Here is a 115,343-nt window from a genome sequence, read left to right as displayed (position 1 = left end):
CTATTGAAGACGCGACAGACGGCGGCGAGGATTTGCGTATGAAATACCGCTACCTCGACATTCGTCGTAATCCGGTAAAGGAGAAGCTCATCTTTAGACACAAAGTGAGCATTGCCGTGCGCAACTACCTTTCTGAAAAAGGCTTTATTGAAGTGGAAACCCCATACCTCATCAAATCTACGCCTGAAGGTGCCCGTGATTTTGTGGTGCCCAGCCGTATGAATGAAGGTCAGTTTTATGCGCTTCCCCAGTCGCCACAAACCTTTAAGCAATTGCTTATGGTGGGTGGAATGGATAAGTATTTTCAAATAGTGAAATGCTTTAGAGACGAAGATTTACGTGCAGACCGTCAGCCGGAGTTTACGCAGATTGACTGCGAAATGGCTTTTGTGGAGCAGGAAGATATTTTGAATGTTTTTGAGGGCTTAACCAAACACCTCCTGAAAGAAGTGGTTGGTTTTGAGATCGAAAACTTTCCGAGAATGACCTATGACGAGGCGATGGCTAAATACGGTAATGACAAGCCGGACATCCGTTTTGGGATGGAATTCTGCCCCCTAACCCCCAAAGGGGGAACCACATTCGGATTTGGCGTTTTTGACGATGCCGAATTGGTAAACGCAATTAACGTTGAAGGTTGTGCGGAGTATTCGCGCAAGCAAATTGACGAGCTCATCAACTGGGTGAAGCGTCCTCAAATTGGCGCCACTGGTTTAATCTGGATAAAATATAATGCAGACGGAAGCTTAAGTTCTTCGGTCAATAAGTTTTTTGACGAAGACTACTTAAAACATTTCGCAGAAGAGGCACAATCAAAACCCGGTGACCTTATTTTGATTATGGCGGGAGAAACCCACAAAACCCGCACGCAGCTTAGTGCCTTGCGTATGGAACTCGCCAACCGCCTGGGTCTGCGTAAGTCAGACGAGTTTGCTCCGCTTTGGGTGGTAGATTTCCCACTTTTAGAATGGGACGAAGAAACCGAACGTTATCACGCAATGCACCACCCATTTACCTCGCCTAAACCCGGCCAGATGGAATTGCTGGACACCAATCCCGGCGATGTAAAGGCAAATGCTTATGACCTTGTTTTAAACGGAAATGAAATAGGCGGTGGCTCTATACGTATTCACGATAAAGAGACACAGTCTAAAATGTTTGACTACCTCGGCTTTACCAAAGAAGAGGCTCAGGCACAGTTTGGCTTCCTGATGGACGCCTTTCAGTACGGCGCCCCGCCACACGGTGGTCTGGCTTTTGGTCTTGACCGTCTTGTGGCTATCTTAGGTGGTCAGGAGACCATACGTGACTTTATCGCCTTCCCTAAAAACAATGCCGGTCGCGATGTGATGATTGATGCTCCGGCTAAGATTGATGACGAGCAGCTTAAGGAGTTGAATTTGAAAGTTACTGTATAACTCACACAACTTTAAATACCCATAAAAAAGGAGGCTCTTTTCAGAGCCTCCTTTTTTATGTCTTATTGGTATGAAAAACAAAAACCCCGAACCTAAGATTCGGGGTTTTATAATAGCTAATTCAAATAAAGCTTATCTGGTCCAACCGGTTCTCCAGCTGGCATAATCAGTACCTGTACCGTCACCATCTCCGGTGATAAAATCACCGATAGTAAACTCAAAGGTGGTATCATTTTTCATTTTTGTAGTTACGTTAGTAAATAATACATCGGTAACCTGTAGTTCATCATCAAGAACTCCCTGACCTGTAGGGCTGTTTCCTTTATCTCCATCAAGGTCAAAACCTTCTTCAAAACCATCGATTAAAACATTGGTAAAGATTCCCTGAGTTCCTGCACGCAAACGTACAGCTTCGGTATCTGGAGTATTACCCTGGCCTATGATAGTTAGGTTTCTTACGTTAGGAGCAGAAAAATAAACAGGATTTGAGTTATTACCTATATCAGTATTATAACCGTCAGCCTCAATACCTTTATCGTGTGCAGCTCCGTGCTGAATATAAATGTTGTTCAATGTACCTGAATAACCTTCTGTCCAGTCAACTGAATCATCTTCAGCATCAATAACAGAAATAAAGCTTACGTTAACGGTACCTCCAAAGAATTCTACACCATCATCTTTACCTTTAAAAGCCTGAATGTGATCTACAACAGTACCATTACCTACACCGTAGAACGAAAATCCGTTGTTTTCAGACTGACCGTCAGCAGCACCTCCAGAATATTCTACACGTACGTATTTAATAACACCTGAGTAGTCTGAAGCGTCTCCACCGCCGTAAGGAAGAGCTCCGATTTCTGAAGTTGAAGTAGCTGAACCACTTGTAGAATTTATAGGTGCTCTACCTAAAAGTATTAATCCTCCCCAGTCACCTGCTGCAGGAGTAGCTGCTGCAGAAGTAAGAATGATAGGACTGTTTGCAGTACCCTGTGCATCAATCTCTGCACCCTGAGAAATAGCGATATACACATTAGCTCCGTTGGTAGCTCTAATTGTTGTACCGGCAGGAATGGTAAGCTTCGTATTACGCGCCATAATCAACGCATCGGTAAGGGTATAATCCTGACCTGCCGTAAGGGTAAGGTCTGAAGTATAGGTTCCCTTTAATTCTGTTCCTACAACCGGGGTTTGTGTACCTCCATTACCGTCAACATTAATAACGATATCAGCTGTATCATCAGCTTCACAAGATGCGAAAAGTATCGCAGCCGCGAGTAAGCTTGAAAATAAATAATTAGTCTTCATTGTATTTAAGTGTTAAGTGTAAATTTTTTGGTTACTTTTTTAGAATGAATATTTTACGGAAAGACCCAGATCAATACCTCTCTTATAATTAGAGATTACGATATCTCCTGTAGGCTCTGCTCTGAAATACTGAATATCCGGGTCTAACAGGTTTTTAGCACTAAGGTTTAATTCCCAGTTATTACCCAACTCATTGCGCAAAACAAAGTCAAGATTATGTACGCCTTTCTCAATAATATTACCCAGCTGACCAGATCCTAAAGCTTCAATACGATCATCAAAGTAAGAGTAGATAAGGTTTGCTACGGGTTTGTAACTACCTAAAGTAGGACTGTAGCTTAAGTCTGCATTTATAAGATAAGGGGAAGCTCCCTGAAGTTCGTCGGTACGATCAAGAGTTGAAACAAACGAACCGTTAGAACTCTTCAGCTTTTGCTCTGTTTTCATTACAGTCGCATTGAGACCAGCGGCTAAAACCGGTTGCTCATCCTCATTGGTAAGTAAATTTTTACGCAGTTCAAATTCAACACCGTAAACTGTTGCCTTATCCCCGGTTCTGAAATAACGCTGTGTTCCTGTCGCGTCGTTTGCAATCACCTTATTCACAGGATCATTTATTTCTTTACCAAAACCTGAAAGCGAAAGCAATTCACCTTTGCCAAAAAACCATTCGTATTTAAGATCCAGGTTGTAGATATTAGAAACCGCAGGATCATTAAGCAAATCTGGGTTACCTCCTACGCGCTGAGTTACATCTTCATATACAAAGGGTGCAACCTCTTTAAATTCTGGGAAAGAGACTGTTTTTGAGGCTGAAAAACGCAGGTTTGAGTCATCATTTACCGCATACTTAACATTCAAACTGGGCAGGTAAAAGTTTTTATATGCTGCAGACTCACCAATACCGTTGCTTCCGAGGTTGATCACATCATAAGCGATAGACTGTCTGAACGATTCTACGCGGAAACCGGGCACAAACAACCACTTTCCGGTAGTAATTTCAGCATTTACATATCCCGCATGGATATCTAGCTTTCCATTATAGGTGTTTTCATAATTACCAGGGAAATTGCGGTTATCGATACCATACTCAGGAGCCAGTGGTCTAAAAACAAAGGTATCGTAGATAGTTCCCAAATTTTCAAGATTGAAAACACCATCCAGATTATTGATATCTGATACTTCGGTACGAGGTTCAAGTAGATCGTAACCATAACGAATATTTTTAAAATCACGAGTCTTGGTTCTTCCATTGTAACCGAAATTCAATTTTATAGCTTCTGAAGCTTTGTATTCCAGATTCAAACGGCTGTTAATTTCCTCGTCTTGGATATCCTGAAAATAACGCTGATTATCGAAGTTGGTATTGTTGAAAAATGAAGGATTGGTATTAGGATCGTTATCCAGTGCCAATTGATAGTTTTCTAAGGTAAAACGCTTACGGTCAGGCTGTCTTGCAAAAACACGATTATAACCTACACCCCAGCTCAATTCGAGCTTGTCATTAAATTGATGATCCCCTGAGAGCTGGTTTACGAAAATCATATCCTGAGTGAATAAAATATTTCGAACAAAGAAGCCCTCATCTGTACTAATAATACCATCACGGTTTGTTCCGTTTCCGTCAACACCATAATCTCCTACTTCATCTGAAGAACTGTTCAGGAATAAGGAGTTATATGAAATACGGTGCTTGCTGTTGATGCGATAAATGAGATTTGCCATCGCGGTGGTGGTGGTTGAATATTCAAATTCCTCAACATCATCAAAGCGTTGCTTGTACTCACTGGTAAAGTCTGCCTTAGAACCTCTTCGGTATTCAAAATCATTTGCAAATGAAGCAGTCGCAAAAACACTTAAACGGGTCTCATTACCAAAGTCAAAAGAGGTACCACCGCTTATGCTTCCGTTTAGATTAATAGGCTGGCCGCCATCTACGGGATCGACCGGTTGAGAAAGAACAACTGCGAAGGGGTTATTATCATAACGATTATAAAAACCGAAGTAACCTGTACCTTCACTACGCACAAAGTCTTTTCCTGCTGCACGCGTGTTGATTCCACTACCCAATGAAATGTCTAAAAAGCCTTTTCCTTTATAATCCTTAGCGATTACATCTACGTTTGAAGCAGCAAAGTCTCCGTAGAACTTTGTTGAATAGGCCTTACTTACGGCTACATTCTGAATAATATCAGATGGAAAAAGATCAAGATCAATGTTTTTACGCTCAATATCATTTGAAGGAAGCGAAAGCCCATTGTAAGTGGTGTTCAAATAACGATCTCCCAGACCACGCACATATACATTACCCGATCCGCCCGATTGTTTTGAAACCCCGGAAATTTTTGCAATCGCAGCCGCAGCATCACTAACCCCTTTACGGGCAAGTTCATCTGCACCAATAGTTTGCTGAATCGCCGTGGCATTCTTTTGTTCTAAAAGTAAGGCTACCTCAGATTCACGTGATACAGTGGTTGTAATTACAACCTCATCAAGTGCCGCAGCTGTTGCGCCTAAACCAGTATTGATTGTGGTCACCTTTCCGGCTTCAACAACCACATTAGGAATTTCTACAGTCTCATAACCTACGAAACTAAATACTACAGTATAAGTACCTGCATCAACATTAGCTATCTCATATAAACCATCAAAATCTGTGGTGGTTCCTTTGGTTGTACCTTTTAATTGAACAGTTGCAAAAGGCAAAGGTTCGTTATTCATTTCTTTATCGCTCAATACGCCTACTACACTCCCTGTACCCTGAGCGAATGCTGCAGAAGTAAATATAAGTACTAGTAAAACCAGATAAATTTGTTTCATTTTATGCTTTTATTTGTCGCTGCAAAGATGTCCCTAATGTTTCGCCGGGGGGTTAATGCAGTGTTATCAATTCGTAAGCTGGGGGTTACTTCATGGTTACCTAAATGTTAAGAGATTTTCAGCCAGCTGAAAATCAGCCACTTTAAAAGGACTTAAAAATACTCTTGCCTTCCTAACAGGGTCAACTGCACTATTTCATTTTAAAGTTTTAAGCCAATAGCAGTTTTATGGCGTTTTCAGTCAGTATCGGTCAAAAAATGTAACTTGCCGTAAAACTTGAGATTATGATGAACTGGGAGCAGCTCCTCTCTTTAAAGAAGTTTGGCGACACTTCAAAACGACTGCGCAGCGAGCAGGATGATATACGCCTGGGCTTTGAAGTTGACTACGATCGTATCATTTTTTCTTCGGCCTTCAGGAGTCTGCAGGACAAAACTCAGGTGATTCCGCTTTCAAAAACAGATTTTGTACATACCCGCTTGACGCATAGTCTGGAGGTTTCAGTTGTAGGAAGGTCTTTAGGAAGAATGGTAGGAAGGCGCATTTTAGAGAAACACCCACATCTGGAACAAATACACGGGTATAAGTTTAATGACTTTGGGGCAATTGTAGCCGCGGCCGCTCTGGCCCATGATATAGGCAACCCTCCTTTTGGACATAGCGGCGAAAAAGCCATTGGCGATTTCTTTAAAAACGGCTACGGCAAGCGCTATAAAGACAGCCTTACGGCGAAAGAATATCAGGACCTCATCAAGTTTGAGGGCAATGCCAACGGCTTTAAGATTTTAAGCCAAAGCAAACCCGGCGCAGGAGGCGGACTAAGACTATCCTACGCGACACTTGGAGCGTTTATGAAATACCCGAAAGAATCCCTGCCTCACAAACCCACCAGCGACATCAGCGATAAGAAATATGGCTTCTTTCAATCTGAAAAAATCTTTTTTGAAGAAGTCGCCGCCGATTTAGGCCTGCTGCAACGAAGCTCAGGACAGGATTTAAGCTGGTACCGTCATCCCCTTGCTTTTCTCGTGGAAGCGGCAGATGATATTTGCTATACAATAATAGACTTTGAAGACGGCATCAATCTGGGTCTGATTCCCGAAGAATATGCACTCGAATATATGGTAAAGCTTGTGGGTAAAACCATTGACCGAAGCAAGTATAATGCCCTTTCTCAAACATCAGACCGCGTAAGTTATCTGCGGGCATTAGCTATTAATACCTTAATTAACGAAGCGGTGGAAACCTTTATGGAGCACGAGGATGAGATCCTAAACGGTACTTTTCATCATTCACTTTTAGACAAAAGTGCTTATCAGGCACAAATCACCGATATTATCAACCTCAGTATAGAGCGTATTTACAACAGTCGGGAAGTTATTGAAAAGGAGATTGCAGGATACGAAATCCTATCAACCCTTCTCGAGGCAGGCTGTAAGGCCCTTGATGACAATGAAAATCATTTTAATCGCCTCATTCAAAAACTACTGATTAACGAATTTAATCCAGAAAACACGCTGTATCAAAATCTCATCCAGATTTGCCTGCACGTCTCTACAATGACCGACGGTAAAGCCCTGCGCAACTACAAAAAAATCAAAGGTTTAGATGTTAAATAATCTAAATTCTTTCTTAAAATGACTTTTGAAATAAGATATTTACAATCTTGATTTGCTTAGCTATGAAAAAAAATTACCTGTATCTAATTCTTGGCTTCTGTTTTCTATGCGCCCCTTTTGTTCTGAGTGCGCAAACCGATTATAAATCAATAATTGATAGTTATTTAAATTCTCAAAAGACCAAGCTATCTTCTGAAAATATTAATTGGGAAGTTATTTCTATTTCCAAAGATTCTAACAGGGTTCACGTTTATGGTTCTCAGGTGTATAACGGAATCCCCATTTTTGGACATACAGGTGTTTACCTCCTTAAAAACAATCAGGTTGCAACCTATAATCAAAAATACCTGGATCTCGGAAAATTTTCAAAGAAAGTAGATTCTCAAATTACACCTTCCGAAGCTGTTTCGATTTTGATAAAAAAATTAAAGGTTCCTTTACAATTTTCAGCAGAACTTAAGGAAAGAAAAAGCACTCAGGAATACATTTTCACTAATAAGCAGTTACAGGAAGATATTTTTGTTAAACGCTATTATTTTACTGAATCGCAAAGTTTGGAGCCTGCCTGGAAGGTTGAAATTCTGGCACCAGATGGACATCATTGGTGGAGTGCTTTGATTAGCTCTATTGATGGAAGAATTCTATTTCTTAATGACTGGGTTGTCAGCTGTAAATTGGATCATTTTATTTCCGAAAATAGAATCAAAAACACTCGTAAAATTCCAAGCGAAACAAAATCAGTTTTAGCAGGAGAACAGTATCGGGTTTTCCCGTTACCCCTTACAGATCCTAACGATGGACCAAGTCAATTATTGACAAATCCACAAAATTTGATTGCGTCGCCATTTGGATGGCACGATACAAATGGAGCAGAAGGTGCAGAATATACTATAACACGAGGGAATAATGTTTGGGCTTATGAAGACACTGATGGGTCTGGTGGAACTGAGGGATCCTCTCCAAATGGTGGCTCCTCTTTGGTTTTTGATTTTCCTTTTGACTTAAATCAAAATCCAAATGGATATTTAAGAGGTGCAACGACAAATTTATTTTATGTAAATAATGTTTTTCACGATATCCTTTATTTAAATGGATTTGACGAAGCTGCCGGAAATTTTCAGGCAACTAATTACTCAGGAACAGGTAGGGGGTTTGATTTCGTAGATGCCATTTCTCAAGATGGTAGTGCTTTAAATAATGCGACTTTTGCTACACCTCCCGATGGCTCAAGACCTAGAATGAGAATGTTCATCTGGAGTGCTCCCGGAGATCCAGGAGAGGTCTTGGAAATAGAGTCTCCCAATTCTTTACAAGGTAATTATGTAGGTGTGCCAGCGGCAATTGGTAATACACTTTCAACGACAGAGTTAAGAGGAAATTTAGTCTTAGTTACTGACAACAATTCCTCTTTTAATTCTAATGATGCTAATGATGGATGCGATACTTTTTTAAACACAGGAGCTATTTCTGGAAACATCGCTGTAATGCGTCGTGGAAACTGTGATTTTGACGTTAAAATCAAAAAAGCGCAAAACGCTGGAGCCAAAGCTGTAATAATAGTTAACGATTCAGGGGACCTAGTAACCATGAATGGTGATGACACTACTATATTCATACCATCCGTAATGATCCCCGAAGAAGATGGTGAGCGGATCATTTCTGCATTACAAAGCGGCACAACAGTTTCCGGATATTTACAGAACAGAGGGCCTTTTCAAAAGGATGGATCCTTAGATAACACCATCATTCTTCATGAATATGCACACGGATTATCTAACAGACTTACAGGAGGTCCTGATAATGCAGATTGTTTAACAGCTTGTTTAGAAAGAGACAGCAATGGAAACTGTATTTCTTCAACTTACACCGAGCAGATGGGAGAAGGTTGGTCAGATTATTTTGCACTGCTTCTGACAATGAAAACAGATGATACTGCTGACGACAGTAGACTTATTGCCTCTTATGTACTCAACGATGATAATTCTGATGCAGGAATTGGTTTGAGGCCTTATCCATACTCTAGAGATATGACCGTAAATCCGCTTACATATGATGACACCAATAATGCATCGCTTTTGCCCGGACCACATGGCGTGGGAACTGTATGGACAGCTATGCTTTGGGATCTGACTTGGGATCTAATTGATTTTTATGGTTTTGATACTGATTTTTATACCGGTGACGGCGGAAATAATATTGCTATGAAGTTAATCATAGAGGCTATGAAAATTCAGCCCTGTCAACCCGGCTTTGTCGATGGCCGTGATGCTATTCTAGCGGCAGACGAAGTGCTTTATGGCGGAAAACATGCCTGTTTAATCTGGAAAGCCTTTGCTCGCAGAGGTCTCGGAGTCAATGCACGGCAAGGGAGTTCGGAGTCCAGATTAGATCAGATAGAAAATTTTGACGTCCCCGCAGAATTTCAGGGAAATTGTGTTTTAGGTGTTGAAGATGTAGATGATGCAAACAAAGCCTTCTTCCTGTTTCCAAATCCGTCCAGAAATCAGGTTAATGTGTTTATCAATGGCAACTTCGGGGAAGGAAACATCACTATTTTTGATCTTAACGGCCGTAAAGTGCTAACACAAAAACAAATACTTTCTGACCAGATAGAAATCAATACCTCGTCGTTGTCGCAGGGCGTTTATATCCTGCAGGTTAAGAATGATACGGTTTCTGCCAGCAGGAAACTCATCATCAACTAGCTTATTCCGCTAATAACTCGTGGATTTTGGATTTCAGCTGAGCCTCTGTTAACCCAATAGATTGATACAGTTCTTCTGTACTTCCCTGTTCGATAAATTCGTCAGGGATACCAAGGCTGGTTATGCTACCTTTATAATTTGAAGACACCGCTGCTTCGGCTACAGCACCGGCTAGGCCGCCTAGAAGAACTCCGTCTTCTAGGGTAAGGATTTTGTCATAAGTGCTGAAAACATACTCAAGCGTTTCGGTATCCAAAGGCTTTATAAAACCGAAATAATACACTGCAATGTTTCCGCTGAAGGATTCTGCCAGTTTTAAAGCCTTCTCCGTGAAATGGCCGGTCACAATCAAGGCTAGCTGATCGCCTTCGGTGAGCTTTTCGGCTTTGCCTAATTCTACCTTCTGAAAAGGTTTTTTCCAGTCTATAACCGTACCTCTTCCACGAGGATAACGTATGGCAATTGGCAAATCGAGACCTGCCTGAGCCGTAAACATAATGTTGCGCAGGCTTTCTTCATTTCGCGGAGCGTAAATTATAAGGTTTGGAATACATCTTAAATAGGCCAAATCGAAAACCCCATGATGGGTTGCCCCGTCTTCTCCTACCAGTCCGGCGCGGTCAATACAAAACACCACCGGTAGTTTTTGCAAGGCTACATCGTGAATCAACTGGTCATACGCCCGCTGCAGGAAAGTCGAATACACAGCACAAAAGGCTACACCTCCCGAAGCGGCGATTCCCGCTGCCAAAGTCACGGCGTGCTGCTCAGCGATTCCCACATCAAAAGCTCTTTCGGGGAAAGCCTGCATCATATATTTCATCGAACTCCCGGTAGGCATCGCCGGTGTAATCCCGACAATTTTTGGATTCTTTTTAGCCAGCTCAACCAGTGTTAAACCAAAAACATCCTGATATTTGGGAGGTTGGGGCGTTTCTTTAGCCGGACTCAACTCGCCGGTCAGGGCATCAAATTTTCCGGGAGCGTGGTACTTAACCTGATCCCTTTCTGCCTGCTTCAAACCTTTTCCCTTTGTGGTAATCACGTGAAGAAATTTTGGCCCTTCGATCTTTTTTAGGGTTTTAAAAATCTCCAGCAATTTATCGATATCGTGCCCGTCAACCGGCCCAAAATACTTAAAGTTTAACGCCTCAAAAATGTTTACACTGCGCTGACTTCCGGTTTTAACCTGAGTCAGGTAATTTTTTAAAGCGCCCACACTGGGGTCAATTCCTATCGCATTATCATTTAGAATCACAAGAATATTGGCCTTGCTGTCTCCCGCGTGGTTGAGGGCTTCAAAAGCCATTCCGCTGGCGATAGAAGCGTCTCCTATCACTGCAATATGCTCTCTTTTTGTATCGCCCTGCAATCTCGAGGCAATCGCCATCCCCAATGCCGCAGAAATTGAAGTGCTGCTGTGACCGGTACCAAAAGCGTCGTATTCACTTTCGGCCATTTTCGGAAATCCGCTAATGCCTTTAAACTGTCTGTTGGTATCAAAAACGCTGCGCCTTCCGGTTATAATTTTATGCCCGTATGCCTGGTGGCCCACATCCCAAATGAGTTTATCATAGGGTGTATTAAACGCATAATGCAAAGCCAGAGTGAGTTCTACCACACCCAGACTGGCGCCCAGATGACCTTCTTTGGCCGCTACCGCTTCAATGATAAACCGGCGCATTTCGGCAGCAAGAGCTTCGAGCTTATCAACAGGAAGTTCACGTAAATCGGAAGGGAAATCTATGGTTTCTAGCAAGGGATACTTCATAAGACAAAGTTAGCCGAAATATTTAGTCGGTACGTCTTAAAATGAATCCTCAAAACTTTATATCTTGTCCGTATTAACCGCCGCATTTCAATAATCCGACAAAAAATTTAAATGGCTTTATTAGACCCTTTTGACGATACCTATTTTATGAAACGCGCTTTGCAGGAAGCCGAGGCTGCTTTTGATCAGGGCGAAATACCTGTAGGAGCGGTGATTGTCACCAACAACACCATCATTGCCCGTGCGCACAACCTTACCGAGCGCCTCAATGATGTCACCGCACATGCCGAAATGCAGGCCATTACCGCCGCAGCTAATTATCTTGGCGGAAAATACCTGCGCGACTGCACGCTGTATGTAACCCTTGAGCCCTGCCAGATGTGTGCCGGCGCCCTTTACTGGAGCCAGCTGGCCCGCGTGGTCTATGCCGCACCAGATCCCAATCGCGGATTTTTAAAAATGGGCACTCAGTTGCATCCTAAAACCGTCTATACCGGCGGTGTGCTCGAAGCTGAGGCCGAAACGCTTTTAAAACGCTTTTTTATTGAACGCCGTAATCTGAATTAAGACCAGAATTGATGAAAAACACCATTGCAGAACGCGTAGCCGATTTTTTAAAAGACTACCCGCCATTCCAGTTTCTGAGTTCCTCGAGTTTGCTTAAAATTTCGGGTGAAGTACAGGTCTTGTATTATGAAAAGGACAAAGCCATATTTAAAGAGGGTGAAAAAAACACAGGCATTTTTTATGTAGTTAAAGACGGTGCTGTAAGACTATCGCGTACCGAAGAAAATGAACCCAAAATCGTAGATATTTGTGATGAGGGAGACCTTTTTGGCCTTCGGCCTTTGATAACCAAAGAAGATTACGAACTATCTGCTTCTGCCAATGAAGAGACTATCTTATACGGCATTCCCATAGACCTCTTTTTGCCCATTGCCCTGGAGCACAAAGAAGTGAGTAACTTCCTCATTGCCTCTTTTGCTTCCAATGTTCAGGATCCCTACTCGCTTGAAGAAAGCGGAAAATTATTTACCGAATATTCTGTAGAGCGCAACAGCGAAATTTTCGATCTGCAAAAAGCTAAATATTCTAAAAACATACTCACCTGCACGCCCGAAACGCTGATCAAAGTGGCTGCAAGCAAAATGAGCCACCGCAACGTGGGCTCTATCATCGTCACGGAAGACAATAAGCCAAGAGGCATCATAACCAACAAGGATTTGCGGGATAAGATTGCGACGGGCGCATTTGATATTACCGATCCGGTAACCCAAATTATGACCCGGCCGGTGCGCTGTTTTCATAAAGACCCCACCGTGGCACAGGCGCAGCTAATCATGCTCAAAAACGACATCAGTCACCTGTGTATCACCGAAGACGGCACGCCAGACTCTAATTTGCTGGGGCTTATCACCGAGCACGATATCGTGGTTTCCTTTGCTAACAATCCGGTGGTGCTTATGAAAGAGGTAAAACTGGCTAAGCGCACCAAAAGATTGCGTAATGTAAGACTTAAAGTCTCTCAACTGCTCAAAAAGTATCTGGCTCAAAACCTGCCTCTGTCTCAGATTCTAAATATTCTGAATGAAGTAAATTACGCAATCACCGTTAGGGTCATTGAGCTTTCACTTCAAAAAATGGAGGTATCCCCACCCTGCAAATTCGCATGGCTGGCATTGGGTAGTCAGGGCCGTAAAGAGCAACTCTTACTTACCGATCAGGACCACGCCATTGTATTTGAAAATGTAGCTCCTGAAGATTATGAGGCAACCCAGACTTACTTCATTAAACTGGCTCGTCACATCACCCGTTCCCTGCATAAAATAGGTTATGATTACTGCCCCGCAGATATGATGGCCAGTAACCCGCGCTGGTGCCAGTCACTGCAGGAGTGGAAAAATCAATACGACATCTGGATCAAAGACCCTACGCCTGAAAGTCAGTTGCTCTCTGCAATTTTCTTTGATTACAGCTACGTCTATGGTGATACCGAACTCGTGACCCGCCTTTCTGATAATATTTTAGACACCCTTGACCAGAACAACATGTTTTACCGCGTGATGGCCAAAGACGCCATACGCAGCCCTTCGCCTCTTGGGTTTTTCAGGCAGTTTCTGGTTGAAGAAGACGGCGAGCATAAAGATTTTTTTGACATAAAGTCCCGTGCCTTAATGCCGCTTATTGATGCTGCCCGCGTATTGAGCCTGCATCATAAATTACGCAACATTAACAACACTGCTGCCCGTTTTGAACGCCTTGCTGAAATTGAAACCAATAATAAGGAGATTTACGAAAGCTGCTCGTATGCGTTTAAAGCCCTGCTGAAATTTAGAACCCGACAGGGTATTCTGCACGGTGACTCCGGGCGTTTTATAGAACTGGCGACCTTAAGCAAAGCCGAAAAACTAAAACTGAAACGCTGCTTTAAACCCATTCAGGATATACAGGAAATATTGACGGTTCGCTACCAACTCAAATAAATCGGGTTGGCGTGAATTAAGAAGGCCTTATCCTACTGATTTTAATCGCTATGAGAATTCCATTTTTTCAGAAAACACCAGATCCGCCCGCCTTTTACAAGGAGTATGCTGTGCTCTTTACGGGCCTCGAAGATCCTGCCCCCGAAGATGCACGCTTTGTGGTTTTTGATACCGAAACAACAGGACTCAATAAACAAACAGACCGTATCCTCAGTGTAGGAGCCGTTGAATTGAGGGGTAACCGCATAAACCTGTCAAACAGTCTTGAGCTCTATGTCGAACAGGAAGTTTTCAGTAAAGACGCCGTGGCCATACACGGGATTTTAAAAGAGAACAGTAAATACCAAAAAATCAGCGAAGAAGAAGCCGTAAAGCAATTTCTTAATTACATCGGGAATTCCGTGTTGGTAGGGCATCACATAGGTTTTGATGTAGGTATTATAAATTACGCACTTAAAAGACTGGGAGCTCCTAAACTTAAAAACAAAACCATAGATACCGGAGTTTTGTATAAACGCACGGTACATCTTGTAAATATCACAAACCCTGATAAGGTTTACAGCCTTGACGAATTGTGTGAAGAACTCAATATTGCCCGTACAGACCGGCATAAGGCCATTGGAGATGCGTACATTACAGCTTTGGCTTTCCTGAAGATTTTGTCCAGACTTAAAAAACCCAAACGACTAAAAGACCTTACCCGTTAATTTAGGTTTTGAGACTTCCGCAATTTATTTACGAGATTATCGTGGTCCCCAAGGGTTTCAAAATTAAGAGCTTTAGATTGGCTTAAAAGTTTTTTTATTTTTTCCAGATAAGGGATTTTCGCATCGGTAATTAGCGCCTGCATGTGAAACTGAAAAGCAGAGTATAACAACAGATGCAATCTGGATTTATGCGGTGTGGCCTGATACTGCCTCATAAATTTTTTACAACAGGACAACAGCAATAAGGGATAATCTACAAGCGTATTTACCACGGTACCAAAATAATCCAAAACATCCCGCCCGTGATTTTCTTCAGACACGATAACGATATCGCCTTTTATCTCAGTTTCCTGAAAAAGCCATAGATTTTTAGTAATAAAAGCTGAGCAATCCTGCTGATGACTGTAATATACATCAAGGCCCAGACCCGTACTTATTACAAAAACATCAGAACCCAGTGCATTGATAAGAAATCTCGAAAAGTCCTTTTCCTGATCGGGGTTTAATACCGATTTTGATCCTAAGCCGGGTTTTCTAAATCGAATGCTATGCAATTGATCTAAAGGATCAGCCTGCATCTTCCAGTATTTTTTCGATCTGATTGAGGCCTTGCATACGGGCATGGTCAACCGCCTTAAGCCCTCTCCCGTCCTGAAGGTTTACATCTGCATTGTAAGAAAGCAACAGTTCAACCAACTCTTTTTGATTAAAAGTAGCAGCATAAATCAAAGCCGTCGCCCCGTTAAAATTCTGAACGTTTACATCAGCACCCTTCTCTACCAGAAGTTGGGCTACTTCGGTATAGCCTTTAAAGCAAACGCCCATTAAAGCAGTGTTACCGCTTGCATCTTTAGCGTTAATTTTAGCCCCGCGTGCAATAAGTTGCTCACAAACATCGCGATGGCCGTAGTAACTGGCCAGCAATAAAGGGCTTGACCCACGTTGATCTACTGCATCTACAAGCTGTGGCTGCGCTTCTAAAATTTGGTTGATTTGTGTGCCATCGCCGGTGCGTATGGCATTAAAAAGCGTTTCAGAATTCATATTATTAGGGTTAGATGTATTTCAAGTTTTGATTTAACAATGAGATTGACAACATCGCTTAAACTCAATACTTATAGGGCAAGATACCCTTAAGTTTGTGATATAAACGCGTATCAACATTGCATATTTGAATTTAACAATAAGTCAAACCTATATCCCAGTACCTAACACATAAATAAAGCTAATTTCAAAAAAACTATAATAGCAAAATGTTAAAATAATTTGCTGTGAAAGAGCTGTTAAACCAGCGTTCTACTACCTCGTGTCTTTATAAATTTAAACCAAAATCCAATACTATGAGTAATGCTGTAGAAGCCTGGTTAGAAAAAGATTCATTTTCTTCTAATGTGACCAGAGGTTTAATATCCGGTGTTTTAGGCGGGCTTGCCGGCACACTGGTTAAAACCGCAATTGAGAAAGTACTTCCTGTACGTAAACCCAACACGCGGTCTGCCCAGGTTAAGCTGGTAGATGATCTTTCGGTCAAACTTACCGGTGAGCGCATCAGTGAAACCAATCACGAGCTGGCAGAACAATTAATAAACATACCTTTTGGAGCCAGTCTGGGTGCTACTTACGGCTATGCCAAAAGGGATAAAGGTGAAATAAGTATTCTTGAAGGCGCTGCATACGGTGCTACAACCTGGATAGGTACCCACGAGACCTCGCTGCCTTTATTAGGACTAAAAGATAAACCCACAGATATACCCCTGAACGTTCAGATTAATGAACTGATAGCGCATGTTGCCTTTGGTATAACAACCGAAGTTATTCGCGGGTATGTAGCCCGAAGATTAAAAGAGTAGATTTATAAAATAAGAAAACCCGCTAATTCCCTAATCTTAGCGGGTTTCTATTATACGCAAAGCACTAACCACTTTACGTCACCAATTTTCGTTAGGATTTTAAAAGCCTGACCTCACCTGCAGCAAGAGCATCTTCCAAATCGATACTTACCTCACGCACCACATTAAAAAACTTCTTGCCGTCTTTCAGTTTTACTTCGATCTGAGCAACGCATCCGTTTTCCATTTTTACTTCGGTTACCTCAACCTCTTTGTTGATTAGCGATTTATGATTGGCAATCCCCCCTCGCTTGATGATAAAATTACTTTTGGGGAAGTTGATGTGCGAGTAGGTAGCGTGTGAAGGGCTTGCGATCTTAATCACATCGCCTGCTTTCAACTGCGGAGTTTCACACGTGTTTTGTGCCTGTACAGTTGTTAATCCCAGTGCCATTGCGGCAATTGCTATAAATGTTTTCATACGACTATTTTTTTAAGATTACTTACTAGATGTAATACCATCTAAAGAGCAAGCCGTATGCCACTACCTGGGCCATTTAGCTGAATAAAATTATAACTTATTGAATTTCAATTACTTATTTTCAAATAAGCTGAAAACGGAATGAACAGCCGGTGAGTAAAAAAGATCCGGCCGGGTAAGAATTACCCGCTATTCCTTGAGCTTTTCGCGTAGTGTTTTTCGGGTAATCTGAAGAATTTCTGCAGCTTTGGTTTTGTTGTTTCCGGTAGCCCGAAGCACTTTTTTGATGTACTTACGCTCCATTTCTGCGAGAGAGGTAAGTGCATCTTCCGGCATATCAATAGCATACTTTAAATGATCGGGAAGGTCTTTAACCTGTATGCTTTTATTACACATAATCACTGCGCGCTGTACCACATTTTCAAGCTCCCTGATGTTGCCCGGCCAGGAATAGCGTTTCAGCACTTCTAAGGCTTCGGGTTCAATTTTCAGGTAACGGTCTTTGTATTCTAAACCGTATTTGAGCAAAAACATATCTACCAGTAGCGGCAGGTCTGTCATGCGTTTGCGCAGGGGCGGAATATGGATCTCCACCACACTCAGGCGGTAATACAAATCTTCCCGGAAGGTTTCTTTTCGGATCATCTCAGCCAGGTCATTATTTGTAGCAGCTATGACCCGTACATCAATTTTTTCAGGTTTGTGCGAACCCAGCGGAGTCACCTCCTTTTCCTGTAAAACCCTAAGCAAACGGGCCTGCACAGCCAATGACGCATTCCCGATTTCATCTAAAAAAATAGTCCCACCCTGTGCGGACTGAAATGCGCCTTTACGGTCTTTTTCTGCCCCCGTAAAGGCTCCTTTTTTGTAACCAAATAATTCTGCTTCCAGTAAAGTCTCAGGGATTCCGCCGCAATTCACAGGTACAAAGGGAGCCGCCGCAAACTTACCCTGATAATGTACCGCACGGGCAACCAGTTCTTTTCCGGTTCCGCTTTCGCCACTAATGTAGAGCGTAGCCTTATTGTCTTTAACCCGGTCAATCACCTCAAGAACTTCGCTCATTTCTTCTGAAGAACCAATGATTTCACCATACGCATCGCGCTGCACCGGTTGACTTGGTATTTTAGGTTTTGCCCGGGAAGCTGAAAGTGCTTTGGTAACGGCCTCTTCGAGTTCGTCGCGTGTAAAAGGCTTCGTCAGATATTCGGCCACGCCAGACTTAATAGCTTTGAGGGAATCCTGTACCGAAGGAAAGCCGGTCACGATAAGCTTCGGCAAATCGGGATAATGCTCAGAGACAAATTTGATGAGTTCAAAGCCGTCTATCTGCGGCATTTTTAAATCGGTGATCAACAAATCGACCTGAGAATCCCGTAGAATATTCACCGCTTCCTTAACCGAAACTGCTCGATAGGTATGGTAATTCCAGCGGTGTAGATGCCGCTGAAGCAGTTCTAAAATATGCAGATCATCGTCTACAATTAATATGTTTTCTTTATTTAATCGCATATTCGTCTTTGGGCAGGCGCACGGTAAAAAGCGCACCTTGATCTGGCCTGTTTTGAGCCGTTATACTTCCATTATGGCTGGTTACAATACCGTGTACCACACTTAAACCAAGACCTGAACCTTCACCCGTGGGCTTGGTGGTAAAAAAGGGCTGAAAAACTTTCTCCAGCGCTTCCGGGCTGAGCCCCGGTCCTTCATCGCTGATTTCAAAAACCACGTTTTCATCCTGCTGTGTAATCTTAATGCCTACGAGGCCCTTTTTAGGCGAAAAGTAAATCGCGTTAATCACCAAATTTATGATTATTTGAGTCAGCTGCACCGCATCTACTTTAAGCTTAATGGGGTCCTGTTCTGTATAAAAATCATAACGCACCTGTTCTTTTTTAAACGCGGCATCGAGCAAATCGAGTGCATCCCGCACTACCGGGATAATGTTCACTTCCTTTTTTTCCTGCGGAATGGCGTGCGCAAAAAACATCAGTTTTTTAACCACCTCACGCGAAAACATAGCATTTTTGATGATTTTATCCACGTCGGAAACAGCAGGATCGTGATCACTCAGATTATCGCGTAACAATTCGGCGAAACCCAGAATATTTGCCAGCGGCGTATTTAACTCGTGCGCAATACCTGCGGTGAGTTCACCAATAATCGTAAGCCGGTCTGCGTGCTCCATCTGCTGCCGCAGCAACAGCTCATTTTGTTTGATCGCCAAACGCTCGAGATAGTCACCAATTTTTAAAGCAATGTTGTCTATAAGCGGCTGCTCTTCCGGTAAAAAATCAAGTTCGGTTTTGTTAAGGTATACACAGATGGTACCGGCCTCTTTTTTAAAAAGCTGAATGGCACTGGTGAGTTTTTTATCGGTTTTTACGCTTCCGGTCTTTACGGAAAACGTTCCCTGCTCAATGACCACTTCGGTATCTTTCGGATATTGAAATCCAATTTTGATACTTTGCGCGATACTGCTGTAGGTTTCCTCGTGATTGGTCTCGTCGGCATTTACCAATATGGATGAAACCTCATACAGGCAGGTCAATTCTTTTATACGTTCTTTCAAAGCTGCTTCTATGCTGTTCATAAGCCGATCTTAGAGATCGTCTAAGTTAAACATCCTGTTTGTGTAAGACCAAAACTTTAGCCTTAAAATACCCGCATGCTCCTATCCTAAGCAGCGCTTTGTTTCGCGAGCTTTTTCGATTTATAAAAAATAAGTACCTGCAGGGCGATCCCGATGACGATCAAAAAGAAAATCTCCAGATTCGCCAGCAGATTACTTACATCAAGGGATTTTTGAGACTCGCGGGTGAGACGCCTGCTTTCGCGTACCTGAATTTCACTCAGCTCCAGCAAATTTTGCTGAAGGGCAGCGAGTTGGTCACTTTTTCGTTTCCGGAGTTGAACATCAGTCTGTGTTGAAGGATTTCGATCAAGCCCTTCCAGAGTATTGAAATCGTTTTTAAACTGTTTAAGCAGATTGTATTCGGCCGGTGTAAGCTTGGTCGCTTCAAATTTGGAAAGAATCTGAGAAACGCTCTCTGTTTGTTCAGAACCTGAATTGGTGGTTTGAGGCACAGTATCGTAGAGCTTGAGTTGCCTGGTATGCAATTCCCGCGAAATTGAAAAAATGTAATCCTGCACCAGCACCCGATCTTCAAACACCTCATTCATATTGGTCTGAGCGGTTTTAAAATGATACTGATCAATGCGATTTGTAGCCAAAACGAGCAGGAAAACCACAGCCAGTGCCAGAATGGTATTGATACGACGGGCGGTATTTAAAGACTTAGCCATTACTTAGAGATTTGAGTTACTCATTAGTAAGCAACTATTCCTCCAAAAGAACGCCAGAATTTGAAATTCATAATAAAATACTGATTATCAAAATTTTAAAAAAATGCTTATTCCTATACCGAATAATCAGCCGGGTAATTGCTATACGTATCGGGTAAATTTTACCCGGAAAATACAGCTGCTATTTTTAACCCTTAGAAGCTTTGTGCTTATAACTGAAGGTTTTCAAATTAAGTAGATAGGGCCCTCAAGCGGCATACTTCCATCAAAAACTCAATTACAGCCCGATTTCTTATCAATTCTGTAAAACCTGCCCGTAATTTTTTAGAAATCAATACGTACTAAAATAAGTATTTATACTTATATTTGAACTTTAAATACGTAGCTCATGAAAAAAGTCATCGTTATTGGTAATGGAATGGTAGGGTATAAGTTTTGCGAAAAACTAGCTGCACATCCTGATTTTGAGGCCTTTCAGGTCGTTGTTTTTGGAGAAGAGCCGCGTCCTGCTTACGACCGGGTTCACCTTAGTGAATATTTTAGTGATAAAACCGCAGACCAGCTCCTGCTCGCCGGCAGGGATTGGTATGCCTCTAAAGGGATTGCACTTCACACCTCAGAACTGGTTACCGCAATTGATCTGGAGGCTAAAACGGTAACGACTCATAAGCAGACCGTATATGAATACGACAACCTCATCCTGGCCACAGGCTCGGCGCCATTTGTTCCACCCATAAAAGGAGCAGATAAAAAGGGCGTGTTTGTCTACCGTACCATTGAAGATCTCGATGCGATGAAGGCCTACGCTGCCAAACTTAAGTCGGGTGCTAAGGCTGCTGTTCTTGGGGGTGGACTTTTAGGTCTTGAGGCCGCAAATGCCGCTAAAGAACTGGGGCTTGAGGCCCATGTGATTGAGTTTGCACCGCGCCTGATGCCACGCCAGCTTGACGATGCCGCAAGCGCGATGCTTCAGGCTAAAATAGAAAGTCTGGGTATAGGCATTCACCTCAGCAAAGCCACCCAGCAAATTGCCGGGGACGAAGCCATAGCACGTATGGAATTTGCAGATGACACCCATCTGGATGTTGATATGCTGATTATTTCTGCGGGGATTCGGCCACGGGATGAACTGGCACGCGCCTGCGGGATTCAGGTAGGTGCACGGGGTGGCATTGTGGTTAATGAAAAAATGAAAACCTCAGACCCCCACGTATTTGCAATAGGCGAGGTAGCCCTGTACAATGACGGTATTTACGGGCTGGTTGCTCCCGGTTACGAAATGGCCGATGTTGCGGTACACCAGCTTACAGACGGTAGCAAAAGTATGGCGGCCTCCATTGATATGTCTACCCAACTCAAACTCATAGGCACCGAAGTGGCGAGCTTTGGTGATCCCTTTATTGAAAATGAAGAAGTAGCAGCTATCACCTACGTTAACAAACGCAGCGGCATTTACAAACGCATCAATGTTGCCCGCGATGGTTCGCGTTTGTACGGTGGTATCTTAGTTGGCGACTCTTCCGATTACAACAGCCTGTTTCAGATTTACTATAATGCGATGAAGCTGCCCCAGAATCCCGAAGATCTTATTTTGGGTTCCCGGGGTGGAGACAGCAATATTCTGGGAAGCGTGCTCGATTTGCCCGATACCGCTCAGATTTGTTCCTGCGAAAGCGTTTCAAAAGGAAGTATATGCAAGAGTATTGAAGAAGGTACCTGCTCTGATCTTAAAGACGTGATCAAATGCACCAAAGCCACCACCGGCTGCGGCGGCTGCAAGCCTATGGTTGTCGACCTCGTCAATGAGACCCTTAAGGCTTTGGGCAAAGAAGTAAAAGATACCGTTTGCGAGCATTTTAAATACAACCGCCAGGAGCTTTATGATCTGGTCAAAATCAAACAGATCAAGACCTTCGAAGAGGCCCTTGCCCGTCTGGGCAGCGGTTGCGGTTGCGAAATCTGCAAACCCGTAATGGCATCGATTTTCTCGAGTGTTTATATGGATACCGCAAACAAACAACCGGTGATTCAGGATTCTAACGACCGTTTTTTGGCCAATATACAGCGTAACGGGACCTACTCGGTAGTTCCGCGTGTTGCGGGTGGCGAGATCAGCCCCGAGAAACTCATCGTTTTGGGCGAAGTAGCCAAAAAATACAACCTGTACACCAAAATCACGGGTGGTCAGCGCATTGACCTCTTTGGAGCACGTCTTCACGAGCTTCCGCTAATCTGGAAAGAACTTATTGACGCCGGCTTTGAGAGCGGTCACGCCTACGGAAAATCGCTGCGTACGGTTAAAAGTTGTGTAGGCTCAACCTGGTGCCGTTACGGTATGCACGAGTCGGTCTCCTTTGCTATCGAGATTGAAAACCGCTATCGCGGTTTACGCTCTCCGCATAAACTGAAAGGCGGCGTAAGCGGTTGTATTCGTGAGTGCGCCGAAGCCCGGGGCAAGGATTTTGGACTCATCGCGGTAGATGGTGGATGGAATCTTTACGTATGCGGTAATGGCGGGGCAACTCCCAAACACGCCATTTTACTGGCCGAGCAACTGGATGATGCAACCTGCATCAAATATCTCGATCGTTTCCTGATGTTTTACATACGCACGGCAGGTCCTTTAGTGCGTACAGCACCCTGGCTTGAAAAACTGGATGGAGGTATCGAGTACCTGAAACAGGTAGTTATTGAAGACAGTCTGGGTATCGCCGAAGAACTCGAAACCGAAATGCAGGGACTTGTAAACAAGTACGAATGCGAGTGGAAACAGGCTATTGAAGATCCTAAACTGGCCTCCCGATTTAAACATTTTGTAAACTCAGACGACGTAGACGACACGGTAGAATTTGTGTCGCTTCGGGATCAAAAAATGCCACGCCCCTGGTAATAACCTCAAGCTTTTAACATGGAAGAATTACTAAATAACTATACCAGCGTTTTTCCTGACACCGCCACGAGCTGGGTCAGGGTAGGTCATACTTCAGATTTCCCCGAAAATGGAGGAGCCTGCGTAAAACATGGAAAACTTCAAATCGCGGTTTTCAATTTCAGCCTGACTTCAAAATGGTATGCCTGTCAGAATTTGTGTCCGCACAAACTCGAGATGGTCTTATCCCGGGGGATGACCGGTGATGCAGACGGCATTCCCAAAGTGGCCTGCCCCCTTCACAAAAAAACCTTTTCACTCGAGGACGGTTCTAACCTTAATGGCGAAAGCTATCAAATTGCAACCTATCCCGTAAAAATTCAGGATAATATGGTGTATATTGGTTTTAGTGATAAATAAACCAGGCCCATGACAGTATTGGAGCAGGCATTTGCCGCCATAGACGCTAAAAACGCAGAAGACCCTAACTACGAACTCGTTGACGGAGAGCAGGTCCCCAAAGAACTGCTCTACTCGCGGCGTATGAGCGCACGTTTGCAGGATTTTGACCCCGAGGCTCCTGAAACCTTGCAAATCGCAGCCCGCGCCCAGCATATTTGCCGTTGGCAGATACCCCGGGACTCTTATCCTATGAATCGTACCGGATATCTCAAATGGCGCGAAGACCTCAAAAAGATGCACGCTTCTATCACCACGGGTATTCTTGAAAACCTTGGTTTTACTGAAGAATTCAGAGATCGCGTGGCCTTTTTGATTCGAAAAAAATTACTTAAAAAAGATGAGGATTCTCAAAAGCTTGAAGACGTAATCTGTCTGGTTTTTCTGGACTATTATTTTGAGGATTTTGCCAAAGGACATCCGGAAGAGAAAGTAATTGATATCCTTCAGAAAACCTGGGCCAAAATGTCTGAAGCTGGCCACAAAGCTGCGCTTTCCCTCGACCTGAGCCCAAAGACCCGCGAACTCGTAACCAAGGCCCTGACTTAAAAATTGCAGATGGCCACATTAGACCAAAAAACCTTTTCCAAACTCCGGAAGCTTTACATCATCGCACTAAGCCTTATTGCGCTATCGGTAGTGGCAAGCCAGGTTTTGGTTCGTAAATTTTTAAACGATCAAACGGCAGACTCTACCGTCATCAACATCGCAGGGCGCCAGCGTATGCTGAGTCAAAAGATTACTAAAGAAGCCCTGCTCCTCACCCGCCCTGGTGACAGCGCGAAGATTCAGGCCCTGCAAGACAGTCTGAGCGCCACCCGCACGCTTTGGCACAACAGCCATCTCGCACTGCAAAACGGCAGTGACAGCCTGCATATTCCGGCAGTCAATACAGCCCGTATCAACCAGCTTTTTGATCAGATCAATCCGTATTTTGAGTCGGTCTACGCAGCTTCGGCACAATTGCTTTCCGCAGAAAATACTACAGATGTAAACAGTCTCAGCGCTTTAAACACCATTTTGGCAAATGAAGCCCCGTTTTTAAGGCTGATGGACCGTATTGTAAATCAGTACCAGTATGAGGCCGATGCCAAGATTGAGCGGTTGCGCACCCTTGAGATCCTGCTAATGGGACTTACCCTGCTCCTGCTTTTAGCTGAATTCATTTTTATTTTTTGGCCTACGGCGAAAGCGGTACGCACCGGGATGTTTGATCTTATTACCGCAGAGCGAAAGGCTCAAAAAATGGCCCGTGACGCCGACGCTTTAGCCGAATCTAAAGAAAAATTACTTTGGGAATACCAGGCACTAAGCCAGGCGATGGACCGTACCCTGTTTTTTGTACGCACAGACCTCAACGGAAACATTCTGCACGCGGGCGACCCGTTTATCAAACTCTTTAAACCCAAAAATCTCGAAACTCAATCCAGACTTTCTGATGTTATCTCTACCCACGAGCCCGAAAAGCAGCGTCTGGAGCAACTTTTAAACGAACACAAACGCACCGGCTGGCAGGGAGAGATCAGCGCCACCCCAAAAGAAGGGAACCGTCGTTATTTTGAAATGTCATTGCTTCCGTTTTTAAAACATAAAGAAAATCATCAGTTACTCATCATTTTTATAGACATCACCAAGCGAAAAGAGGCACATGATGAGATTGAACGGCTTACCAAATCCCACTTTGAAGAGCGCATCAGCCAGCAGAAAAACGTTTCGCGCCAAATCATCGAAAATCAGGAGCGTGAGCAAAACCGCATTGCGCGTGATCTGCACGACGGCATTGGCCAGATGCTTACGGGGCTTAAATTTACCCTCGAAAGCATAGACCTTAAAGACCCTGAAAAGGCACAGGCCAAAATCACCCATCTTAAAAACCTTTCGCTGGATATTATTAAAGGCATACGCACCGCCACCTTTAACCTTACTCCGCCTGAGCTTACAGACCATGGGCTTATTCCCGCTTTGGCAAAACTCACAAAAGAACTCAGCAACCTCACCGGCAAGCACATCCAATTGCACAACAAGACCGATTTTAACCTGCGGCTAGACAGTCTGGTGGAGATTAACACCTACCGCATTACCCAGGAAGCAATCAACAACGCCTTAAAATACGCAGGCTCTAAAATTATTATGGTAAGCGTTAGGCACAGCAAAAGCATGCTCAGCATTACCATAGACGACGACGGCAAAGGTTTTGACCCTTCCGGAATTGACCTTGAGAACCGCGAAGGTGGCGGAATGGGTATGACCTTTATGCACGAGCGTATGAACTACATTAACGGAAGACTTTTCGTAAATTCGGAGCCGGGAAAGGGAACACGCATTGTGCTCAACATCCCCATAGATTAAACGCTCAATATGGAAACCGAGAAGCTCAAAGTCGTACTTGCAGACGACCACGTCCTGGTACGCGACGGCATTAAAGCACTGCTTGAAGACCAGCAGGATATTCTGGTAATTGATGAAGCTTCAGACGGCAGGGAAGCCCTTGAAGTCGTGCGCAAGCAAAAACCCGATTTACTCATTGTCGACATCCGAATGCCCGGGCTTAACGGTATTGAAGTCGTGCAGCAACTGCGCGATGAGGGACTTGATCTCAAAACCCTGGTGCTTTCTATGCATGACAGTGAGGAGTATGTGCTACAGTCTATACAGGCCGGTGCAGACGGGTATTTGCTCAAAGGTTCGAGCAAGGAAGAATTTCTAAAAGCCCTGCACACCTTACAACAGGGGGATAAGTATTTTGCCGGGGAGCTGTCATCTATCATCATCAACAATTTTGTGACCGGCAAGGCCCCAGCTCCGATTCAAAAACCCAAAGCCTCTATTGTTGATGCCTACAGCCTTACCAAACGCGAGCGCCAGATCCTGGGACTGGTACTTGAAGGCAAAAGCAACAAGGAAATTGGCGAAGACCTCAACATCAGTAAGCGTACGGCAGAAGTTCACCGCTTCAATTTGATGAAAAAGCTTGAGGTTAAGAATCTTATGGAGCTGGCAAACAAGGCTTCCGAATTCAATTTGATGTAAATCTCTAACTATTTTAATCTGCATTTTCAGAAATTGATAATAAAACGGATTGAAATTTTAATATTCGTATTTCTTCAAGACTACGTATTATAATTAAGTATTACTACTTATTTTTGTAAGTATAAACACTTAATTATGACACGTACATTCACTTCCGCAAAGGCAACCCGCCTTAATTTGAAAGATTTTACCAGCGTTCCTATGCGAACGTTTTGGATTACTTCGGTGGCATTCTTTTTATGCTTCTTCGCATGGTTTGGTATTGTTCCTTTTATGCCCGATGTCGTACGGGATCTGGGGCTTTCTCCCAATCAAAAATGGAATTCTGTGATTCTGGCCGTTGCAGGTACTGTATTTGCCCGTTTGCTAATAGGTAAACTTTGCGACAAATACGGCCCTAGATTGTGCTATACCTGGTTGCTCCTGCTGGGTGCAATACCCGTTATCCTGTGCGGGCTGGTACAAACTCCGCTTCAGTTTTTAATATGCCGGTTATTTATAGGCTTTATCGGCGCCAGCTTTGTAATCACACAGGTGCATACCTCGCTTATGTTTGCCTCTAATATCGTAGGAACCGCCAACGCCACTTCTGCAGGCTGGGGTAATCTGGGTGGTGGTGCAAACCGTCTGGGGATGCCGCTTATTGCAGCTGCCGTGATCGGTATGGGTGTTGCCGAAGCAGACGCCTGGAGGTACTCGCTTATCATCGCAGGAATTATCTGCTTCCTGATGGGCATTGTCTATTACTTCTTTACTCAGGATACGCCCGAAGGTAATTTTAGCGAACTCCGCGCAGCCGGTAAAAAAGTAAAAGCCGGTAAAAAGGACGAAGTAGGCTTTATGGAAGCTTTAAAAGATTACCGGGTATGGATTCTCTTTGTGGTTTATGCCGCCTGTTTTGGTATCGAATTAACCGTTTACGGCACTATGGATGACTACCTTCAAAACACCTTCAGCCTTGATCGCATCACGGCCGGTAATATCGTGCTTTCTTTTGCCCTGATGAATATTTTTGCCCGCACGCTGGGAGGCTATTTTGGAGATAAATTTGGTAAGCTGAAGGGATTGCGCGGCCGGGTGCTCTTTTTGGTTGCTATTCTTGCCCTGGAGGGAGTTATGCTGGTTACCTTTTCAGCCATCACAAGTTTAATTGTGGGAATTGTATTTCTGGTAGCCTTTAGCCTTTCGGTACAAATGGCTGAAGGAGCAACCTTCTCGGTAGTACCGTTTATTAACAAGAAAGCCATAGGTTCTATTTCAGGTATTGTTGGTGCCGGGGGTAACGTAGGTGCATTTCTCGCCGCCTTACTGTTGAAATCGAAAGCCGCCGTGGCTGAGCAGGCAGCCATAAATGCCAATGCCGGTGCAGCTGAAGAAGTGGTAAAACTGGCTCAGGCAGAAGCAGCAGCAACAGCCGTATCAAGCGGTTATTTTCTCATTGGTGTTTTAGTATTTCTAGCAGGAGTTTTGGCACTTGCCATCCGCTTTTCAACCGCTGACGAAAAATCTGCAGCCGAAGAACTCAGCTACGATTTACCCGAGCAGTTAGTGCCATCAAATGCATAAAATTCACCTGCTTAAAATCCGTTTTCTGCATTTTTTCTGAATCAGATTCCATTTTTCGTAAATCACAATCTGCTGCTTTGATTATCTGGAAAAAACAATAAACTTAGAGTTGGCCGGGGGCTTCAGCAGGCAAAGCGAAAAGCTGCTGCTGAAGCCTTCAGGCTCTATAAATATCCTGTAAGTACACAAACCATGCCCGAAAAAGTCTTAAAATCTACCTGTTCGTATTGCGGCGTGGGCTGCGGTCTGCTCATCACCAAAGACGCCAAAAACCGCATTCAGGTAGACGGTGATCCCGATCATCCTGTAAACCGCGGGATGCTTTGCTCTAAAGGCCGCAACCTGCATTATGTGGTAAATGATACTTCAGACCGGTTGCTGTACCCACAAATGCGCTGGAGCCGCTCACACCCGCTGGAGCGCGTAGACTGGGACACCGCTCTGGACCGTGCCGCCCAGGTTTTTAAAAGCATTATCGAAAAGCACGGACCCGATAGTGTGGGCTTCTACGTTTCGGGACAGTGTCTTACCGAAGAATATTACATCGCAAACAAATTAGTCAAGGGATTTCTGGGCACAAACAATATTGACACCAACTCCAGGCTGTGTATGAGCAGCGCGGTTGTGGGCTATAAAAAAACCTTCGGGGAAGATTCTGTACCTATTTCGTATGCAGATATTGAACTGGCCGATTGCTTTTTAATAACCGGTGCTAACCCGGCTTATTGCCATCCTATTCTCTACCGCAGGCTTGAGCAGCACAAAGAGAAAAACCCCGATGTGCGGGTTATCGCAGTAGACCCGCGACGTACCGATACCGCTGCAGCCTCAGATTTGCACCTGCAGCTCATACCGGGCACAGACATTATTTTATATAATGCCATAGGCAGGCGCCTGCTTCAGCAGGGGCTGATTGACAAAGACTTTATAAACAACCATACCGAAGGCTTTAATCAATACAAAGAGCAGGTAAACAAGTTGTCGCTTCGGGAAGCTTCAAAACTCTGTGGCGTTCCTATGGCAGACATAAAAAAAGCCGCAGACTGGATTGGAATCTCCAAAGGATTCATCAGTATGTGGGCTATGGGCCTTAACCAAAGCGTGGTAGGTACCAATAAAAATTTCGCTTTACTTAATCTCTCACTAATCACCGGACAGGTAGGAAAACCCGGTTGCGGACCTTTTTCACTAACCGGGCAACCCAATGCCATGGGTGGGCGTGAAGTGGGCGGAATGGCCAATCTGCTGGCGGTACACAAAGACCTTATGAACCCGGAGCACCGGAGTGAAGTCGCACAATTTTGGGGAGTAGAGTCTATCTCACCCAAACCGGGCTACACCGCTACTCAAATGTTTGAAGAGCTCGAAACAGGAAAACTCAAAGCTATTTGGATCATCTGTACCAATCCTGCAGTAAGCCTGCCCGATGTAAACCGGGTAGAGAAAGCCCTGAAAAATGCCCGCTTTGTAGTCGTTCAGGATATCTCTAACCGTTCTGATACGTTGGCCTATGCAGACCTGGTGCTTCCGGCGGCAGGCTGGCTCGAAAAAGAAGGCACCATGACCAATTCTGAACGGCGCATCACCTATTTACCCAAAGCAGTCAATGCGCCGGGAGAAGCCCGTCCTGATGTAGAAATTTTATGTGATTTCGCCCAAAAAATGGGCTTCAGAGGTTTTAATTTTTACAATACCGAAGAGATTTATCAGGAATACTGCACCATGACCCGTGGTACCAGTATCGACATTTCGTATCTCAATTACGACCGGCTTAAAACCGAAGGAAGCTTTCAATGGCCGGTAAATGAATACCGCCATCCCGGGACTCCGCGCCTTTTTGAAGACCGCAAGTTTTACACGCCCTCACAGAAAGCCGTTTTTAATATTCCGGCAACGGTAACGAACCGTTCGATAAAACCCAGCGCGGCTTTTCCGTTTATACTTACCACGGGCAGGGTACGCGATCAATGGCATACGATGACCAAAACGGGCAAGGTTTCCCGCTTACGTACCCATTATCCCAAACCCGTGCTTGAAATTCATCCCGCTGATGCTTTCGCCCTCAATATACGCGAGGGCAATCTTTGCGAGGTGAGCAGCGAGAACGGTAACGTACGGGTGACCGCCCGGCTTACCGACAGCATACGCAAGGGAGTTGTATTTTTACCAATGCATTGGGGTAAAAAACTCAACTCGAGTCTCAACCGCACCAACAACCTGACTCAGAATATGGTTGACCCGCAGAGCAAGGAACCCGATTTTAAGTTTACGGCCGTTAAGGTTGCCAGATACCAAAAGAAACCGGAGAAAATTGTGGTGGTGGGCTCGGGAGCCGCAGCGTTTCGGTTTGTACAGAATTACCGCGACCTGAATAAAGACGATCAAATCAGTGTTTTTTCGAAGGAAGAGCATCCCTTTTACAACCGTGTTTTACTGCCCGAATACATCACCGAAGCACTCAGTTGGGAACAACTCCTCAAGGCCAAAAGTCATCAGCTCAAAGCCCTGAACATTAAAATCCATTCCGGAAACCCGGTCGTACAGATTGACCGGGAATCCCGAACCCTAAAAGACAGCCGCGGTATTTACCACACCTATGACAAACTTATCCTGGCTACCGGAAGCCGTGCTTTTGTTCCGCCTGACGCACGCCTGGATCTGGAGGGTCGCTTTACGATGCGCGATAAGGAAGATGCCGATCGTTTTAAGGATTACCTGGCGAAAACAGGCATTCCGCCGGAGCAGCAGCGTGTGGTCCTTGTAGGCGGCGGCCTCCTTGGGCTAGAACTGGCAGCCTCATTAAGACATAAACAGGTAAATATTACCATCGTGCAACGCTCCTCCTACCTGATGGAACGCCAGCTTGACACCGTTGCCAGTCGCTTGTTGGCTCTTGATGTGCAGCGGCGCGGTATATCGGTCTATTTTGACAACGAGGTAAGCACCGTATTTCCGGGCGACGAACCCAAAACCCTCGAGGTGACCCTAAAGAGCGGTAAGCTGATCGAAGCGCACGCCATTGTCTATGCCATTGGCACCCAGCCCAACATTGAGATTGCCCGCAAAGCCGGTCTTGTTATGGGACGGGGCGTGAAGGTCAATGAATTTTTGCAAACCTCAGATCCTTCGGTTTTTGCACTGGGGGAAATAGCCGAGTTTCGCAATCAGACTTTTGGGATCACCGCTGCTGCCGAAGAGCAGGCAGCAATCCTGGCCAATTACTTATCCGGTGATATCAGCACTTCCTATGAAGGTTCGGTGCCTATGAACATACTGAAATTTGAGGATCTTGATCTCTGCAGCATTGGCACTATCAGCATCCCTAAAAACGACCCCGATTATGAGGAGGTGATTTTTATGGATGTGGCCCGGAATTATTACAAAAAGTGCATCATCAAAGACGATTTGCTGGTGGGTGCTGTGCTTATGGGCGATAAGAAAGAATTTGCCGAATTTAAAAACCTGATTGACAGCAAAATTGAACTTGCCGAAAAACGCGATCAATTGCTGCGCGGTAGTGCCAAACAAGCTCCCGTTCTGGGGCGCCTGGTGTGCTCGTGCAGTCAGGTGGGAGCAGGCAATATCGCCGATGCCATCGCAGGCGGCTGTACCGATTTTACGGCACTTTGCAACAAAACCGGCGCCGGCCTGGGCTGCGGAAGCTGCAAAACAGAAGTTCGCGAACTCTTAACCGAATCAACCCAATCTGTGTCATGAAAAACTATTCCAGAGTCATCGTAAAAGGCGGGGTGCTTGCCCCGGGTGAATTGAAAAGCATTCTTGAAGTGGCTGAGCGCAACGGCTTATCTACAATTGCCTTTGGCTCCCGGCAGGACATTCTGTTTCTGAGTGAAGATCAAAAAAAAGATTTCAAAACCGAAAATCTGGAAGTCGTACCCGCACACAGTGAAGGTGTTGAAAACATTGTGTCTTCGTATGTCTCAAGCGGAATTTTTGGCAGCACAGCATGGCTTACCGCAGACCGGTATTTGTATATTCTGGAGCAGTTTCAGGACAGCCCAAAACTTAAGATCAATATCACCGATCCACGGCAAAGGCTCGTTCCGCTGTTTACGGGGCATCTTAACTTTATCGCTTCAGAACACGAAGATTATTGGTACCTGTATCTAAGGTTACCGCATTGGGAAGAACAGCAACTCTACCCGGTTTTGATTTATAGCTGGGATCTGGCCCGCATAGCTCTGACTATAGAAAAACTGCTGCGCGAAGAACCCGGTAACGCCACCATGGTATTTGATCTGGTGATCGATTCGATAAGCCTAAACAGCAGAACCATCTCTCAGGCACTGCAGGTAGACTTTCAGCCTTTTCCCTATTACGAGGGAATGAACCGCCTGGCTTCCGGCAATTACTGGCTGGGTTTGTACTGGAGAAATAACCGCTACGATATCGCTTTTTTAAAAGCCCTTTGCGATTTATGTACCGAATCTCAAATAGGTAAAATCTCGCTTACCCCCTTTAAATCCTTTATTGTAAAAGGAATTCCTGCAGAGGATAAGCTGAAATGGGAAAAATTTCTGGGTCTTTTCGGTATAAATGTACGCCACAGTATGCTTGAGCTTAACTGGCATGTGCCTGTGGCCAATGATAAAGCCCTTCGGCTGAAGGAATTTTTGGTCAACGAATTCAACAAAAACGACATCAGCACCTACGGATTGACCTTTGGCATAACCGAATACCTAAGTAGTAAATACTACTTTACCTCGATTGTTATTGAAGTCAATAAAGCTGAAAACATCCCGGCAGACTTTGCCTACCGCGATACCTTTAACATCACCTATGCGCGGGATTTTGACCCCAATACCCGCGAATACGTCGTTTACGTTCAGGATGTGGATCAGGCAGAATTGCCCGGTTTGCTTATGGAACTGAGCCGGCTTTACTTTGAAAATCTGGGCAACACCACACGTACCGAAAAACCTGAAATTACAGATGAAAAGCCCAAAACTGAAGTCGAGGTTTACCAGTGCAATGCGTGTATGACACTTTACGATGTGCGCTATGGAGATGCGTTGCAAAATATAAAGCCCGGCGTAGCATTTGAGTCGTTGCCCGAAGATTACCGGTGTTCGCTATGTGAAGGGCCAAAGGATGATTTTGTAAAAATCACCCAGCTGACCGAAGCGCTCTAAACCTGCACGCTCAACTCCTGCTCCTGAAGCAGGTTTTGAAGTTTAGCCCGGTGGGCAACTACATGCCCCAAAACAATGATTGCAGGATTACCGAGCTTTAGATTTTGATAAACTTCGGCTATGGTTTGTACAGTTCCTATACCCACCCGTTCCTCTTTTCGGGTTCCGTTTTGAATGATGGCAACCGGCAGATCATGCTTGCCTTCCGCTTTAAAAACCGCAACAATCTCATCGAGTTTGGCTGTGCCCATAAGCACAATTACCGTGGCATTGCTTTTTGCGGCCAATTTGATATCGTCTGAAAGGCTGTGATCCCGGGTGGTTCCGGTAATTACCCAGAAGCTTTCGGCCTGCCCGCGTTGCGTAAGCGGAATATTCTGCAGCGCCGGTACCGCCATACTTGAAGATATGCCCGGTATAACTTCGACCTCTAACTTGTGTTGTAAAGCAAACTCCTGCTCCTCAGAACCTCTTCCAAATACAAAAGGATCACCTCCTTTTAAGCGCACCACCAGCCCTTTGGCATAAGCGCGTTGCACAATAAGTTCGTGTATCTGATCCTGAGCATAGGCATAACAGCCCTTGCGTTTACCTACAAAAATGAGTTCGGCTTCGGGTTTTGCATAGTCTAAAAGCTCCGGATTTACCAGGGCATCGTAGAGGATCACTGCTGCCTCTTTGAGCGCCTTAACGGCTTTTAAGGTAATGAGTTCGGGATCACCGGGACCGGCACCAATTAATACAAGTTTGGGAATCTTCATGACGATACTACTTAAAAGTTATATTGTAAATATATAAAAAACTACGTATTAATACGTTTATATACGTAATTAATTAGTCTTTATTTAGGTGTTTTCATAAAAATACGGTTTGGAAGCACATTTTATTAAGTATATATACTTAATATTTGATTTCTTGAATATCTTTGGCCGCACAAAAACACCTGAAAGCCATGAGAACATTAAAACTTGTATTCTTCTTTTTATGTCTAAGCCCCATAAGCCTGACTGCACAGGAATTTAAACTGGACGCCGATTTGAGGCAGCGCTTTGAATACCGACATGGTTTTGGAAGCCTTTTTCCCGACGATGCCGAGCCCGCAGCTTTTGTAAGACAACGTGCGCGGCTTAACTTCAGCTATGACGCAGAAGCCCTTAAACTCTTTGTGGCTTTTCAGGATGTGAGTACCTGGGGCGATACCCGCCAGATTTTGCCATCAGACGGCAACGACTCCTTTATGCTTTTTCAGGCCTGGGCAGAACTTAAACTGGGGACCAACTGGTCAACCAAGTTGGGAAGACAGGTTATTGCCTATGATGACCAGCGCATATTTGGCGGTCTCGACTGGGCGATGCAGGGACGTTTTCACGATGCCGCACTATTAAAGTATAAAAAAGAGGGGCTTATGCTTGATTTGGGTTTTGCATTTAGCCAGCAGGGCGAACCTTCTCTGGGCAACGTCTATGATGTTCCCGGTTACTTTACCTACAAAAGTCTTCAATACGCCTATTTTAAGAAAAGCTGGGAAAAATCGAGCTTAAGTATTCTGGCTCTCAACACCGGTTTTCAGGGGTTTAGTGATATCGAACGCACCCAGCCCGATGGCGTTTACTATACCCATACGCTGGGTACCTATTTCAGTTTTCCCATACAAGCGCTGGCTATAACCGGAAGCGCTTACTATCAATTTGGTGATGCCTATCCCGTGGATCAAAGCCTGTCTGCCTATCAGCTTGCACTTGATGCAGCTTATAAGACCGGAAAAACGACTCTTGGGATAGGTGCCGAATTGCTGAGTGGCTCAGATCAGGGCAGTACAGACCGTCGTTCTTTCTTCCCGCTGTATGGTACCAACCACAAATTTAATGGTCTGATGGACTATTTTTATGTGGGCAACCATGCCAATTCGGTAGGTTTAAACGATTTGCACGCGAGTGCTACCTTTCAAACCGGAGAGCAGTCTAATCTAATGCTTGCCGCCCATTATTTTGCCGCTAATGCAACGCTTGCTAATGATGCCGATTCGTATCTGGGGACCGAAATTGATTTGGTTTACACCCAACCGCTTCTTAAAAACGTCAAGCTGCAATTGGGGTATTCACACATGTTTGCTTCAGAAAGCATGAGCCTCATTAAAGGTGGAACGACTGCCGACAATACCAACAACTGGGGCTGGGCGATGCTGGTAATTAATCCCGAATTATTTAAACACAGTTTTAAAAACTAAAACCTTCATCTCTTTTTAAGACAGGAGTTGTTTTTTTCTCGTCCTGATTGAAGCTTCATATATATGGCATCAATCAGGATGAGTCATTTTAAGAGAAGTTATTGTAGCCTCACCAACCCCGAAGTCCCGATGCGTCGGAAGCGGAACCTGGATCTTTGTAGCCTCACCAGCCCCGAAGTGTCGGGGGAACCTGAATCTTTGTAGCCTCACCAGGAATCGAACCTAAGCCCCAGACCTGCCTATTCACAGTGGATTGTCGCTTTCGTCAATTTTCTGTTGACGATCTGTGAATTTGTAACCGTCTGATTACCAACTTTCAAGGTAAATTTAGTCATTTTTGTAAAATAAAGCATAAATTAAATCCTTTAATCAGAACTGTAGTATACTAAAAATACGAGTAAAAGAGATTCAGTCTTGAAAGTTGATTTCATACCGTGTACTACGTCCTTCACCTATGCATAGGAATAGTTTTTTTGCTGCCAAATCCTGAAGGTCGCGCGTTGCTGTAGCTTTGGATGCTTTGGTAAGGGCAATGTACTTTTTTGCCGTCATCCCCCCTTTAAACCCTTCCGGTTCTTCGTCAAGCATCCTATTAACTACCTTTAACTGACGCTCATTCAGGGAGTTTCTATGGCGATCAAAAAAACGAGCTTTTCTTAAAGTAAAAGAAACAAGCTTTTCTGCCTGAGATTGCGCTTCTAAAACAGTATTGACGAAGTAGATGATCCAATCGGTTATTTCATTGGACTGCTGCGCGTTTTTTAGAGCCTTATAATAGGCTTGTTTATCGTGCTCTATTGCTTTTGAAAGACTCAGCTGAATAGGGCGGTTTAAGTATTGAGATAGCGCCTTTTCAGATAATGCCTTCCTATTCTTCCATTACCATCTTCAAAGGGGTGAATACTTTCAAAATACAGGTGTGCAATTGCTGAACGGATAAGTGGCTTTTTAATAGGATTGGTTCCTTCAGGATGAGATTCATTAAACCACGTTACAAAAGCTTTCATTTCATTCGGAAGCAAATGGGAAGGCGGAGCTTCAAAATGGATCTTCTCCCTGCCCCAGCTACCGGATACTATCTGCATAGATTCAGAGTGCTTACGCCATTACCCGGTATTAATGCGTTTAGCACTCGCTAGCAGCATTCTGTGCCATTCGAATAATGCCAGGTCCGTCAAAGGTTCTGCAAAACTTTGCTTAACCCGCACCATTAAGTCCCCCACACCCCGCGCCATTGGGTCTTTGACCGTTCTGGGTGTACCATAACCCATATTGTTTCGTATAGAAGACATCACATCTTCCCGGCTCAGATATTCTCCCTCGATTTCTGACGTTTTAACAGCCTCAGCAACCATAAGAGATAAGATAGCTTCCATTTGCATCGTATCTGAAAGTCCTTCCAATATACCATTAACGCGACCAGCCCTTTGACTGAATTCAAAAAGCTTCTCTTCAATTTCACTTGTAGTATACTTAAAATTTGGCCAGTCTTTGTGTTGCCAGTTATACATGATGAGCCGATTATAGGTGTTAATCGGCTCAATTTTTTATCTCAGTCCATCTCAAAAGAAAATGTACTTTAACATTCTTCTTTAATTTCTAGAAAAAAGGCTGATAATATTATTGCAAGGAGAATAATTATAAGCTTATGAAAAGAAAAAACTAACGAACTCTACTTACCTAAATTGTATAATTTTAATATTTACTTAATTCATCTTAAGCAGATCCTTTTTGGCTCAATTGAAATAGTATTGTAAATACAAATGCATACAGGTAACTAACAATTGTTATTAGCACTTTTAGATCTATTTTTCAATCCCAAATTTTAGGCCTTTCAACTTTCATTGCTCTTAGATACGAGAGAAATTGTCCTGCGTGAACAGACTCGTGATATCCAATCCGAAACACATATTTTGCAAGATTTTTTTTAGCTCCATTTCCCGGGTGAATAATTTCCGTTTCTTTTAATTCCTCATCCGAAAATTGCCGGATACTTTCTAAAAATGTTTTCCTAAAAGGTTCTGCAAACTCAAGTTCATCCTTTAGGCTTATAAATGGTCGGTTTTCCCAAGGCGTTTTATAATTTGCCATATCCTCTTGATTGACAATCATATTCCAGCCATAATCAGCCTCTAAAACATGTCTTATCATTTCTGCCGCACTAATTGCCGCTCTGTCAGGTTTCCAGTTATTATAGTTCTCAGGTAGAGCTTTCCAAATTTTTATACTTCTTATCCGTATTTCTTTTAAATTTAAAATTATGAGCTCAGATAGGTTCATTGTTTTCGGGGAAATAGATTCACATCACTATTGACCATTACACCATTTATATTGCAGAAAATCTGGATAAATGAACTATAGCCATTTTGTAAAGGATAAGTTATTTAAAACCCGAATCCATATTTGAGTTTAAACCCAAAAGAAAGGGTTTTGATCTTATCTACATTGCCGGCTTGAGTAGTGAGTACACTATTACCTGTGAAATTCACCTCAGGTGCTGCATTGTATTCCAGCAAACGATTTGAGTTGGTATCATCAAACACATTGGTAAGCCCGTAATCCAGGTACACACTTAAATACACAAGACTGCTTTGTGTAACCGGTAACTTAAGTCCGGTTTCCACACTAAGCATCACGTTGGTTTTAAGCGCCAGGTCTTCAGCTTCCCAGCTATAACTGCCAAAATTTCCAAAACCGGCAAACCTGGGTGCCTCCAGCAAGGCATCGTACTGCTCATAATAACCCGCTGTGGTCAGTCGTGTGGCTTCGGCTTCGTACTGGCTTTCTGCAAGAATATCCAACTTAACCCCTGCCGAAGCAAATAAACGATTGGTTCCAGAAGTCTCATACTGAGCCAACAGCGGGATTTGAATGTATCGTGCGGTTTGGGTTTCGCGGTAATCGGTAAAACGATACCGGAACTCAAAAGCTTCAGCTTCGAAATCCTGTGTAAGATAAGCCCCGTTGATCAAGTCAAGCTTTGCATTACCGCGATAGGTTTGTAAAGCAACCCCGGTTCTCAGGCTCCATTTCGTTGAAAGGTAGCGGCCAAATTCGATACCAAAACCAACCCCATCATCTAGCGCTACTTTGTTGTCCACCCCGTCGTATTCCAAGATGGAAACGGGTCCGTTTACGTGCAGCAGCAACTCATTGGTTTGTTGCGCATGTAGCGGAATGGCTCCCAGTCCGAAAACAAGCAGCAATCCTTTTAAGTGGCTATTCATCTGCATATTTCTATTTCTAGCTATAAAAAACTTCATCTGTTACAGGTTAATTAGTAAACGATAAACTGAATGGTTTGGGTTTGCTTCTTGGTCTGACAGACCAATACGTACAACCCGGCCTGAATACCCGCAGGCATCTGAACGGTAGTGCTGGAAGCACTGGTGTAAAACGTATCGACAAGTGTGCCCTGCAGGCTGAGAATCGAGATTTTCATGTCCTTAAGCTCTTCTTTCTCAAAATCTGCAAATAAGGTAGCCGAGGCTGTGGCCAGTACCGGATTGGGTGCCATTCGTATTTTACCGCTGGCCTTCAACTCAATAGTAAATTCACAAGTGCTCAGCACATCTCCTCCTGCCGTGATAAGCTCTACGCGGTAGCTCGCAAGCGGGTCTAGCATATCTGTTGAGGCATCCCCTTCTGAGAAATACTGTTCGTTTCCAACAAGGCGACCGTTTTTATACCATCTGTAACCGGTAAAGCGGTAGTTGCCGTTAGTCTGAGGATTCTTGTTTACAACCAGGGTATTGTTGAACTTCTGTACCACGATCTCCTCAAACAGGAAGCGTTTGTGAATCTCAATCCTATACATTCTGCTCACTGTACCATCCTGAGAGGTAACTACCAGCGTGGTGCGGTAGATACCCGGTTTGGGTACCGGTATACTGAAGGTTTTCGGCATATTGCCTGTTGCATTGGCCTCTGTATCGTAAGTAACCTCCAGCGTCTGCATATCTTCCCCACAATCGATCACATAAGTGATCAATTCATCGGGATTGAGATACTCCCTGTCACCAATAGTCAGGCGGGTGATGGATGCATCTGCACTGGTCACCACAAGCTGCTGAGATACCGGTGTCGCAGGTTGGTAGTTATCGTTTCCTACCTGAGAAGCGGTGATGGTAATGGTGCCCGATTGTACCAGGCTTACAAAACCAGTTTCACTTACCATTGCCGCAGGTACATTCGAACTATAGGTGTAGCTATAGCTTACCGGTAATCCGGATGATGCCGTAGGCTCCAACTGGAAGTCGGGATCCGTTTCCAAACTTACCACAGGTAAGGCATCAAAGCTGATGGCTTGTGGGGCTTTGGTGATTTCTAGAGTTGCTGTATAGGTTACTGTATTGTAATTAGGCCTTGTAACAGTTGCAGTAAGGGCGTATATTCCTGCATCTATGCGATCATTACCTGTGTAACTTACATTAGCTCCCTGAGGCAAGTTTTCAACCAAAATTTGCTTGGGAGTGCCACTGTATACAAAGCTCTTATCCTCAAAGGTGATTCCCGTGATCGTGGCGGGAGTAATCCTCAAATCAGCGGTCAATACCAAAGGGGTAAAGTTACTTCCTGTGATCGTGGCTGTTACCTCTTGGGTGCCGACATCCGTTCTGCTATTGTTGGTGTAGCTTACTGAAGTTCCATCCGGAAGACTTCCGGTAATCGCAAGGGATTTAGCCGTGCCATCGTATACAAAGCTCTTATCTTCGAACGTGATTCCGGGGATGGTCGCCGGAGTGATCGTCAAATCGGCGGTCAATACCAAAGGGATATAGTTCGAACCGGTGATCGTAGCCGTTACCTCCTGAGTTCCTACTTCCTTTCTACTGTTGTCCACATAACTCACACTAGTTCCAATAGGAAGGCTTCCGGTAATCGCAAGGGATTTAGGATTGCCATCGTACACAAAACTCTTATCCTCAAAGGTGATTCCCGTGATCGTGGCGGGAGTAATCCTCAAATCAGCGGTCAATACCAAAGGGGTATAGTTCGAGCCGGTGATCGTGGCGGTTACCTCCTGAGTTCCTACTTCCGTTCTGCTGTTGTCCACATAACTCACACTATTTCCAATAGGAAGGCTTCCGGTAATCGCAAGGGATTTAGGATTGCCATCGTACACAAAACTCTTATCCTCAAACGTGATTCCCGTGATCGTGGCAGGAGTAATCCTCAAATCAGCGGTCAATACCAAAGGGGTATAGTTCGAGCCGGTGATCGTTGCCGTAACTTCCAGAGTGCCCACATCAGTTCTGCTGTTATTAATATAGCTCACGCTAGTTCCGGCAGGAAGACTTCCGGTAATCGCAAGGGATTTGGAAATGCCATCATACATAAAACTATCGTCCACTAAAGTTATTCCCATGATCGTGGCAGGGGTAATGATCAGGTCAGCCGCCAATACTAAGGTGGTATAGTTCGAACCGTTGATCGTGGCCGTGACCTCCTGGGTTCCCACATCTGTTCTGCTGTTGTCCGCATAACTTACACTAGTTCCAGCAGGAAGGCTGCCGGTAATCGCAAGGGATTTGGCCGTGCCATCGTATATAAAGCTGGTATCCTCAAAGGTGACTCCTATTATCGTTGCTGGTGTCACAGTCAAGTCGGCTGTCAATACCAGTGTTGTGTAGTTGTCACCGGTGATCGTTGCAGTAACCTCCTGAGTTCCCACATCCGTTCTTGAATTATCGGCATAACTTACGCTAGTTCCAGCAGGAAGGCTGCCGGTAATCGCAAGGGATTTGAAAGTACCATCGTATACAAAACTATCATTCTCAAAGGTGATTCCTGTTATCGTTGCTGGTGTGATTGTCAAATCAGCGGTTAATACCAAAGTGGTGAAGTTGCTTCCTGTGATCGTGGCTGTTACCTCCTGAGTGCCCACATCTGTTCTTGAATTATTAGTATAGCTTAAACTAGCTCCAGCAGGAAGGCTGCCGGTAATCGCAAGGGATTTGAAAGTACCATCGTATACAAAACCATCATTCTCAAAGGTGATCCCGGTAATGCTAGCCGGAGTGATCGTCAAATCAGCGGTCAATACCAAAGAGGTATAGTTCGAACCGGTGATCGTGGCTGTTACCTCCTGAGTGCCCACATCCGTTCTGCTGTTATTGGCATAGTTCACATTAGCTCCAGCAGGAAGGCTTCCGGTAATCGCAAGGGATTTGGCCGTGCCATCGTAAACAAAGCTCTTATCCTCAAACCTGATTCCGGTGATCGTGGCAGGAGTGATTGTAAGCTGAGCACTGTTAAAGGCAATAGAATAATTAGATCCTGCAAGATCACCGGCTTCAATATCGTATACTCCTACATCTTCTCCAGTTTTCCTTTTTAAAATTCCTGATAATACGCTTATATTTTCTCCATTTACAAATCCCTCTGCCGAATAAGAGAGTACAGGATCAGGGGTGCCAAAAACTTTGAACTTCCTATCAGCAGTGACGGTTAAATTAGCTTTCGTAATCTCAAAACTACCCGGAGTATAGCTGATCGTATAATTAGGCGATGCATATCCCGCTGCGGTAATTGTGTAAACACCGACATCTTCACCCGGTTCGCGTGTTAGGTTTAGGCTTCCACCCAAATCATTAGAATCATCACCATTTTCAAATCCGCTGTAGTTTGCGGTAAAGGCGGGGTCAGATTCTCCGTATACCTTGGTTTTGTTGTCAGGGGTTACTCTAAGCAGTTTAGGGTCTACCTGAATAGTAAAGCTTTTGGAATCACTGAAAAAGTTGGTCGTGCCGGGCAGGTTTATTTCAACATTTATGGTACCCGTGCCTACAAAGGAGAGGGTTTGATCTGTAATGTTGACCAGCGCATTTCCTGAAGTAACACTCCAAATTATGTCATTTGCACTCCCATCCCAGTTGCTCGTATCAAAAGTCAGCCTCTCAGAAGCACCATATATTCGCTTAAGCGTTTCCCCTGTTCCTACTGTCTCGCCACCTAGGGCCACGCTCCAGTCCGGGAGACTTTTGTTGAATTTGATCACAAGCCTTACAGCATCGCTGAGTATACCACGTTCATCTTTGGCTACAATATCTATATTACGGTCTTGGCCTGGAGCAGTCGCTACAGGCCCTGTATAGGCATAGAAAACCCTACGTAATACGGCTTGATAAGTTGCAATTGAAGCCAAGCCACTAAGTCTGAGAGTACCGGTTGATCTATTAATATTTGTGCTAATTCCATTACCCAAAGCAAAATTTGAATCCATCGCCGAAAGCCATAATTCATCGGAGGTGCCCCCGGGGCGTGCTGCAAAGGTGAAGCTGACGCCAGATAGCGTAGCTGAATCTTCATCACTTAAGATAGCACCTGCTGCTACAAGAAGTTCGCTGCCAACAGGAGCATAGCGCACTATTTTAGTGCTTAGCGCTATTACAGGTTTTTTAGTGGAGGTGATCACCACATTTTGGGTTTGCGTACTGAAATTGCCTGCAGCATCCGTATACGTCCACGTAACCAACGTATTTTCAGTAATCGGAAAAACAGCATCGTGGGTCACCGTCACGTTCGCTGTACAATTGTCTGTAGCGCCGGGAGGCGTCAGTTCCGTTACTTGAGCCTCTGCCGTGACCTCGGGTAAGCTTACCATATCCGGAACGGGTGCGCTAAGGTCTTTGATCATCACATTTTGAGTTTGTGTACTGAAATTGCCTGAAGCATCGGTATAGGTCCAGGTCACCAGCGTATTTTCAGTGATCGGAAAAACAGCATCGTGGGTCACCGTAACGCTTTTTGTACAGTTGTCTGTTGCGGTAGGTGGTGTCAATTCGGTTACGGTGCATGCTGCGGTAACCTCGGGTAAGCTTGCCACATCCGGCACGGGTGCGCTAAGGTCTTTGATAGCCACATTTTGGGTTTGCGTACTGAAATTTCCTGAAGCATCCGTATACGTCCAGGTCACCAGCGTATTTTCAGTAATCGGAAAAACAGCATCGTGGGTCACCGTAACGCTTTTTGTACAGTTGTCTGTTGCGGTAGGCGACGTCAATTCGGTTATGGCACATGCTGCGGTGACCTCAGGTAAGCTTGCCACATCCGGCACGGGTGCGCTAAGGTCTTTGATAGCCACATTTTGGGTTTGCGTACTGAAATTGCCCGAAGCATCCGTATACGTCCACGTAACCAGCGTATTTTCAGTAATCGGAAAAACAGCATCGTGGGTCACCGTCACGCTTTCTGTACAGTTGTCTGTTGCGGTAGGTGGTGTCAATTCGGTTACGTTGCATGCTGCGGTGACCTCAGGTAAGGTAACCACATCCGGCACGGGTGCGCTAAGGTCTTTAATGACCACATTTTGCGTTTGCGTACTGAAATTGCCTGAAGCATCCGTATACGTCCACGTAACCAGCGTATTTTCAGTAATCGGAAAAACAGCATCGTGGATCACCGTAACGCTTTTTGTACAGTTGTCTGTTGCGGTAGGTGGTGTGAGTTTGGTTATGGCACATGCTGCGGTAACCTCAGGTAAGCTTGCCACATCCGGCACGGGTGGTGTTTTATCATCTGTACACCCTGCCGTTTCACAGCCTGGGCCACCATCTGTAATCGTCCAGCCGAAGGATTCTATTAATTTAGTCCTGCCGGGTTCTCCCAGACAAAACTTGCTGTTACCTGCACTAAAAACCACATCGCTTTTTAAATCCAAATTGCTCCAGGTGTTTAAAAGCTTATCGTAATTTTCTTCTGATAGCGTGACTCCATCAAACATCCCCTCCATATTGGTAACCTTACTCACATCCCATTGGCTAAAATCGTAATCCAGGCTTGTGGCTCCAGTAAACATATTTGTAAGGTCGCTGCAGAACCTTAAATTTGGGACATCTTTAGCATTGATCACCAGGTTGGAACAACCGTTAAATGCATTATTCATGGTAGACCAAGCGTGTTTTCCCCATTGTTCAATCGACACAATTTTATCTTTATCTGGAGAATTTTTAAAAGATAGTTCAAGCTCAAAAGCTTCTATGACAATAGTGTGGATTCCCGGTTTAGCAAACGTATGTATTCTTCCATTGGAATTCGTTTCAACATAAGAGTGTACTTTGTAATCAATAATACCATCATTGTCCCAGTCAATGAAATAAAAATAGCCATCACCTATTAAAGGAAGCGTTATCCTCTCATTGACTGTAGTGGTTCGCCATGTGGTTACAAAATAATCAGGGTTGTAACCGTATTCATACGGACCTAAGTCAATTTGACCAAGAGTACGTGTTTTACCATCCAAGTCTTTGTCTAAATCATTATAGCTTTTATCTCCTGCATCCTTAACGATTCCTAGTTGCGCGTGGAAATCCCCAGCTGTTGTAGGTAAAGCTGCTGTCGTAAAATCAATGCCTTTAACAAAAAGAGGGTCTTCATTTGCAACAATGCCCGAACTGCTTATGTTTGCCACCAAACTAGTTGCATAAGTCGCATTTCCTAAAATAGAAGCCTGGGGCGCAGTAGTGGTGCCTTGAGCCCGGTTGTTCCAAATAATGCTGTTTTTGACGGATAAAGTACCCCCTGCGATATTGGAAATTGCACCCCCCTCTGTTGCCGCACTATTACCTGATAAGGTACAGTTGATCAAAGTCATCTTTGACATATCGTTATAAAGAGCCCCACCGCTATCTGCCGTATTTCCCGAAAAAATGCAGTTGATAAACTCCACTTCCGCATTGATGCTAAAAAATGCCCCCCCTGCTAAACTTGCCGAATTTCCGGAAAAAATACAGTTTCTAAAGGAGGAAGATGAAAAGCAGCCTACCCCACCCCCAACACTGGTTTCGTAACTAGCACCATTGGAATTACCTCCCGAAATGGTAAACCCATCCATTAAAAAAGGCAGGGCACTTAATGAGGTTACCACCGTATATGCATTATCGGCACGGTTCAAACCGGCCTGATCATTCTTTTGCAAGTCCCCGCTCAGAATAGTGGGATTATTGGCATAATCCCTTTGATCCAAGTTGGTTTCATTCCCTGAAAAACCTCCATAGATGGCAACTTCATTGCCTAACAAAAATGTAGCCTGCCGGTCATTATCGGTTTGGTTTGTTCCTTCATCCGGGTAATAGGTACCGCCCGCAACCCATATTTGTTTTCCAGTATAACAGGCAGAGCCATCCAGCAGAGCCAGCGCAGAATTCAAATACTTTTTAGCGGTGGCCCAGCTTCGGCCATCCCCACTATCATCGGCCTGGTTTGCATTTACATAGATGGTTGATTTGTTTATGAAAATACTGGTAATGCTGTAATTTAAAGAAACGACATTTTGATTGCCCGATGCATCTGTAGCCACGACTTCCTTGACCACGGTTGTACCCACATCTGAGCAGGTCACCGTAAACGGTTCTGCCTGTACCACACTGATCACCCCACAATTATCCACAAAATTTAATTCGGGTGGTGTAATGGTTAACGAGGTACGGGTTCCTAAATCTATCATCCCAAAGTCAGGGGCATTGATTATAGATGAAGTTGCACGTGTAATAGTAGGTGCAAAAGTATCGACCACCGTCACCTGTGCAGAACAACTATCGGTATTTCCATTTCCGTCTTTAACCGTTAAAACGATGGTGTTTTCACCTAAATCAGCACAGGTAAATGTTTGCTTTGAGACGGTCATTTCCTTTATAAAAAGATCATCTGTTGAACCACCATCTATAGCTGTGGGATCTAGAGTTGCCTGCCCGTTAACACCTGAAGCAAATCCTATACTGCCATCATTGGTTATATAACTTCCCTGCCCTAACAACAGGCTTGTGTTTTTACAGATTGCAACCGGAGGCTGGGTATCGTAATTAACCTGATAGACTACGGTTCCGTTTTGGGAATTGGTAACAAGACCACCTTCCTTGAACGAGGAGTTTGTAAATTCTGGATCGACATAAGAAGAACCGCCGCCGCCGCCGCGTTCAGGACTACCGGCGCCGCCGCCATCATAGCCCCCACCGCCGCCACCGGCACCAAATAAGCTCCACATACGTTCTGAACAGCTTGAACGAAAAGAATCTCTAAGCCACGGACCTCCGGCTCCACCCCCGCTATATCCGGTTCCTCCACGACTACGATCCCTTGTTTCAGTTTTGGAACAGCCTGGTATCTGAAATGGAAAGTCTTGATTGCAGTTGGGACCGGAATAAAAAATTCCTTCCGGATGATAGCCTCCCCATCCACCATCGCTGGCTGCCTTTCCGGTAATATCCCCACTATGAATGCCTGTATTTAGTCCAGAAATTCCCGAAAGCCCACCTCCTCCTCCCGCATATACACTCAATATATCTGAGGAATGACCAGCTATATTGTCAATAACTATTCGTGTGTTGCTTCCGGTAGTACCATTTTCACCCGGCTTTCCTGAACTTTCACAAGAGGTGGCATGACCTGCAGTAGCTACACCTCCCGGTCTTCCTGAGGATTGATAGATCTCTACGGCACAGCCACCGCCACCGCCGCCTGCAAGCGCTAATAAAGTACCGTTATGGTCAACCAGAGCTGTAGATGCGCCGCCGCCGCCGCTTGCTATAATTGGATGGGAATCGGTTTCCCCATGTTTACCCTGGTAAAAGAAGATTTTTTTTCCCTCGTTTTCAGGTGTTATGAGCATCGTAAAGGTCACCGTTCCTCCCTCTCCCCCTTGTGCGACACGGTCTGTAAACGTACCATCCCAGGTTGCTGCACCCCCATCACCTCCTTTAAGGGTAAACGTGATACTTGCCGCCCCGGTGCTCAGCAGGGGTATGACGGCTGTTGCCGTAGAGCGTACCCGTATAGATGCATTTTCAAATTTAATAGCGGTTTGTGCGGTATTGGTCAAAGTGCCATTGTCTGAATAGGTAGTGACCTGGGCAAAACTTAGCTGAGCAATTAGACAGCAAATACAAAAAAACAGGGTAGACTTCCTCATAATCAATAGGTCTGTTTAAAAACCTCAAAATTATTGAGAGGACAGTCGCGATAAAATACGTAGCTGATGCAAATAATACGTAGGCTACGTAGGTTTTGTCAGGATAGTTACAGGCTGTTTATGATCTCGGTATGGGAGTTGATCCAGACCGATAGGGTGTTGGCCACAGGCTCCAGTTCTAATTTGGCAATGATGTTTGTCCGGTGCTTTTCAACCGTGCGTTTAGAAATACTCAAGGCCTCACAAATCTCCATAGAGGTCTTATTTTGGGCAATCAACCGGATGATGGTACGCTCTGAAGGGGTAAGTAAACTTATCTTTTTCAACTCCTCGTTGGCCATGGTTTCAAAATCATCATCAAAAGACTTGCTGTAGTAATTATTGCCTTTCATCACCTCGGCTATACATACAGCGATTTCTTCAAAGCTGTCCTCTTTTAACAGGTAGCCCTGTACACCCACTGTTTTGGCCTGTACGACAAAACCTTTTTGCTTATGATAGGACATCATAATAAAACGGGTTTTTAATTGCTCGTCTTTTAAACGGGTTATTACTTCAAAACCATTTAAAAAAGGCATTTCAATATCCAAAAAGGCGATATCGGGGTTATGCGTATGTATAGCTTCAAGCGCCGAGGTTCCGTTAGTTGCAGTAGCCACTACATTATATCCCGCCTGCTCCAGTTCTTGTTGCAGCCCGGTCAACATTAAGGGATGGTCATCTGCCAGTACTAAAGAAAGCTTGGGTATAGCCATAGCATTAAAACTTAACAATTATAAGGGTATTGAGACTTTCAGGCACGTTCCTTTTTTGGTTTCTGCCTGTACTTCTAAGTGCGCCTTAATGATCTTACAGCGCTCCTGAATTGATTTTATACCTAAACTTTTACCGGAAGCCGCGACTTCTTTATAATCGAAACCTATTCCGTTGTCCTCTACAGTGAGGCTTACCCCATTTTTCTCTTTTAAAACGCTTACACCAATTGCTTTGGCTTTTGCGTGCTTGATGCTATTTTGTAAAGTTTCCTGAAGGATTCTATAGAGGTGAAGGGCTTGTTCTTCGTTTAGAACATCATCCACAAAAGTGATCTCTGTGGTAAAAAACAGTTCTGTTGTTGCATCCAGGTCGTCAACAAGCTCCTGGGCGGCCTTTGTAAAACCCAACCTTTTGAGCACTACCGGGTACAGGTTGTGAGAAATGGCGCGTATATTGGCCAGGGTATCTGTGGCCAGGTCCTGCATAAAAACATCTCTGGTACTTTTTGCCTTACGTGTAAGCAGCATCAGTTGCTGGCCTACACCATCATGCAACTCCATGGCCACCCGGTTACGCTCCTGCTCTTGTGAGGATATTACATACTGCGAAAATTCCTCATTCTGCTTTTGGGCTTTTTTAGCAAAGCTTCTGGAACGCAATACACTGAAGAAAGCGAAGGCAAAAACCAATCCCAAGCCACCAAAAATAAGCCATTGCCTTTGCAACTTCTTTTGCGCCTGCAACAACTCAATGTTCGTTTGTTGCGCAGCTATTTTTGAATCCCTCTTTTCTGTTTCATAAAGGGTTTGATAATAACTTAAAATCCGGGCTTTTTGAATGTTGGTTATAGAATCTTTTAGGTGTGTGTAGTTTGCATAATGCTTAAATGCCTGCCCTTCATCACCAAGCAATTTATACACTTTAGAAAGAAAGTGATCGGCTTCCTGAATCTCCTCATATTCCTTGCTTTCCTGTTTCAGTTTGAGGTAAGCCGTTCCATAATTCAGTGCCTTTTGATAGTCTTTTTCGGCAAATGCCAAACGTTTTTTTGCATCTAAATAGAAGGCTTCATTAAAACCGGTTATCTGGTCAGGCTCGCGCTCTAATTCGGTCATTAGTTTATTAGCCTTGGCTAAACTATCATTCTCGGCATAGGCCCCTATTAAGCCAAACGTCAATATGGGTTTAAAAAAATCCTGGTACTCTGATGTTTCGTTTGAGGATAAAGCCTGTTTTAAATAAGCAATGCGTTTGTGTTGCTCCCCCATCTTATTGGCACTGGCCGCTGCGTTATAAAAAATAGAGGGTAAACTGGGATATTTCTTATAGGCTTCCGCCAGGCTGATCAGTTCGTTGCGCTCTTTGGTCTCTTCATCATAAAACCCGTTTTTCCCATACAAAATGGTCATCGAATTTTTGGCATTGATCCAATTCAGTGTATCCTTATCCTTTTGAAAATAACCTATGGCCTCCTGAAGGGTAAGGGAGGCTTTACCAAACTCCCCTTTATCAACATATACAATCCCTTTTCCCAGTTTCGAAAGTCCCTTCAGGGGAGTATTCCTGCTTTTGGCATAGTGAAATGCACTGTCAAAATTAGAAAGGGACTCTTCAAATTCCCCCGAATAATACTGCAGGTCAGCCAGCTCAAAATAAAATTGCCCCAACACTTCTTTATCCTTCACCGATTTTAAAAGTGGAATGGTATTGGGGATAAGGGCTTTTGCCCGGGCCGCGTCTTCATATTTAAAGAGATTGATCAGATTAGCGGTATGTTTTACCGCGACATCGTAGTCCTGTATCTTGTTTGCAAGTTCAATGGTCGCATATAAAAGCGAGTCATTGCTTCGGTTTAAAGAACTTAAACTGTCCAGCTCCTTAAGCCTATTTTTAGTTTTGGAAGAAGTATTCTGGGCATTTGTACTTGGGATACAAAGCATACTAAATAAAAGGAAAAAGAAAAAACAAGGTATGATCCTCATTACAACGCAACTAATTTAGTTGTAAAACTAACTTTTTCTTCAGCTTTATAAAATAATAAAGTCACTTTGTGCTCCAAAAGTAACCTTACTTTCTGATCGCAGTAGAAGGCCAATTTAATATGAAATGCGCGTAAACCTTTCACATTTACTTATTTCATCTTGAGCTAATCCTTTTTTGCTCAATTGATATTGTATTGTAGATCAAAACGCATACGGGATTTAGTGTTTCATTTACTTCCTCCAGAGCCGTCGCAATACCTTTTTTGATAGTTATTACCTTCGGGATTCTAAATTAAAAGAGGGCTATAAATAGGAAGGCAAAGCCGACCGGTTTATGCGCCCGACTAATTTAGAATCCTGTACTTTTCCTATCAAAAAAGGTATGCTTTCTGGAGGGCATCAAAAAGAAAATAAATCAAGAAAGTAAAAGATAGGGCTATTTCAAAATAGGATGACCCGGCGAACTCAGGCCAAAATGGCTAACCCAATCGGGCACTAAAAAATTAACATTTTTGGCCTGTGTTCAAGACCTTTTGGACGAACCTCTTTCCGCGAAACGTAGTGTAGGGGAATGTGGTGAGGACTACCTAAAATATCCTTCTTTACCCCTATCTAAATAGGATTTGTCGCAAAAATCTGCATGTTTACAGGGTTTAAAAGCACATTTGTCGCAAATCGTACAAAATCAAGCAGAAAAAATAATCTTAAGACCCTGAAATAAAATGAGTTATAAATCTGTAACATCGCGCAGCGTGTTACCCTCTTGCTACTCATTTTATATTCGCTACGCTACTAAAAATGGCAGCTTTTTCCTTCGATGCTATCAATTTTGTATGAATATTTAGTATACTCATTCCTATTTCATTTGTGAAAATATTTAATATGCATTTAAAAATAATCTTTCAAATTTTACTGTACAGTTCAGGATGTTGGCTTCCTAAACTCTTTGAAATGACACGAATGAAGCAGGCTCATTATCATCTTTTCTATGTCAGTTTCTTTATCTTCTTTAAGACTCAAAAGCGCTTCAGTTTTTAGCCTCCACCCGTTCTATCTTACGCTCTAAATAATCCATATCATCTCCTAATTTTCGCTCAACAACCTTAGCGTAGATCTGTGTGGTAGATAATTTTTTATGTCCTAAAATCTTAGAAACGGTTTCTATGGGCATGCCGTTGGATAATGCTACTGTTGTAGCGAAAGTATGTCTGGCTAAATGAAAAGTAACATCCTGATGAATTTCACACAATTCAGCGATTTCTTTCAGATATTGATTTACCTTCTGATTAGAAATTTTAGGCAATAAGGTTTGGGTAATTTCACAAGCTTTATCATTTTTATATTTATCCAGAATCGTGATAGCCTTCTTTAAAAGTGGAACTTTAACTGAGTTGCCATTTTTCATTCTTCGCGTTACAATCCAAAGTTTTCCGTTTAAGCCTATAGTCAGATTATCAGGCTTCAATAATACGAGATCCCCATAACTTATTCCTGTATAACAACTGAAAATAAATAAGTCCTTCACTCGTGCGAGTCGGTTGGATTTAAGCTCAATCTTTTCAATTTTTTTAAAGTTTTCTGCGGATAAAAAAGTTCGTTCCCGAGGCTCCAAAGTGGACTTAAAATTAAGAAAGGGGTTTTTGTTGATCCATTCTAAACGATAGGCTAAAGAGACCATTTTCTTTAGCCGTTGTATATGCTTCATCACCGCGTTATGCTGTAAATTTCCATTATGAGTGTTTGATTTAGTTATTCTTAGAAAATTGTCGAACCTCAGAACAAAGCTATAGTCCAATTCCTGCAGGTAATAATCTGTCCTATTGTATTCCTTTTTGAGGAACTTGCGCACATAATTCTGGCTGGTTATATAGAGCCGTGAAGTATTAGGGCTTAATTTGGAAAAGCAGGTAGTGTTGTGGTATTCAAATATATCTTCCAAGGAATAGAGTTTTCCTTCTTCTCCAAAGTATTTCTTTTTTATATTCTCAACTGTTCTAAGCTTGCCTTCAATGCGTAATTCCTGATAGCATTGAAAGAGCCTTGAATATTCCTGATCCAAAAATTCATTGAATTCCAACGAAAAAGCATCTGTTCCTGTTAATCGCTGGGCCCGAGAATTCCACAAAGAGAGGATTACCTTTCGCTTTAAACTGATGTTCAGTTTCTTGTTATCAACACATATACGGGCGTATACCGGTGCTTCCCCATTTTTGGCTCTTTGCTCATAGACCCAAAACAGGACTGAAAATGTTGAAGTAGTTCTCATGATTTGACGTGTTTAAATGAAACATGTTTGCGAAAGTCAAATCAGTGATATGTAGATAAAAGACTAAATCAATCGATAATTTTTGTTGACAAAATGTTGACGATCTGCGCGACAAAAAGCACAAATTCAATTAAAATCAAAAAATGTCAAAAAATATTAAAACGCTGTTTATCATTATATTAACGTTTATTTGATGTAGTCTAAAACCTACTTTGTAGCCTCACCAGGAATCGAACCTGGATCTAAAGTTTAGGAAACTTCTATTCTATCCGTTGAACTATGAGGCCAATTTGTATGTTACATTACTTCCCTAAAAATCTAAAGTTTAGGACCCCGACGCTTCGGGGCCTTTCTATCCATTGAACCACGAGGCCGTTTGCTAGATCGAATTTAGGATTTCTGCGGCTTTTAGCAAGTCTTTTTCTGCTTTTGCAAAACAAAACCGAAGCAAATGATCATCGCGGTGGTTTACATTAAATACCGAAACCGGTATACTCGCGAGTTTATGTTCGCGGGTTAGGCGTTTGGCAAAATCAACTGCGGGCTCGTCGGTAATGGCACTGTAATCCATGATCTGAAAGTACGCACCTTCTGCCGGAGTATAAGTAAAACGGCTTTGATTTAATGCATTTAGAAACGTATCCCGCTTAGCCTGATAAAACTCAGATAAGCCCAAATAATGCTTCGGTTCTTCCAGGTATTGCGCCAAGGCAATTTGGGTAGGATGGTGAATGCTGAAAACCAGATTTTGATGTACTTTTCTAAATTCCCGCATCAAGTCTTTTGGAGCCAGACAGTAACCCATTTTCCAACCCGTGGTGTGAAAGGTTTTTCCAAAAGAAGCCGTGATCAACGCCCGCTCGGCAATGCCGGGATAGGAAGCTGCACTCCGGTGAACTCTTCCGTCAAAAACCATATGCTCATATACCTCGTCGCTTAATATCAAAATGTTAGTATCCCTAACAATCGATTCTAACTGCTTTAAATCAGCATCTTTAAAGACCATTCCGCCTGGATTATGCGGGTTGTTGATGATGATCATTCGGGTTTTTGAGGTGATCGCATTGGCAACGGCATTCCAATCGATTTGTAGGTAAGGTGCTTCCAGCTGAACGGGAACCGGAGTAGCTCCCTGCAACTTGATGGTTGGTTCATAACTGTCAAAAGCAGGCTTGAGCACGATGACTTCATCTGCGGGATGTACAAATGCCGTAATCGCCACATAAAGTGCTTCCGAGGCACCTACAGTCAGATTGATTTCGTGTTCGGGATCGTAAATTTTTCCCCGTAAATCAGCAATAAGTTCGCTAATCTTTTCGCGTAAGCGTAAATGACCCGCAGGCGGCGCGTATTGATTGTAGCCGTCTCGCATAGCTTTACTCACCAAATCAATCAATACCGGGTCTGGTGAGAAACCCGGAAAACCCTGAGACAGGTTAAGCGCATTATGCTCAACAGCAAGGCCGGTCATTTCAGCAAATATCGAAGCCTGATCGCCCGGAAGTTTACTCTGCATCCTCTTTTCTGAAATGGTCGGCCACCGCCTCAAGTTCCTCGTACCATGCTTCACCAAACTTACGGATCAGAGCATCTTTGGTAAACTTGTAAACCGGCACCTGGAGTTCTTTACCCAGTGTGCAGGCATCGTCACAAATAGGCCATTTGTGGTAATTTACCGCGGTAAATTTGGAATACTCCTGCAAACGCACGGGGTATAAATGACAGGAAATGGGTTTTCTAAAATCTACCTCGCCGGCATTATACGCATCTTCGATACCGCAGGAAGCCACGCCATCTTTGGTAAAGGTAACGTAAGCGCACTCTGCACCGTTTACCAGCGGGGTCTCGAGTTCGTCAAGATCGGTTTTGATATGCGTACCCTGCTCTTCGATGGCTTTAATCCCTTCGGGTCTTAAAAACGGCTTCACCTTAGGGTAAATAGCTTTTAAAATAGCAATCTCATCGGGCTCGAGGGGCGCACCTGCTTCTCCGGCAATACAACATTCGCCTTTACAGGCTGAAAGATTACACACAAAATCCTTCTGTATGACTTCTTCTGAAACTATGGTTTTATCTATCTGAAACATGCCGCAAAGATACGTTTTAGGTGAGAATACTTATATTACTTAAAGCTTAAGTATAACCCGGCAAATACCACAACTTAACCAAAGTATAATTATCCGGAATTTGTTTCAGTTTAAGTTTGACTTTACGAGATTAAGTATTTGTTAAATCTAAACCCAAAACTGATTAATATTCAAAGAAATAGCCGTAATTTTGCGCCCTCAAAAAAAGAAGCACAGGTATGAACTTCGACATTAAAGAAATCGCAACGGCAACCATGATTTTGTTTGCCATTATTGACATCATAGGCAGTATCCCTATTATCATTGGCTTACGCGAAAAAGTAGGCCACATTCAGAGTGAGAAAGCTTCTATTGTAGCGGCAGCACTTATGGTTATGTTTCTGTTTATCGGGAAAGAAATTCTGAATCTTATAGGTATTGATGTAAACTCATTTGCCGTTGCCGGGGCATTTATCATCTTCTTTATCGCCCTCGAAATGATTTTAGGAATTCAATTGTATAAAGATGATGCGCCCGAAACCGCCAGTGTGGTACCTCTGGCTTTTCCGCTTGTGGCAGGCGCAGGTACGATGACGTCCCTGCTTTCGCTTCGCGCTGAATACGAGGTTGAAAACATCATCGTTGCCATAATTATCAATATTTTGTTTGTGTATCTGGTTCTGAAAGCTTCAGGAAAAATCGGAAAAATTCTGGGAAAACAGGGAATTAGCATCATACGCAAAATCTTTGGCGTAATTTTGCTGGCAATGGCGGTAAAGCTGTTTACCACAAATATTCAAGGACTATTCTAAAGATCTGAATACAAATAAGCCTTCAGCTCAACACCGCACGGAACCGCAATACGTTAACTATGAAAATTGCTCTTTATATCTTGCTGGGATTGGCCGGCGCGCTACTTATTTTTAACCTTACCAAAATTGACTATGCCGCACCCCTGGCGGAAGACAGTATGGTCGCTGTCATTTCGGTAGCAGCTTGCCTGTGTGCAGCTTTATTACTGGTCATTTTGATGCTTTCGCGAAAAATTGCCGAAAAAAACAGAAAAGCACGTTCTGCAAAACGCTAATTGCGCCTACAGTAAGGAGACTAGTGTGGGATTGAAGAATTCATAAACAATCCCTACAACAAAAGTGGCTATAGCCAGAATAAGGAACAGCTTGTGCAGCCTTTGAAAAAAGAGGGTTCGCTTCAGCTTTCTGCGCAGTGACTTATCGCTTATTTTTTTCATCTGTTCTTTTATCTCCCGTCTCGAGAGGTAAAACGGACTCACCGAAATCCCGTTTGAGATGAGGATGCCGGCACTGTTATCAAGCAAACGAAAAACAGCAGCGATGCAAAACACGAAAATAGATGCGATGATAATCATATCAACTACGACTTAACTCCTTAATTTTAGCAATGGCAGGATCTTCATCGTTAATCAGCTTTTCATAAATAGTATTACCAAAAAGCTGTTGAGCCATCACGGCTTTAATATAACGCTTTAAATCGTTTTTGTAATCTTTTATCCGGATTTTTAAATTACGGTCATTGAGATATCCTACGAAAGCGGTCACATCTGCATCGGTAATCTCGACGTCCTGCTCAAAAGTCGCATACGAAAGACTGTTGTAATACACGCGGCGTTTCTCAAGCAACTCAAAAACAAAACGCGACATAGCACCCGAGCGCAACGCGTAGATGATGGCTTCTTTCTCGTAATTGGTATCCTTCGGTATAAAAACATCAGGAATAATACCGCCGCCGCCGTACACCACTTTCCCTTTTGGGGTCACATACCTTAAACTGTCTGCCGTGCTGATGCTGTCTACACTTTGCATCTCCCCGTTTTTATAGCGTTTCAGGTAGTCTTCATAATACGCCTGATTACCCTCATCATAAGGGCGCTGTATGCTTCTTCCGGTAGGCGTGTAATAACGGGCAATGGTAAGACGCACAGCGCTGCCGTCTCCAAGATCCATTTCACGCTGCACAAGTCCTTTACCAAAAGACCTTCTTCCCACAATAACACCGCGGTCGTTATCCTGCAGGGCACCGGCTACGATTTCACTGGCAGAGGCCGAGTTCTCGTTGATGAGTACGTAAACCTGTCCCGTCTCAAAATCGCCCTCACCCGTTGCAAAGGTGTTTTCAATCTTTCCGGTTTTATTTTTGGTAAATAAAATAAGCTTGTCATCTTCCAGAAATTCGTCTGCTACTTTTTCTGCTGCCGAAATATAACCTCCCGGGTTTCCGCGCAAATCAAGAACCAGTTCTTTGGCGCCCTTTCGTTTTAAATTCTGCAAGGCGGTGTGAAATTCGTCAGGAGTACTTTCCGCGAAGCGATTAACCTTGATATAGCCCAACGTATCGGTGAGCATATAGAACGCGTCAACACTCTTAAGCGGCACCACATCGCGTTTTACTTTAAAATTGAGCAGATTATCTGTTCCGGGTCTGAGCACGGTAAGATTTACAAGCGTACCCGCCTTACCTTTGAGCTGGTTCACAACCGTATCGCTTATGACGGTGCGACCGGTAAGCGACTTCCCGTCGGCAGCTATGATGCGATCTCCACCCCGAATGCCCACTTTTTCACTGGGGCCACCGGGCAGCGCACGGGTAACGGTTATGGTATCGTTATAATCGTAAAAGCTTATACCAATACCTACAAAATCACCCTTCATACTTTCGGTGATTTCCTGAAGCTCGCTTGGAGGAATATAAACCGAGTGCGGATCGAGATTTTCTAATATTCCGTTTACCGTAACGTCAACAATACTGTCTGTATTTATAGGATCTACATACTCATAATCGATGTAGTCAATAAGCCGGTTAAGCTTTTCCTTTTTTGAATTTCCGCCTAAAATCGTTGAAGATGCAGCGCCATAATTGAGTTTACTACCAATAGCGATGCCTATCACAACTGCGATGCAGAAAAAAATGGGCAGGTACTTTTTTTGATAGCCTCCCATTACGCGTCAATGTTTTCTATACACACCACATCTACTCCGGCTTTTCGTAAAAAATCAATTCCGCTGGGATCTTTATAGCCTACGTGATAAACCACACGTTTGATCCCGGCCTGATGCACCAGTTTGCTGCATTCGGGACAGGGCGAAAGCGTGATGTATAAGGTAGCTCCGTTACAGGATTGGGTGGAAGAGGCAACTTTTAAAATGGCATTTGCCTCGGCGTGAAGCACATACCATTTGGTATAGCCTTCGTCATCCTCGCAAATATTTTCAAAACCGGTAGGTGTACCGTTGTACCCGTCTGAAATGATCATTTTATCCTTTACAATAAGTGCCCCAACCTGCTTGCGCTGACAATAGGAAAGTTTAGCCCATTCCCGGGCCATACGTAAGTATGCAATATCGTATTTGAGCTGTTTGTCTTTTGTAATTGAAGGCATAAATATTTAGATACCTGCACTTCAGGTGTGCGATTCTTTGAGCTTGCGAAGATAAAAAACTTAGTCTGCTTCTCATCCCAAAAAACATAGTTTACCACGGATAATTCGCTATTAACATAGGTATTACCATCCCGATTACCACCGCTGAAATAAAAAGCATCCAGTCGCGTCTTGAAAACCGAAAAATCGTTTGTCCCAAAAATCCCAGGATAAGCACAATGAGTACAATGATAAGTTGAGCCGCTTCGATACCCAGTGCAAACTCGGCAAGCGGAAGCAGACGGCTTGATAAATGCGCGGTAAGCTGTACAAAAAACGAAGAGAATCCAAGACCGTGAATAAGGCCGAAGAACAGCGCGGTAATGAGCAACACGCCCAGTTTGTCTTTGTTGGCGCCCTTTCCGGCGGTAAACACGTTATATAATGCTGCCACAAAAATGGTGACCGGTATGAGGAACTCGATAATATTTCGGTTTACGCTCACCACACCGTATGTTGCCAATAGCAAGGATACCGTATGACCCAGAGTAAACAGCGTTACCAGTAAAAACACACGCTTCCAGTCTTTAAAAACATAAGGAACGGTGAGTACAATGAGGAAAAGCACGTGATCGTAGGCCTTGTAATCGAGTACGTGCTCGAGACCAATCTTAAAATAGAACCAGAAGTCTGACATTTAGGGGGTATTTTCAAGTTTGTCAAAACTACAATTATTTCTGAAAGTTGAACCCAAAAACGTTAAACTAAGCCTAAACGCCAGAAGTTGCTGCGGGTGCTTTCGTAATTTCGATACCTAATCTCTATACCTGGTGAGCACTCCAATACGATATTATTTCAGCCTTTTTATTCTGGTAATTTTTACCGGCTGTGGTGCCACGCCCGGATTTACCACAAGCAAAAAAACCTTACCCAACGCCCCCACCTACACCTACATAGATACGAAAGGCAACACCTACGCCATAAGCCAAAACAAATTTATTTACGATCCGGTTTCTGAAGACGATACTATTGACGGTCTTGATGATGAAGGTTATCATCAGGAAATCAACATCAGTCTCAATGATTATGCTAAAATCGCGGCGGCCTGTGATCGGCAATTTGAGGAAACCCAAAAAGAGCTTCCCGCAAATTACAACGGCAACGTGATCCCAACTCTGCTGCGCAGCTATCCTGATCGCACAGACGAACTCACGCTAAGCATCAAAGGTGTTGACGAGCTGGATTACATCTTAATACCTTACCTCGACAATGAGTAGTTTAACAGGCCACATTACCAAAAACGCTAAAGATTTTTTTAAGTTTCTGAGGGAGACTTATGTGGCCTGGGACCGTAACGATCCTTTCGCCAAGAGCGCGATAATCGCCTATTATACGCTGTTTTCGCTGCCCTCGCTGCTGATGATTGTAACCACGATTGCCAGTACGTTTATTGGCGCCGAAGCCGTACAGGGACGTATTCACGATGAGATTGCGCGCTTTATTTCGCCCGAAGTCGCAAAATCTATTGAAGAAATCATCAGTAACGTGACCCTGCAAAACGACAACTGGATAACGCTCATCATCAGCATTGCTGCCTTAATTTATGGTGCTACCGGAGTGTTCTTCCAGATGAAAAAAACGATGAATACCATCTGGAATGTGACCGAGAAAAAGCAAAACTTCAAACGTATGCTCATCAACCGGGCTATTGCTTTTGGGATGGTACTCGTTCTTGGCTTTATGTTGCTGGTCGCTTTTGTGGTCACCGTGCTGCTCAACATCTTTACCGAATACCTCAGCAACTTTGCCCCTCAGGTGACCGTGATTTTTGCTGATATTCTGAGGTTTTTGGTTTCGTTTATTTTTATCGCAAGCCTGTTTGCCGCGATGTTTAAAATTTTGCCCGATGTAAAAATGGGATATAAAACCACGATTTTAGGCGCAAGTATTACCGCAATCCTGTTTTTAATTGGTGAAAGTTTGCTGGGTATTTACTTCTCGAGCAGCAATCCCGCATCGGTTTATGGGGGTGCCGCCTCTGTTGTACTGGTGTTGCTTTGGGTAAATTATACCTGTCTTATTTTGTTTTTTGGTGCCGAAATTACCGTGCAGTATGCCATCGTTAAAAAACACCGAATCGTTCCCAGTTCGCACGCTAAACTCGCACATACGGAAGAGATGCAAGCTTTACGCGAAAAAGAAAAGCAACTGGAAGCCGATAAAAAAAAAGCGATCGAATTAGCGACAAATCCTGAAGAAGAGAAAACCAATTCTACTCCCTAACCTCTCTCACAAAACATACATAAACCGGAAAGTGATCGCTGTATCCGCCGGTATAACTACCATTGGCGAAACTGCGAAAGGGATAACCTTTAAAAGGTCCCGAAGGGGTTTGCAAAAATTTCCTGTTGAAAATTCCCGCTTTGTAGAAACTAAACCCGGAATAATCCTGCTCCAGCCAGGCCGCACTTATAATGATTTGGTCAAACAAATTCCAGCTGTCGCGGTAGGCCAGACTGCCCAGACCTTGTTTGGCGAGTTCTTCCATCGGATTGTAGAAATCAAGCATTCCGGTTTGCTTGATTTTACCCTTGGTTTTCAACACCTTTTTGAGGCTGGTATCTTTAGGATCGTCATTTAAATCGCCCATACTCACAAGCTTCGCATAGGGCTCCACACTCAAAACCGAATCAATAATCTTTCGGTTTAAAGCTGCAGCAGCCTCCCTTCTGGGCCGGGTGCGTTCCTCGCCCCCACTTCGCGAAGGCCAGTGATTCACCAAAATATGCACGCGTTCGCCTGCCAAATCTCCGCTGACCAAAAGTTGGTCGCGGGTATATATACGTTTGTTGTTTTCTTCAGGATCGTAAAGCGGAAGCTCAAAAGCTTTGCTGCTTACAGGCTTAAAAAGACTTTTTCGATACAACAAAGCCACATCCACCCCACGCCGGTCGGGCGAATCGTAGTGCACAATCCCGTAATCAAAGGCTTTCAGGATGTTTTGAGTGACCAGCGCTTCCAGCACTTTTCGGTTTTCAATTTCGGCAACGCCAATAAGTGCGGGAGGATCTGTAGTCTCATCCGGACCTATTTGCCGCAGGACCTCAGCCATTTTAGCGAGTTTGTCGGCGTAGATTTCGGGTGTCCAATGATCTTTCCCGTCAGGAGTACGGTCGTCGTCAAACGTGATCAGGTCATTTTCGGTATCAAAAAGGTTTTCCAGATTGTAGAAAGCAATCGTGACCAGTTGAAAATCGCGCTGTTCCTGGGCGTAAAGCACCTCAAAAAGGCTACAGCAAAGCAGGCTCAAAACACTTAATCGAATTTTTCGCATCGGCTAACTAAATAAGCCTGATGAAGTTACATTAATTTCTACTTTAGATTGTGTACGCCCCCGCTGAAAAATCTAATTTTTTCACTGTGTACAAATTTTTGGTTTTTGGCCTCTGTCTGTTGGGCGTTTTATGCGCTCAGGGGCAGGAATTTCGCATTCGCGGAAGTGTAAAAGATGCGACCAACGCTGCGGGAATTCCTGAAGTACGTGTGCAGCTTACCGGCACATCGATTGAAACCACAACCGATGCTTCCGGCAGTTTTGAACTTACGGGCGAATTGCCAGCGGGAGATTACAACCTAAGCTTTAGCGCTTCGGGCTATTTCAGTCTGCAACTGCCGGTGACGCTCAATCCCGGGAGCAGTATCGAACTCGATTACATTCCGTTAGAGATCGACCTTGCTGAAGCCAATCAAAACCTCACCTTAATCAGTTTATCAGACCTGCAACTCAACAACGAAGAGCAACGCGATGATATTCTTTCGCCCCTGCTTAGCGCGACCAACGATGCCTTTGGTAATGCCGCTGCCTTCGATTTCAGCAGTACGTTTTTCAGACCGCGTGGGCTTGACAGCCAGTATAGCAGTGTGCTCATCAACGGGATCAAACTCAATAAACTGAGCACCGGCAGACCGCAATGGAGCAATTGGGGCGGTCTTAACGATGTGATGCGCAACCGCGAGTTCACTCCCGGCATCGCGCCCGGCGATTACAGTTTTGGCGGTCCGGCAGGTACTTTACATTTTGATATGAACGCCACTGCTTTAGGTCGCGGAGGCCGTATCTCCTATGCCCAGGCCAACCGTAGCTACACCGGGCGTATAATGGCCAGTTACAACAGCGGTTTGTCGCAAAACGGCTGGGCGTATTCCATTTTGGCGTCGCGCCGATTTGGTAACGAAGGGTATATCGAGGGAACGCTTTATGACGCCAATTCGTTTTTTGCAGCGGTTGAAAAGCAACTTTCCGAAACGCACAGCCTTAACCTGACTGCCATCTACACCCCAAATCACAGAGGTCGCAGCACAGCGCTCACTCAGGAAGTGCTTGACCTCAAAGGCAATCAATACAATCCCAACTGGGGTTATCAGGATGGAAAAATACGCAATGCCCGCCTGCGCGAAATTGACGAACCCCTCGTGATCCTTTCGCACCATTGGAAGTTCAGTCCGCGCAATACCCTTACCAGCAGTGTGGCGTATCAATGGGGAAAAACAAGCAATTCGCGCATTGACAACACCGGAAGCACCCTCTTCAAAACCGAAAATGGTACAGCGACCTTTCTGGGAGGTGCCCGCAACCCGGCGCCCAATTACTATCAGAATCTGCCGGGCTATTTCCTGCGCTTTCCCAATCCTACTGCAGCCAATTACCAGAATGCCTATCTCGCCCGCGAGGCATTCGTAGAGGATGGTCAGATCGACTGGGATGCGCTGTACCATGCAAATCGTGTAGCTTCAGAAACCGGTCTTAATGCTGTTTACGTCATTCAAAATGATGTAAATCAGGATCAAATGCTGCAAATCGCTTCGATTTTAAATATTGATTTGTCCCAAAAGCTGAAACTCACCGGGCGGCTTTCGGCTACGCGATTAAAGAGTGAAAACTACGCCGAGCTCGACGATCTTCTGGGCGGAAGCGTATGGCTGGATATCGACAGTTTTGCTGAAGATGATGCCACAACCGGTGGAGACCTGGCGCAAAGCGACCTGCAAAACCGAAACCGTCTCGTGGAGGAAGGCGACCGCTACAAGTATAATTACAGGATACTGGCCAGCGAACTCCAGGCTTTTGTGCAACTGCAGGCCACCCTAAAACGAATAGACGCCTATGCCGCTATCGAGCTGCAACAAAGCCGGTATCAACGCGAAGGCTTGTATGAAAACGGATACTATCCCGGCAACCGGTCTTTAGGCAAAAGCGATGCTGTTGATTTTTTCACGCCTAGTGTCAAGGCCGGACTCACCTATAAATTCAATGGTAAGCACTTTGCCTTGCTCAACGCCGGTTTGCTCACTCAACCACTTCCCTACAACACGGTGTTTACCAATGCCCGGCAAAACAACGACATTATTGATAAGGATTCCGCAGAGCAAATCACCAATCTCGACCTCAGCTACATCTACCGAAGTCCGTCGCTCAAGCTAAGGCTCACCGGTTACCTCATCGATTTTAAACAGGGAAGCGAATTGTCTTTTTTCTACACGGGTTCGTTGCAGTCCCCGCAAATCGAGCAGGGAAACGCCCTCGTTCAGGAAATTACGACCGGCATCAACCGCCGCAATCTGGGAGCAGAGTTTGGAGTGGAGTTCAAAGCTTTACCCACGCTTATTTTTAAAGCCGTAGCCGCTTATGGAAACTATCAATGCACCTCAGACCCTCAGGTCTATTATACCACAACGCTTGCGCAGCAACCCGTCGTTTTCGGCGATGGCAACGTCAAATTGAACAATTACCATGTCGCCGGCGGTCCGGAGCAGGCCTATCAACTGGGGTTTGACTACCGCGATCCGGACTTTTGGTGGCTGGGCGCCAGCTTCAACCGCTTTGCAGATGCCTATATTGACGTGAGTTACTTACGGCGTTCGGGTGCATTTAGTACCGATTTTGACGGATTGCCTTTTAACGATTACGATCCCGCACAAGCCCGTATTTTGCTTCAGCAGGAAAAAATACCACCGTACAATTTGGTGAATCTCGTGGGTGGTAAATCCTGGCGGGTGAAGGATTACACCATAGGGTTTTTCGGCCTGGTTAACAATCTTTTAAATACCAGTTATAAAACCGGCGGTTTTGAAGATTCGCGAGTGGGTGATTACCGCAGTCTGCTCGAGGAATCCAACCGGGAGTTGCCGCTTTTTGGTAACCGCTATTTTACGGGCTACGGGACCACTTTTTATGTAAATGTATATGTGCGCTTTTGAGATTTTGCTTTTGCGAAAGGCTAACAAAAAAACTAAAAACGAATACCAGCTATGAAAGCCATAATGGGCATTTGGCAAATAAGGGTCATTACCCGCCTAAATAATTAAATAATTGAACCCTAATTCCTGATAAAATTTAAACAGATGAAACCTATATTTTACCAGCTCATCACGCTACTTGCTTTTACGGCTTGTGTGGAAACCGAGTTTGAAGCGCCCGAACCTAACGAAAATGAAATCGTACCGGAAGGTACGGCGGTGAGTATTGCCTCTGTTTTAAGCAATCTGGCGCAAAGCAGCGAACCGGTCATCAGCTATCGGGATACAGACACGTACATCACAGGCTATGTCACGAGCAGCGATGTGGCGGGAAATTTTTTTCGGGAACTCATCATTCAGGATGCTCCTGAAAATCCTACTGCCGGCATTACACTGCAGTTGAATCAAAACGCTTTGTATACCGTTTATGAACCGGGGCGAAAAGTCTACGTAAAGCTGGATGGTCTGGCGGTAGCCGAAGAAAATGGGGTGGTACAACTGGGTATTCGAGACGGGAACGGGATTACTGAAATTCCGGCTTCGCTGATTCCCAAAACAGTTTTTAGAAGTACCGAAGTTGCCGAATTGATTCCGTTGCCGGTAACCATCACCGACTTTTCTGCCGAGCTGGAAAATTTGTACATCAGCCTTGATGATGCACAGTTTAACCGTCGGGAAGTTTTGGGCGAAAGCCCTAAAACCTTTGCCGGTGATGCCAACGATGAATTTGACGGCATACGCCTGCTTGAAACCTGCGAGCCTCGCGGCACGACTTTAGTCAGCACCAGTACCTTTGCCAAATTCAAATCGGTTGCCCTTCCCGAGGGTCGCGGCAGCATCAGCGGAATTCTCTCGCGCGATTTTTACGATGATTTTTACATCCTGCGCATCAATACCGTGGAGGCGCTTTCGTTTTCCGGCGCAAACCGCTGCGACCCGGCGGAGTTGCAGTGCGGTCTCGCTGAAACCGAAGGCGGTACGGTGATCTTTAAAGACAACTTTCAGACGCAAACCCGCAATACGTCTATCACGGGCAACGGGTGGACGAACTTTATCGAATACGGCACGCAGGCCTGGGAAGCGTATACCGCGACAGGAACGAATGCCTCGCAGGGGATTTCGGCACGAATTGATTCGTATCAATCGGGCAACCCCTTAAGTGTAGGCTGGTTGATTACTCCCCCTATTCATTTCTCGACCAATTCTGAAGTACGTATCCGGTTTGAAACGAGCAGTAGTTTTGCCGATAACAGTGAGCTCGACGTACTGTTTAGCACCGACTGGGACGGTACTCCTGAGGGGATTACGCAGGCAACCTGGCTTGTATTAGGAGATGCTTTTGTGATACGCGATCAGGATTTTTTTGGCGACTGGTATAGTTCAGGAATTGTAAAGCTTTCGTGTGCAAGTGGCGAAACCGCTTACGTGGCTTTTAGATATACCGGTAGTGGTGCTGAAGCTTCAGACGGCACCTATCAGCTTGACAATATTAGCATTACGGCAGATTAAAAATCTGATACCGAGTAAAAGTGCTATTTTTAGGAAACTAAAACTCCCTGATTTTGACTAAAACTATACTCCTTTCGTTACTTATGGTTTGCTTTTTGGCCTGTGATACTAAAAAGCAACAGCCTGAAATTCCGTCCCAATTTAGTGCCGAACAGGTTGACCTGATTATGGCTGCCGATTCGCTTACGCCTATGCGGGTCTTCAAAATCACTAACGAAAGTGATTCCCTTTTGCTGCGCACCCCCAGCGAATATGTAAAGGTAGATCCCAAAGACACGGTGCTTCAAAACCTCATCGCCCGAATGTACGCCACGGTACGCGACAGCCTGTCTCTGGGTGCCGGTATTGCCGCGCCACAAGTGGGTGTTCTTAAAAATATCGCATGGGTGCAGCGTTTTGACAAAGACGGTTTTCCTTTTGAGGTAATTATCAATCCTGTGATTAAACAATACTCCAGGAAAAAACAGGATTGCCCGGAAGGTTGTCTTTCTATCCCCGGCAGGCGCGATACACTTTCAAGCCGTGCCTATGCCATTCTGGTAGAATACGACAAGCCTGATGCCACGCACGAAATTGAAATGGTTGAAGATTTTACCGCGGTGGTTTTTCAGCACGAAATAGATCATCTAAACGGAATCCTCTACCTCGATCACTTAAAACAGGAGGTCAAAGAGGCGCAGGGATTGATGACTATAGATACGCTGCAACATTAAATATACCGGGTATTGGGTATGGATTCTAAACACCACAAGCTATAACTTTTGCTTTTCTAATGGTAAAAATATAGAGTAGGTTCAATATTTAAAATTCACAGATATTACAATCACTCTTTTATAGTAAAGTTTATAAGCATAGAACAGTATTAACTAAACAAACCAATTATGGCTCACGAAAATTTTAAGTTTAAACTCGATCTCACGGACACTTCAAACTGGCAGCCCTTGCTAGGTTCTCAGGATTTTGGAACCTTCTATATGATATACATCAAAATCAATAAGGTTGAAGATGTACAGGATTCTCAAAATATTGATTGCGACTTTTGCCTGCAGAATTTTAGAGGCCAAATTACTATCGGCTTTGCCCAAAAACCAGAATTAAATATACCAGATGAAGGTGATACCGAAGAACAGATTGATGCATACTTAAATCTTAGCGTGGAGCCTTTTAGTCTAAATCATGAAATTAAAAATCATACACTTAAGCCTAAAAATAGACTTGTATCCGACATGGTTTTAGCGACCAATATTGATGTTGACATTCCCAATAATACTTTGTACGATCCTAAAAGACCAGATAAATCTAAATACTTAGACCCTTCATCATTTTGGAGAGATGGGGAAAATTATACGCAATTAAGTACTCGTAAGTACAAAATAGGATCAGATGATCAGGACGATTTTCAAGAGCCTGACCGAACAAATAAGGGGATGTTAGGTCGTGTAGGACCTTGCATACCTAATCGAACACTGGTGCTCTAAATTATTTTGAAAAGTACTTTATTTATAATCGTTTTATTTTTCAGCCTTAATCCACTCCAATCTAGTGAGATTAAGGTTTTTTTTGCAGCCATTCGAGAAAGTAATTATGAGTCTGCGCGGCAAAATATTCAAGAGTATCAAAACAGAGAAGTTAGAAAAGAACTCCTGGATCTCATTAACATTTTAGAAAAAGGTATTTTTCTGGATACCACCACTGATATTGAGGAACAAACAGCTGAAGCAAAAAATTTAAGACTCTATAAAAACGGTTGGCTCTATTACCTGCGAGACGGAAACGAGGTAAAAGCATTTGAGTCTTTTAAAAATGCGCTCGAAGCCGCAAAAAAACGTAATGACGCAATTCTTATTTGTGAATCTCTTAAAGCTATACTTGAAATTTATGAACGATTCAATCAAGAAATTGAAGATGAGAGCTATAACTATTTTATAAACCTGCTCGAAAAGAAAGCATATGACACCACAGAGCTTCACTATGCTGCTTACTACCGTTACCGTATCATACAGCGTTACTACTACAAAGACACCTTAAAAATAAATCAAGCTCACCAAGATGCTAAAGCTGTGGACTTTAGTTCGGCTCCAAAATTTTTAAGATCTAAAGTATTACTTACACAAGCAGCTTATTTCCAGCAAATTAATGCTTTGAGTAAAGCAACCGAATATCTAAACACCTCTCAACAAGTATTGGCTTCATTAGATGGATATCTTGAAAAAGAGCGTTTTGTAGCAGCTAAAATCAATAAGACTGTACTTGATTTTAAAAAAGGCTTTACTCAAAGAGCCCTTGAAGGTCTAGAAAAAATAAACATCGAAAGTGAGGATTATCTCTATGCGCTGCTTTATAAATACACGCTTTTTTGGAAATCTGAATTACATCGTGAGTTAGGCAACACCGCTGAAAGTGTAAAGCTCGAAAATGATTACCTGTTAAGGGAACTTGAAGGACAGCAGGCAAAAAACCTTCAAATCGTATCAGAATACGAAACCATCTACCAAACCAAAGAAAAGGAGCGACAAAACCAGGAGCTACAACAAGAAAAACGAACCCTCTTAATAGTCCTCATACTTTCTGTTTCGTTAATCAGTACGATTGGTTTTCTCGTTTATAAAAACAGTCAAAAGAAGCGCAAACTGGCAGAACAGCAAAAAGACCTGGAGCGGCAAAAAGTATCTAATCTGTTGAAAGATCAGGAACTCGCCAGTATAGACGCCATGATTGAAGGTCAGGAAATAGAACGCGCCCGTATAGCCGGTGAACTTCATGATGATCTTGGGGCTTTAATGACAAATGTACGTATGCATTTTGAAGCCCTTAAAAACGCTCCTTCAGAAGATCTGTATCAAAAAACCAATACACTGCTTGATGAGGCTTATGCTAAAGTACGCACCATTGCACACGCCAAGAACAGTGGGGTGATTGCCAATCAGGGATTACTTAAAGCCCTTAAAGATTTGGCGCACAAAATCTCGCAGTTAAACGGGCTTCAAATAGATGTACAGGCCCACGGAATGGACACCCGCCTCGAAAACAGTCTTGAATTAAGCCTCTTTCGCATCATCCAGGAACTTATCACTAATGTGATCAAACACGCTCAGGCCAAAACACTCACCATACATCTGGTAAACCATGGCGACTCACTCAATATTATGGTTGAAGATGATGGCGTGGGCTTTGATCCCAGACACATCAGCAAACGCAGTGAAGGTATGGGTATAAACGCCATTGATAAACGCGTAGCCCATCTCAACGGAACTTTAGAAATAGAATCTGAACCCGGTCAAGGAACTTCTGTAATTATAGACTTACCCTTATGATTAAATTAGCAATAGGAGAAGATCATCAATCTCTCATAGACGGCATCAGCTTACTACTGGCCGAGCAGGATGAAATCAAGTTGGTTTGCACCGCAAATGACGGGGAGGATCTGGTTACTCAGGTACTTAAATACCAGCCAGATGTGGTCATAACCGATATCCGAATGCCAAAAATGGACGGCATTGAAGCCACAAAACATATTAAAAATCAACTTCCAGATACCGGTGTGATCGCCTTTAGCATGTTTGATCAGACCGAAGCCATTAAGCAAATGCTGGATGCCGGCGCTTCGGGCTATGTACTTAAAAATTCAAGCCTTGAAACCCTAAAACAGGCCATTCAAAGAGTAGCTTCAGGAGAAACCTTTTTTGATTCTCAAATTGACCTAAGTCTTATTGAGGCTGTAAACAAGTCTTCCGAAAAAGGCGGACTACTTACCAAACGCCAGGTTGAAATTCTGCGGTACATCGCCCTGGGTAAAACTTCCCGTGAAATTGCAGACGAACTTTTTATAGGTGTACACACTGTAGATACGCATCGTAAAAATATGATGCGCATTCTGGAGCTAAAGGGTAAGGGCGAACTTTTGCGTTATGCACTGGAGCGCAAGTATGACTTTTAAAATTCTTAAGATTATCTTAAAATACCAGATGTTGGGTATTTTTAGCTCAGATACAAACCTTTAATTTGGAATTACATACCCAAGCTTATGAAACAAAAATTATTTTTTTTGACGATTTTCGTTACTTCTTTATTTACAAACCTCATAGCGCAAAATTATATAGGCCACCGTATAGATAACTATTCGGGCATTCACGGGGTCATGTATAATCCTGCAAATGTATTTGATTCACGAATGCGTGCAGATATCAATTTAGTTTCGGCCGGGGTAAGCTTTGGCAACGATTATGCAGGCATCAGTTCAAGCAGCCTTAATGCAGACGACGATGGATTTGATTTTGAAGAAGATGCTGATTTAAATCCTACAAACTCAAACAATTTCTATTCAAATGTAGACGTAATGGGACCTTCGTTTATGTTTAACCTGAATCCAAAAAGTAGTATGGGTCTTATCACACGTGTACGTGGTATTTACAATTTACATAATGTAAACGGTGAACTTTTTCAACGTATCGCAGACGATTTTGATTCTGAAGAAGATTTTACTTTTGACCTTAACAACCTTAACGGAACATTGCACGCCTATGCTGAAGTAGGTTTGGTCTATGGAAGAGTATTAATGGACAAAGAATCCCACTTTCTTAAAGGAGGAGTAACTTTAAAGTATTTAGCCGGTGGTGGCGGTGCATTTTTTAATTCTTCAAATCTTACGGGCCAGTATTCCTCTACCAATGCAAATGTTACGGTAAACGGAAACGTAAACTACGGGCAAACAACAGATGAAGAGGATTTTGATTTTACAGATACCTCTTCAGGTTTTGGGGCAGACTTTGGAGTGGTTTATGAATGGCGACCCGATAACGCTAATCTGGGCAATCGTGGTCTCAATAAGTACAAACTTAAATTAGGGCTTTCGGTTACAGATTTAGGTTCTATAAATTATGATGAAAGCACTATAGGCAACTATTCTGCTACTAACGCAGTCATTACTGAAGCTGAGTTTAATGAGAAAGATATTGATGAAATATTACGCGACAATTTTGATGGTCAGGAGACCGTAGAAACTGCACAAATCAGTTTGCCCACAGCAATGCATATTGCAGCAGATTACCATCTCAAAAATAAATTTTATTTGAACCTGCAAACCTCACTATCACTGGTTTCGCCTGAATCCCAGCAAGCCAGTAGAATTGCTAATATAGCAACACTTTCGCCTCGTTTTGAAAGTAAATGGTTTAGTGCTTACATGCCATTAAGTATCAGACAGTATGATGGTTTTGCCTGGGGGTTTGGGCTTAGAGCAGGGCCTTTGACTTTAGGCTCAAGTACGATTCTTACAAATTTGATTTCTGAAAGCTCTAAAGGAGCAGATGTATATGTAGGCCTTAAAGTGCCTATATATCAACGAAGCAGATAATCTCTATAAGCGTCTCTTCAAACAACCCGTATTTATTAGCCGACCTAAAAACTCCTCTGAAAATGAGGAGTTTTTTATTTCTACCTTTACCCGGTAATCTGAAATCGATAATACAAGCTAAATACCTTAAGCCATGGCCTTATCTAACAATGATATTTTTAAAAAACTACGTGTCGCCCTTAAATTGCGGGATGATGATATTGTAAAAATTTGTGCCCTGGTTGATTTTGCAGTGACCAAAAGTGAACTTGGCGCTATTTTCAGAAATGAAAACCATCCCAAATACGTGGAATGTGGCGACCAGTTTTTACGGAATTTCCTTAATGGTCTCGTCATTCATATGCGTGGCCCGATGCCCGAAAAAAAACCAAAAGCCGATAAACCGGCCCTTAAAAAAGAGGGAGGCAAGAAAACACCATCAAAGAAAAAAAGCAACCCCAAGAAGGCAGACTAATTTTCTTTTTTGAACACCACATATACCGGAAAGTGGTCGCTTGCGCCGCCCAGATAATTATCACCGGCATAGGTGCGAAGTGGATTTCCTTTAAAACGGCCCTCCTGTTCCTTTAGATATTCGGGGTTGTAGATGACCGACTTTACATATTCCAAAGGGTTGTCGTATGCTTTCATCCAGTTGGGTGAAAGGATAATCTGGTCAAACAAATACCAGTCTCCGCGGTGGGTTAACGAACCTGCGTAGCGGGTAAGCAGGAAAATCATCGGATTGTAAAAATCAGTCGACACCAAATACTCGCGCACCGCTTCACTTTGTGGATCATCATTGAAATCACCCATAATCAGGATTCGGGCTTCAGGATGATTAACGTTAATTTCAGAGATAATTTCGCGGTTGCGTTTTGCGGCCGCAATGCGTTTGGGGTTGGAAAGTTCAACACCTTCCCCTCGGGAAGGCCAGTGATTAACCAGCAAAAAAACTTCGATGCCTTCGAGCTTTCCGTGGACGTATAAAATATCACGGGTGTAATCGCGAAGACCTTCAAAATTGGATATATGAAGGCTGTAGCTTCGGCTTTCTAAAACTTCAAAAACATCCTTCCGGTACAACAGCGCCGTATCTATACCCCGCTCGTCCGGCGAATTGTGATGTACAAAATCATAATGCAGATGCTGTAAGGCTTCGGTAGTAACGAGATCGCGCAGTACCTTTTTATTTTCAACCTCTGCTACCCCCAGAATTGCCGGTGCACTGCCGGTTTCAGCCTTTCCGATTTTAGCAATAACCCGAGACAACTTAGTAAGCTTTTCCGCGTAGCGCGAAGCATTCCAGCCTAATTCACCTTTTGGAGTAAACGCATCATCCAGAATATTGGGATCGTTTAGGGTATCAAACAGGTTTTCGAGGTTGTAAAAAGCGATACTGAGTTTATTTTCTAACATAGTCAATAAAGGTACTTTTTTTGAAACAGCCAAGGTTAGTATTCTTCTCCCAACCAATTCGGATTTCATCTAACATTTTCAACTTTAAGAGCTAATTGTATAATTTTTAGATACTTTTAAATAAATGTTAAACCTTGAATTCTCAAAATAAAAAGTAAATGGTTAAAAAAATCAACTCTCGACCACCTATTCCATCTCTTGCATGTTTGATTCTTTTATTTGGTTTGAGCAGTTGCCTGGATGAAAAATTGAAGAATAAGGAACCAAATGAACAGCTCGATCGCATAGTCAAATGGGCTAAAGACTTACCTGAAGACGCGTTCATCCTAGAGTCTTATTCAAAAGCCTTTACGCTCACTGATGAGAATAAATCTGAGGTATTTGACATCATTTCCCAGGAACTCTATGATATAAAATTGCAAAAACCTGATAGTATTTACAATGACTTCAAATCGATTGATATCAAGAAAATTAGGCGTCCCACCTATCGGGACACCTTTCTACTTGATTTAAACGGGACTTATGATAGATATAAATTAAAAGATGCCAATGTTTATAAATTACAATGGACTTATAAAAATCAAAACTATTCCAGCTACGCTATAGTTGACCAAAATCAGCAAATTTATGATCCAATATTAGGATTTCTTAATAGGCCTATCCGTGATAGTTTGGAACGAGATCCCATGTTGTTTTATGGTAAATGTGAAAGCTATAAATTAGACGACACTCCAATTTATCAAACTGGTGATGTTTTGGTAATGGACAGTTATGGTCCTGACAGGGGTTATATTCAATTGATTACCAATGTGTATTACGACACTTATATTACTAACAAAGACACTCCAGATGAAAAGCTTGATATAGAAGTAAAAATAATCGAAACGAAAATTTGTTCTGACTTTCAAGGCAATTGTTTCGGTGAAGCTGAATTTGAATCATTTAAAAAGGACGCCCTTGCAATTCTGAATAAGAAAAGATGGGATACTTTCCATCTAAATTATTCTGCGACTATAGCTATGGGAAGGAAACCTGAACTAGGTGATAGTTCAGCAGCAAATAAGGCCAATATACATAGAGTTAAGAGTAGAAATAGTCATCTTATTCTTTACAATGAAGCGATTAGAAGGCATGCTCTAAAGTTTGAAAACTGAAGCCCCAGCAATAAGCAAACCATACCTTTCTCACCTACCGCTTTTTAAGAAACCCTTAGCTTCTAAATCCGTACCTTTGCAACTTACTTGCATATATGATTGAAGAAACTAATATAGAATACGAAAAGACCGTTCTCATAGGTCTGATCACCCAATACCAGGATGAGGAAAAGTCTAAAGAATACCTCGACGAACTCGAATTTTTGGCTTACACTGCCGGCGGGGAAGTGCTTAGACGCTTTACTCAAAAATTAGACACGCCTAATCCCAAAACCTTTATTGGTACGGGTAAGATGGAAGAAGTGCGTGCGTATGTAGATCAATACGAAGTAGGCACGGCGATTTTTGATGACGAACTCAGCCCCGCGCAGCAAAAGAATATCGAAAAGATCCTCAAGTGTAAGGTTATTGACCGAACTAACCTGATCCTTGATATTTTCGCGCAGCGGGCGCAAACCAGCTACGCACGCACACAGGTAGAACTGGCGCAATATGAATACTTGCTGCCTCGACTGGCCGGGATGTGGACCCACCTGGAACGTCAGCGTGGGGGTATAGGGATGCGTGGTCCGGGTGAAACCGAGATCGAGACTGACCGCCGTATTGTACGCGACCGTATCTCGCTTTTAAAGAAGAAACTCGAAAAAATAGATAAACAGCAGGCCATACAACGCGGCAATCGCGGGGCTCTCGTGCGCGTTGCGCTGGTAGGTTATACCAACGTGGGTAAATCTACCCTGATGAATACCATAAGTAAGAGTGAAGTATTTGCTGAAAACAAACTCTTTGCAACGCTCGATACGACCGTGCGCAAGGTGGTAATTCGCAATCTGCCCTTCCTGTTAAGCGACACGGTAGGATTTATACGCAAGTTGCCCACACAGTTGGTAGAATCCTTTAAAAGTACGCTGGACGAAGTGCGTGAGGCTGATTTGTTGTTACACGTGGTAGACATCTCGCATCCGCAGTTTGAAGATCATATCGCTTCGGTTAACCAAATTATGGATGAGATTGAAGGAGGCGATAAACCTACCCTCATGGTCTTTAATAAAATAGACGCCTACACCCATAAAACTATAGATCAAGATGATCTGGTAACCGAGCGTACCGAAGAACATTTTACACTAGAAGACTGGAAACAAACCTGGATGTCCCGCGCAAACGGCGATGCCATTTTTATTTCGGCTCTAAACAAAGACAATATGGATGCCTTTCGCAAGAAGGTTTACGAGCGGGTACGGGAGATTCACATCACCCGGTTTCCGTATAACAATTTCCTGTATCCCGAGTATGATTTATATACCGGTGATGAGGAGGAATAGCGTTTTAGAACGCAGCTGAATAAAAAAATCCGATACCTGCCTGGTATCGGATTTTTTGTTGTGATAAGCTTTCAAATACGGCCTGTCACCTTATACATTAGTTAATTATCAAAAGGTCTTCAGCTTCTGAATATTTGGGAAATAACCCCAATTTAGAATGAATAGGTAAGTCCTAACAGGTAATACGATTGTAACTGGTTTTCCAGATTATCAAACGTAGGTTCGGTACCCACCATACCATCTGCCTCATACTCATCAATAGCATTTTCAAGATTTTCCTGTTTGTTGCCACGCAGACCTACTTCAAAACCTACCCCAATCTGATTGAATAGTTTGTAGTTAAAACTGTTAATCCAGGTAAAGTTTGAGTAATCGCTGCTTTTATAGCTTTGAAAGGCCGAAAGATTGGATTTAAACGCAATTTTACCGATCTGACGGGTATAGTCGGCTACGATTTTAGCACCCAATGAAGACTCGTAAACCGTCTCCCCGCTGCTAAATACAAAGTTGTAGTTGAGCGGATGCACCACCACTACCAAATTGGTAATCGGTGTCCAGGTCATACCCACCCCAAGATCCAGATAACCGGGATCATTAAAATTATCTAGAATGGTTGTTCGATACTCACCTAAGGTAGACACCGCGAGCTTTTCGCTTAATTTATAACCGTAAAGCGAGGTGACATTAAAAACATCGGTCGCATTGCGGAAGCTGTCGTCGTCAGTCGGATCATCGCGATCGTCATATTTTACCCAGCCGAGGTTAAGGTTTAGGGCATTTCGCCAAAAGTACTTAGCCTCTTTTTTGTTAGCAAACGCATTCATAGTTGCAGCGATATTGGCCGAAGAAACATTAGGCGTCCCTTGAGAATACCAGCTGTTGAAGCGGCTGAAGTTTGCCCCTACAGTACCGAAGGCACCAAATTTCCAGCCCGGAAGATTATCAATTTGTGACTGAAGCGCGCTGACTTCTTTCTGAAGTTTTGCGATCTCGGCCTTTTTAGGAGCCATCTCTTCACGCAATTCTTCTTCGGTTTTTTCCTGCGCCTGAGCATAGCCAAAGCTCAGTAGTGCCAGTGCAAATACAACTAGTCTTTTCATAAATTTTGAGTGTTGGTTTAAGAGGCAAATATAAATAAGCCCCATAAATTATGGGGCATTTACTTTAAAAGCTATTTAGACTTGTACAACGGCACTGAGGAGCAGGCCTCGCCAAACATGAGGCTCTTTACGATCCCCTGTAGTTTTTGGGTAAGTAATATGTATGCATTTTGGGGTACCGGCTTATTTGAACATCCTTTTACTATGACATACTCATCCCGGTAGGCGGTAACATCCAGCGTCTGAATTTGCTCGGTATATAAAATGGTTTCCAATTCTTCAAGACTGCCTACAACCACTTTTTTAGCAACGGGTTGTAAATAGGTTGTAACCAGCATATAGGCCCAAGCGGGTACAATGGCATCGGTACTGCAATGCAACGCAACGTATGCGTCGTTATAAGCAGACCAGTCGTAGTTTTTTAGGCTCTCGCGAAAGTCTTTCTCACGCAGAATAAATCCTTCGGTCAACCATTGGGAAATGTCGATTTGTTCGCGTTTGCCGGCAGGGTATAAATCCTCCAAATTGAAGGTTTTAAGTTTGCTGTTGGCTATGCGGTTTACAATTTCTTCCATATCCTTATTTTATCTTACACATTTTACCATTAATCGACTCCAATTCTCCATTGATTTTCATGGAAGATTTATAAAAAATACAGGAGCCATCGATTTCGGTAAATTCTACAAGAGCTCCTCCTGAGTCATTAATAAATTGCTCTATTTCAGATAAAGATCCCTTTTCTTTATCATACATAATACGATAACTACAGTCATCAATCCATTTCAAAGTGATATGCGAAACTTTTTGGTAGGGATAGCCCGACTCTATTAATTCTCTGGATGGCTCAATAATTCGTTCAGTTTGAGACGTGGCCGTTCTAACAATCTCGAATTTAAATTGAACAGGGCTCTCTTGCTCAGTTATGAAAACTCCTTCTTTAAAATCATCGCAGCTTAGCTGTGCTAAGCTTGAAAACCCAGAGAAACAAAACAATAAAAAAACAAATACTTTGTTCATTACAACAAGCCCAGTTCCAACTTGGCCTCGTCGCTCATCAAATCCTGGCTCCATGGTGGGTCAAAAGTGATTTCGACCTCACAGTCCTTAACCATATCAATGGTTTTAACCTTCTCCTCTACTTCCACCGGAAGCGTTTCAGCCACGGGACAGTTAGGTGTGGTAAGAGTCATCAGGATTTTGGTCTCGTAATCTTCGTTTACAAAAACATCGTAAATCAATCCCAACTCGTAAATGTCTACCGGGATTTCAGGATCGTAAATGGTTTTAAGTACGCGCACGACTTTTTCGCCGAGTTCCTGTGTGTTTATTTCTTTAGCTTCACTCATGGTTATTGTCTTTAAATTTTTTGTCGATAGCTTTTTGAGTCCTTACGAAAAGGTAAATTACAGCAAGCAGTATAAAACCCAAACCCGCAAAAACAGCTTCTTTTCCGTAAGTATTAAAAATCCCGGCAAAGGCTGATATTCCTGCCAAAATAATCAAAAAAATACCCGCTTCAATCATTCGCAAAGCCGAAAATTTCTGGGCAAAATCCCAGTGCTGCTGACTTTTCATCGATTTTGCGGTTCGGTAGCCGTATAAATAATTGATATGTTTCGGCGGAAACCGGTATAGAACAACAGCTGTACTAACAAATACGAGTCCGCAAAGACCTGTAGTAAGTGTAAAGCCATTAGCCCAATACATGTTTAACTGTTTTCGGCTTTAGCCTTATAGGCTACAGCATATAGTTTAATTTGTTTGATCATACTCACCAAACCGTTTGCACGGGTGGGTGATAAATGCTCTTTAAGCCCAATTTTATCAATAAACGAGGTGTCTGCATCTAAAATTTCCTGTGGCGGCTGACCGGAAAACGACCGGATTAAAATAGCGATAATACCTTTAGTTATAATGGCATCACTATCTGCGGTAAACTCAATTTTATCCTCATTAAGATCTGCATGAACCCACACTTTACTTTGGCAGCCTTTAATGATGTATTCGTCGGTCTTGTATTTTTCGTCTATAAGCGGGAGCGATTTGCCCAACTCGATCATGTACTCATAACGTTGCATCCAGTCGTCAAACATCTCAAACTCCTCAACTATTTCCTGTTGTATTTCGGGAATACTTTTCATTCTGTTTTTACTTAAAGATCTGTTTAATACAGATTATTAATCTTCGCTGGCCGAGAGTAAAACCTCTTCTTCAGCATTGTATAAGGTAAGCTTACCGCGTTTCAGCGTATAGCTGCTGGCATTTTGCAAAGCCTGAAAAAAGTTATACTCAAGCGTGGTACCTTCGGGACACATCATTTTAGTGGACACTGCAGGCGAAAATTTGATATTCTTACCACTCACCACGTAAGTAGAGCTGTACGAGTTACAAACCCCTTTCCCATTAAGCTGTCCGTTTTCGGCATTAAAGTTAAGGGTGATTTCCTTAACCGCTACCGAATCCCTTTTGATGGTCTGAACCTCGAAACTGCCCTGTGGGCCTAAACTATTTTTATCGGTTGATTTACATGCAGCTATTACTGTGCATATTAGAATCAGTGTTGGCCAAATTGCTTTCATACTAGATTGTTTTGTTACGAAATTACTCGTAATCATTTAAATAGTATACTTAGAAAACTTAAAATTATACCAACATATTTCGGGCACGCTCAACTCCGGCAATGAGAGTATCGATCTCATCTTTAGTATTATAAAAAGCAAATGACGCCCGTACCGTTCCGGGAATTTTATAAAAATCCATAATGGGCTGTGCACAATGATGCCCGGTACGTACCGCAATACCCAGTTTGTCGAGTATGGTTCCCATATCGTAAGGGTGTACGCCTTTAATATTAAAAGAAATGACCGCTGTTTTATTTGGAATATCCCCGTAAATACGCAAACCATCAATCGCCTTTAACCGGCTTGTAGCATACTCGAGCAACTCGTGCTCGTACTCTGCAATTTGATCGAAGCCTATCGCATTCATATAGTCTAAAGCCGCACCAAATGCAATTCCTCCGCAAATATTGGGCGTACCGGCTTCAAATTTATGAGGCAGACCGGCATAGGTAGTTTTTTCAAAAGTAACCTGATCTATCATCTCACCGCCTCCCTGATAGGGCGGCAGTTTGGTAAGCCATTCCTCTTTTCCGTAAAGCATTCCCACTCCGGTGGGTCCACACATTTTATGAGCCGAAACCACATAAAAATCTACGTCAAGCGCCTGTAAATCTGCTTTGATATGCGGCGCTGCCTGAGCCCCGTCAACCAAAACGGCTCCTCCCACATTGTGGGTCTTGCTAATTAGTTCTTCAATGGGGTTTACAGTACCTAAAGCATTACTTACGTGATTGACAAAAACCAGTTTGGTCTTTTCTGAAAGTAATCTGTCAAAGGCCTGCATATCCAGAGTTCCATTTTCGAGCATTGGGATGACCTTAAGCTGCGCTCCGGTTTTTTCGCAAAGCATTTGCCAGGGTACAATATTAGAATGATGCTCCAATGCCGAAACGATCACCTCGTCTCCGGCTTCTAATATCGAAGCAAAGCCCGAAGCTACCATATTAATCCCGTGCGTAGTTCCCGATGTAAACAGGGTTTGGTACGCATTAGGAATATTAAAATGCTTCTGAATTTTTATACGGGCCTGCTCATAAGCATCTGTAGCCTCCTGAGACAGCGCGTGTACACCACGGTGAATATTGGCGTTGTAGCGGCTGTAGTAATCTACAATAACATCTATAACCTGCTGCGGGGTTTGCGATGTTGCCGCATTATCAAAATAAACCAAAGGCTTATCGTTCACCTTTCGCTTCAGAATGGGAAAATCTGCTCTGATTTTTTCCACATCAAAATGTAAAGAGGTATCTACGGAAGCCATTTGAATAGTTTTTATAGTTAAAAGCGATTCTGGTCTGGTTTATTTAGACCTCAAATCCCAGGTTTACTCCCAGTTTGTTGGCGATAAGCTTGGTAATACGTGATTTTAACTGGGGGATTTTAACGCTCTCCAATACGTTATTGGCAAAAGCATACATCAACAATGCACGACCTTCTTTCTCGCCAATCCCGCGCGTTTTCATGTAAAACAACGCATCCTCGTCAAGCTGACCTATCGTACAACCGTGAGAACAACGCACATCATCAGCAAAAATCTCGAGCTGAGGCTTGGAATTGATCGAAGCTTTGTCGCTCACTAAAATATTATTGTTAGACTGATAAGCATTGATTTTTTGGGCGATCGAGTCAACGATTACTTTCCCATTAAAAACACCGGTAGATCTATCGTCAAAAATTCCCTTATAATCCTGATGACTCTCACAATTGGGCTGCTTGTGATGCACCAGTGTATTGTGATCTACGTGCTGCTTATCTTCTATGATCGTAACACCTTTAAGTATCGAATTGTTGTGCTCCCCGTTCTGATAGAAATTCAAGTTATTACGGGTGAGTTTTCCACCAAAAGAAAAGGTATGCACCGCCACCTCAGACGATGTCTGCTGGTCTATGTGCGTGTTATCAATTAAAGACGCCTGTTCTTTATCGTTTTGAATTTTATAGTAATCTACTCGGGCATGATTGCCTGCGTAGATCTCTGTAACCGAATTGGTAAATACCGGATTGCTGTTTAAGCTTTGATGACGCTCAATGATTTGAACTTCGGCATTTTCTTCAACCACAACCAGATTGCGCGGTTGCAACATCAGGTTTGACTCAACGCCGGTAGCAAAGTGTACAATCTGAATGGGTTTGCTTACTGCTTTACCTTTGGGTACATAGATGTAGGCACCTTCGCGGGCGAAAGCCGTGTTTAAGGAAGTAAGACTATCCTTTTTAAGGATTTTATCGAAATACTTATCGATTACAGACTTGTACTTAGGCTTGGTAAGAGCAGCACTCAACAGGCATACATCTACACCATCGTGTGTGGTTTCTGATAAATACGAACTGTATTTACCATCGATAAACACGATTTTATACGTATCGATGTCATTCAGAAAGAATTTCTTGACATCTCTAAACTCTACCGCATCATCATTGCGCCCTACCAGGCTATAGTCTTCTTTTACCAGACTGTTGAGCGAAGTATATTTCCAATTTTCATCTTTCCGGGTGGGAAAACCTTTTTCTTCAAAAACTTTAATTGCAGCGTCCTTGATATCGTGAATGCTGTTATCAAAATCCTGATTTTCCTGAAAAGTCAGATAAGATGAAAGTAATTTATCTTTTAAACTCATGTTTCTTGATTCAATATTCAAAGTTCAAAATTTCAGATTAGCTCTGAAATTTAGTCCCTTTGAGTTCTGATTTGTTTAGATAAGCAATGAATCCAGCTATTTGCTTACTCAAGGATTCACACTTTAATGTCAATCTATTTAATTCTTGTTCCTCAATGTATTGCCAGTCAAAAACGCGATACAACTGAGATCTTGTTTCACCTGCGGAAGCTTTTGCAACAGATAGAAATTGTCTGAATTCCAAATTACCATTTCTCTCAAAACCTTCTGCTATGTTGTCCATAATACTTCCTGAAGAACCTACAATCTGATCTCTCAACTTGTAATTTTCCTTAAGGCCGGTAGTTTGGACAATTGAAACAATTTCTTTTGCTAAAACCCGAGCTTCCTGCCAAATTTGTAAATCTTCAAATCGCTTTACAGTTGCCATCACTCCAATTTTAGACTTTGAATTTTAAATTTTGAACTACACTGTGGTCTCCGCTTTTACCCAGTCGTAACCTTTTTCTTCAAGTTCAAGAGCCAGTTCCTTACCGCCGGATTTTACGATTTTACCGTTTACCAAAACGTGAACAAAATCGGGTACAATGTACTCCAGTAAACGCTGGTAGTGTGTAATCACGATTACTGCATTATCGCTGCTGCGCAACTTATTTACTCCGTTAGAAACAATACGCAGCGCATCGATATCCAGACCGGAATCGGTCTCATCCAGAATAGCCAGTTTAGGCTCTAGCATCGCCATTTGAAAAATCTCATTTCGCTTTTTCTCACCTCCCGAAAAACCTTCGTTTAAGGAACGTGATAAAAATTTGCGGTCAATCTCAAGCAATTCAGATTTTTCTCTGATTTTCTTAAGCATTTCGCTGGCAGGCATATCTTCAAGACCCTTTGCTTTACGCGTCTGATTGATTGCAGTCTTGATAAAGTTGGTCACCGAAACGCCGGGAATTTCTACCGGATACTGAAAAGACAGGAACACTCCTTTATGAGCGCGCTCGTCTGCGTCCATTTCCAGAATAGATTCTCCTTCAAAAAGTATATCGCCATCGGTAACTTCGTATTCTTCCTTACCCGCAATAACCGAAGACAAGGTACTCTTACCGGAACCATTAGGTCCCATAATCGCATGAACCTCACCGGCATTGACTTTAAGGTCTATACCGCGTAAAATATCTTTATCTTCTATACCTGCGTTTAGATTTTTTATCTCTAACATATTCTCAATTCTTTGGGCTAAAAAAGCCCGCGTTATTTACTTTACTATTTCAAGGCGCGGCAAACCCGACTTTTCGGGGTAGCTTACAGCCAGTATTTCATTTACTTTGACCAGCGTATCTCAAGCTTCCACTTTAGGTGGATTAGAAACAATGATCACTTTTAAAATCACCTGAACAAAATCTTCAGGATTTTCTTTATAGCTGATGCCTGTGTGATTAGCTCATTTAGCCTTTCATCCGGCACAACACACTAAATCGATTCTTCAACCTTCAGCAGTGCGGCATCTGCATAACAAATGAACTCCCGGCTACCTGTTGTGATTTAAGCTTTTAAGAACAACTTACTACACTCAAACTCAAAACAAACTCCGGAACACACTTCGCAATTACTTGAGCGATTGGGAAGCCGTGGTCATGGCATTAAAATCATCCAGGTCATGCTGAATCCACACTTTAGCATTCTTCTCTTTTACAAAAGCCTCAAAAGCTTTGATTGTTTCTTCAGACTGCGGGATATCGTAGTTAAACTGAGGTACGATAGCATCTTTGCGATTTTGCTCAAAATGATAGGTATCTCCGGTTAAAACTAAAGGTCCGGTCTCAGGCAAATCAACAAATAAAGCATTATGACCTGCGGTATGACCCGGCATGTATTTGATAACAACACTACCGTCTCCAAAGACGTCATAGTCTTTATTGGCAATGATTTCTTTATTTTTTAAAGCCGAAAATGTATCGGGATTGTAAAATGAATTTCCCTTAATTTCTTCGCTATTCAGGAAATCATCTTCACTTTGCTGAATAAGCCATTTCGCACCTGCAAAATGATTAGCGGCACCGGTATGATCAAAATGAATGTGTGAAAATGCGATCATATCTACATCTTCCGCACTTAAACCAATACTTTTCAACTGGGTTGTAATGCTGTCCTTACGCGAGATCGTAAAAGCACCACCTTCCGGAGTGTAATCTCCCTGACCAACCAGCATTTCCGGAAGACCGCTATCCCATAACAAGATTCCGTTAGGGTGTTTGATCACGTAAAATGCATCTGCAAGCTGCTTGCTTTCGCCTTTATAGGTATCTCCCTGAGCAAAAAGATTCAGATTATTTGCCATGATACTACCACCGTCAAAAGCATAAAGCTCTACAGCCGGTTTTGCAGGTTCTTCAACAACTACCTCTTCGGTATTTTCTTCTTTCTTAGTTTCTTTACAACCAACGACTAATAAAGCAGCCAGTGCAAAAAATGTAATTTTCCTGATAAGCATATTTTTTGGTTTGTGGTTAATGTTTTGATTTTAGCCTACTGAACCTTCAAGCGAAATCTCCAGAAGCTTTTGAGCTTCTACTGCAAATTCCATAGGCAGTTTGTTTAACACCTCTTTGCTAAAGCCATTTACAATCAGAGCGATTGCTTTTTCGGTATCTATACCCCGCTGGTTACAGTAAAAAATCTGGTCTTCTCCAATTTTACTGGTAGTCGCTTCGTGTTCTACCCGTGCCGATTTGTTATTGGCTTCAATATAAGGGAAGGTATGAGCCCCACATTTATTGCCCATAAGTAACGAGTCACATTGTGAAAAGTTACGGGCATTTTGCGCCCTGCTGTTGATCTGAACCAGACCGCGATAGCTGTTTTGACTTTGACCGGCAGAAATCCCTTTGGAAATAATAGTACTTCGGGTGTTTTTACCCAGGTGCACCATTTTAGTACCGGTATCTGCCTGCTGAAAATTGTTGGTAACCGCAATGGAATAAAATTCGCCAATTGAGTTATCTCCTTTCAGAATACAGCTGGGGTATTTCCAGGTTACGGCACTACCCGTCTCAACCTGAGTCCAGGAAATTTTAGCATTCTTCTCACAAAGTCCGCGTTTGGTCACAAAATTGTAAACCCCTCCTTTACCCTGATCATTACCGGGATACCAGTTTTGAACTGTAGAATATTTAATCTCTGCTCCGTCAAGCGCAATAAGTTCTACAACTGCTGCGTGCAATTGATTCTCATCACGCGAAGGGGCTGTACAGCCCTCCAGATAACTCACATAGCTGTCCGCATCGGCAACAACGAGTGTACGCTCAAACTGACCGGTACCGGCCTGATTGATACGGAAATACGTAGAAAGCTCCATCGGGCAACGCACTCCTTTCGGGATGTAGCAGAAGGAACCATCACTAAATACCGCACTGTTTAAAGCCGCATAGAAATTATCTTTCTGCGGAACTACAGAGCCGATATACTTCTTAATCAATTCAGGATGCTCTTTTATCGCTTCAGAAATTGAGCAAAAGATGATTCCTTTTTCAGCCAGTGTTTTTTTGAAAGTTGTAGTTACCGAAACGGAGTCCATCACCACGTCAACCGCAACACCGGCAAGCTTTTTCTGCTCGTCCAGTGAGATCCCCAAACGCTTGAAGGTATCGAGCAACTCGGGATCAACCTCATCAAGGCTGTCGTATTTCGGTTTTTTTGAAGGTGCGGAATAGTACGAAATATCCTGAAAATTAGGTTTCGTGTAATGTACATTAGCCCACTCCGGCTCCTCCATTGTTTGCCAATACCTGAAAGCCTCCAGACGCCAGTTTGTCATCCATTCGGGCTCTCCTTTTTTTAAGGAAATAGCTTTTACAATTTCTTCATTAAGTCCCACGGGGAATGTATCAGACTCGATGTCTGTATAAAACCCGTACTTATATTCTTTGGTCGCTAATTCTTTTTCTAAGTCGTCTTCTGTATACGCCATATATCTTTTCTAAACTGTTGAAAACAGGTAAAACTATTAAAGTGAGAAACTTTCACCACAACCACAGGTGCGTTGTGCGTTGGGGTTATTAAAAACGAAACCTTTTCCGTTTAAACCACCACTATATTCGAGAGTAGTACCTATGAGATACAGAAAGCTGCGCTTGTCGACAATGAGTTTAACCCCGTTATCTTCAAAGAGTTTATCTTCTGCATCCTTGCTTTTGTCAAATTTAAGTTCATACGACAAACCACTGCAACCGCCGCTCTTTACACCCACGCGCACGTAGTCTGCCACAGCATCATAACCCTCTTCGGTCATCAAAGCGGTTATCTTCTTTTTTGCGTCTTCACTTACTTTAATCATATTAATTCTAAATTAGTGCAAATATACCATTTAAGTAGGGTTTTACCATACAACCTTACATTAAACTATCTTATCAAATGATAGGCTGCGCCAATATAAAACGCTGTTGAAATAAGAAATAGATATAGTGCCGGGAAAAGTAAGTTAACGCAGCTGAAGGAGGATCAGATCATCTTTCCCAAAACCGGAAGCCGATTCAACAGAAGAACTTGCGGTGGTAGCCAGAACATAAAGTATTCCTTTTTCAGAATAAACGGCGTCTGTCCCGAGATCAATACCTTCACCTCCCCATGTTTCCTGCCACAGCAATTGTCCTTCAGAGTCAACCTGAAAAACCCAGATATCGTTTGCACCCGCGTTTCCGTTGGAAGTAGTATCAGCGCTTCGGCTATTTCCAATTATAAAAAAGCTGTTATCAGGTCCCGGCGTAATGCTCCGGGCAAATTCAAAATCGGCTCCACCAAAACTGCGCTGCCATTTCAGATTTCCGGCGGCGTCGATGCGCATTACCCAGGCATCGAAGTCTCCGTTTGAAGCAGTCACATCCCCGTCTGTACTATTGCTTTGGCCCACAATAAGACAATCGCCATTGGACAAAAACACAGCATCGTAAGCGATGTCAATACCCGAACCGCCAAAGGTCTTTTCCCACTGCATACCTCCGGTTTTGCTGAGTTTAACAATCCAGTAATCGTAACTGCCGTGGGTTTGAGAGATGTCAAAATCATCACTTTCGGTAAAACCGATCAACATAAACCCGCCATCAGGAGTTTGCAAAGCTTTGTAGGAACGGTCATTATTGCTTCCGCCAAAATAATTACGCCACTCCAGATTGCCGGAAGCGTCTAATTTCTGACCCCAAAATTCCCCAACTCCGTGTTTAGAGTTTTCATTTCCGGCTCCGCCTGAAGCCGTAACATCGAGATAGCCTGCGCTAAAATAGCCGCCATCTTCAGTTTGAATTACAGAATACGAATGATCGTGGCCGGCAAAACCATAACTTTTTTCCCATTCAATACCTCCCGAAGCATTGGTTTTAACAAACCAGGTATCGTGAAAGCCTTCATTTTTACTGGCATCTCCATCTGCACTCATACTGTAACCTCCCATCAAAAAGCCGCCATCTGAGGTAGCGATTAAATCGGTTGCTACATCACCATCGTTGCCACCGAAAGTTAAAGATTGAGATATATTACCCGAATCATCCAGACGCAACAGCCAGTAATCTTCACCTGCTCTGGTTTTGCCGGCGAGCATCCCGTCAACACTTTGCGCGGTTCCCAAAACCGCAAAACCACCGGCATCGAGACTTACGAGCGCCGCTGCCCGATCATCAAGACTCCCGCCGTAGTGTTGCAGACTCACCAATTGGCCCCTAAATGAATTACTCAAAGCAGCATCCAACTGCGTATCGTCTTCGGCGCAGGCGACAATAAGCAGGAACAAACTGAAAATTCTAAATGCAGTGCGAGCCTTCAACCTAATTTGATTTTTTGATTACGAAAAGACCCCCTTCTATATCGCTGATAATAATGTTTCCACTGGCGAAATACGGATAATTGCTCCAGGCCCCTTCAAAACCGGTCACATTAGAAGCGGGATAGGTGTCAAAAAAACCGGTTTCCATAAAATTGGCGTTACCAATATCGCTTATGTCTAAAATGCGTAGGCCCGCAGAATAATTGCTGAGGTAAAGCGTGTTGCCTTTTACATAATAATTGTGATCAATAGCCCGGGTGGGACCCGCATAAGTCCCCACTTCAACCGGATTATCCAGATCTGAAAAGTCAAAAACAAGACTGCGTGTATTGAAACCCACCCGCAATTCGTCCAGCTCATCATTGGCTATAAAGTAACGCTGATCTTCAGAAAACCAGCCCTGATGCGTGTAAAAAGCATTGGCATATTCCATTTTTGAGATAAAAACAGGATTTGCAACATTGGTTACATCAATGATGGTAACGCTGTCTTCGTTACTGGCCACACAAATTTGGCGACCGGTATAGTCTAAATCGGGACCCGAGTAGGTGACTACCTGCGCATCGTGAGTATACCCGTCGCCATCATACCCACCCAAAGTTGTTGGATTTTGAGGGTCTGTAATATCGATAATATGAATACCCCCCTTAAACGTTTCGGCACCCACAACATAAACCCGGGCCTCATCTTCGTTAATAACCACGTTATGAGCACTGCCAAAGTCAAGATTCACAGCATCGGCTGTAAAGGTTTGTGCGGCAGTAAGGTTTCTCAGTCGCGTGAGGTCAAAAACCTGTAAACCGTGATTGGGTGCCTCGCTGACGATATAGGCATGATTGCCATAAACTTTTATATCCCGCCAGGGAGAAGCTACAGTTCGGGTGGGTAATTTGCCTAAATAAATCGGGCTTTCAGCATCTGAAATATCAACAAAAGTGGTTCCGTTATCGACTCCCATTAGTGCATATTCCTTTCCTGAAACCGGGTCTGTCCAGCCCCAGACATCGTTGCCCGAAGCTCCCTGTAAGCGTCTTAGCGGAATTCTGCTCTGCAAATCATAGCCTGAACATGGGTATTCCCCTGCAAATCCGTTTTCACACGGAGTGGCTGTACCCTGCGTAAGCCCATCGTCTCCGGCGTCAATCGCAGGAGGCAAATCTGCATCATCTGTACGCGAACAAGCCGCTAAAAAACACAAGGCAAACAAAGCGGGGAGCAGATGATCAAATTTCATAATCGTTGATTTTAATAGAACAAAGAGCCTCTTTAATTTCTGAAGGCAGCCTTCTAAAATAGGTTAAACGTTTAAAACACCTAAGTATTTCGAGTAATTCCCGTTAACTTTGCACCAAAATACAGGAGTTATGTTTGAAAACAAAGAGCAAAGCCGAACCTCGCTGAGTGAGCTGGGTGAATTTGGACTCATAGACCATCTGACCAAAAATTTTAGCATTAGCCAGGAAACCACTGTTAAAGGTATTGGGGACGATGCCGCTGTAATAGATACGAAAGGTAAACACCTTTTGGTTTCGACAGATTTGTTAATTGAAGGGGTACACTTTGATTTGGCGTTCATGCCCTTAAAGCATCTGGGCTATAAAGCGGTGATGGTTAATCTTTCAGACATTTACGCGATGAATGCCAAAGCCACGCAAATCACCGTTTCGCTGGCTGTTTCAAACCGTTTTCCGCTAGAAGCTCTTGAAGAATTGTATGCCGGTATTGAACTGGCTTGTTCAATTTACAAAATAGATCTCGTAGGTGGGGACACCACTTCGAGTACCAAAGGCCTTTTGATAAGTGTAACAGCAATGGGAGTTGCAGATGCCGATGACATCGTTACCCGCTATGGTGCAGGCGAAGGTGATTTACTCGTCGTTTCAGGAGACCTGGGCGCTTCGTATATGGGTTTACAGGTTTTGGAACGCGAAAAACAGGTACATCAGGTAAATCCCAACGCACAACCTGATCTTGAGCCGTATTCTTATCTCATTGAGCGCCAGCTTAAGCCCGAAGCCCGAAAGGATATTGTAGAACTGCTTGCTGCTCTGGAGGTTAAACCCACGGCTATGATAGACATTAGCGACGGTTTATCTTCAGAAATTATACACCTGTGCAAAAAGTCTGAAGTAGGATGCAGACTCTACGAAGAAAAAATACCTCTTGATCCCCAGCTCATTAATGTATGTGAGGAGTTTGAAATTGACAGCACAACTGTTGCCCTAAGCGGCGGGGAAGATTATGAGCTTCTCTTCACCATCAGGCAGGAGGATTTTGAAAAGATCAAGGGCAATCCCAATTTTAGCATCATTGGGCATATGACCGCAGCTAATGACGGTATGAATTTAATTACCCGTGCAAATACAGCAATACCAATAGTTGCCCGTGGATGGAATGCACTTCAGAACGAGGAGTAATTATGCCGACTGGCGTGCGTGCCTGAAAATGTAGAATTTTTCCATCACCTCATTAATACGACGCAATTTTGGGGTTAAGGGCTGTAACTCACCGTGGTCATTTTCGGTAAATTGCTGACGGCATTTACAGCACTCATATTCTTTTTTGTTAGTTTGATAAGACCGAAGAACCTGATACTTGTGGCCAAATAGCTTACATAGAATCATGCGATAGGGGTTTTTGGAGAAGAACGAATAATTCATTTTTAGGGTTTTTGAAATTAGGTAGTTAAATTTAACAGAATTATTCGTTAAAAGAAAAATTTTAATCGCCAAAACGCACATTTTATCAGCTTAAAGCACATAATTGAAAATTTTTTAATCTTTTCCTCTATTTTATGTGTAAAACTCAATAAAAAGCCCGGTTATCAACAAATGTTGAAAACTTTTTTCCGCCTAAAATCATTAAAAACCGACCAATAAACTCACAACTTCCGTAAAATTCTCAATATGAAGCATATGCCCGCCGGCTAAAACGTCAATTTCCACCCCCTTAGATGAAAATTTTTGCTGCATTTTACCGGGATCAATAAGACCATCATCACTGCCTAAAATCATGCTTTTTTTAAACCTTGCACGTTCCCAAAACTCCGAATAATCAGGTCGTTTACTCATCGCCTTTTGGCAGGCTATGTACGCTTCTGCACTAACCCGGAGGGCTTCGGCTTTTGTTTGTGCAATTTCCTGCTCCAGAGCCGCTCTCTTCTTTGATGAGAACAAATTGGTCACAGACATCGAGATGAGGGCTTCATAATTACGCCCGGCCATATCTACAGCATGATTACGCATTTCCTTCCGCTCTGCGCTATCTGCTTCAGGCGTAGAATTAAGCAATAAAATCCCTTTTGTTTTTTGAGGATAGGCTTCCGCGAATGCGAGTGCCACATAGCCACCCATAGAATGACCTACAAATTTCACCTCGGTAAGCTCCAGTTTTTCGAGAACTTCATTTACTGCACCGGCCATATCAGAAAGCGTCATCTCATCATGAGCAAGATTTGAATTTCCATGACCCGGCAAATCGATCACCAGTATGTGGTAGTGCTTAACGAGCTCGTCAAGCATAGGCTCCCACATCAGGTGATTCTCCAAAAAACCATGCAGCAGGCATAAGGTTTCACCCTTGCCGTAGTGCTTATAAAATAATTGTCCCTCGCCTTTCTTTGCGTTCATTTTAGTTTATCTTTCGGCCGGAAAGATACAGTTACTATGCGATTTTCTAAAGGAACACTCGTTACGGGTTTCGCTATATTTTCATTGTTTTTTGGTGCCGGAAACCTCATCCTGCCCCCCTATCTGGGTTATACAGCAGGATCAAACTGGTTTTGGGTAAGCATAGGATTCTGCATATCAGCGGTGTTAATACCTTTACTGGGTATTTTCGCGCACGCCCGGGTTCAGGGAAGTATGCTTGATTTAGCCAATAAAGTACACCCGATCTTCAGCATTATTTTTTGCGCTCTGGTCTATCTCGTAGCCATAACCCTGCCCGGACCCAGAACTGCGTCTGTAACTTATGAGATGGCCATCGAGCCCTATTTTGAGATCAGTTCACTTACCTCGAGTGCTATTTATTTTGGTCTTGCCCTGCTATTTGCACTAAACCGGTCGAGGGTCCTCAATGCTTTGGGAAAATACCTCACCCCGCTGCTGTTACTTATTCTCACCACGATTATCTGTATTGCACTTTTTGCACAGTTACCTCCGGCAACCGGCTCACAAATGCTCAGCCCGGTGACCTCGGGTCTTTTAGAAGGCTATCAAACCTTTGATGCTATTGGGGCTATAGTTATAGGAGCAGTAGTGGTTATTTCTCTTAATCTGGTAAACCCTGAAAGCCATCAGGTGAAAAAAAACCTGATGATACAGGCCGGAAGCCTGGCCGGACTTGGATTGCTCCTTATTTATATAGGTATGATTTACGTGGGCTCTCTTTATGGAAGCCAAACCGACCTCACTTCCCGTACCGACTTACTGGCTTTCCTGAGCTATGACACCCTGGGTTCTGGAGGGCGTATTTTGCTTTCTATTCTGGTGGGTCTCGCCTGTTTCACCACCGCAGTAGGTATCGTCACCGGGACTGCCGACTTTGTAAAAGGTCTTTTTAAGAATTCACAAAAAGCCTATGTACTTACCGCGATGGTTGCCGCCGCGCTTGGCGTACTTATAGGTCAGACCGGCGTTGCCTATATTATTGCAGTAGCCGTACCCGCATTAAGTTTTATTTATCCTTTAGTCATTGTATTAATTGTTTTGAACTTATTTTCAGATCGTTTTGTATCTATTCTCATTTTTAGACTGGTTGCGATTGTGACTATCGTATTTAGTATTCCCGATTTTCTGGTAGCCCTTAATGCCGAAAATTATGAAGGTCGCTTTACGTGGATTCCTTTTTCAGATTATGGAGTGGGCTGGATTTTGCCGGTTCTGCTCACCTTTGTATTCGGAAAGAGTATTGAGCATTTCTATCTTAAATCAAATACTCCTAAAACCGAAAACTAGTGGCCAAAAAAGGAACTCCCAAAAACGGAAAAAACAAAGCGAAACACTCGAAGTTACTCAAACGCAAAAAAGACAAACTGCGTTCTGAAAAAGAAGCTCGCGCTCTTAAACTCGAGGAAATCATCAAAGCAGCACAATCTAAAGAATAGATTTGAGCCAAATATTTATTAAAAATGATTTTACATTATCTTGAATGATAGATATTTGCAGCTATGAAAGCAGAACCCACATTAATTTGCATCCCCGATATAAGCGGTTTTACCCAGTTTATGCGGGAGGCCAACTTTGATCTTACAGCACAGGTCATACCTGCACTGCTCAATGAGATTATTTATGCCAATACCATAAATCTGCAGGTTTCTGAAATAGAAGGTGATGCAGTACTTTTCTTTAGAAGCGGCGAGTTACCGGCTATTGGAGAACTGGTAGAACAATGTAAAACCTTCTACAAAGAATTCTACAAACGCATAGACAAGTTGTACAAAAAGCATAAAAACGAGGAGGATGCCCGCAGCATCTCTGAAATTTTAGGTCTTAAAATCATACTTCACTACGGCGAAGAAATTGCCATGGTACCCATAGGTAATCGTATAAAACTGATGGGAGAGGATGTCATTACCGCGCATCGTATGCTTAAAAACGATATCCCTATTGAGGAGTACATCGTATTTTCAGAACAGGTGTATAGCAAATTTGATAAAGATGAGTTCGCCGGTTTTTGCAACTGGTCTGAAATACACGAAGGGCATCTTGACATTGAGCATCTGGGGGTTCTCAATTACAAATATGTAGACCTTAATCCGCTGAATTAAAAACTGTTTCTCTCTTAAAACTTACTGTTTACTTAACCTGCGCTGTTTTAGATCCTGCTCAATTTGTGTTTCCTTGGCTTTGTTAATTTCATAGAAGAAAAGCAGTGCCACACCCAATAAGAACGGGATAGAAGGATAAATACTTACCAATAATTTTGTGCCCTGTATTGCTGTTTCGGGCTGTATGATATCTTCAACGGCTACCGTAGCGGCTTCTTTGGTTATGTAATTGTACAGACCCAAAATCCAGGCAACCAGTGCCCCACCAATACTAAGACCTCCTTTAAGCCCCACCATCATTGCCGAAAATATTATAGCGGTGGCTCTTCGGTTATTTTTCCATTCGGAATAATCAGCAACATCTGCGATCATTGCCCAAAGCAGGGGAATCGTGATTCCGTAGAAAAAACCGTGTAAAATCTGAGATACAAACATAAGGATCACGGCGTCTTTCGGGAAAAAATAAAAAGCGAGAATAAAAAGCGTGGATATAAATAAGGCTACGCCGAAAACATCCCGCTTCCCATACTTATCTGCAAATCGCTTTGAAAATGTGATACCTACAATCATAAAAATGATTCCGCCCGCGTTAAAAAGACCGAAGCCCGCAGAAACCGGATTTTCACCAAAAAAATTAACGCCGATAGCTTCAAGTCCGCTCAAAATGGGTTCTATAAAGGTTGTAAGCGAGGTTGGATCTACATAATTTTTGAAGTAATAGACATACGAACCCCCTTTCATCGCGAGGGTAATGAAAACCAACGTTGTAAGCACAAGCATGATCACCCAGGGCTTATTTTTAACCAAATCACCCAGGTCCTCTTTCAAACTCGATTCCTGATCTATGGTAGGAACTATACGTTCTCTTGTGGTCAAAAACGTAATGATCAGCATTACAGTACCTATAATAGCCAGCCAGGTCATAACGATCTCAATACCTACAGCCTGATCTCCACCTCCGGCAGACTCAATAATGGGCAACATAAATACCTGAACAAAGAACTGGGCAAACATAACCGCGACAAAGCGATAGGAAGACAAGCTATTGCGCTCACTCATATCACCTGTAATCACACCACTCAAGGCCGAATACGGCAGGTTGTTGGCAGCATAAAGCAGCAACAACAAGGTGTAGGTAACTACCGCGTAAATTACTTTGCCCTTGTAGTCAAAATCAGGTGTTGTAAAAGCCAGCAATGCTACTACTCCCAGAGGAATGGCCGTATAGAGAATCCACGGTCTAAATTTACCGTAGCGGGAACGCGTACGATCTGCAAGCGCACCGATTACGGGATTAAAACCAAAAGCCGCGATCATCCCCACTATAAATATAATCACCGAAGCATCATTGGCCTTCAGACCGTAAATATCGGTGTAAAAATAAGCGAGGTAGGTCATTAAGGTCTGAAACACTAGGTTTGCAGACAAATCGCCCAGACTGTAACCAATTTTTTCTTTAATGGATAATTTTTGGGATTGCGTACTCATAGATAACGGGCTAAATGAATTCTGTATTAGTCTACGATACCGACCTGCCTTAATCTTAAGGAAATCGATTGCGTAAAAGCTATTTTAGGTTTTAAGAACTAAGGTAAAAAGATAGCATATATTCTTTTGGACTATAAGCTAACAGCGACCCAAGATACTACCTTTGAACGACAATAAAAAAATTAAAAGCCTCCGAAATGAGGCTTTATTCACTTTTAATCAAAAATCTATGTCCGTTTTACAACTCGAATTCGAAATGAACAGTCAGTCTTTAGCAGAATAGCTAATTTCCTGAATGCAAATTCGTCTGCTTTGATCACCCAGCTGCAGCGTAGTTTCCTCTCCCGGCTTTTTCCCCATCAAGGCACGTGCTACCGGAGCCGTAAATGCTATTTTTTGTTGCTTAACATCTGCCTCATCAACTCCCACAATCTGTAACGTTACCGGTTTATTGGCCCCTGAGATAGTGTAAGTCACCCGTGCGCCAAAACGCACCTCATCGGTATCTACTTTATCCAGCAGTCTGGCACTTGCAAGTCGCTCCTTAAGTAAATTGAGTTTTCCATTGAGTACGGCCAGTGCTCTGCGCCGCTCCCGCTCATCGGGCTCTTCAAGATCTGAGATTTCCCGCAGTAACTCCTTCTGCTCCTCTTTTAATGCCTGCAATCCGGCCGGAGTCACATAATTGGTCGCACCGGCAGGTAAAGCCGCCCTTGGCGGAATTATAGGCGTTTCTTCCTGATCGTCTTCTTTTACAAATCCTCTGCTCATAGCTTGTGTTGTAAGTCTAAAAGCTAGGTATTTTAAAAGGGAACGGGTATTAAATAAAGTATAATGTTGGACTTCACCAATGCTCAGTACCTTTTTCCCCTTTAAACGGACCGGTCAAATCTGGCGTGATCCAACCCGCATAAAATGCACTGTCCTGTGCTTTTACCTGTTCCCCATCTCCAACTGAACTATGCCGAAGTATAAAGAGCTAATCTGCTAAAGGGAACGAATTTTGTTGTAATTTACACGTCCATTTCCGAAATCCTATCCTAAATAAATTACGCACCACTACTAGTGCAAAGTTCACCCGAGGTTGACCCGTAGTTCACCCGTACTTTACCCGAATACAATGCTACGATAAGGCATACATACCTCCCGGATGAAGCTACTAAAAAGCTAAGATGATCCATTTAAACCTTATTTAGTAATTTCGGAGTGACCGTGCCAGGTGTGTCGGTCAAACCGTGCCACTTTATCCCAAATCACTCTCATAGCGCCCTAATGCCCTGGCCTAAGCCTCATAAAAAATAGGAACCGCGCTTTACAACTGCTAAAATAGAATGTTTGTAAAGCATTCCGTTTAATGCCGGCTCAATTCTTATCGCCTTCAGAATTCAGGGAGTAACTGTAATACGATCTACTTATTCCGTTAGCGGGAGCCTGGGACTCCCCCGCTCCCGGTTAAGATCCAGTTTACTTTGCGCATCGTTCAAAGATCAGTCTGGGCTCAACTACCTTCTAACCAATTTGATACCATATTCCACCACAAAAACTGTGGTAAAGTGTGGTTGGAGTGTGGTTTCACTGTGGTAGCAGTGTGGTAGCACCTGGAAGATGCCTGCACGTAAACCGGTAGCTGCCTAGAAGCAAAGCGGGCTCTATAATAGGGTGAATGGTCAAAAACGCGTTGGATTGTAAACCGGGATATTGCTGTTTTGAGGTATAAATATTTAAAACTTTACTTAATTGTAACCTGCTGATGATTAGCAATAAAAGAGTTGATATCCCGTCAATCACTTTTACAAACGACTATATTTGTATTGATATAACAAGTTGTGGGTAATTTAAACAAAGAGTATTAAAACTATGGACTCGGCTGAATTTAGAAAATTGATAGCAAAACATTTTTCACCGAAAATTCGTGAATTAGGGTGGAAAGGTTCTGGATTTCATTACAGAAAACCAGAAGAAAATCATATTATCAATATTTTTGGACTTCAAGGAAGTAGATGGGGCGGAACAATTTATTGTGAAACCGCTATTTGCTTTGATTTTATGAACGATTTAGCTGGTTTATCTTTTGAGAAAAGCACATATGCAAGTTGTCTAATTCGAAAAAGATTGCAGCCATTAGAAAGGACAGGTGGAGCTTGGGATATTCATAATGACCAAGAAAAAAATCTCGAGGAAGTAAACTCAATTTGGAATGCTTTTCAAAACCAAGGAGCAAAGTTCTACAATGATTTTGCGGACTTTCCTCATCCTTTTGATAATATAAAACCGATAGATTTACAAACAAGTGACAATTATAAAATACTTGGAAAATATTATGTCGGAAACGACATTGAATTGGCTAATCTTTTAAAAGAGATAAACCTCTTACTTGGAAACAAAAGTATCGCCAAAGAATTTGCTAAAATCGGAATTGCAGGAGTTAATGAATTAAAAAAGAAACTATTATTTGGCAGAAAAACCAAATCGTATAGGGAAACTGAAAGACACCTCGAAAATAAAATTAAAGATCTAACAATTGAATAAAAAACTACCCACAATCGAGTGTGTGGACACTACCTCATAAAGTGTGTAACTAAAAATCAACAACACTATTCAAAGCTTTATCAGCAGCTGCACTAGCAAAATAGGATTGATACATCATCGTTATGCTAACCAAAATATCTAGAGTCTAATGTAGTAATTTAAGGGTATTAATAAACATTGAAATTAAAAAAGCCCAAATGATTCTTAATTTTATTAACTCGACGAAATCCTTATAATGTTGTATCTGAGCAATAAAAAAAGGGTTAGGTTTTCACCTAAGCCCTTTAAGTACCCCGGGTGGGAATCGAACCCACACTCGTAAGAACTGGGTTTTGAATCCAGCGCGTCTACCAATTCCGCCACCGAGGCAATTGGAGGGCAAAAATACTAAAAATTCTATTTTACCAAGCAAAAAAGACATCAAATAAATCTCTCAAAGCCAATTTAATTTATACTTTTGCACCCTCTTATAAATTGAGGAACTCTAAACATAAGATAACCATGTCAGTATCAACGCCTGAAGCCAAAATTTTCCCGTGCACACAAAGCCGGGATTTAGCCGAAAAAATAGCTAAAGCTTACGGGCAACCTCTGGGCAAAATCATCACGTCTACTTACAGCGACGGCGAATTTCAGCCTTCCTTTGAAGAATCGATACGCGGTACACGGGTATTTATTATAGGTTCAACCATGCCCAGCAGTGAAAACCTGATGGAAATGCTCCTGATGCTTGACGCAGCAAAACGCGCTTCGGCACGTCATATTACCGCGGTGCTTCCCTACTTTGGTTGGGCACGCCAGGATCGTAAAGACAAGCCACGCGTACCTATCGCTGCAAAACTGGTTGCCAATTTATTAGAGACCGCAGGTGCGACACGTATTATTACGATGGACCTGCACGCCGATCAGATTCAGGGCTTTTTTGAGCGTCCCGTAGATCACCTGTTTGCATCAACGGTGTTTCTGCCTTATTTGCGCTCACTCAACCTGCCTAATCTCACCATCGCATCACCCGATATGGGTGGTTCTAAACGGGCTTATGCCTATTCAAAAGCTTTAGATTGTGATGTGGTAATCTGTTACAAACAGCGCGAGAAGGCAAACGTCATCAGCTATATGGAACTGATAGGTAGCGTAGAAGGACGCAACGTCATTCTTGTAGATGATATGGTAGACACCGCCGGCACCCTGACCAAGGCAGCAGATTTGATGATGGAGCGTGGTGCCTTGAGCGTACGTGCGATTTGTACACACGCCCTGCTAAGTGGCAACGCTTACGAGCGACTCGAAAAAAGCAAACTGCAGGAATTGATTGTTACAGACAGTATTCCTCCAAAACAACAAAGCGATAAAGTGCGCATCGTAAGCTGCGCAGATTTATTTGCAGACGTGATGCACCGGGTGCACAGCAACACCTCAATCGCGTCAAAATTCTTAATGTAATTTATTAATACTTAATATATATTTAAATGAAGTCAATCACGATCACAGGATCTAAAAGAGAAAGCGTGGGCAAAAAGGCAACTAAAGCCCTACGTAATGCTGGAGAGGTTCCTTGCGTACTTTACGGAGGGGATGAACCAGTGCACTTTAACGCGCCGGAAATTGCGTTTAAAGATTTGGTTTACACTCCAGATGCGCATACCGCGACGTTGGAGCTTGACGGAAACACCTATATGGCGATCCTTCAGGACATCCAGTTTCACCCGGTAACAGATCGCATACTTCACATCGATTTCTATCAAATCTTTGAAGGTAAAGAAGTAGCTATGACCGTACCGGTACACTACGAGGGTAACTCTCGCGGGGTACGTAACGGGGGTGTATTGCGTAAAACCTACCGTACACTACGTGTTAAGGCTCTTCCTAAAGACCTTCCAGATTACGTTACGGTTAACATCAGCGACCTTAAAATTGGTGATAAGCGTTCAATCTCTGAGATCGAGCAAGGTCCCTGGAAATATATGCACCCGGAAGACACCATCGTTTGTCAGGTACGTACTTCACGTAACATGGTTGAAGATCTTGAAGACGAGGAAGAAGAAGGTGAAGAAGGAGAAACTGCTGCTGCAGAAGGAGAAACTGAAGAAGCAAAAGCTGAAGAGTAGACCCTGTTTCCTTTTACAAATCAAAGAGGTTGCCGCATCGGCAGCCTCTTTTTTTTTGCTTTATACTAATCGTGTTTTGGGCGTGACCACAAGGGTCGGGCCATCCGTTGCAATTCCTCGTCCCGATCTTTCGGGACTGCGGGATTTCCACTACTGTCCCTCACGCACGGAAAATCAAGTCATTCGCACCGGCTTCCTCTATAAAAACAATACCAAACCGCGCGATACAATCGCGCAAAAGCAAACACCGTACATCACGCAAAGCAGAATTTCTGATTTCTGATTTCTGATTTTCGAAGACCGCCTACTCCCAGGAAGAGATATCTCGGCAACTCCAGTCTGATGTGATTTCTCAGTTGCTTAGGGCTCCTTCGAAATGACTGCCTGACTAGTTAAAAATGCGGAATGCTGAGTTTTTTGACTTTTTACCTTTTACCTGCCAACTGAAAACTGAGACTGCCTACTAATTCTGAATGCGGAATGCTGAGTTATGAATTCAAACGATCCAAAAAACCAACTCTGCGCGCTCCAAACTCCAGACTCAGAATTAAACTACTATTTTAAATTCCCACCTGTAACTTACAACCCGCACCTGACTGCCGCCACCCAGGAAGCCGTGTATGTGCAACTCCAAGCTGATGTGATTTCTCAGTCGCTTAGGGCTCCTTCGAAATGACTGCCTGACTAGTTAAGAATGCGGAATGCTGAGTTTTTTGACTTTTACTTCTTACTTCATACCTTCCACCTTTTACCTGCCAACTGAAAACTGAGACTGCCTACTAATTCTGAATGCGGAATGCTGAGTTATGAATTCAAACGATCCAAAAAACCAACTCTGCGCGCTCCAAACTCCAAACTCAGAATTAAACTACTATTTTAAATTCCCACCTGTAACTTACAACCCGCACCTGACTGCCGCCACCCAGGAAGCCGTGTATGTGCAACTCCAAGCTGATGTGATTTCTCAGTCGCTTAGGGCTCCTTCGAAATGACTGTCTGACTAGTTAAGAATGCGGAATGCTGAGTTTTTTGACTTTTCACCTTTTTCTTCTTACTTCATACCTTCCACCTTTTACCTGCCAACTGCTAACTGCTAACTGCTAACTGCTAACTAAAAACTGAGACTGCCTACTCACTAAAACTATTTCTAATTTCATTAAGACGCACTCCCATTCAAAATGTTAACTTTGTCCCGTGCCTATGAACCGGGTCGCTTCCCGTAATGCTTCGGGCGTGACGCGGGCACAAAAAATTAGGATGTAAGCACTTCATACCCGTAATACCGTATGATTTCATTTTTCGGAAAACTTTTCGGCACAAAACAAGAGAACATTGACCCCATGAAAAAATTCCTCATAGTGGGATTGGGCAACATTGGCCCCAAATATCACAACACCCGCCACAACATCGGCTTTAAAATACTGGACGCCTACGCGGCAGAAAAAGAAGAAACCTGGGCTACCGAAAAACTTGGAGATATCGCCCTGCTCAAAGTGCGCGGTAAAACCGTGATTTTGCTTAAGCCCAATACGTATATGAACCTCAGTGGTAAAGCGGTAAAATACTGGATGCAAAAAGAAAAAATAAGCCTGGAGAACCTGCTCATCATTACAGACGATCTCAATCTCGATTTTGGCACCATTCGCGTAAAGACCAAAGGCAGCGACGGCGGTCATAACGGACTAAAAGACATTCAAAACCAGCTGCTCACTTCAAACTACAACCGCTTTCGGTTTGGCATAGGCGATCGTTTTAGCAAAGGCAAACAAATCGATTACGTTTTAGGCGAGTGGGACAGCGAAGAAGAAAAAGACATGCCCGAAAGACTGGATATCTCGTGCAAGGTTATAGAAAGTTTTATAGCTTCGGGGATTACAAATACGATGAACGCGTATAACGGCAAATAGTTTGAGACAGCACACATCAGCACAAGAATTTAACGGTACAAAAGGTACGGTAGTCACCATTGGCACTTTTGACGGGGTGCATTTGGGCCATCGCAAGATCATCAAGCGTTTGCTGGCCAGTGCGGCCGGTAACGACCTGGAATCTGTGGTACTCACCTTTTTCCCACATCCCAGGATGGTCCTGCAAAAAGAAGCGCAGATCAAGCTCATCAATACCATTAACGAGCGCATCGCTTTACTTGAAGCCACCGGTCTTGATCATCTGGTGATTCACCCGTTTACCCAGGAGTTTTCAAGGCTTACCGCAGAAGAATTCGTCAAGGATATTCTGGTTGATCAACTCAAAGCCCGCAAAGTCATCATAGGCTACGACCATCGTTTTGGCCGTAACCGAAATGCCAATATAGAAGATTTAAAAGCCTTTGGAAAACAGTATGATTTTGATGTGGAAGAAATTTCCAAGCAGGATGTGGATGATGTTGCGGTGAGTTCGACCAAAATACGCAAAGCCCTGCTTGAAGGCGATCTCGATCGTGCCAACGAATATCTGGGCTACCCGTTTATGCTTAGCGGAACCGTATCCCGCGGCAAAGGCCTGGGCCGTAAATTTAATTATCCTACTGCCAACCTAAAAATCGCAGAAGACTATAAAATCATTCCCGCAAAAGGGGTTTACGCGGTGCAGTCTGTTATTGCTAACCGAACGGTCTACGGGATGATGAGCATAGGCACTAACCCTACCGTGGGCGGTAGCGATCTCAGCATTGAGACCTTCTTCTTTGATTTTGAAGGCGACCTGTACGAGCAGCATCTGGAGATCACCCTGCTTACCCGCATCAGGGATGAAAAGAAATTTAACGGAGTTGATGAGCTTATCGCTGCAATGCAGGAAGATGAAGTATTTTCCCGGGATTATATCGCAAAATTAAATGCTTAATCAATGGCTCTATAAGCAGGTTGACAACAGCGCGTTGGTCGTGTTTAGGGTCCTGTTTGGGTTTTTGATTACCTGTGAGGCCTGGGGTGCCATCGCAACGAGCTGGATACGCACCACCCTCGTTGAACCGCAGTTTACCTTCAACTTTATAGGCCTTGACTTTTTACAGCCGCTTCCCGGCGACCTGATGTATTACTATTATGGGCTGATGGGTTTTTTTGGTGTGCTTGTAATGCTGGGCTACAAATACCGTTTTAGTGTACTTGCTTACGGCGTGATGTGGACCTGCGTGTACCTGATGCAAAAGTCTTCCTACAACAACCATTATTACCTGCTGATGCTGCTTTTGGGCATTATGGCCTGCTTTCCGGCGAATCGCTATTTATCGCTCGATGCAAAGCAAAACCCGAAGATTAAACAAAATCACATGCCCCGCTGGGTGTATATCGTCATCATCGCCCAGTTGTGGATTGTGTATACCTATGCTTCGGTGGCCAAAATATACCCGGACTGGTTAGATGCCAGCGTTGCCGGCCAGCTGATGCAATCAAAAGCCGATTACTGGCTAGTAGGCGAAATGCTTCAGCAAAAATGGGTACACTGGTGCATCGCCTACTTTGGGATCTTTTTTGATCTGCTCATCATCCCGGCCCTGCTTTGGAAACGCACCCGAAAGACGGCATTTATCATTTCGATCTTCTTTCACCTGTTCAATTCGTTTATTTTCCACATTGGGATTTTTCCGTATTTGTCACTGGCATTTACACTGTTTTTCTTTCCGGCAGAAACCATACAGCGCATTTTTCTGCCTAAAAAAACCTTTTACGAAGCCGGTGAAATCATCAGACCTAAACATTACAAACCCATTCTTATGGTTTTTGGCCTGTACTTTTTGGTACAAATCGCGCTGCCCTTACGCCACTGGTTTATACAAGATAATGTACTCTGGACCGAAGAAGGTCATCGCCTCAGCTGGCGCATGATGCTGCGTTCTAAAAGCGGAAGGATTCATTTTAAAGTGGTTGACAAAAGTACCGGAAAAGAACTACCCTTTAATCACCGCGACTGGCTATCCACTAAAGAACTGCGCAGTGTGAGCGTAAAACCGGATTGTATCTGGCAGTTTTGCCAGCGCGTAAAAGAAGATTATGCTGCAAAAGGCACCGATGTTGCGATTTATGTAGATTGTAAAGTAAGCGTCAATGCCCGTCCCTACCATCCCCTTATCAATCCCGAAGTGGATATGGCTGATGCCAAATGGGATTATTTCTGGCACAACGACTGGCTGATGCCCTCGCCTGATTTGAGTAAACGAGAGGTTAAAGAGCATGTCCTGGATTAATGCTTCACTTATTTAAGTGCAGACATGTCGTTTTAAACACTCTTTTAAAGCCCAATTCCGTATTTTTGCCGTCTAAAATTTAAGCCATGCTACACGTTAACGACATTCGTGAACACAAAGAAGCCTATATTCAAGCACTTACAAAACGGAATTTTGAGGCTTCCACCATTTTCGATCAGGTACTTGATCTGGACGAAAAACGCCGTAGCACCCAGGCTTCGCTAGACAATACGCTGGCTGAAAGCAATAAACTTTCTAAAGAAATCGGGATGCTGTTTAAAAACGGTGAACCCAAAAAAGCCAACATCCTCAAGGAGCGCACCGGTAAACTGAAGGAAGATTCTAAAAATCTTCAGGAAACTCTGGCCGAAACTATCGCAGCCCTTGACCAATTGCTGTACACTATCCCAAACATCCCGCAAGAGAGTGTGCCGGCAGGGAAAAGTGATGCCGATAACGAAGAGGTCTTTAAAAAAGGAGACATTCCCGTTTTGGCTGAAGGCAGCCTGCCCCACTGGGAACTGGCTAAAAAATACGACATCATCGATTTTGAACTGGGTAACAAGATTACCGGCGCCGGTTTTCCGGTTTATAAAAACAAAGGCGCGCGTTTACAGCGGGCTTTGATCAACTATTTTCTGGATAAAAACACCGCTGCCGGTTATACGGAATATCAGGTGCCACACTTGGTAAATGAAGCTTCCGGCTTTGGTACCGGCCAATTGCCCGATAAAGAAGGTCAGATGTACCACGTAGGCCTTGACGACTTGTACCTCATCCCAACCGCAGAAGTACCGGTGACCAACTTGTTCCGCGATGATTTGCTCGAAGATAAAGACCTGCCAATCACCTGCACAGGCTATACTCCGTGTTTCCGTCGTGAAGCCGGTTCATACGGGGCTCACGTACGCGGTCTTAACCGTCTGCATCAGTTTGACAAAGTCGAAATCGTGCGCATCGAACGCGCAGAAGACAGTGACGCCGCTCTTGACGGAATGGTTGAACACGTAAAAGGTATTCTTGACGAACTTAAATTGCCTTATCGTATTTTGAGATTATGTGGAGGCGACCTGGGCTTCACTTCTACCCTTACCTACGATTTTGAAGTGTTCTCAACCGCACAGGACCGCTGGCTCGAAATCAGCAGTGTGTCTAACTTTAAAACCTTTCAGGCAAACCGCTTAAAACTGCGTTACAAAGACAAAGACGGCAACAAGCAACTGGCACACACCCTCAACGGAAGCGCCCTGGCCCTGCCCCGCGTTCTCGCTGGAATTTTAGAGAATTACCAGACCGAAGACGGCATCAAAATCCCTGAGGTTTTGGTTCCGTATTGTGGTTTTGATAAAATAGACTAGCCGCGTACGTTTTACACAGGTATTACGTTTAGTACAGGAGTGTTCTGGCACATCTTTAGTATATTTAATGGGGTGCTTTTAATTTGTACCTCAAATTTGCCATTGACATCAATCCCGGTTTTTCCGGGTAAAATCAAAAAAGCGTGTTGCGTAAAGTTGTTCTCTTAGCGGTAATTCTGATTTCAGGCGTTAGTGCTTTCGCACAAAACGAGCTGCTTGCCCGTAATTATATGGAGCAGGGCGAGTACGACAAAGCTGTTACCGTGTTTGAAAGTCTGGTCAAAGAAACGCCGGGTAACTTCACCTTTGTAACCGGTCTGGTTGAAGCTTATCAGCAAACGGAAGCCTATTCCAAAGCAGATAGTCTGCTGCTTAACACTCTGGAAAACACCCGAAACAAACCCGTTCTTGAGGTTGAACTGGGTTACAACAAACAGCTGCAGGGAAAGGAAACCGAAGCGCAGGCTCTTTACAATAAGGCCATCGCGGGCATAGCTGAAAACCCGGGTTATGCCAGTGGCGTAGCCCGCACTTTTCAAAAATACAGTTTGCTGGAAGAAGCTATAAAGTCTTATGAAACCGCGCAGGAGATTAATCCCGCAAACCGTTTTGATTATCAATTAGCTTCATTATACGGTGAGCTTGGAGATTATGAAACCATGTTCCAGATGAACCTGAATATGCTGGAGCAGGGTGATAATCAAACTCTAAATGCTCAGCGCAATATCAGCCGATTTATAACCGACGACAATACAAACCTAGCCAATCAAACCCTGCGCAAAGTTATATTAACGCGTATGCAGGACAACCCAGACCTGCTCTACAATCGTATGCTCAGCTGGCTGTTTATTCAACAAAAAGAATACGACAAGGCTTTTATACAGGAAAAAGCAATCGCAAAGCGCAGCGGTAACTTTTCGGGGATCGCTACCCTTGCCATTGTCGCCGAACAGAATGAAGAAGATACTTTGGCTATCGGCATTTTGGAGTATTTGATTAACGAAACCATCGACGAGGAACAGCGCCTTTTTGCCCGTCAAAAATACCTGGAACTTAAACTCAAATCTGCAAATCCTGAAGGACTAAAGGATATCGACGCGCAGTATGCCTCCCTGCTTGAAACGTATGGTAAATCGGCTTTAACTTTAGAGCTTCAGGCAGATTATGCGCATTTTTTAGCCTTCCGCTTTGCAAAAAAAGAACAGGCAACAAACCTGCTTGAAGAAGCGCTCAACCTTCCACTCAATAACTTTCAGGAAGCCCGTATCAAAATGGAACTGGCCGATATTCTCGTGCTTGAAGAGCGCTTTAATGCCGCGCTGATTTACTATTCGCAAATTCAGAAAAAGCTTAAGGACAACGTCATCGCTCAGGAAGCCCGTTTTAAAGTGGCCAAAACCAGTTACTACAAAGGCGATTTTGAATGGGCCAAAACCCAGTTGAAGGTTCTTAAATCTTCCGCAGAACAACTCATTGCAAACGACGCTCAGGATTTGTACCTGCTCATTACCGACAATACCGTTAACGATTCGACCCAAACCGCCTTAAAAACCTACGCACAGGCCGATTTACGCAGTTACCAGAATCGCGATGAAGATGCTATTGCCATCTACGACCGGGTTTTAAAGGATTTCGCGGGCGAAAAAATTGAAGACGAAGCCCTACTGGCTCAAGCCCTGCTTTTTGAGGACAAAAAAGAATATCAAAAGGCAGCAGACAACTACCTGAAGATACTGGAAAGCCATGGTAGCGATATTCTCGCAGATGATGCCCATTACCGGCTTGCAAACCTCTATGCCGCTCAACTCAACCAGCCCGAAAAGGCAAAAGAGCAGTACGAGCAAATCCTATTTAACTTTGCAGACAGCATTTTTTATGTAGATGCCCAGCAAAAATACCGCAGATTGCGCGGTGACGCAATCAACTAAAGACAAAACAAACCCTATGATTATTTACAATGTAACCGTAAATGTTGACGACAGCATACACAAGGATTGGCTGTACTGGATACGCAATGAGCACATCCCCGAGATGCTCGCAACCGGGAAGTTTATTAAAGCCCTGATGACCAAAGTACTCGTAGAGGAAGAAATGGGCGGTCAAAGCTATTCCATTCAATATACCGCAAAAAGCAAAGATGCTCTCGCCCGTTTTTACAAGGAAGACGTGGATCGTCTGGACGGCGAAGCCGGAAAATTTGGTGATAAAGTGCTGTTTTTCAAAACCGAATTGGAAATCGTTACCGAACAAACCGAATTTAATCCGCATTAAACCGAAGCCGGAAGCTTTAGTTTTGCTCAAATCGCTATTTTACGGGTAATGAAGAAAAAGTTCAAAAAGACCGAAAACCAACACCGGGCAGACGATCCCGTAAAAGCTAAAAAACATCTGGGGCAGCACTTTTTAAAGGACGAAACTATCGCCCGTAAAATTGCCGAAACCCTTTCCTACACGGGCTATTCAGATATTTTGGAAATTGGTCCGGGCACGGGAGTGCTTACCAAATATTTACTGCGCAAAGACATGAACATCACCGCGATGGACCTCGACAGCGAGTCTATCGTGTACCTCAACCACAGCTTTCCGCTGGAGTATGCCGAGCAAATGGAAGGCTGTAATCTCGAGGTGGTAGAAGCCGATTTTCTCAAAGTTGACCTCAGCACCTTGTTTAGCGACAAGCCTTTTGCGATAACGGGAAACTTTCCTTATAATATTTCGACCCAAATCGTTTTTAAAATGCTCGAGTGGCGCGATCAGGTGCCCGAGTTTACGGGGATGTTTCAAAAGGAAGTCGCCCAGCGCATCTGTGAGCCCGAGGGCAGTAAGGCTTACGGAATTCTTTCGGTTTTAGCCCAGGCCTTTTACGATGCCGAATACCTGTTTACCGTACCTCCTTCGGTCTTTAATCCACCGCCAAAAGTAGACAGCGGCGTTTTACGGCTTACGCGAAAGGAAAACTATAAAGATTTGGCCTGCAGTCCCGAAGCCCTTTACAAAGTGGTCAAAATGGCCTTTCAGCAGCGACGCAAAACCCTGCGCAACAGCCTGAAGCAGCTCGAACTCAGCGAAGCCTTTCGCGAAAGCGAAATTTTTAACCTTAGACCTGAGCAACTGAGCGTTACCCGGTTTATAGAGCTTACCCGGGCCATTGAGAATGATCCCGGCATTAATTAAATCACAAAAATCTCCCTAAATCTCCCTGAAACTAGAGAGATTAAAGTTCCTGGCCTTTGAAGAGAAGGTTGGGGTGGTATGATTCGCTCTCAAGTTAAATTTAGACCTGCAACCACAGCGGTAAATCTATCCTAAAGCAGCAGAGCGCAAGGCCTAGTTTGATTATATTTGCACGACTTTAAACGAGTATTAACCCCGATACAGTAGCGACTATGGCTTTTGAACTTACCGAAGACCTTATAGAGCAGATTGAAAACTTTATCGAGGTAGGCGACAATCAGAGTCTTCTTGATCTTCTCGAGGACGTGCACCACGCTGATATCGCCGAGATTCTGGACGAGGTCACTACCGAAGAAGCGACCTATCTGGTAAAGCTTCTGGATAGCGAGACCACCTCTGAGGCACTGATGGAGCTGGATGAGGACTACCGGGAAGAAATCCTGGATAACCTCTCTCCACAGGAAATTGCAGACGAACTTAACGAACTCGACACCGATGATGCAGTGGATTTCCTATCTGAACTGGACGAGGAGATTCAGCGGCAGGTAATTGATGCCATTGAAGACGAGGACCACGCCCGGGATATTGTTGAGATGCTTCGGTATGACGACAATTCTGCCGGGGGTCTTATGGCAAAAGAATTGGTGCGCGTGCGCGAAACCTGGACGGTTGCAGGCTGTGTGCGCAAAATGCGGGCGCAGGCGCAAAATGTAACCCGGGTACATTCGGTTTATGTGGTAGATCGCACCGATAGATTAATAGGCCGGCTTTCACTCAAAGACCTGCTTACTGCTGATGCAAAATCCAAAATTTCGGACATTTATATTCCCAATGTAGACTCGGTTAACGTGCACGACACCGCAGAAGATGTCGCACGACTGATGCAAAAATACGATCTGGAAGCCGTGCCTGTTGTCAATGACAACGGTATACTGCTGGGCCGTATTACCGTTGATGATATTCTCGATTTCATTAGGGATGAGGCCGATGAAGATTACCGTATGGCCGCCGGTCTTTCGCAGGGCGTTGAGGCCGATGATACGGTGTGGGAACTTACCCGTGCCCGCCTGCCCTGGTTGGTTTTGGGTCTTGTAGGCAGCCTTGGCGCTGTGAATATCATGAAAGGTTTTGAAGGAGCTCTAACAGTACATCCCGAACTCTTTTTCTTCACGCCGCTCGTTGCGGCGGTTGCCGGTAATGTAGGGGTGCAATCAAGTGCGATTATTGTGCAGGGTCTGGCAAACGACAACGTGACGGGCAGTATGTGGCTGCGTTTGGTTAAAGAAATAAGTATTGGTCTTATAAATGGCATGGCGCTTGGCATTTTGGTAGTAAGCTTTGGGGTTATTTTCGGTTTTGGTTGGCTGCTGAGTTCAACCGTAGCGGTGGCAATGCTTTCCGTAATTATTGTAGCAGCGCTGGTAGGTACCTTTGTGCCTATTTTACTTGACTGGCGCGGGATTGACCCGGCTATTGCAACCGGACCCTTTATCACCACCAGCAACGATATTTTTGGAATTCTTATTTACTTCAGCCTGGCCAAACTTATTTTAGGGTTTTAAAAAGCTTTATTTCTCAATACCGAGTACCCGTTCCCGGTAAATTCCTTAGACCTTAAATCCACACGTCATTCTCGCAGAATTGAGTTATATTTAAGTCAATTGTATGATAATTGATTTAGATATGGGTACCGTATGCAAAACCATTACCGTTACTGAAAAGTACGACGACTGGATTAAGGAGCAAATCAGCAAAGGTGATTTTACCAATGAAAGTGAGTACATCAGATCGCTCATTCGCCGCGAACAGCACAACAACTCTCAATTTTTAAATCTAAAGTCGAAGATAGACAAAGGTTTGGAAAGTGGTTTAAGCTCTAAAACCGTTGAAGAAATCTGGGATGCGGGTAAAAAGCGCTTTGAAGAAAATCAGAAGCGTAAAAATGCTTAGTATTCAGATTTCATGTGAAGCTGAAAATGATCTTGGAACTCACCTCTAAACCTTCCCAAATAATTCTCAAAATCCGTTCTTCTACCCGCTTCGCCATTTTAGTTTCCTATTTTTGAAAAATGAATGCGAAAACTTTTACCCTTGACGTTACCATTCCCGCCGAAGCCATTGACGGTTTGGGTCACGTAAACAATGTCATCTATCTGCAATGGGTGCAGGATGTAGCCGAAGCACACTGGCAGCACAATTCAACCCCAAAAATGCTAAAACAATATGCCTGGGTTGCTTTGGAACACACCATAAAATACCACGCTCCTGCTTTTGAGGGCGAACAGATCATCGTTGAAACCTGGGTCGAGAAGTTTGAAGGCGTGCGTTCTATTCGGCATACCAAAATTCACAGACCGGCAGATGAGAAAGTGCTGGCCACAGCGGTAACCAACTGGTGCCTGCTCGATATGCAAACCCGAAAACCCCTGCGTGTACCGGCATCCTTTACCGCCTATTATGAAGAAGTGAACCAATAAACTATTCTAATGAAAATACTCCACATAGACAGCAACCACGCACTTATGATTGAACAACTGGCCGCTGCAGGTCATATCAATCACGAGGATTATACTTCTAGCAAAGAGGAAATCGAAGCAAAAATAGCCGATTATGAAGGTGTGGTTATTCGAAGTAGATTCAAAATTGACAGGCAATTTCTGGATGCCGCAACAAACCTCAGGTTTATTGCCCGCGTAGGTGCAGGCCTCGAAAGTATTGACATCCCGTATGCCGAATCAAAAGGCGTACACCTCATCGCTGCTCCCGAAGGAAACAGAAATGCCGTAGGCGAGCACGCTCTGGGAATGCTCCTGATGTTATTCAACAAACTGAAACAGGCAGATGCCGAGGTGCGTAACGGCCAGTGGAACCGCGAGAAAAACCGGGGTCTGGAACTCGAGGGCAAGACGGTAGGACTTATAGGCTATGGCAATATGGGTAACGCATTCGCGAAAAAATTACAGGGTTTTGATTGTGAGGTACTTTGTTACGACATCCGACCTGATCTGGGTAATGCCAATGCACGCCAGGTTTCGCTTGAAAAATTACAGGAAAAAGCAGATGTTTTAAGCTTGCACACACCCTGGACACCACTCACCGATAAGATGGTTGATGCCGATTTTATAAAGGGCTTTAAAAAGCCCTTTTGGCTTATCAATACCGCCCGGGGAAAAAGTGTGGTCACCGCAGATCTGGTTGAAGCCCTGAAAAGCGGAAAAATCCTGGGCGCAGGTCTCGATGTTTTGGAGTATGAGAAGCTTTCGTTTGAAAACCTCTTCACAGATGCTACTCAAATGCCCGAACCTCTTAAATACCTGATCACTGCTGAAAACGTGGTGCTCACCCCGCACATCGCAGGGTGGACTGTGGAAAGCAAAATCAAACTGGCACAAACCATTGTAGATAAAATTTTGGCGATGCCCTGATACTTCGGTTTCCTGACTTTAAGGAATGAGATGCCTATTTGCAAGGTTTTTAGTATTTTAGAAGAACCTAAGACCCAAATATGCAACACCTCTACGATCCTGCTTACCAAAATCAAAGTCTCGCCTTACGCACAACCGCTGCGCTCGATAAACTCGCAGATGTTTTTAAAACGCTGCTTTGGGAAAGTCAGAAAGAACATCAGCTTTCGCCGTTACAGCAAAAGCTTTTGATTTTTGTAGCCAGCCATAAACCGGAAGAAAATACAGTAAGCAATCTGGTTCAGGAATTCAATCTGACTAAGGCCACGGTAAGCGACTGCATCAGCACTTTGGTTTCTAAAAAATGGCTCAACAAACAGCTCAATCACAAAGACAACCGCAGGTTTTACATTGAGCTTACGGCTCAGGGCGAAGAAAAGCTAAAGGGCTTAACCGACTTTTCCGAACCACTTCAAAAAGCTATAGCGCAGGATTCTGAAGAAAACCTCAAAGAGTTTTACAAATCGCTGTATAATTTACTGGGTCGCCTCAATCAACCACAACTTGCCACGCTAAACCGCTCGTGTTTGGACTGCCAGGCTTACCGCTCAGACCCACTGAATTATGCATTTTGTATGCAACTACGCATACAATTACCTCCTGAAAACAGAAGGCTTGACTGCCCGGAGTACCAGCCAAAAAAATAGTGATCTAGAACCGTTTTATCCTCAAAACTTCAACCCGTATGAATATCAGTATACGCCCGTTTCAGGAATCAGACTATCCCGAGGTAGCGGTGATTTACCAGCAGGGTATTGATACCGGTATTGCGACTTTTGAAGTACAGGCTCCTACTTATGGCGACTGGGATTTGAGATTTCATAAATCCTGCAGACTGGTCGCGGTAACAGAAAATAAAGTTATTGGCTGGGCTGCTTTGAGTCCGTTTTCAAAACGACAGGTATATAGCGGGGTGGCAGAAGTTACACTTTACGTCTCGCCTCTTCATCAGGGTAAACAAGTTGGCTTTCGGTTGCTTTCGGCACTTATTGATGCCAGCGAAAACGCAGGTTTCTGGACGCTGACGGCGCATATTTTTCCGCAGAACAAAGCAAGCCTCGCCTTGCATCAAAAGCTGGGTTTCCGCATTCTGGGGGTACACGAAAAAATTGCCAGGCGCAACGGCAACTGGCAGGACAATACCTTTTTAGAGCGCCGAAGTGCTAAGATCTATTAGCTGCATCTTCTTCCTCCCGTTTAGACTGCTCGAGTTTAAGCTCCAGTTCGGCCTGAAATTCTTCCATCACGGGTTTTACCGTACTTTCCGGAAGGTCTGCGATTTTGATATACATGAGTCCGTCTACCGCATTATTGAATAGCGGATCTACATTAAACGCAACTACTTTAGCGTTTTGCTTGATGTATTTTTTGATCAAAACCGGGAGACGCAGGTTTCCGGTTTCCATTTCTTCGATGATTTTATCAAACTTATTCAGGTCTGCTTCGGTCTCATCAAATACAAATTCCTTATCGGCATCCTTCAGTTTCACCTTAAATTCCTTTTTCGGCCTCACGTATTGCGCTACATAGGGATCGTAATAATGCGACTTCATAAACTCAATCATCAGCGATTTGGAGAAATTGGAAAACTGGTTGCTGATGCTTACCCCGCCAATTAGGTATTTATGCTCCGGAAAGCGCAGCGTGGTGTGTACAATACCGCGCCACAGTAAAAACAGCGGCATTGGTTTTTGCTGGTATTCTTTAATCACAAAAGCCCTTCCCATCTCGATGCTTTCGCCCATCATTTTGTGCAATTCGGGCTCAAAACGAAACAGACTTTGCAGGTAAAAACCATTAATACCGTGCTCGGGCATAATATGCGAGCCCAGTCCCATACGGTAGGCACCGGCAATTTTTTTGGTATCCTCATCCCACAAAAATAAATGATGGTAATGGTGATCGTAGGGATCCAGATCGGTAGGCTCATTAGTACCCTCACCTACCTCGCGGAACGTAATTTCGCGTAAGCGCCCTATTTCTTTTAGGATATTTGGAATATTTTCGGCAGAAGCCAAAAACACCTCATAGTTTTTACTTTGCAACAGACGCCGGTCGTTTTCCCGAAGCTTGTCTACTTCCTGCTCAATGAGTTCGCCTTTGATTTCCTTGACAATTTTTTTGGGCTCTTTAGGCACCTTTAAAGACTGCGGAATGGTACTCAGAATCGACTTTTTTTCGAAAGTCTTGGCGAGCATATAAGTTTTCTTCCGCAGGAAATCGGTGAAATCTTCGAGGCTTTCGTGCTCTTTTTGGGCATTAACACTAATAGGGTTACCTATACGCACATGAATCACGCGATTTTTTTGCGTAAGCAATTCTGAAGGCAATTTGGCCGTACGCAAGGTGTCGCTTATGCGGGAAAGCTGGTAAAATAACCTGCTGTTTTTCGCGTGGAAATAAATAGGAACTACGGGAACTTCAGCCTTTTTAATGAGCTTCATCGCTGCCTCTTCCCAGGGTTTATCTATGATGAGCTTGTCATCTCTATAGGTAGAAACCTCACCTGCCGGAAATATCCCGAGCGGATGCCCGTCGCGTATATGCCGAATCGCCTGTTTAAAACCGGCAATGCTAGACTTGGCGTCTTTATGCTCCTCAAACGGATTAACCGGCATCACATAAGGCTTCAGCGGCTCTATGCGGTGCAGGAGAAAGTTTGCTATGATTTTAAAATCAGGACGCTGCTCAATCATTAGTTTCAGCAGCAAAATCCCGTCTATTCCGCCCAGCGGATGATTGCTTATGGTGATGTAACTGCCGGTTTTGGGCAGACGCTTTAGATCTTCTTCGGGGATTTCAAAATTGATTTGAAACTCACCCAGAATCGCATTTAAAAACTCCAGATCACTCAGGTGCTTGTTGCGGTCGTAGATCTCGTTTGCCTTTGAAATTTTGAGAACCTTCATCAGGGACCAACCTAAAAAAGTACCCGCAAAACCATATTTATCTACATTGATTGCTTTGGCAACTTCTTTTGCTGTTACTAATCCCATGAATATTGAAATAAAGCGATTGAGCTACGAGAAGGCAGGCCAATCAGGGTTTGATATCAAAAAACCGATTTTAATTTGGTCAAAAAACCGATGGTGTATACGGGCAAATATAGCAAAAAACGACTTGAAGCGCTTACAGGCTTACCAGTTGAACGGTATTTTGGGTCACCTGCTTTAACAGGATTTCTTTATTTTCTTCTAACTGACTTACCGCCGCCTGATTAGGATGCCTCAGAGTATATAGGGAAACCTGCTCATAGACCGTTACCTTATAATCAGCTTTGAGCCGGGCCACCAGCTTCTCCAGATTTCGGTATTTATCTTCCACACAGACCGAAAAGCTGATGGCCGAATTTTGAATCAAATCAACCTTAAGCTTATAATAACCCAGAAGTTTGAAAATTTCACCAATGTTTTCTTCATCCATAAACGAAAAATCCAGTGAAGAAAGCGAAAGCAAAATTTGCTGACGTTTCAGAATATAGCAGGGCACGAGCGGATTTATGGGTTCGCCCAGACATACCTGCGTGCCGCTCGCCGTGGGATTCGCAAATGATTTTACCAGCAGGGGTATTTCTTTGCGTTGCAGGGGCTGTAAGGTTTTTGGGTGAATGACCGATGCCCCGTAAAAAGCCAATTCCACAGCTTCGGTATAAGATATGGTGTTTAGTAAAACCGTGTTTTTAAAATACCTCGGGTCTCCGCTTAAAACCCCGGGAACATCCTTCCAGATCGTTACGCTTTCGGCATTAAGGCAATAGGCGATAATCGCTGCGGTATAATCACTGCCTTCGCGCCCTAGGGTAGTGCTAAAACCGTTAGAGTCTGAAGCGATAAAACCCTGAGTAACCTGCAGGCCTTGTTTTGGTATGTTTCGGCTCAGATTGCGCATCGTGATCTCCCAATCTACCTTACCTTCCCGATAGCGGGTATTGGTTTTAATATACCGGCGCACATCGTGCCAGG

General features: G+C 43.6%; 100 protein-coding genes and 2 tRNA genes (2 of these 102 running past the window's edge). 51 read left to right on the top strand and 51 right to left on the bottom strand.

All coding sequences use genetic code 11. The features are described 5' to 3' along the window. Positions 1-1,418 carry the 3' portion of an aspartate--tRNA ligase gene (aspS, locus tag ACSSS3_RS09225; protein ID WP_228228671.1) on the top strand. The gene continues 334 nt to the left of window position 1, outside the view, so only the last 1,418 of its 1,752 coding nucleotides appear in the window; the start codon falls outside the window, past its left edge; the stop codon is at positions 1,416-1,418. Positions 1,419-1,550: 132 nt separating this feature from the next. On the opposite strand, the gene ACSSS3_RS09220 is transcribed toward aspS, so the two are convergent. Together ACSSS3_RS09220 and ACSSS3_RS09215 are read right to left on the bottom strand one after the other, a co-directional pair. Further along, the gene (locus ACSSS3_RS09220; RefSeq protein ID WP_228228670.1) at positions 1,551-2,723 is read right to left on the bottom strand and encodes a multidrug transporter; all 1,173 of its coding nucleotides are present in this window, start codon (positions 2,721-2,723) and stop codon (positions 1,551-1,553) included. Between the two features lie 39 nt (positions 2,724-2,762). Further along, a complete protein-coding gene (locus ACSSS3_RS09215) occupies positions 2,763-5,543 on the bottom strand; it encodes a TonB-dependent receptor domain-containing protein (RefSeq protein WP_442847322.1) in 2,781 nt (926 codons plus the stop codon). 287 nt (positions 5,544-5,830) lie between these two features. On the opposite strand from ACSSS3_RS09215, the gene ACSSS3_RS09210 reads away from it, so the two are divergent. Both ACSSS3_RS09210 and ACSSS3_RS09205 read left to right on the top strand, forming a co-directional pair. After that, entirely contained in the window at positions 5,831-7,162 is a 1,332-nt protein-coding gene (locus tag ACSSS3_RS09210) for a deoxyguanosinetriphosphate triphosphohydrolase (RefSeq protein ID WP_442847420.1), read from the top strand. A 62-nt stretch (positions 7,163-7,224) separates the two neighbouring features. Next, positions 7,225-9,867, top strand: a complete 2,643-nt coding sequence (locus ACSSS3_RS09205) for a T9SS-dependent M36 family metallopeptidase (protein WP_442847321.1) — start codon at positions 7,225-7,227, stop codon at positions 9,865-9,867. Between the two features lies 1 nt (position 9,868). On the opposite strand, the gene ACSSS3_RS09200 is transcribed toward ACSSS3_RS09205, so the two are convergent. After that, on the bottom strand, positions 9,869-11,638 hold the full coding sequence (locus ACSSS3_RS09200) for a 1-deoxy-D-xylulose-5-phosphate synthase (RefSeq protein WP_442847320.1): 1,770 nt from the start codon (positions 11,636-11,638) through the stop codon (positions 9,869-9,871). A gap of 111 nt (positions 11,639-11,749) precedes the next feature. On the opposite strand from ACSSS3_RS09200, the gene ACSSS3_RS09195 reads away from it, so the two are divergent. Genes ACSSS3_RS09195 through ACSSS3_RS09185 form a run of 3 tightly spaced genes read left to right on the top strand, consistent with a single transcriptional unit; the run spans position 11,750 to position 14,828 of the window. After that, positions 11,750-12,205 carry a nucleoside deaminase gene (locus tag ACSSS3_RS09195; RefSeq protein ID WP_442847319.1) on the top strand — a complete coding sequence of 152 codons (456 nt, stop codon included), beginning with the start codon at positions 11,750-11,752 and terminating at the stop codon, positions 12,203-12,205. Positions 12,206-12,216: 11 nt separating this feature from the next. Continuing rightward, a complete protein-coding gene (locus ACSSS3_RS09190) occupies positions 12,217-14,121 on the top strand; it encodes a DUF294 nucleotidyltransferase-like domain-containing protein (protein WP_442847318.1) in 1,905 nt (634 codons plus the stop codon). Positions 14,122-14,171: 50 nt separating this feature from the next. After that, complete coding sequence (locus ACSSS3_RS09185; protein ID WP_442847317.1) at positions 14,172-14,828, top strand: 3'-5' exonuclease; 657 nt, start codon at positions 14,172-14,174, stop codon at positions 14,826-14,828. Here ACSSS3_RS09185 and ACSSS3_RS09180 read toward each other — a convergent pair. Next, positions 14,825-15,406 (bottom strand): hypothetical protein, encoded by a 582-nt coding sequence (locus ACSSS3_RS09180; RefSeq protein ID WP_442847316.1) that lies wholly within the window; start codon positions 15,404-15,406, stop codon positions 14,825-14,827. The genes ACSSS3_RS09185 and ACSSS3_RS09180 overlap by 4 nt on opposite strands. After that, positions 15,396-15,872 carry an ankyrin repeat domain-containing protein gene (locus ACSSS3_RS09175; protein ID WP_442847315.1) on the bottom strand — a complete coding sequence of 159 codons (477 nt, stop codon included), beginning with the start codon at positions 15,870-15,872 and terminating at the stop codon, positions 15,396-15,398. The genes ACSSS3_RS09180 and ACSSS3_RS09175 overlap by 11 nt, the downstream gene beginning before the upstream one ends. A gap of 296 nt (positions 15,873-16,168) precedes the next feature. Here ACSSS3_RS09175 and ACSSS3_RS09170 point away from each other — a divergent pair, with 296 nt between their 5' ends. Then, positions 16,169-16,678, top strand: coding sequence for a DUF1440 domain-containing protein (locus ACSSS3_RS09170; protein WP_442847314.1), 510 nt, complete (start codon positions 16,169-16,171; stop codon positions 16,676-16,678). A gap of 91 nt (positions 16,679-16,769) precedes the next feature. Here ACSSS3_RS09170 and ACSSS3_RS09165 read toward each other — a convergent pair whose 3' ends face one another. The 4 genes from ACSSS3_RS09165 to ACSSS3_RS09150 all read right to left on the bottom strand — a co-directional run bounded on the left by ACSSS3_RS09165 (position 16,770) and on the right by ACSSS3_RS09150 (position 20,444). Next, the gene (locus ACSSS3_RS09165) at positions 16,770-17,138 is read right to left on the bottom strand and encodes a hypothetical protein (protein WP_442847313.1); all 369 of its coding nucleotides are present in this window, start codon (positions 17,136-17,138) and stop codon (positions 16,770-16,772) included. A 189-nt stretch (positions 17,139-17,327) separates the two neighbouring features. Next, a complete protein-coding gene (locus tag ACSSS3_RS09160) occupies positions 17,328-18,650 on the bottom strand; it encodes a sigma-54-dependent transcriptional regulator (protein WP_442847312.1) in 1,323 nt (440 codons plus the stop codon). Beyond that, entirely contained in the window at positions 18,637-19,731 is a 1,095-nt protein-coding gene (locus ACSSS3_RS09155; RefSeq protein ID WP_442847311.1) for a sensor histidine kinase, read from the bottom strand. The genes ACSSS3_RS09160 and ACSSS3_RS09155 overlap by 14 nt, the downstream gene beginning before the upstream one ends. Before the next feature lie 86 nt (positions 19,732-19,817). Continuing rightward, positions 19,818-20,444, bottom strand: coding sequence for a hypothetical protein (locus ACSSS3_RS09150; RefSeq protein WP_442847310.1), 627 nt, complete (start codon positions 20,442-20,444; stop codon positions 19,818-19,820). Positions 20,445-20,832: 388 nt separating this feature from the next. Here ACSSS3_RS09150 and nirB point away from each other — a divergent pair, with 388 nt between their 5' ends. From nirB to ACSSS3_RS09110, 8 genes are all read left to right on the top strand, one after another. Then, a complete protein-coding gene (gene nirB, locus ACSSS3_RS09145) occupies positions 20,833-23,334 on the top strand; it encodes a nitrite reductase large subunit NirB (RefSeq protein ID WP_442847309.1) in 2,502 nt (833 codons plus the stop codon). An 18-nt stretch (positions 23,335-23,352) separates the two neighbouring features. Beyond that, positions 23,353-23,733, top strand: a complete 381-nt coding sequence (gene nirD / locus ACSSS3_RS09140) for a nitrite reductase small subunit NirD (protein ID WP_442847308.1) — start codon at positions 23,353-23,355, stop codon at positions 23,731-23,733. Between the two features lie 9 nt (positions 23,734-23,742). Next, on the top strand, positions 23,743-24,321 hold the full coding sequence (locus ACSSS3_RS09135) for a DUF4202 domain-containing protein (protein WP_442847307.1): 579 nt from the start codon (positions 23,743-23,745) through the stop codon (positions 24,319-24,321). 9 nt (positions 24,322-24,330) lie between these two features. Then, entirely contained in the window at positions 24,331-26,121 is a 1,791-nt protein-coding gene (locus ACSSS3_RS09130) for a type IV pili methyl-accepting chemotaxis transducer N-terminal domain-containing protein (protein ID WP_442847306.1), read from the top strand. Positions 26,122-26,130: 9 nt separating this feature from the next. Further along, positions 26,131-26,802 (top strand): response regulator, encoded by a 672-nt coding sequence (locus ACSSS3_RS09125; protein ID WP_442847305.1) that lies wholly within the window; start codon positions 26,131-26,133, stop codon positions 26,800-26,802. Positions 26,803-26,937: 135 nt separating this feature from the next. Then, positions 26,938-28,368, top strand: a complete 1,431-nt coding sequence (locus ACSSS3_RS09120) for an MFS transporter (RefSeq protein WP_442847304.1) — start codon at positions 26,938-26,940, stop codon at positions 28,366-28,368. A 192-nt stretch (positions 28,369-28,560) separates the two neighbouring features. After that, on the top strand, positions 28,561-32,085 hold the full coding sequence (locus tag ACSSS3_RS09115) for a molybdopterin-dependent oxidoreductase (protein ID WP_442847303.1): 3,525 nt from the start codon (positions 28,561-28,563) through the stop codon (positions 32,083-32,085). After that, positions 32,082-33,521 (top strand): rubredoxin, encoded by a 1,440-nt coding sequence (locus ACSSS3_RS09110; RefSeq protein ID WP_228228649.1) that lies wholly within the window; start codon positions 32,082-32,084, stop codon positions 33,519-33,521. Before ACSSS3_RS09115 ends, ACSSS3_RS09110 begins: the two co-directional genes overlap by 4 nt. On the opposite strand, the gene cobA is transcribed toward ACSSS3_RS09110, so the two are convergent. Further along, the gene (gene cobA, locus ACSSS3_RS09105) at positions 33,518-34,282 is read right to left on the bottom strand and encodes a uroporphyrinogen-III C-methyltransferase (protein ID WP_442847302.1); all 765 of its coding nucleotides are present in this window, start codon (positions 34,280-34,282) and stop codon (positions 33,518-33,520) included. The genes ACSSS3_RS09110 and cobA overlap by 4 nt on opposite strands. Positions 34,283-34,473: 191 nt before the next feature. On the opposite strand from cobA, the gene ACSSS3_RS09100 reads away from it, so the two are divergent. After that, a complete protein-coding gene (locus ACSSS3_RS09100) occupies positions 34,474-35,748 on the top strand; it encodes an alginate export family protein (protein ID WP_442847301.1) in 1,275 nt (424 codons plus the stop codon). Between the two features lie 408 nt (positions 35,749-36,156). Here ACSSS3_RS09100 and ACSSS3_RS09095 read toward each other — a convergent pair whose 3' ends face one another. The 12 genes from ACSSS3_RS09095 to ACSSS3_RS09040 all read right to left on the bottom strand — a co-directional run bounded on the left by ACSSS3_RS09095 (position 36,157) and on the right by ACSSS3_RS09040 (position 54,747). After that, a complete protein-coding gene (locus tag ACSSS3_RS09095) occupies positions 36,157-36,336 on the bottom strand; it encodes a hypothetical protein (RefSeq protein WP_442847300.1) in 180 nt (59 codons plus the stop codon). A 242-nt stretch (positions 36,337-36,578) separates the two neighbouring features. Further along, on the bottom strand, positions 36,579-36,833 hold the full coding sequence (locus ACSSS3_RS09090) for a Fic family protein (RefSeq protein WP_442847299.1): 255 nt from the start codon (positions 36,831-36,833) through the stop codon (positions 36,579-36,581). Between the two features lie 21 nt (positions 36,834-36,854). Further along, entirely contained in the window at positions 36,855-37,259 is a 405-nt protein-coding gene (locus ACSSS3_RS09085) for a DUF4172 domain-containing protein (protein WP_442847298.1), read from the bottom strand. A gap of 301 nt (positions 37,260-37,560) precedes the next feature. Then, the gene (locus tag ACSSS3_RS09080; protein WP_442847297.1) at positions 37,561-38,028 is read right to left on the bottom strand and encodes a DinB family protein; all 468 of its coding nucleotides are present in this window, start codon (positions 38,026-38,028) and stop codon (positions 37,561-37,563) included. A gap of 104 nt (positions 38,029-38,132) precedes the next feature. Continuing rightward, the gene (locus ACSSS3_RS09075; protein ID WP_442847296.1) at positions 38,133-39,011 is read right to left on the bottom strand and encodes an outer membrane beta-barrel protein; all 879 of its coding nucleotides are present in this window, start codon (positions 39,009-39,011) and stop codon (positions 38,133-38,135) included. 14 nt (positions 39,012-39,025) lie between these two features. Beyond that, complete coding sequence (locus ACSSS3_RS09070; protein WP_442847295.1) at positions 39,026-47,656, bottom strand: MBG domain-containing protein; 8,631 nt, start codon at positions 47,654-47,656, stop codon at positions 39,026-39,028. A 107-nt stretch (positions 47,657-47,763) separates the two neighbouring features. Further along, positions 47,764-48,411 carry a response regulator gene (locus ACSSS3_RS09065; protein WP_442847294.1) on the bottom strand — a complete coding sequence of 216 codons (648 nt, stop codon included), beginning with the start codon at positions 48,409-48,411 and terminating at the stop codon, positions 47,764-47,766. 18 nt (positions 48,412-48,429) lie between these two features. Then, positions 48,430-50,352, bottom strand: a complete 1,923-nt coding sequence (locus ACSSS3_RS09060; RefSeq protein ID WP_442847293.1) for an ATP-binding protein — start codon at positions 50,350-50,352, stop codon at positions 48,430-48,432. Positions 50,353-51,421: 1,069 nt separating this feature from the next. Then, positions 51,422-52,660, bottom strand: coding sequence for a site-specific integrase (locus ACSSS3_RS09055; RefSeq protein WP_442847292.1), 1,239 nt, complete (start codon positions 52,658-52,660; stop codon positions 51,422-51,424). A 215-nt stretch (positions 52,661-52,875) separates the two neighbouring features. After that, a tRNA-Arg gene (locus ACSSS3_RS09050) sits at positions 52,876-52,947 on the bottom strand. Positions 52,948-53,039: 92 nt separating this feature from the next. Next, positions 53,040-54,176: a methionine aminotransferase gene (locus ACSSS3_RS09045; protein WP_442847291.1), complete on the bottom strand. Its 1,137-nt coding sequence runs from the start codon at positions 54,174-54,176 to the stop codon at positions 53,040-53,042. Next, positions 54,166-54,747: a DUF3109 family protein gene (locus tag ACSSS3_RS09040; protein ID WP_442847290.1), complete on the bottom strand. Its 582-nt coding sequence runs from the start codon at positions 54,745-54,747 to the stop codon at positions 54,166-54,168. The genes ACSSS3_RS09045 and ACSSS3_RS09040 overlap by 11 nt, the downstream gene beginning before the upstream one ends. Positions 54,748-54,965: 218 nt before the next feature. Here ACSSS3_RS09040 and ACSSS3_RS09035 point away from each other — a divergent pair, with 218 nt between their 5' ends. After that, a complete protein-coding gene (locus ACSSS3_RS09035; protein WP_228228625.1) occupies positions 54,966-55,538 on the top strand; it encodes a MarC family protein in 573 nt (190 codons plus the stop codon). 59 nt (positions 55,539-55,597) lie between these two features. Further along, entirely contained in the window at positions 55,598-55,813 is a 216-nt protein-coding gene (locus ACSSS3_RS09030) for a hypothetical protein (RefSeq protein WP_442847289.1), read from the top strand. 6 nt (positions 55,814-55,819) lie between these two features. Here ACSSS3_RS09030 and ACSSS3_RS09025 read toward each other — a convergent pair whose 3' ends face one another. The 4 genes from ACSSS3_RS09025 to ACSSS3_RS09010 all read right to left on the bottom strand — a co-directional run bounded on the left by ACSSS3_RS09025 (position 55,820) and on the right by ACSSS3_RS09010 (position 58,817). After that, on the bottom strand, positions 55,820-56,113 hold the full coding sequence (locus ACSSS3_RS09025) for a hypothetical protein (RefSeq protein WP_228228623.1): 294 nt from the start codon (positions 56,111-56,113) through the stop codon (positions 55,820-55,822). A gap of 1 nt (position 56,114) precedes the next feature. After that, positions 56,115-57,701 carry a S41 family peptidase gene (locus tag ACSSS3_RS09020; protein WP_442847288.1) on the bottom strand — a complete coding sequence of 529 codons (1,587 nt, stop codon included), beginning with the start codon at positions 57,699-57,701 and terminating at the stop codon, positions 56,115-56,117. Continuing rightward, positions 57,701-58,141 carry a deoxycytidylate deaminase gene (locus ACSSS3_RS09015; RefSeq protein WP_262908920.1) on the bottom strand — a complete coding sequence of 147 codons (441 nt, stop codon included), beginning with the start codon at positions 58,139-58,141 and terminating at the stop codon, positions 57,701-57,703. Before ACSSS3_RS09015 ends, ACSSS3_RS09020 begins: the two co-directional genes overlap by 1 nt. 91 nt (positions 58,142-58,232) lie before the next feature. Beyond that, on the bottom strand, positions 58,233-58,817 hold the full coding sequence (locus ACSSS3_RS09010) for a HupE/UreJ family protein (RefSeq protein WP_228228621.1): 585 nt from the start codon (positions 58,815-58,817) through the stop codon (positions 58,233-58,235). Positions 58,818-58,950: 133 nt separating this feature from the next. On the opposite strand from ACSSS3_RS09010, the gene ACSSS3_RS09005 reads away from it, so the two are divergent. Next, a complete protein-coding gene (locus ACSSS3_RS09005) occupies positions 58,951-59,397 on the top strand; it encodes a hypothetical protein (RefSeq protein WP_442847287.1) in 447 nt (148 codons plus the stop codon). Continuing rightward, entirely contained in the window at positions 59,390-60,403 is a 1,014-nt protein-coding gene (locus tag ACSSS3_RS09000) for a YihY/virulence factor BrkB family protein (protein WP_442847286.1), read from the top strand. The genes ACSSS3_RS09005 and ACSSS3_RS09000 overlap by 8 nt, the downstream gene beginning before the upstream one ends. Here the strand turns inward: ACSSS3_RS09000 and ACSSS3_RS08995 are convergent. Then, the gene (locus ACSSS3_RS08995; RefSeq protein ID WP_442847285.1) at positions 60,393-61,454 is read right to left on the bottom strand and encodes an endonuclease/exonuclease/phosphatase family protein; all 1,062 of its coding nucleotides are present in this window, start codon (positions 61,452-61,454) and stop codon (positions 60,393-60,395) included. The genes ACSSS3_RS09000 and ACSSS3_RS08995 overlap by 11 nt on opposite strands. A gap of 86 nt (positions 61,455-61,540) precedes the next feature. Between ACSSS3_RS08995 and ACSSS3_RS08990 the strand changes: the two genes are divergently transcribed. The 8 genes from ACSSS3_RS08990 to ACSSS3_RS08955 all read left to right on the top strand — a co-directional run bounded on the left by ACSSS3_RS08990 (position 61,541) and on the right by ACSSS3_RS08955 (position 71,733). Then, on the top strand, positions 61,541-64,378 hold the full coding sequence (locus ACSSS3_RS08990) for a carboxypeptidase regulatory-like domain-containing protein (protein WP_442847284.1): 2,838 nt from the start codon (positions 61,541-61,543) through the stop codon (positions 64,376-64,378). 144 nt (positions 64,379-64,522) lie between these two features. Beyond that, complete coding sequence (locus tag ACSSS3_RS08985) at positions 64,523-65,926, top strand: DUF5689 domain-containing protein (protein ID WP_442847283.1); 1,404 nt, start codon at positions 64,523-64,525, stop codon at positions 65,924-65,926. Positions 65,927-65,979: 53 nt separating this feature from the next. Further along, a complete protein-coding gene (locus ACSSS3_RS08980) occupies positions 65,980-66,639 on the top strand; it encodes a peptide deformylase (RefSeq protein ID WP_442847282.1) in 660 nt (219 codons plus the stop codon). A 168-nt stretch (positions 66,640-66,807) separates the two neighbouring features. Continuing rightward, on the top strand, positions 66,808-67,404 hold the full coding sequence (locus tag ACSSS3_RS08975; RefSeq protein WP_442847281.1) for a hypothetical protein: 597 nt from the start codon (positions 66,808-66,810) through the stop codon (positions 67,402-67,404). 6 nt (positions 67,405-67,410) lie between these two features. Further along, positions 67,411-69,240, top strand: coding sequence for a sensor histidine kinase (locus tag ACSSS3_RS08970; RefSeq protein ID WP_442847280.1), 1,830 nt, complete (start codon positions 67,411-67,413; stop codon positions 69,238-69,240). Continuing rightward, positions 69,237-69,863, top strand: a complete 627-nt coding sequence (locus ACSSS3_RS08965; protein ID WP_442847279.1) for a response regulator — start codon at positions 69,237-69,239, stop codon at positions 69,861-69,863. Before ACSSS3_RS08970 ends, ACSSS3_RS08965 begins: the two co-directional genes overlap by 4 nt. Positions 69,864-69,950: 87 nt before the next feature. Further along, positions 69,951-71,279, top strand: coding sequence for a DUF5723 family protein (locus tag ACSSS3_RS08960; protein ID WP_442847278.1), 1,329 nt, complete (start codon positions 69,951-69,953; stop codon positions 71,277-71,279). Between the two features lie 133 nt (positions 71,280-71,412). After that, a complete protein-coding gene (locus tag ACSSS3_RS08955) occupies positions 71,413-71,733 on the top strand; it encodes a DUF1456 family protein (protein ID WP_442847277.1) in 321 nt (106 codons plus the stop codon). Here the strand turns inward: ACSSS3_RS08955 and ACSSS3_RS08950 are convergent. Beyond that, complete coding sequence (locus tag ACSSS3_RS08950; protein ID WP_442847276.1) at positions 71,730-72,677, bottom strand: endonuclease/exonuclease/phosphatase family protein; 948 nt, start codon at positions 72,675-72,677, stop codon at positions 71,730-71,732. The genes ACSSS3_RS08955 and ACSSS3_RS08950 overlap by 4 nt on opposite strands. A gap of 158 nt (positions 72,678-72,835) precedes the next feature. Between ACSSS3_RS08950 and ACSSS3_RS08945 the strand changes: the two genes are divergently transcribed. Together ACSSS3_RS08945 and hflX are read left to right on the top strand one after the other, a co-directional pair. Further along, complete coding sequence (locus tag ACSSS3_RS08945) at positions 72,836-73,831, top strand: hypothetical protein (protein ID WP_442847275.1); 996 nt, start codon at positions 72,836-72,838, stop codon at positions 73,829-73,831. Between the two features lie 95 nt (positions 73,832-73,926). Next, positions 73,927-75,153 (top strand): GTPase HflX, encoded by a 1,227-nt coding sequence (gene hflX / locus ACSSS3_RS08940; protein ID WP_442847274.1) that lies wholly within the window; start codon positions 73,927-73,929, stop codon positions 75,151-75,153. Positions 75,154-75,305: 152 nt separating this feature from the next. On the opposite strand, the gene ACSSS3_RS08935 is transcribed toward hflX, so the two are convergent. From ACSSS3_RS08935 to ACSSS3_RS08860, 16 genes are all read right to left on the bottom strand, one after another. Then, positions 75,306-76,253, bottom strand: coding sequence for a DUF3078 domain-containing protein (locus tag ACSSS3_RS08935; RefSeq protein WP_442847273.1), 948 nt, complete (start codon positions 76,251-76,253; stop codon positions 75,306-75,308). 71 nt (positions 76,254-76,324) lie between these two features. Continuing rightward, entirely contained in the window at positions 76,325-76,828 is a 504-nt protein-coding gene (locus ACSSS3_RS08930; protein ID WP_442847272.1) for a DUF2480 family protein, read from the bottom strand. Positions 76,829-76,832: 4 nt separating this feature from the next. Continuing rightward, on the bottom strand, positions 76,833-77,324 hold the full coding sequence (locus ACSSS3_RS08925; protein WP_442847271.1) for a hypothetical protein: 492 nt from the start codon (positions 77,322-77,324) through the stop codon (positions 76,833-76,835). Continuing rightward, a complete protein-coding gene (locus ACSSS3_RS08920) occupies positions 77,270-77,599 on the bottom strand; it encodes a DUF59 domain-containing protein (protein WP_228228603.1) in 330 nt (109 codons plus the stop codon). The genes ACSSS3_RS08925 and ACSSS3_RS08920 overlap by 55 nt, the downstream gene beginning before the upstream one ends. Next, positions 77,592-77,960, bottom strand: a complete 369-nt coding sequence (locus ACSSS3_RS08915) for an SdpI family protein (RefSeq protein ID WP_442847270.1) — start codon at positions 77,958-77,960, stop codon at positions 77,592-77,594. The genes ACSSS3_RS08920 and ACSSS3_RS08915 overlap by 8 nt, the downstream gene beginning before the upstream one ends. Before the next feature lie 2 nt (positions 77,961-77,962). Continuing rightward, a complete protein-coding gene (locus tag ACSSS3_RS08910; RefSeq protein ID WP_228228601.1) occupies positions 77,963-78,394 on the bottom strand; it encodes a SufE family protein in 432 nt (143 codons plus the stop codon). Positions 78,395-78,430: 36 nt separating this feature from the next. Further along, on the bottom strand, positions 78,431-78,832 hold the full coding sequence (locus ACSSS3_RS08905; protein ID WP_228228600.1) for an META domain-containing protein: 402 nt from the start codon (positions 78,830-78,832) through the stop codon (positions 78,431-78,433). Between the two features lie 64 nt (positions 78,833-78,896). Further along, a complete protein-coding gene (locus tag ACSSS3_RS08900) occupies positions 78,897-80,135 on the bottom strand; it encodes an aminotransferase class V-fold PLP-dependent enzyme (protein WP_228228599.1) in 1,239 nt (412 codons plus the stop codon). A gap of 43 nt (positions 80,136-80,178) precedes the next feature. Beyond that, complete coding sequence (gene sufD, locus ACSSS3_RS08895) at positions 80,179-81,492, bottom strand: Fe-S cluster assembly protein SufD (protein WP_228228598.1); 1,314 nt, start codon at positions 81,490-81,492, stop codon at positions 80,179-80,181. 37 nt (positions 81,493-81,529) lie between these two features. Next, complete coding sequence (locus ACSSS3_RS08890) at positions 81,530-81,922, bottom strand: four helix bundle protein (protein WP_228228597.1); 393 nt, start codon at positions 81,920-81,922, stop codon at positions 81,530-81,532. A gap of 36 nt (positions 81,923-81,958) precedes the next feature. After that, entirely contained in the window at positions 81,959-82,711 is a 753-nt protein-coding gene (sufC, locus tag ACSSS3_RS08885; RefSeq protein ID WP_228228596.1) for a Fe-S cluster assembly ATPase SufC, read from the bottom strand. 387 nt (positions 82,712-83,098) lie between these two features. Beyond that, complete coding sequence (locus tag ACSSS3_RS08880; protein WP_442847269.1) at positions 83,099-83,983, bottom strand: N-acyl homoserine lactonase family protein; 885 nt, start codon at positions 83,981-83,983, stop codon at positions 83,099-83,101. A 30-nt stretch (positions 83,984-84,013) separates the two neighbouring features. Continuing rightward, on the bottom strand, positions 84,014-85,459 hold the full coding sequence (gene sufB, locus ACSSS3_RS08875) for a Fe-S cluster assembly protein SufB (protein WP_442847268.1): 1,446 nt from the start codon (positions 85,457-85,459) through the stop codon (positions 84,014-84,016). A gap of 36 nt (positions 85,460-85,495) precedes the next feature. After that, positions 85,496-85,825, bottom strand: coding sequence for a HesB/IscA family protein (locus tag ACSSS3_RS08870; protein ID WP_228228593.1), 330 nt, complete (start codon positions 85,823-85,825; stop codon positions 85,496-85,498). Positions 85,826-85,969: 144 nt separating this feature from the next. Then, entirely contained in the window at positions 85,970-87,304 is a 1,335-nt protein-coding gene (locus ACSSS3_RS08865; RefSeq protein WP_442847267.1) for a hypothetical protein, read from the bottom strand. 1 nt (position 87,305) lies between these two features. Continuing rightward, the gene (locus tag ACSSS3_RS08860; RefSeq protein ID WP_442847266.1) at positions 87,306-88,538 is read right to left on the bottom strand and encodes a choice-of-anchor B family protein; all 1,233 of its coding nucleotides are present in this window, start codon (positions 88,536-88,538) and stop codon (positions 87,306-87,308) included. Positions 88,539-88,668: 130 nt separating this feature from the next. Here ACSSS3_RS08860 and thiL point away from each other — a divergent pair, with 130 nt between their 5' ends. Beyond that, entirely contained in the window at positions 88,669-89,721 is a 1,053-nt protein-coding gene (gene thiL / locus ACSSS3_RS08855; RefSeq protein ID WP_442847265.1) for a thiamine-phosphate kinase, read from the top strand. Here the strand turns inward: thiL and ACSSS3_RS08850 are convergent, their stop codons facing one another. Further along, the gene (locus ACSSS3_RS08850; RefSeq protein ID WP_442847264.1) at positions 89,722-89,964 is read right to left on the bottom strand and encodes a DUF1660 family phage protein; all 243 of its coding nucleotides are present in this window, start codon (positions 89,962-89,964) and stop codon (positions 89,722-89,724) included. A 201-nt stretch (positions 89,965-90,165) separates the two neighbouring features. Further along, positions 90,166-90,933 carry an alpha/beta fold hydrolase gene (locus tag ACSSS3_RS08845; RefSeq protein ID WP_442847263.1) on the bottom strand — a complete coding sequence of 256 codons (768 nt, stop codon included), beginning with the start codon at positions 90,931-90,933 and terminating at the stop codon, positions 90,166-90,168. Positions 90,934-90,969: 36 nt separating this feature from the next. On the opposite strand from ACSSS3_RS08845, the gene brnQ reads away from it, so the two are divergent. The 3 genes from brnQ to ACSSS3_RS08830 all read left to right on the top strand — a co-directional run bounded on the left by brnQ (position 90,970) and on the right by ACSSS3_RS08830 (position 93,074). Further along, positions 90,970-92,262, top strand: coding sequence for a branched-chain amino acid transport system II carrier protein (brnQ, locus tag ACSSS3_RS08840; RefSeq protein ID WP_442847262.1), 1,293 nt, complete (start codon positions 90,970-90,972; stop codon positions 92,260-92,262). Continuing rightward, positions 92,262-92,411, top strand: a complete 150-nt coding sequence (locus tag ACSSS3_RS08835) for a hypothetical protein (protein WP_442847261.1) — start codon at positions 92,262-92,264, stop codon at positions 92,409-92,411. Before brnQ ends, ACSSS3_RS08835 begins: the two co-directional genes overlap by 1 nt. A gap of 63 nt (positions 92,412-92,474) precedes the next feature. Beyond that, positions 92,475-93,074: a DUF2652 domain-containing protein gene (locus ACSSS3_RS08830; RefSeq protein ID WP_442847260.1), complete on the top strand. Its 600-nt coding sequence runs from the start codon at positions 92,475-92,477 to the stop codon at positions 93,072-93,074. 21 nt (positions 93,075-93,095) lie between these two features. On the opposite strand, the gene ACSSS3_RS08825 is transcribed toward ACSSS3_RS08830, so the two are convergent. Together ACSSS3_RS08825 and ACSSS3_RS08820 are read right to left on the bottom strand one after the other, a co-directional pair. Continuing rightward, entirely contained in the window at positions 93,096-94,562 is a 1,467-nt protein-coding gene (locus tag ACSSS3_RS08825) for an MFS transporter (RefSeq protein ID WP_442847259.1), read from the bottom strand. Positions 94,563-94,826: 264 nt separating this feature from the next. Continuing rightward, entirely contained in the window at positions 94,827-95,333 is a 507-nt protein-coding gene (locus ACSSS3_RS08820) for a GreA/GreB family elongation factor (RefSeq protein ID WP_442847258.1), read from the bottom strand. Positions 95,334-96,419: 1,086 nt separating this feature from the next. Between ACSSS3_RS08820 and ACSSS3_RS08815 the strand changes: the two genes are divergently transcribed. Further along, on the top strand, positions 96,420-97,091 hold the full coding sequence (locus ACSSS3_RS08815; RefSeq protein ID WP_442847257.1) for a DUF4304 domain-containing protein: 672 nt from the start codon (positions 96,420-96,422) through the stop codon (positions 97,089-97,091). 289 nt (positions 97,092-97,380) lie between these two features. Here ACSSS3_RS08815 and ACSSS3_RS08810 read toward each other — a convergent pair. Next, a tRNA-Leu gene (locus ACSSS3_RS08810) sits at positions 97,381-97,460 on the bottom strand. 132 nt (positions 97,461-97,592) lie between these two features. Between ACSSS3_RS08810 and ACSSS3_RS08805 the strand changes: the two genes are divergently transcribed. The 16 genes from ACSSS3_RS08805 (at position 97,593) to ACSSS3_RS08730 (ending at position 112,558) form a co-directional block, all read left to right on the top strand. Beyond that, entirely contained in the window at positions 97,593-98,534 is a 942-nt protein-coding gene (locus ACSSS3_RS08805) for a ribose-phosphate pyrophosphokinase (RefSeq protein WP_099644507.1), read from the top strand. Between the two features lie 26 nt (positions 98,535-98,560). Next, a complete protein-coding gene (locus ACSSS3_RS08800; protein ID WP_099644506.1) occupies positions 98,561-99,199 on the top strand; it encodes a 50S ribosomal protein L25/general stress protein Ctc in 639 nt (212 codons plus the stop codon). Then, complete coding sequence (locus tag ACSSS3_RS08795; RefSeq protein WP_442847441.1) at positions 99,138-99,482, top strand: hypothetical protein; 345 nt, start codon at positions 99,138-99,140, stop codon at positions 99,480-99,482. The genes ACSSS3_RS08800 and ACSSS3_RS08795 overlap by 62 nt, the downstream gene beginning before the upstream one ends. 1,003 nt (positions 99,483-100,485) lie before the next feature. After that, the gene (gene pth, locus ACSSS3_RS08790) at positions 100,486-101,106 is read left to right on the top strand and encodes an aminoacyl-tRNA hydrolase (RefSeq protein WP_442847256.1); all 621 of its coding nucleotides are present in this window, start codon (positions 100,486-100,488) and stop codon (positions 101,104-101,106) included. A 1-nt stretch (position 101,107) separates the two neighbouring features. Beyond that, positions 101,108-102,043, top strand: coding sequence for a bifunctional riboflavin kinase/FAD synthetase (locus ACSSS3_RS08785; RefSeq protein ID WP_442847255.1), 936 nt, complete (start codon positions 101,108-101,110; stop codon positions 102,041-102,043). Next, a complete protein-coding gene (locus ACSSS3_RS08780) occupies positions 102,036-103,385 on the top strand; it encodes an HTTM domain-containing protein (RefSeq protein ID WP_442847254.1) in 1,350 nt (449 codons plus the stop codon). Before ACSSS3_RS08785 ends, ACSSS3_RS08780 begins: the two co-directional genes overlap by 8 nt. Positions 103,386-103,471: 86 nt before the next feature. Beyond that, positions 103,472-104,743, top strand: coding sequence for a serine--tRNA ligase (gene serS, locus ACSSS3_RS08775; protein WP_442847253.1), 1,272 nt, complete (start codon positions 103,472-103,474; stop codon positions 104,741-104,743). A gap of 146 nt (positions 104,744-104,889) precedes the next feature. Next, on the top strand, positions 104,890-106,671 hold the full coding sequence (locus tag ACSSS3_RS08770) for a tetratricopeptide repeat protein (protein ID WP_442847252.1): 1,782 nt from the start codon (positions 104,890-104,892) through the stop codon (positions 106,669-106,671). Positions 106,672-106,687: 16 nt separating this feature from the next. Further along, positions 106,688-107,014, top strand: a complete 327-nt coding sequence (locus ACSSS3_RS08765) for a DUF4286 family protein (RefSeq protein ID WP_442847251.1) — start codon at positions 106,688-106,690, stop codon at positions 107,012-107,014. Between the two features lie 48 nt (positions 107,015-107,062). Then, on the top strand, positions 107,063-107,917 hold the full coding sequence (rsmA, locus tag ACSSS3_RS08760; protein WP_442847250.1) for a 16S rRNA (adenine(1518)-N(6)/adenine(1519)-N(6))-dimethyltransferase RsmA: 855 nt from the start codon (positions 107,063-107,065) through the stop codon (positions 107,915-107,917). Positions 107,918-108,129: 212 nt separating this feature from the next. After that, complete coding sequence (mgtE, locus tag ACSSS3_RS08755) at positions 108,130-109,479, top strand: magnesium transporter (protein WP_442847249.1); 1,350 nt, start codon at positions 108,130-108,132, stop codon at positions 109,477-109,479. A 103-nt stretch (positions 109,480-109,582) separates the two neighbouring features. Next, positions 109,583-109,867 (top strand): type II toxin-antitoxin system ParD family antitoxin, encoded by a 285-nt coding sequence (locus ACSSS3_RS08750; RefSeq protein ID WP_442847248.1) that lies wholly within the window; start codon positions 109,583-109,585, stop codon positions 109,865-109,867. 119 nt (positions 109,868-109,986) lie between these two features. Further along, positions 109,987-110,394 carry an acyl-CoA thioesterase gene (locus ACSSS3_RS08745; protein ID WP_099644496.1) on the top strand — a complete coding sequence of 136 codons (408 nt, stop codon included), beginning with the start codon at positions 109,987-109,989 and terminating at the stop codon, positions 110,392-110,394. 9 nt (positions 110,395-110,403) lie between these two features. After that, positions 110,404-111,342, top strand: coding sequence for a 2-hydroxyacid dehydrogenase (locus ACSSS3_RS08740; RefSeq protein ID WP_442847247.1), 939 nt, complete (start codon positions 110,404-110,406; stop codon positions 111,340-111,342). Between the two features lie 80 nt (positions 111,343-111,422). Next, positions 111,423-112,028 (top strand): MarR family winged helix-turn-helix transcriptional regulator, encoded by a 606-nt coding sequence (locus tag ACSSS3_RS08735; RefSeq protein WP_442847246.1) that lies wholly within the window; start codon positions 111,423-111,425, stop codon positions 112,026-112,028. Between the two features lie 38 nt (positions 112,029-112,066). After that, complete coding sequence (locus tag ACSSS3_RS08730) at positions 112,067-112,558, top strand: GNAT family N-acetyltransferase (RefSeq protein ID WP_442847245.1); 492 nt, start codon at positions 112,067-112,069, stop codon at positions 112,556-112,558. On the opposite strand, the gene ACSSS3_RS08725 is transcribed toward ACSSS3_RS08730, so the two are convergent. Both ACSSS3_RS08725 and ACSSS3_RS08720 read right to left on the bottom strand, forming a co-directional pair. After that, positions 112,545-114,377 (bottom strand): GNAT family N-acyltransferase, encoded by a 1,833-nt coding sequence (locus ACSSS3_RS08725; RefSeq protein ID WP_442847244.1) that lies wholly within the window; start codon positions 114,375-114,377, stop codon positions 112,545-112,547. The genes ACSSS3_RS08730 and ACSSS3_RS08725 overlap by 14 nt on opposite strands. Before the next feature lie 133 nt (positions 114,378-114,510). Next, on the bottom strand, positions 114,511-115,343 hold the 3' portion of the coding sequence (locus ACSSS3_RS08720; RefSeq protein WP_442847243.1) for an aspartate kinase. The gene runs 424 nt beyond the window's last position; 833 of the gene's 1,257 nt are visible here — the last part of the coding sequence; its start codon lies off the right edge, out of view — the gene reads right to left on this strand; its stop codon occupies positions 114,511-114,513.

This window comes from Leeuwenhoekiella sp. H156 (genome assembly GCF_052218455.1).
Taxonomy (GTDB): Bacteria; Bacteroidota; Bacteroidia; order Flavobacteriales; family Flavobacteriaceae; genus Leeuwenhoekiella; species Leeuwenhoekiella parthenopeia.
This window is presented reverse-complemented; position numbering and strand designations above follow the sequence as displayed.

Excerpts from the sequence above, each read along its gene's own strand:
- ACSSS3_RS08860 (WP_442847266.1), bottom strand. The coding sequence starts at position 88,538 with ATGAAATTTGATCATCTGCTCCCCGCTTTGTTTGCCTTGTGTTTTTTA.
- ACSSS3_RS09205 (WP_442847321.1), top strand. The coding sequence starts at position 7,225 with ATGAAAAAAAATTACCTGTATCTAATTCTTGGCTTCTGTTTTCTATGC.
- ACSSS3_RS08805 (WP_099644507.1), top strand. The coding sequence starts at position 97,593 with ATGTCAGTATCAACGCCTGAAGCCAAAATTTTCCCGTGCACACAAAGC.
- ACSSS3_RS09070 (WP_442847295.1), bottom strand. The coding sequence starts at position 47,656 with ATGAGGAAGTCTACCCTGTTTTTTTGTATTTGCTGTCTAATTGCTCAG.
- ACSSS3_RS08930 (WP_442847272.1), bottom strand. The coding sequence starts at position 76,828 with ATGGAAGAAATTGTAAACCGCATAGCCAACAGCAAACTTAAAACCTTC.
- ACSSS3_RS09040 (WP_442847290.1), bottom strand. The coding sequence starts at position 54,747 with ATGTTTCAGATAGATAAAACCATAGTTTCAGAAGAAGTCATACAGAAG.
- ACSSS3_RS08870 (WP_228228593.1), bottom strand. The coding sequence starts at position 85,825 with ATGATTAAAGTAAGTGAAGACGCAAAAAAGAAGATAACCGCTTTGATG.
- ACSSS3_RS09030 (WP_442847289.1), top strand. The coding sequence starts at position 55,598 with ATGAAAATTGCTCTTTATATCTTGCTGGGATTGGCCGGCGCGCTACTT.
- ACSSS3_RS08945 (WP_442847275.1), top strand. The coding sequence starts at position 72,836 with ATGGTTAAAAAAATCAACTCTCGACCACCTATTCCATCTCTTGCATGT.
- ACSSS3_RS08985 (WP_442847283.1), top strand. The coding sequence starts at position 64,523 with ATGAAACCTATATTTTACCAGCTCATCACGCTACTTGCTTTTACGGCT.
- ACSSS3_RS09170 (WP_442847314.1), top strand. The coding sequence starts at position 16,169 with ATGAGTAATGCTGTAGAAGCCTGGTTAGAAAAAGATTCATTTTCTTCT.
- ACSSS3_RS09055 (WP_442847292.1), bottom strand. The coding sequence starts at position 52,660 with ATGAGAACTACTTCAACATTTTCAGTCCTGTTTTGGGTCTATGAGCAA.
- ACSSS3_RS08740 (WP_442847247.1), top strand. The coding sequence starts at position 110,404 with ATGAAAATACTCCACATAGACAGCAACCACGCACTTATGATTGAACAA.
- ACSSS3_RS08915 (WP_442847270.1), bottom strand. The coding sequence starts at position 77,960 with ATGTATTGGGCTAATGGCTTTACACTTACTACAGGTCTTTGCGGACTC.
- ACSSS3_RS08745 (WP_099644496.1), top strand. The coding sequence starts at position 109,987 with ATGAATGCGAAAACTTTTACCCTTGACGTTACCATTCCCGCCGAAGCC.
- ACSSS3_RS09195 (WP_442847319.1), top strand. The coding sequence starts at position 11,750 with ATGGCTTTATTAGACCCTTTTGACGATACCTATTTTATGAAACGCGCT.
- ACSSS3_RS09130 (WP_442847306.1), top strand. The coding sequence starts at position 24,331 with ATGGCCACATTAGACCAAAAAACCTTTTCCAAACTCCGGAAGCTTTAC.
- ACSSS3_RS09220 (WP_228228670.1), bottom strand. The coding sequence starts at position 2,723 with ATGAAGACTAATTATTTATTTTCAAGCTTACTCGCGGCTGCGATACTT.
- hflX (WP_442847274.1), top strand. The coding sequence starts at position 73,927 with ATGATTGAAGAAACTAATATAGAATACGAAAAGACCGTTCTCATAGGT.
- thiL (WP_442847265.1), top strand. The coding sequence starts at position 88,669 with ATGTTTGAAAACAAAGAGCAAAGCCGAACCTCGCTGAGTGAGCTGGGT.
- ACSSS3_RS08825 (WP_442847259.1), bottom strand. The coding sequence starts at position 94,562 with ATGAGTACGCAATCCCAAAAATTATCCATTAAAGAAAAAATTGGTTAC.
- ACSSS3_RS09080 (WP_442847297.1), bottom strand. The coding sequence starts at position 38,028 with ATGAACCTATCTGAGCTCATAATTTTAAATTTAAAAGAAATACGGATA.
- nirD (WP_442847308.1), top strand. The coding sequence starts at position 23,353 with ATGGAAGAATTACTAAATAACTATACCAGCGTTTTTCCTGACACCGCC.
- ACSSS3_RS09135 (WP_442847307.1), top strand. The coding sequence starts at position 23,743 with ATGACAGTATTGGAGCAGGCATTTGCCGCCATAGACGCTAAAAACGCA.
- sufD (WP_228228598.1), bottom strand. The coding sequence starts at position 81,492 with ATGAGTTTAAAAGATAAATTACTTTCATCTTATCTGACTTTTCAGGAA.
- ACSSS3_RS09150 (WP_442847310.1), bottom strand. The coding sequence starts at position 20,444 with ATGGCTAAGTCTTTAAATACCGCCCGTCGTATCAATACCATTCTGGCA.
- ACSSS3_RS09100 (WP_442847301.1), top strand. The coding sequence starts at position 34,474 with ATGAGAACATTAAAACTTGTATTCTTCTTTTTATGTCTAAGCCCCATA.
- ACSSS3_RS08750 (WP_442847248.1), top strand. The coding sequence starts at position 109,583 with ATGATAATTGATTTAGATATGGGTACCGTATGCAAAACCATTACCGTT.
- ACSSS3_RS08880 (WP_442847269.1), bottom strand. The coding sequence starts at position 83,983 with ATGCTTATCAGGAAAATTACATTTTTTGCACTGGCTGCTTTATTAGTC.
- mgtE (WP_442847249.1), top strand. The coding sequence starts at position 108,130 with ATGGCTTTTGAACTTACCGAAGACCTTATAGAGCAGATTGAAAACTTT.
- ACSSS3_RS09020 (WP_442847288.1), bottom strand. The coding sequence starts at position 57,701 with ATGGGAGGCTATCAAAAAAAGTACCTGCCCATTTTTTTCTGCATCGCA.
- ACSSS3_RS09115 (WP_442847303.1), top strand. The coding sequence starts at position 28,561 with ATGCCCGAAAAAGTCTTAAAATCTACCTGTTCGTATTGCGGCGTGGGC.
- ACSSS3_RS09085 (WP_442847298.1), bottom strand. The coding sequence starts at position 37,259 with ATGTATAACTGGCAACACAAAGACTGGCCAAATTTTAAGTATACTACA.
- ACSSS3_RS08830 (WP_442847260.1), top strand. The coding sequence starts at position 92,475 with ATGAAAGCAGAACCCACATTAATTTGCATCCCCGATATAAGCGGTTTT.
- ACSSS3_RS09090 (WP_442847299.1), bottom strand. The coding sequence starts at position 36,833 with ATGCAGATAGTATCCGGTAGCTGGGGCAGGGAGAAGATCCATTTTGAA.
- ACSSS3_RS08965 (WP_442847279.1), top strand. The coding sequence starts at position 69,237 with ATGATTAAATTAGCAATAGGAGAAGATCATCAATCTCTCATAGACGGC.
- ACSSS3_RS09200 (WP_442847320.1), bottom strand. The coding sequence starts at position 11,638 with ATGAAGTATCCCTTGCTAGAAACCATAGATTTCCCTTCCGATTTACGT.
- ACSSS3_RS08850 (WP_442847264.1), bottom strand. The coding sequence starts at position 89,964 with ATGAATTATTCGTTCTTCTCCAAAAACCCCTATCGCATGATTCTATGT.
- ACSSS3_RS08910 (WP_228228601.1), bottom strand. The coding sequence starts at position 78,394 with ATGAAAAGTATTCCCGAAATACAACAGGAAATAGTTGAGGAGTTTGAG.
- ACSSS3_RS08800 (WP_099644506.1), top strand. The coding sequence starts at position 98,561 with ATGAAGTCAATCACGATCACAGGATCTAAAAGAGAAAGCGTGGGCAAA.
- ACSSS3_RS08735 (WP_442847246.1), top strand. The coding sequence starts at position 111,423 with ATGCAACACCTCTACGATCCTGCTTACCAAAATCAAAGTCTCGCCTTA.
- ACSSS3_RS09000 (WP_442847286.1), top strand. The coding sequence starts at position 59,390 with ATGAGTAGTTTAACAGGCCACATTACCAAAAACGCTAAAGATTTTTTT.
- ACSSS3_RS09160 (WP_442847312.1), bottom strand. The coding sequence starts at position 18,650 with ATGCGATTAAATAAAGAAAACATATTAATTGTAGACGATGATCTGCAT.
- ACSSS3_RS09215 (WP_442847322.1), bottom strand. The coding sequence starts at position 5,543 with ATGAAACAAATTTATCTGGTTTTACTAGTACTTATATTTACTTCTGCA.
- serS (WP_442847253.1), top strand. The coding sequence starts at position 103,472 with ATGCTACACGTTAACGACATTCGTGAACACAAAGAAGCCTATATTCAA.
- cobA (WP_442847302.1), bottom strand. The coding sequence starts at position 34,282 with ATGAAGATTCCCAAACTTGTATTAATTGGTGCCGGTCCCGGTGATCCC.
- ACSSS3_RS08995 (WP_442847285.1), bottom strand. The coding sequence starts at position 61,454 with ATGCGAAAAATTCGATTAAGTGTTTTGAGCCTGCTTTGCTGTAGCCTT.
- ACSSS3_RS09025 (WP_228228623.1), bottom strand. The coding sequence starts at position 56,113 with ATGATTATCATCGCATCTATTTTCGTGTTTTGCATCGCTGCTGTTTTT.
- ACSSS3_RS08820 (WP_442847258.1), bottom strand. The coding sequence starts at position 95,333 with ATGAGCAGAGGATTTGTAAAAGAAGACGATCAGGAAGAAACGCCTATA.
- ACSSS3_RS08935 (WP_442847273.1), bottom strand. The coding sequence starts at position 76,253 with ATGAAAAGACTAGTTGTATTTGCACTGGCACTACTGAGCTTTGGCTAT.
- ACSSS3_RS08925 (WP_442847271.1), bottom strand. The coding sequence starts at position 77,324 with ATGGAGCCAGGATTTGATGAGCGACGAGGCCAAGTTGGAACTGGGCTT.
- ACSSS3_RS08890 (WP_228228597.1), bottom strand. The coding sequence starts at position 81,922 with ATGGCAACTGTAAAGCGATTTGAAGATTTACAAATTTGGCAGGAAGCT.
- ACSSS3_RS09155 (WP_442847311.1), bottom strand. The coding sequence starts at position 19,731 with ATGAACAGCATAGAAGCAGCTTTGAAAGAACGTATAAAAGAATTGACC.
- ACSSS3_RS09125 (WP_442847305.1), top strand. The coding sequence starts at position 26,131 with ATGGAAACCGAGAAGCTCAAAGTCGTACTTGCAGACGACCACGTCCTG.
- nirB (WP_442847309.1), top strand. The coding sequence starts at position 20,833 with ATGAAAAAAGTCATCGTTATTGGTAATGGAATGGTAGGGTATAAGTTT.
- ACSSS3_RS08960 (WP_442847278.1), top strand. The coding sequence starts at position 69,951 with ATGAAACAAAAATTATTTTTTTTGACGATTTTCGTTACTTCTTTATTT.
- ACSSS3_RS09060 (WP_442847293.1), bottom strand. The coding sequence starts at position 50,352 with ATGCTTTGTATCCCAAGTACAAATGCCCAGAATACTTCTTCCAAAACT.
- ACSSS3_RS08780 (WP_442847254.1), top strand. The coding sequence starts at position 102,036 with ATGCTTAATCAATGGCTCTATAAGCAGGTTGACAACAGCGCGTTGGTC.
- sufB (WP_442847268.1), bottom strand. The coding sequence starts at position 85,459 with ATGGCGTATACAGAAGACGACTTAGAAAAAGAATTAGCGACCAAAGAA.
- ACSSS3_RS08815 (WP_442847257.1), top strand. The coding sequence starts at position 96,420 with ATGGACTCGGCTGAATTTAGAAAATTGATAGCAAAACATTTTTCACCG.
- sufC (WP_228228596.1), bottom strand. The coding sequence starts at position 82,711 with ATGTTAGAGATAAAAAATCTAAACGCAGGTATAGAAGATAAAGATATT.
- ACSSS3_RS08955 (WP_442847277.1), top strand. The coding sequence starts at position 71,413 with ATGGCCTTATCTAACAATGATATTTTTAAAAAACTACGTGTCGCCCTT.
- ACSSS3_RS08730 (WP_442847245.1), top strand. The coding sequence starts at position 112,067 with ATGAATATCAGTATACGCCCGTTTCAGGAATCAGACTATCCCGAGGTA.
- ACSSS3_RS08975 (WP_442847281.1), top strand. The coding sequence starts at position 66,808 with ATGGCTCACGAAAATTTTAAGTTTAAACTCGATCTCACGGACACTTCA.
- ACSSS3_RS09175 (WP_442847315.1), bottom strand. The coding sequence starts at position 15,872 with ATGAATTCTGAAACGCTTTTTAATGCCATACGCACCGGCGATGGCACA.
- ACSSS3_RS08845 (WP_442847263.1), bottom strand. The coding sequence starts at position 90,933 with ATGAACGCAAAGAAAGGCGAGGGACAATTATTTTATAAGCACTACGGC.
- ACSSS3_RS09045 (WP_442847291.1), bottom strand. The coding sequence starts at position 54,176 with ATGCAGAGTAAACTTCCGGGCGATCAGGCTTCGATATTTGCTGAAATG.
- rsmA (WP_442847250.1), top strand. The coding sequence starts at position 107,063 with ATGAAGAAAAAGTTCAAAAAGACCGAAAACCAACACCGGGCAGACGAT.
- ACSSS3_RS09210 (WP_442847420.1), top strand. The coding sequence starts at position 5,831 with ATGAACTGGGAGCAGCTCCTCTCTTTAAAGAAGTTTGGCGACACTTCA.
- ACSSS3_RS09095 (WP_442847300.1), bottom strand. The coding sequence starts at position 36,336 with ATGCTTGACGAAGAACCGGAAGGGTTTAAAGGGGGGATGACGGCAAAA.
- pth (WP_442847256.1), top strand. The coding sequence starts at position 100,486 with ATGATTTCATTTTTCGGAAAACTTTTCGGCACAAAACAAGAGAACATT.
- ACSSS3_RS09190 (WP_442847318.1), top strand. The coding sequence starts at position 12,217 with ATGAAAAACACCATTGCAGAACGCGTAGCCGATTTTTTAAAAGACTAC.
- ACSSS3_RS08950 (WP_442847276.1), bottom strand. The coding sequence starts at position 72,677 with ATGTTAGAAAATAAACTCAGTATCGCTTTTTACAACCTCGAAAACCTG.
- ACSSS3_RS08765 (WP_442847251.1), top strand. The coding sequence starts at position 106,688 with ATGATTATTTACAATGTAACCGTAAATGTTGACGACAGCATACACAAG.
- ACSSS3_RS09065 (WP_442847294.1), bottom strand. The coding sequence starts at position 48,411 with ATGGCTATACCCAAGCTTTCTTTAGTACTGGCAGATGACCATCCCTTA.
- ACSSS3_RS09180 (WP_442847316.1), bottom strand. The coding sequence starts at position 15,406 with ATGCAGGCTGATCCTTTAGATCAATTGCATAGCATTCGATTTAGAAAA.
- ACSSS3_RS09110 (WP_228228649.1), top strand. The coding sequence starts at position 32,082 with ATGAAAAACTATTCCAGAGTCATCGTAAAAGGCGGGGTGCTTGCCCCG.
- ACSSS3_RS09120 (WP_442847304.1), top strand. The coding sequence starts at position 26,938 with ATGACACGTACATTCACTTCCGCAAAGGCAACCCGCCTTAATTTGAAA.
- ACSSS3_RS08905 (WP_228228600.1), bottom strand. The coding sequence starts at position 78,832 with ATGAAAGCAATTTGGCCAACACTGATTCTAATATGCACAGTAATAGCT.
- ACSSS3_RS08725 (WP_442847244.1), bottom strand. The coding sequence starts at position 114,377 with ATGGGATTAGTAACAGCAAAAGAAGTTGCCAAAGCAATCAATGTAGAT.
- brnQ (WP_442847262.1), top strand. The coding sequence starts at position 90,970 with ATGCGATTTTCTAAAGGAACACTCGTTACGGGTTTCGCTATATTTTCA.
- ACSSS3_RS09010 (WP_228228621.1), bottom strand. The coding sequence starts at position 58,817 with ATGTCAGACTTCTGGTTCTATTTTAAGATTGGTCTCGAGCACGTACTC.
- ACSSS3_RS08900 (WP_228228599.1), bottom strand. The coding sequence starts at position 80,135 with ATGGCTTCCGTAGATACCTCTTTACATTTTGATGTGGAAAAAATCAGA.
- ACSSS3_RS09035 (WP_228228625.1), top strand. The coding sequence starts at position 54,966 with ATGAACTTCGACATTAAAGAAATCGCAACGGCAACCATGATTTTGTTT.
- ACSSS3_RS09165 (WP_442847313.1), bottom strand. The coding sequence starts at position 17,138 with ATGAAAACATTTATAGCAATTGCCGCAATGGCACTGGGATTAACAACT.
- ACSSS3_RS09075 (WP_442847296.1), bottom strand. The coding sequence starts at position 39,011 with ATGAAGTTTTTTATAGCTAGAAATAGAAATATGCAGATGAATAGCCAC.
- ACSSS3_RS09015 (WP_262908920.1), bottom strand. The coding sequence starts at position 58,141 with ATGCCTTCAATTACAAAAGACAAACAGCTCAAATACGATATTGCATAC.
- ACSSS3_RS08920 (WP_228228603.1), bottom strand. The coding sequence starts at position 77,599 with ATGAGTGAAGCTAAAGAAATAAACACACAGGAACTCGGCGAAAAAGTC.
- ACSSS3_RS09185 (WP_442847317.1), top strand. The coding sequence starts at position 14,172 with ATGAGAATTCCATTTTTTCAGAAAACACCAGATCCGCCCGCCTTTTAC.